Source organism: Agrobacterium sp. 16-172Ci (assembly GCF_053522725.1).
On the sequence record NZ_JBNWBW010000009.1, the window covers coordinates 1 to 114,828 of the forward strand.

At 60.1% G+C, this 114,828-nt stretch carries 100 protein-coding genes, 1 tRNA gene and 1 other RNA gene (1 of these 102 only partly in view); 65 read left to right on the forward strand and 37 right to left on the reverse strand.

What is annotated here, in order from left to right:
• The coding region (locus tag ACQZ40_RS10830) for a hypothetical protein (RefSeq protein ID WP_448747928.1) at window positions 1-192 on the reverse strand (192 nt) is incomplete at its 3' end.
• Entirely contained in the window at window positions 176-2,266 is a 2,091-nt protein-coding gene (mcpU, locus tag ACQZ40_RS10835) for a methyl-accepting chemotaxis protein McpU (protein WP_448747929.1), read from the reverse strand. The genes mcpU and ACQZ40_RS10830, both read right to left, overlap by 17 nt.
• 330 nt (window positions 2,267-2,596) lie before the next feature.
• Here mcpU and ACQZ40_RS10840 point away from each other — a divergent pair, with 330 nt between their 5' ends.
• On the forward strand, window positions 2,597-3,994 hold the full coding sequence (locus ACQZ40_RS10840) for an MATE family efflux transporter (protein WP_448747930.1): 1,398 nt from the start codon (window positions 2,597-2,599) through the stop codon (window positions 3,992-3,994).
• A gap of 37 nt (window positions 3,995-4,031) precedes the next feature.
• Here ACQZ40_RS10840 and carA read toward each other — a convergent pair whose 3' ends face one another.
• Entirely contained in the window at window positions 4,032-5,237 is a 1,206-nt protein-coding gene (gene carA, locus ACQZ40_RS10845) for a glutamine-hydrolyzing carbamoyl-phosphate synthase small subunit (RefSeq protein WP_080856598.1), read from the reverse strand.
• A 335-nt stretch (window positions 5,238-5,572) separates the two neighbouring features.
• Here carA and ACQZ40_RS10850 point away from each other — a divergent pair, with 335 nt between their 5' ends.
• The 4 genes from ACQZ40_RS10850 to ACQZ40_RS10865 all read left to right on the forward strand — a co-directional run bounded on the left by ACQZ40_RS10850 (window position 5,573) and on the right by ACQZ40_RS10865 (window position 11,955).
• Complete coding sequence (locus ACQZ40_RS10850) at window positions 5,573-6,025, forward strand: GatB/YqeY domain-containing protein (RefSeq protein WP_003522833.1); 453 nt, start codon at window positions 5,573-5,575, stop codon at window positions 6,023-6,025.
• Window positions 6,026-6,405: 380 nt separating this feature from the next.
• Window positions 6,406-8,391 carry a DNA primase gene (gene dnaG / locus ACQZ40_RS10855; protein ID WP_125145561.1) on the forward strand — a complete coding sequence of 662 codons (1,986 nt, stop codon included), beginning with the start codon at window positions 6,406-6,408 and terminating at the stop codon, window positions 8,389-8,391.
• A 392-nt stretch (window positions 8,392-8,783) separates the two neighbouring features.
• On the forward strand, window positions 8,784-10,838 hold the full coding sequence (rpoD, locus tag ACQZ40_RS10860) for an RNA polymerase sigma factor RpoD (RefSeq protein WP_065655752.1): 2,055 nt from the start codon (window positions 8,784-8,786) through the stop codon (window positions 10,836-10,838).
• A gap of 196 nt (window positions 10,839-11,034) precedes the next feature.
• Window positions 11,035-11,955, forward strand: a complete 921-nt coding sequence (locus ACQZ40_RS10865) for a DUF930 domain-containing protein (RefSeq protein WP_338810644.1) — start codon at window positions 11,035-11,037, stop codon at window positions 11,953-11,955.
• A gap of 27 nt (window positions 11,956-11,982) precedes the next feature.
• On the opposite strand, the gene ACQZ40_RS10870 is transcribed toward ACQZ40_RS10865, so the two are convergent.
• A complete protein-coding gene (locus ACQZ40_RS10870) occupies window positions 11,983-14,535 on the reverse strand; it encodes an HWE histidine kinase domain-containing protein (RefSeq protein ID WP_448747931.1) in 2,553 nt (850 codons plus the stop codon).
• A 253-nt stretch (window positions 14,536-14,788) separates the two neighbouring features.
• Here ACQZ40_RS10870 and ACQZ40_RS10875 point away from each other — a divergent pair, with 253 nt between their 5' ends.
• A complete protein-coding gene (locus ACQZ40_RS10875; RefSeq protein WP_448747932.1) occupies window positions 14,789-15,211 on the forward strand; it encodes a secondary thiamine-phosphate synthase enzyme YjbQ in 423 nt (140 codons plus the stop codon).
• Window positions 15,212-15,361: 150 nt separating this feature from the next.
• Window positions 15,362-15,697, forward strand: a complete 336-nt coding sequence (locus ACQZ40_RS10880; RefSeq protein ID WP_065655756.1) for a hypothetical protein — start codon at window positions 15,362-15,364, stop codon at window positions 15,695-15,697.
• A gap of 181 nt (window positions 15,698-15,878) precedes the next feature.
• Here ACQZ40_RS10880 and ACQZ40_RS10885 read toward each other — a convergent pair whose 3' ends face one another.
• Window positions 15,879-16,622, reverse strand: coding sequence for an SIMPL domain-containing protein (locus tag ACQZ40_RS10885; protein WP_448747933.1), 744 nt, complete (start codon window positions 16,620-16,622; stop codon window positions 15,879-15,881).
• Between the two features lie 180 nt (window positions 16,623-16,802).
• Here ACQZ40_RS10885 and ACQZ40_RS10890 point away from each other — a divergent pair.
• Window positions 16,803-16,878, forward strand: a tRNA-Ile gene (locus ACQZ40_RS10890).
• Between the two features lie 173 nt (window positions 16,879-17,051).
• Here ACQZ40_RS10890 and ACQZ40_RS10895 read toward each other — a convergent pair.
• Window positions 17,052-17,423 carry a hypothetical protein gene (locus tag ACQZ40_RS10895; protein ID WP_168208047.1) on the reverse strand — a complete coding sequence of 124 codons (372 nt, stop codon included), beginning with the start codon at window positions 17,421-17,423 and terminating at the stop codon, window positions 17,052-17,054.
• A 211-nt stretch (window positions 17,424-17,634) separates the two neighbouring features.
• Window positions 17,635-18,267, reverse strand: a complete 633-nt coding sequence (locus tag ACQZ40_RS10900; protein ID WP_065655776.1) for an outer membrane protein — start codon at window positions 18,265-18,267, stop codon at window positions 17,635-17,637.
• A gap of 444 nt (window positions 18,268-18,711) precedes the next feature.
• On the opposite strand from ACQZ40_RS10900, the gene ACQZ40_RS10905 reads away from it, so the two are divergent.
• Entirely contained in the window at window positions 18,712-19,164 is a 453-nt protein-coding gene (locus tag ACQZ40_RS10905) for a hypothetical protein (protein WP_149741028.1), read from the forward strand.
• 210 nt (window positions 19,165-19,374) lie between these two features.
• Window positions 19,375-19,935, forward strand: coding sequence for a dual specificity protein phosphatase family protein (locus ACQZ40_RS10910; protein ID WP_080857058.1), 561 nt, complete (start codon window positions 19,375-19,377; stop codon window positions 19,933-19,935).
• Window positions 19,936-20,079: 144 nt separating this feature from the next.
• Here ACQZ40_RS10910 and ACQZ40_RS10915 read toward each other — a convergent pair whose 3' ends face one another.
• Window positions 20,080-21,327 (reverse strand): AGE family epimerase/isomerase, encoded by a 1,248-nt coding sequence (locus ACQZ40_RS10915; RefSeq protein ID WP_375021808.1) that lies wholly within the window; start codon window positions 21,325-21,327, stop codon window positions 20,080-20,082.
• A 192-nt stretch (window positions 21,328-21,519) separates the two neighbouring features.
• Between ACQZ40_RS10915 and metH the strand changes: the two genes are divergently transcribed.
• Window positions 21,520-25,293, forward strand: a complete 3,774-nt coding sequence (gene metH, locus ACQZ40_RS10920) for a methionine synthase (protein WP_448747934.1) — start codon at window positions 21,520-21,522, stop codon at window positions 25,291-25,293.
• Between the two features lie 190 nt (window positions 25,294-25,483).
• Here the strand turns inward: metH and ACQZ40_RS10925 are convergent, their stop codons facing one another.
• Together ACQZ40_RS10925 and ACQZ40_RS10930 are read right to left on the reverse strand one after the other, a co-directional pair.
• Entirely contained in the window at window positions 25,484-26,815 is a 1,332-nt protein-coding gene (locus ACQZ40_RS10925; RefSeq protein WP_448747935.1) for an MFS transporter, read from the reverse strand.
• Between the two features lie 78 nt (window positions 26,816-26,893).
• Window positions 26,894-27,670 carry an AAA family ATPase gene (locus ACQZ40_RS10930; RefSeq protein WP_443407838.1) on the reverse strand — a complete coding sequence of 259 codons (777 nt, stop codon included), beginning with the start codon at window positions 27,668-27,670 and terminating at the stop codon, window positions 26,894-26,896.
• A gap of 331 nt (window positions 27,671-28,001) precedes the next feature.
• On the opposite strand from ACQZ40_RS10930, the gene ACQZ40_RS10935 reads away from it, so the two are divergent.
• Window positions 28,002-28,646 carry a hypothetical protein gene (locus tag ACQZ40_RS10935; RefSeq protein WP_448747936.1) on the forward strand — a complete coding sequence of 215 codons (645 nt, stop codon included), beginning with the start codon at window positions 28,002-28,004 and terminating at the stop codon, window positions 28,644-28,646.
• 44 nt (window positions 28,647-28,690) lie between these two features.
• Here ACQZ40_RS10935 and ACQZ40_RS10940 read toward each other — a convergent pair whose 3' ends face one another.
• From ACQZ40_RS10940 to ACQZ40_RS10965, 6 genes are all read right to left on the reverse strand, one after another.
• The gene (locus tag ACQZ40_RS10940) at window positions 28,691-29,734 is read right to left on the reverse strand and encodes a zinc-dependent alcohol dehydrogenase family protein (RefSeq protein ID WP_433822748.1); all 1,044 of its coding nucleotides are present in this window, start codon (window positions 29,732-29,734) and stop codon (window positions 28,691-28,693) included.
• Window positions 29,735-29,829: 95 nt separating this feature from the next.
• Entirely contained in the window at window positions 29,830-30,888 is a 1,059-nt protein-coding gene (locus ACQZ40_RS10945; RefSeq protein ID WP_078051827.1) for an ABC transporter ATP-binding protein, read from the reverse strand.
• A 12-nt stretch (window positions 30,889-30,900) separates the two neighbouring features.
• Window positions 30,901-31,683, reverse strand: coding sequence for an ABC transporter permease (locus tag ACQZ40_RS10950; RefSeq protein ID WP_078051828.1), 783 nt, complete (start codon window positions 31,681-31,683; stop codon window positions 30,901-30,903).
• Window positions 31,680-32,564 carry an ABC transporter permease gene (locus tag ACQZ40_RS10955; protein ID WP_065655785.1) on the reverse strand — a complete coding sequence of 295 codons (885 nt, stop codon included), beginning with the start codon at window positions 32,562-32,564 and terminating at the stop codon, window positions 31,680-31,682. The genes ACQZ40_RS10950 and ACQZ40_RS10955 overlap by 4 nt, the downstream gene beginning before the upstream one ends.
• Window positions 32,565-32,663: 99 nt before the next feature.
• The gene (locus tag ACQZ40_RS10960; RefSeq protein WP_065655786.1) at window positions 32,664-33,770 is read right to left on the reverse strand and encodes an ABC transporter substrate-binding protein; all 1,107 of its coding nucleotides are present in this window, start codon (window positions 33,768-33,770) and stop codon (window positions 32,664-32,666) included.
• Window positions 33,771-34,061: 291 nt separating this feature from the next.
• Window positions 34,062-34,940, reverse strand: a complete 879-nt coding sequence (locus ACQZ40_RS10965; protein WP_003522811.1) for a MurR/RpiR family transcriptional regulator — start codon at window positions 34,938-34,940, stop codon at window positions 34,062-34,064.
• Window positions 34,941-35,114: 174 nt separating this feature from the next.
• Here ACQZ40_RS10965 and ACQZ40_RS10970 point away from each other — a divergent pair, with 174 nt between their 5' ends.
• The 8 genes from ACQZ40_RS10970 to ACQZ40_RS11005 all read left to right on the forward strand — a co-directional run bounded on the left by ACQZ40_RS10970 (window position 35,115) and on the right by ACQZ40_RS11005 (window position 44,758).
• The gene (locus ACQZ40_RS10970) at window positions 35,115-35,888 is read left to right on the forward strand and encodes an N-formylglutamate amidohydrolase (protein ID WP_142846467.1); all 774 of its coding nucleotides are present in this window, start codon (window positions 35,115-35,117) and stop codon (window positions 35,886-35,888) included.
• Window positions 35,889-36,114: 226 nt separating this feature from the next.
• A complete protein-coding gene (locus ACQZ40_RS10975; RefSeq protein WP_065655788.1) occupies window positions 36,115-37,629 on the forward strand; it encodes an amino acid permease in 1,515 nt (504 codons plus the stop codon).
• 65 nt (window positions 37,630-37,694) lie between these two features.
• Entirely contained in the window at window positions 37,695-39,062 is a 1,368-nt protein-coding gene (locus tag ACQZ40_RS10980; protein ID WP_448747937.1) for a glutamine synthetase family protein, read from the forward strand.
• Between the two features lie 18 nt (window positions 39,063-39,080).
• Entirely contained in the window at window positions 39,081-40,469 is a 1,389-nt protein-coding gene (locus tag ACQZ40_RS10985) for an aldehyde dehydrogenase family protein (protein WP_448747938.1), read from the forward strand.
• Complete coding sequence (locus ACQZ40_RS10990; RefSeq protein ID WP_078051835.1) at window positions 40,466-41,611, forward strand: iron-containing alcohol dehydrogenase; 1,146 nt, start codon at window positions 40,466-40,468, stop codon at window positions 41,609-41,611. The genes ACQZ40_RS10985 and ACQZ40_RS10990 overlap by 4 nt, the downstream gene beginning before the upstream one ends.
• Before the next feature lie 385 nt (window positions 41,612-41,996).
• On the forward strand, window positions 41,997-42,713 hold the full coding sequence (locus tag ACQZ40_RS10995) for a ParA family protein (RefSeq protein ID WP_065655791.1): 717 nt from the start codon (window positions 41,997-41,999) through the stop codon (window positions 42,711-42,713).
• A 145-nt stretch (window positions 42,714-42,858) separates the two neighbouring features.
• Entirely contained in the window at window positions 42,859-43,506 is a 648-nt protein-coding gene (locus ACQZ40_RS11000; protein WP_080857055.1) for a TetR/AcrR family transcriptional regulator, read from the forward strand.
• A gap of 46 nt (window positions 43,507-43,552) precedes the next feature.
• Window positions 43,553-44,758, forward strand: a complete 1,206-nt coding sequence (locus ACQZ40_RS11005; RefSeq protein ID WP_448747939.1) for an MFS transporter — start codon at window positions 43,553-43,555, stop codon at window positions 44,756-44,758.
• A gap of 69 nt (window positions 44,759-44,827) precedes the next feature.
• Here ACQZ40_RS11005 and ACQZ40_RS11010 read toward each other — a convergent pair whose 3' ends face one another.
• A complete protein-coding gene (locus ACQZ40_RS11010; protein ID WP_220317221.1) occupies window positions 44,828-46,216 on the reverse strand; it encodes a L,D-transpeptidase family protein in 1,389 nt (462 codons plus the stop codon).
• A gap of 156 nt (window positions 46,217-46,372) precedes the next feature.
• Here ACQZ40_RS11010 and ACQZ40_RS11015 point away from each other — a divergent pair, with 156 nt between their 5' ends.
• The 3 genes from ACQZ40_RS11015 (at window position 46,373) to ACQZ40_RS11025 (ending at window position 48,052) form a co-directional block, all read left to right on the forward strand.
• Window positions 46,373-47,206 carry an aldose 1-epimerase family protein gene (locus ACQZ40_RS11015; RefSeq protein WP_174039499.1) on the forward strand — a complete coding sequence of 278 codons (834 nt, stop codon included), beginning with the start codon at window positions 46,373-46,375 and terminating at the stop codon, window positions 47,204-47,206.
• Between the two features lie 117 nt (window positions 47,207-47,323).
• Window positions 47,324-47,662: a protein tyrosine phosphatase family protein gene (locus tag ACQZ40_RS11020; RefSeq protein WP_003522797.1), complete on the forward strand. Its 339-nt coding sequence runs from the start codon at window positions 47,324-47,326 to the stop codon at window positions 47,660-47,662.
• A 48-nt stretch (window positions 47,663-47,710) separates the two neighbouring features.
• Window positions 47,711-48,052 (forward strand): RidA family protein, encoded by a 342-nt coding sequence (locus ACQZ40_RS11025; RefSeq protein ID WP_003494829.1) that lies wholly within the window; start codon window positions 47,711-47,713, stop codon window positions 48,050-48,052.
• Between the two features lie 270 nt (window positions 48,053-48,322).
• Here ACQZ40_RS11025 and ACQZ40_RS11030 read toward each other — a convergent pair whose 3' ends face one another.
• The 4 genes from ACQZ40_RS11030 to ACQZ40_RS11045 all read right to left on the reverse strand — a co-directional run bounded on the left by ACQZ40_RS11030 (window position 48,323) and on the right by ACQZ40_RS11045 (window position 53,253).
• On the reverse strand, window positions 48,323-49,087 hold the full coding sequence (locus ACQZ40_RS11030; protein WP_065655795.1) for a HugZ family pyridoxamine 5'-phosphate oxidase: 765 nt from the start codon (window positions 49,085-49,087) through the stop codon (window positions 48,323-48,325).
• A gap of 67 nt (window positions 49,088-49,154) precedes the next feature.
• Complete coding sequence (locus tag ACQZ40_RS11035; RefSeq protein WP_448747940.1) at window positions 49,155-50,822, reverse strand: thiamine pyrophosphate-binding protein; 1,668 nt, start codon at window positions 50,820-50,822, stop codon at window positions 49,155-49,157.
• A complete protein-coding gene (gene caiB, locus ACQZ40_RS11040) occupies window positions 50,819-52,021 on the reverse strand; it encodes a succinate--glutarate CoA-transferase (protein ID WP_142845263.1) in 1,203 nt (400 codons plus the stop codon). The genes ACQZ40_RS11035 and caiB overlap by 4 nt, the downstream gene beginning before the upstream one ends.
• Before the next feature lie 251 nt (window positions 52,022-52,272).
• Entirely contained in the window at window positions 52,273-53,253 is a 981-nt protein-coding gene (locus ACQZ40_RS11045; protein WP_161987901.1) for an alpha/beta fold hydrolase, read from the reverse strand.
• Between the two features lie 147 nt (window positions 53,254-53,400).
• Here ACQZ40_RS11045 and ettA point away from each other — a divergent pair, with 147 nt between their 5' ends.
• The 3 genes from ettA (at window position 53,401) to metF (ending at window position 57,119) form a co-directional block, all read left to right on the forward strand.
• Window positions 53,401-55,050, forward strand: coding sequence for an energy-dependent translational throttle protein EttA (gene ettA / locus ACQZ40_RS11050; RefSeq protein WP_078051840.1), 1,650 nt, complete (start codon window positions 53,401-53,403; stop codon window positions 55,048-55,050).
• A gap of 160 nt (window positions 55,051-55,210) precedes the next feature.
• The gene (locus ACQZ40_RS11055; protein ID WP_059756617.1) at window positions 55,211-56,224 is read left to right on the forward strand and encodes an ArsR/SmtB family transcription factor; all 1,014 of its coding nucleotides are present in this window, start codon (window positions 55,211-55,213) and stop codon (window positions 56,222-56,224) included.
• 1 nt (window position 56,225) lies between these two features.
• Window positions 56,226-57,119 carry a methylenetetrahydrofolate reductase [NAD(P)H] gene (gene metF / locus ACQZ40_RS11060; protein ID WP_003522177.1) on the forward strand — a complete coding sequence of 298 codons (894 nt, stop codon included), beginning with the start codon at window positions 56,226-56,228 and terminating at the stop codon, window positions 57,117-57,119.
• Window positions 57,120-57,585: 466 nt separating this feature from the next.
• On the opposite strand, the gene ACQZ40_RS11065 is transcribed toward metF, so the two are convergent.
• The 7 genes from ACQZ40_RS11065 to ACQZ40_RS11095 all read right to left on the reverse strand — a co-directional run bounded on the left by ACQZ40_RS11065 (window position 57,586) and on the right by ACQZ40_RS11095 (window position 65,237).
• On the reverse strand, window positions 57,586-58,812 hold the full coding sequence (locus ACQZ40_RS11065) for a lytic murein transglycosylase (RefSeq protein ID WP_448747941.1): 1,227 nt from the start codon (window positions 58,810-58,812) through the stop codon (window positions 57,586-57,588).
• Between the two features lie 122 nt (window positions 58,813-58,934).
• Entirely contained in the window at window positions 58,935-59,714 is a 780-nt protein-coding gene (locus ACQZ40_RS11070; protein ID WP_080853124.1) for a glycoside hydrolase family 25 protein, read from the reverse strand.
• 235 nt (window positions 59,715-59,949) lie between these two features.
• Window positions 59,950-60,669: a class I SAM-dependent methyltransferase gene (locus tag ACQZ40_RS11075; RefSeq protein WP_448747942.1), complete on the reverse strand. Its 720-nt coding sequence runs from the start codon at window positions 60,667-60,669 to the stop codon at window positions 59,950-59,952.
• Window positions 60,666-61,916: a DUF3419 family protein gene (locus ACQZ40_RS11080; RefSeq protein WP_448747943.1), complete on the reverse strand. Its 1,251-nt coding sequence runs from the start codon at window positions 61,914-61,916 to the stop codon at window positions 60,666-60,668. Before ACQZ40_RS11080 ends, ACQZ40_RS11075 begins: the two co-directional genes overlap by 4 nt.
• 199 nt (window positions 61,917-62,115) lie before the next feature.
• Window positions 62,116-63,201 carry a lytic transglycosylase domain-containing protein gene (locus ACQZ40_RS11085; protein ID WP_173999981.1) on the reverse strand — a complete coding sequence of 362 codons (1,086 nt, stop codon included), beginning with the start codon at window positions 63,199-63,201 and terminating at the stop codon, window positions 62,116-62,118.
• 136 nt (window positions 63,202-63,337) lie between these two features.
• A complete protein-coding gene (locus ACQZ40_RS11090; RefSeq protein WP_448747944.1) occupies window positions 63,338-63,973 on the reverse strand; it encodes a LysE family translocator in 636 nt (211 codons plus the stop codon).
• 52 nt (window positions 63,974-64,025) lie between these two features.
• Entirely contained in the window at window positions 64,026-65,237 is a 1,212-nt protein-coding gene (locus ACQZ40_RS11095; RefSeq protein ID WP_448747945.1) for a pyrophosphate--fructose-6-phosphate 1-phosphotransferase, read from the reverse strand.
• Between the two features lie 319 nt (window positions 65,238-65,556).
• On the opposite strand from ACQZ40_RS11095, the gene ACQZ40_RS11100 reads away from it, so the two are divergent.
• The 21 genes from ACQZ40_RS11100 to ACQZ40_RS11200 all read left to right on the forward strand — a co-directional run bounded on the left by ACQZ40_RS11100 (window position 65,557) and on the right by ACQZ40_RS11200 (window position 87,049).
• Window positions 65,557-66,297: a J domain-containing protein gene (locus tag ACQZ40_RS11100; RefSeq protein WP_003522185.1), complete on the forward strand. Its 741-nt coding sequence runs from the start codon at window positions 65,557-65,559 to the stop codon at window positions 66,295-66,297.
• Window positions 66,294-67,073: an N-acetylmuramoyl-L-alanine amidase gene (locus ACQZ40_RS11105; protein ID WP_173999977.1), complete on the forward strand. Its 780-nt coding sequence runs from the start codon at window positions 66,294-66,296 to the stop codon at window positions 67,071-67,073. The genes ACQZ40_RS11100 and ACQZ40_RS11105 overlap by 4 nt, the downstream gene beginning before the upstream one ends.
• A gap of 247 nt (window positions 67,074-67,320) precedes the next feature.
• Entirely contained in the window at window positions 67,321-67,860 is a 540-nt protein-coding gene (locus ACQZ40_RS11110) for a lytic transglycosylase domain-containing protein (protein ID WP_003522187.1), read from the forward strand.
• A gap of 92 nt (window positions 67,861-67,952) precedes the next feature.
• On the forward strand, window positions 67,953-69,140 hold the full coding sequence (locus ACQZ40_RS11115) for an FAD-dependent oxidoreductase (RefSeq protein ID WP_448747946.1): 1,188 nt from the start codon (window positions 67,953-67,955) through the stop codon (window positions 69,138-69,140).
• A gap of 59 nt (window positions 69,141-69,199) precedes the next feature.
• Window positions 69,200-70,390 (forward strand): NAD(P)/FAD-dependent oxidoreductase, encoded by a 1,191-nt coding sequence (locus tag ACQZ40_RS11120; protein ID WP_448747947.1) that lies wholly within the window; start codon window positions 69,200-69,202, stop codon window positions 70,388-70,390.
• Between the two features lie 56 nt (window positions 70,391-70,446).
• An RNA gene (gene rnpB, locus ACQZ40_RS11125) (RNase P RNA component class A) lies at window positions 70,447-70,848 on the forward strand.
• A 110-nt stretch (window positions 70,849-70,958) separates the two neighbouring features.
• Window positions 70,959-71,237: a ribbon-helix-helix domain-containing protein gene (locus ACQZ40_RS11130; protein WP_059756642.1), complete on the forward strand. Its 279-nt coding sequence runs from the start codon at window positions 70,959-70,961 to the stop codon at window positions 71,235-71,237.
• Between the two features lie 89 nt (window positions 71,238-71,326).
• On the forward strand, window positions 71,327-71,677 hold the full coding sequence (locus ACQZ40_RS11135; RefSeq protein ID WP_448747948.1) for a type II toxin-antitoxin system RelE/ParE family toxin: 351 nt from the start codon (window positions 71,327-71,329) through the stop codon (window positions 71,675-71,677).
• Between the two features lie 430 nt (window positions 71,678-72,107).
• Entirely contained in the window at window positions 72,108-72,548 is a 441-nt protein-coding gene (gene mraZ / locus ACQZ40_RS11140) for a division/cell wall cluster transcriptional repressor MraZ (RefSeq protein WP_003522190.1), read from the forward strand.
• Window positions 72,549-72,562: 14 nt separating this feature from the next.
• Window positions 72,563-73,588 (forward strand): 16S rRNA (cytosine(1402)-N(4))-methyltransferase RsmH, encoded by a 1,026-nt coding sequence (rsmH, locus tag ACQZ40_RS11145; RefSeq protein ID WP_448747949.1) that lies wholly within the window; start codon window positions 72,563-72,565, stop codon window positions 73,586-73,588.
• 1 nt (window position 73,589) lies between these two features.
• Complete coding sequence (ftsL, locus tag ACQZ40_RS11150) at window positions 73,590-74,144, forward strand: cell division protein FtsL (protein ID WP_020811527.1); 555 nt, start codon at window positions 73,590-73,592, stop codon at window positions 74,142-74,144.
• Entirely contained in the window at window positions 74,144-75,886 is a 1,743-nt protein-coding gene (locus ACQZ40_RS11155) for a peptidoglycan D,D-transpeptidase FtsI family protein (protein WP_003522193.1), read from the forward strand. The genes ftsL and ACQZ40_RS11155 overlap by 1 nt, the downstream gene beginning before the upstream one ends.
• A 57-nt stretch (window positions 75,887-75,943) precedes the next feature.
• Window positions 75,944-77,413 (forward strand): UDP-N-acetylmuramoyl-L-alanyl-D-glutamate--2,6-diaminopimelate ligase, encoded by a 1,470-nt coding sequence (locus ACQZ40_RS11160; protein ID WP_448747950.1) that lies wholly within the window; start codon window positions 75,944-75,946, stop codon window positions 77,411-77,413.
• Window positions 77,410-78,843 (forward strand): UDP-N-acetylmuramoylalanyl-D-glutamyl-2,6-diaminopimelate--D-alanyl-D-alanine ligase, encoded by a 1,434-nt coding sequence (locus ACQZ40_RS11165; protein WP_065655810.1) that lies wholly within the window; start codon window positions 77,410-77,412, stop codon window positions 78,841-78,843. The genes ACQZ40_RS11160 and ACQZ40_RS11165 overlap by 4 nt, the downstream gene beginning before the upstream one ends.
• 23 nt (window positions 78,844-78,866) lie before the next feature.
• Window positions 78,867-79,967, forward strand: coding sequence for a phospho-N-acetylmuramoyl-pentapeptide-transferase (gene mraY, locus ACQZ40_RS11170; protein ID WP_003522196.1), 1,101 nt, complete (start codon window positions 78,867-78,869; stop codon window positions 79,965-79,967).
• Window positions 79,968-79,970: 3 nt separating this feature from the next.
• Entirely contained in the window at window positions 79,971-81,380 is a 1,410-nt protein-coding gene (gene murD / locus ACQZ40_RS11175) for a UDP-N-acetylmuramoyl-L-alanine--D-glutamate ligase (protein WP_448747951.1), read from the forward strand.
• A gap of 5 nt (window positions 81,381-81,385) precedes the next feature.
• Window positions 81,386-82,540: a putative lipid II flippase FtsW gene (ftsW, locus tag ACQZ40_RS11180; RefSeq protein WP_065655812.1), complete on the forward strand. Its 1,155-nt coding sequence runs from the start codon at window positions 81,386-81,388 to the stop codon at window positions 82,538-82,540.
• A 6-nt stretch (window positions 82,541-82,546) separates the two neighbouring features.
• Entirely contained in the window at window positions 82,547-83,683 is a 1,137-nt protein-coding gene (gene murG / locus ACQZ40_RS11185; RefSeq protein ID WP_448747952.1) for an undecaprenyldiphospho-muramoylpentapeptide beta-N-acetylglucosaminyltransferase, read from the forward strand.
• A complete protein-coding gene (murC, locus tag ACQZ40_RS11190) occupies window positions 83,680-85,095 on the forward strand; it encodes a UDP-N-acetylmuramate--L-alanine ligase (protein WP_065655814.1) in 1,416 nt (471 codons plus the stop codon). Before murG ends, murC begins: the two co-directional genes overlap by 4 nt.
• A complete protein-coding gene (gene murB, locus ACQZ40_RS11195) occupies window positions 85,092-86,057 on the forward strand; it encodes a UDP-N-acetylmuramate dehydrogenase (RefSeq protein WP_448747953.1) in 966 nt (321 codons plus the stop codon). The genes murC and murB overlap by 4 nt, the downstream gene beginning before the upstream one ends.
• Window positions 86,058-86,239: 182 nt before the next feature.
• Window positions 86,240-87,049: a GGDEF domain-containing protein gene (locus tag ACQZ40_RS11200; protein ID WP_065655956.1), complete on the forward strand. Its 810-nt coding sequence runs from the start codon at window positions 86,240-86,242 to the stop codon at window positions 87,047-87,049.
• A 75-nt stretch (window positions 87,050-87,124) separates the two neighbouring features.
• Here ACQZ40_RS11200 and ACQZ40_RS11205 read toward each other — a convergent pair whose 3' ends face one another.
• Window positions 87,125-88,429: an MFS transporter gene (locus ACQZ40_RS11205; RefSeq protein ID WP_078051851.1), complete on the reverse strand. Its 1,305-nt coding sequence runs from the start codon at window positions 88,427-88,429 to the stop codon at window positions 87,125-87,127.
• Between the two features lie 543 nt (window positions 88,430-88,972).
• On the opposite strand from ACQZ40_RS11205, the gene ACQZ40_RS11210 reads away from it, so the two are divergent.
• The 9 genes from ACQZ40_RS11210 (at window position 88,973) to ACQZ40_RS11250 (ending at window position 101,267) form a co-directional block, all read left to right on the forward strand.
• Window positions 88,973-89,899 (forward strand): D-alanine--D-alanine ligase, encoded by a 927-nt coding sequence (locus ACQZ40_RS11210; RefSeq protein WP_125145597.1) that lies wholly within the window; start codon window positions 88,973-88,975, stop codon window positions 89,897-89,899.
• Complete coding sequence (locus tag ACQZ40_RS11215) at window positions 89,887-90,819, forward strand: cell division protein FtsQ/DivIB (RefSeq protein ID WP_448747954.1); 933 nt, start codon at window positions 89,887-89,889, stop codon at window positions 90,817-90,819. Before ACQZ40_RS11210 ends, ACQZ40_RS11215 begins: the two co-directional genes overlap by 13 nt.
• Window positions 90,816-92,147, forward strand: a complete 1,332-nt coding sequence (gene ftsA, locus ACQZ40_RS11220) for a cell division protein FtsA (protein ID WP_003513208.1) — start codon at window positions 90,816-90,818, stop codon at window positions 92,145-92,147. Before ACQZ40_RS11215 ends, ftsA begins: the two co-directional genes overlap by 4 nt.
• Before the next feature lie 92 nt (window positions 92,148-92,239).
• A complete protein-coding gene (gene ftsZ, locus ACQZ40_RS11225; protein WP_448747955.1) occupies window positions 92,240-94,000 on the forward strand; it encodes a cell division protein FtsZ in 1,761 nt (586 codons plus the stop codon).
• Between the two features lie 265 nt (window positions 94,001-94,265).
• Window positions 94,266-95,225 carry a UDP-3-O-acyl-N-acetylglucosamine deacetylase gene (gene lpxC, locus ACQZ40_RS11230; protein WP_003522208.1) on the forward strand — a complete coding sequence of 320 codons (960 nt, stop codon included), beginning with the start codon at window positions 94,266-94,268 and terminating at the stop codon, window positions 95,223-95,225.
• Window positions 95,226-95,458: 233 nt separating this feature from the next.
• Complete coding sequence (locus tag ACQZ40_RS11235; RefSeq protein ID WP_003522209.1) at window positions 95,459-96,325, forward strand: outer membrane protein assembly factor BamD; 867 nt, start codon at window positions 95,459-95,461, stop codon at window positions 96,323-96,325.
• A gap of 15 nt (window positions 96,326-96,340) precedes the next feature.
• Window positions 96,341-98,014 carry a DNA repair protein RecN gene (gene recN, locus ACQZ40_RS11240; protein ID WP_125145598.1) on the forward strand — a complete coding sequence of 558 codons (1,674 nt, stop codon included), beginning with the start codon at window positions 96,341-96,343 and terminating at the stop codon, window positions 98,012-98,014.
• A 114-nt stretch (window positions 98,015-98,128) separates the two neighbouring features.
• Complete coding sequence (gene ligA, locus ACQZ40_RS11245) at window positions 98,129-100,303, forward strand: NAD-dependent DNA ligase LigA (protein WP_448747956.1); 2,175 nt, start codon at window positions 98,129-98,131, stop codon at window positions 100,301-100,303.
• Window positions 100,304-100,370: 67 nt separating this feature from the next.
• Window positions 100,371-101,267, forward strand: a complete 897-nt coding sequence (locus tag ACQZ40_RS11250) for an aminoglycoside phosphotransferase family protein (protein WP_448747957.1) — start codon at window positions 100,371-100,373, stop codon at window positions 101,265-101,267.
• 4 nt (window positions 101,268-101,271) lie between these two features.
• Here the strand turns inward: ACQZ40_RS11250 and ACQZ40_RS11255 are convergent, their stop codons facing one another.
• Entirely contained in the window at window positions 101,272-101,808 is a 537-nt protein-coding gene (locus tag ACQZ40_RS11255) for a GNAT family N-acetyltransferase (RefSeq protein ID WP_448747958.1), read from the reverse strand.
• Between the two features lie 292 nt (window positions 101,809-102,100).
• On the reverse strand, window positions 102,101-103,027 hold the full coding sequence (locus tag ACQZ40_RS11260) for a DMT family transporter (protein WP_198939092.1): 927 nt from the start codon (window positions 103,025-103,027) through the stop codon (window positions 102,101-102,103).
• Between the two features lie 197 nt (window positions 103,028-103,224).
• On the opposite strand from ACQZ40_RS11260, the gene gcvA reads away from it, so the two are divergent.
• The 3 genes from gcvA to ACQZ40_RS11275 are packed head-to-tail and all read left to right on the forward strand — an operon-like array spanning window position 103,225 to window position 105,317.
• Window positions 103,225-104,127 carry a transcriptional regulator GcvA gene (gcvA, locus tag ACQZ40_RS11265; protein WP_448747959.1) on the forward strand — a complete coding sequence of 301 codons (903 nt, stop codon included), beginning with the start codon at window positions 103,225-103,227 and terminating at the stop codon, window positions 104,125-104,127.
• Window positions 104,128-104,170: 43 nt separating this feature from the next.
• Entirely contained in the window at window positions 104,171-104,779 is a 609-nt protein-coding gene (locus ACQZ40_RS11270; protein ID WP_003522337.1) for a 3'-5' exonuclease, read from the forward strand.
• A 46-nt stretch (window positions 104,780-104,825) separates the two neighbouring features.
• Window positions 104,826-105,317: a CreA family protein gene (locus ACQZ40_RS11275; protein WP_174039484.1), complete on the forward strand. Its 492-nt coding sequence runs from the start codon at window positions 104,826-104,828 to the stop codon at window positions 105,315-105,317.
• A gap of 234 nt (window positions 105,318-105,551) precedes the next feature.
• On the opposite strand, the gene ACQZ40_RS11280 is transcribed toward ACQZ40_RS11275, so the two are convergent.
• The gene (locus ACQZ40_RS11280) at window positions 105,552-106,019 is read right to left on the reverse strand and encodes a chemotaxis protein CheW (protein ID WP_003522339.1); all 468 of its coding nucleotides are present in this window, start codon (window positions 106,017-106,019) and stop codon (window positions 105,552-105,554) included.
• A gap of 87 nt (window positions 106,020-106,106) precedes the next feature.
• On the opposite strand from ACQZ40_RS11280, the gene ACQZ40_RS11285 reads away from it, so the two are divergent.
• The 3 genes from ACQZ40_RS11285 (at window position 106,107) to ACQZ40_RS11295 (ending at window position 108,117) form a co-directional block, all read left to right on the forward strand.
• Entirely contained in the window at window positions 106,107-106,403 is a 297-nt protein-coding gene (locus ACQZ40_RS11285; protein WP_236780873.1) for a hypothetical protein, read from the forward strand.
• A 141-nt stretch (window positions 106,404-106,544) separates the two neighbouring features.
• Entirely contained in the window at window positions 106,545-107,144 is a 600-nt protein-coding gene (sco, locus tag ACQZ40_RS11290) for a cytochrome oxidase assembly protein Sco (protein ID WP_003522341.1), read from the forward strand.
• 94 nt (window positions 107,145-107,238) lie between these two features.
• Window positions 107,239-108,117: a 50S ribosomal protein L11 methyltransferase gene (locus tag ACQZ40_RS11295; protein WP_065655958.1), complete on the forward strand. Its 879-nt coding sequence runs from the start codon at window positions 107,239-107,241 to the stop codon at window positions 108,115-108,117.
• A 146-nt stretch (window positions 108,118-108,263) separates the two neighbouring features.
• Here ACQZ40_RS11295 and ACQZ40_RS11300 read toward each other — a convergent pair whose 3' ends face one another.
• Window positions 108,264-108,437: a hypothetical protein gene (locus tag ACQZ40_RS11300; protein ID WP_020009313.1), complete on the reverse strand. Its 174-nt coding sequence runs from the start codon at window positions 108,435-108,437 to the stop codon at window positions 108,264-108,266.
• A gap of 293 nt (window positions 108,438-108,730) precedes the next feature.
• Between ACQZ40_RS11300 and ACQZ40_RS11305 the strand changes: the two genes are divergently transcribed.
• Window positions 108,731-110,572 (forward strand): aminopeptidase P family protein, encoded by a 1,842-nt coding sequence (locus ACQZ40_RS11305; RefSeq protein ID WP_448747960.1) that lies wholly within the window; start codon window positions 108,731-108,733, stop codon window positions 110,570-110,572.
• Here the strand turns inward: ACQZ40_RS11305 and ACQZ40_RS11310 are convergent.
• A complete protein-coding gene (locus ACQZ40_RS11310; protein WP_065655824.1) occupies window positions 110,569-110,883 on the reverse strand; it encodes an AzlD family protein in 315 nt (104 codons plus the stop codon). The genes ACQZ40_RS11305 and ACQZ40_RS11310 overlap by 4 nt on opposite strands.
• Entirely contained in the window at window positions 110,880-111,587 is a 708-nt protein-coding gene (locus ACQZ40_RS11315) for an AzlC family ABC transporter permease (protein WP_080856558.1), read from the reverse strand. Before ACQZ40_RS11315 ends, ACQZ40_RS11310 begins: the two co-directional genes overlap by 4 nt.
• Window positions 111,588-111,770: 183 nt before the next feature.
• On the opposite strand from ACQZ40_RS11315, the gene ACQZ40_RS11320 reads away from it, so the two are divergent.
• Window positions 111,771-112,007, forward strand: coding sequence for a DUF2164 domain-containing protein (locus ACQZ40_RS11320; RefSeq protein ID WP_448747961.1), 237 nt, complete (start codon window positions 111,771-111,773; stop codon window positions 112,005-112,007).
• 1 nt (window position 112,008) lies between these two features.
• Here the strand turns inward: ACQZ40_RS11320 and pncA are convergent, their stop codons facing one another.
• The gene (gene pncA / locus ACQZ40_RS11325) at window positions 112,009-112,635 is read right to left on the reverse strand and encodes a bifunctional nicotinamidase/pyrazinamidase (protein ID WP_174039481.1); all 627 of its coding nucleotides are present in this window, start codon (window positions 112,633-112,635) and stop codon (window positions 112,009-112,011) included.
• A gap of 458 nt (window positions 112,636-113,093) precedes the next feature.
• Between pncA and ACQZ40_RS11330 the strand changes: the two genes are divergently transcribed.
• Window positions 113,094-114,380, forward strand: coding sequence for a tlde1 domain-containing protein (locus ACQZ40_RS11330; RefSeq protein ID WP_448747962.1), 1,287 nt, complete (start codon window positions 113,094-113,096; stop codon window positions 114,378-114,380).
• Window positions 114,381-114,433: 53 nt separating this feature from the next.
• Here the strand turns inward: ACQZ40_RS11330 and ACQZ40_RS11335 are convergent, their stop codons facing one another.
• On the reverse strand, window positions 114,434-114,828 hold the 3' portion of the coding sequence (locus tag ACQZ40_RS11335) for a DMT family transporter (RefSeq protein ID WP_078051864.1). Its footprint extends 31 nt past the window's final position; the window shows 395 of its 426 coding nt (coding positions 32-426); the start codon falls outside the window, past its right edge; the stop codon is at window positions 114,434-114,436.

The window sequence follows — 114,828 nt, forward strand, 5'->3', positions numbered from 1 at the left end:
GATCGGCTTCTCGACCCGCCACCGGACAAACCCAGAAACCAAAACCAGATGGCCTTCCAATGGCCGCAAATTTAAACCGGACAGTAGTGGGACAAGCCCGAGGATGACGTCGAGAGTAGGTAGCGCCTGGCAGCGATCTGGTGACGATAGCGCTCCGGCCACGGTCTTTTCCCCCTCAAGCAGCCCGCCCATATTCCGCCTGCCGCCGGCTGGCCGTGGCGAGCTGGAACTGCGCGAGCAGCTCGTTGAGCGCCGCCGCTTCCGAGGCGAGGCCATGACTTGCTGCCGTCTGTTCCTCGACCATGGCGGCATTCTGCTGCGTGCCCTGATCGATGGTGTTGATGGCGGTGTTGATTTCCTGAAGGCCGGTGGACTGTTCGCGCGACGACGTCACGATCGCGTCGATATGGCGGTTGATCTCCTGCACTTCGCGGACGATGGTTTCCAGCGCCTTGCCGGCATTGCCGACAAGTTCAACGCCGGACTGCACCTGCGATGTCGAGGCGTTGATCAGCGTCTTGATCTCCTTTGCCGCATTGGCTGAGCGCTGGGCAAGCTCGCGCACTTCCTGGGCGACGACGGCAAAACCCTTGCCGGCCTCACCGGCGCGGGCAGCTTCAACACCGGCATTCAGAGCGAGCAGGTTGGTCTGGAAGGCGATTTCGTCGATCACGCCGATGATGTTGCTGATCTCGGACGATGATTTTTCGATACCTTCCATGGCGCGCACGGCATCTTCCACAATGACGCCGGACTGTTCGGCATTGCCGCGGGCGCGGTCGACCAGACGGCCGACTTCTTCCGCACGGCGCGCGGAATCCTTGACCGTCGTGGTGATTTCCTCAAGAGCGGCCGCTGTTTCCTCGACGGAAGCCGCCTGCTGTTCGGTGCGTCGCGCCAGATCATCGGCCGACTGGCGGATTTCACCGGCACCCGCATCGATTGCGAGGGCGTTCTGGCCGACGGTGCTGAGGGCTGCGTTCAGCTTGGCGACGGAATTGTTGAAATCATCGCGCAGACGGTCGATGCGGGTCACGAAGGGCGTGTCGATGCGGTAATTGAGGTCGCCATCGGAAAGATGCGCCAGTCCCCGGGCAAGCGAATCGACCGCGAACTGGATGTCGGCGGCGTCCTTTGCCGCCAGTCTTTCACGCTCGTTGCGCTCCCGTTCGGAGAGCGTACGGTTCTGTTCGGCGTCGCCTTCAAGGCGCAGTCGTTCCATGGCGTTCGAACGGAACACGGCAACGGCTGCGGCCATGGAGCCGATCTGGTCGGTGCGCTCCTGACCGGGAATGGCGACATCGAGGTTGCCGGCGGCAAGGCCTTCCATGGCGGACGTCATCTGCGTGACGGGGCGGACGATGAAGCGGGAAAGGACGGTTGCGAGAAGTCCGATCATGATCGTCGCTGCGAGGATCGTGGCGATGGTTGCCGCGAGCCGGAACTGGCCGATTGCGCTGTAGGCAACATCGGAATCGACGACAAAGCCGAGATACCAGTCGACCGAGGGCAGGCCGGCGACCGGAATGAAGCTGGTGATCTTGCCCTTGCCGTCGATCTCGGTCTGGGAGATCGCGGAGGAAATCGCTGGCGTATTGACCTTGAAGAGATCGGCCATCGGCTTGTCGACGAATTTTGGGTCGGGATGGATGAGTATCTTGCCATCCTTGCTGACGAGGAATGCATATCCATCCGCGCCGGCATCCACCGACTTGATCATCTTCACCAGCGAGTCCAGCGAGAAGTCACTGCCTGTCACGCCAGCAAGCTTGCCATCGATGGAAACGGGAATGGCGGCGGTGATGATGAGGCCGCCGGTCGATGCATCATTGTAAGGTTCGGTCAGAACCGTCTTGCCGGCTTTCACCGCATCCAGATACCATGGGCGCTTGCGCGGATCATAACCCTCAGGCAGCGGCGTTTTCGGGAAGGTGGTGAAGCTGCCGGTGTCGGCATTGCCGAAATAGGTCGACATGAATTGTGCCGTCAGCACGTCGTTTTCCAGAAAATGCAGCTTTGCTTCGTTATCCGGAAGCTTGGCCAGCGTCTTTGCCACCGTTTCGGTCAGCATGATGCGGCCATTCAGCCAGTTGGCGATGCTTTGCGCCGCCTGTTTGCCGGATGAATCGATGTTTTCCGCCACCGCTTCCGTCGTGACGCGATGCTGAAGGCTGTCGATGTAAAAAGAGAAGCCGGCAAAGGCGGCGACGACAAGTGATGACGCAGCAACGAGAATGCGCGTCATGAGATTGGTTTTTTTAGGCAAGCTACACGTCCTTGAAACCGGGTGAATCCGTTCGGCTCATCTAGGGGAATGGTGGGGAGAGACATGCCTTAAAGGCGGGAATATTCTGCGTCATGCAGCTTTTGGTTTAGAAGAACTACGCAATATTCTAATAAGTAAATTGAAATGGTAAAATTCGGCTAAATTTGTCTTTTGTTATCAAGGTTCGCCGATGGGGGGCCCAGATTGCCGTTTTGCGTAAATTTTGATCATCGATCCGCAAAGGTTGCGTGCAGGAAGGGAATATTTTATTCATCACCGTGCTGCCGTTGCGCAATTCGCGGGCAATGGCCAAAGTTCAGGTGAATTACAATGTCTTCGTCGGTTGTTGCAGGAACCGTTCCGTCCGGATCGGGGTCGTGGTTTTCGCATTTCAAGGCTACGCTTGTGCTGGGAATTCCGCTTATCGGTGCACAGCTCGCGCAGCTTGGCATCCATACCACTGATATGGTCATCGTCGGCCAGCTTGGCGCCGAAAAGCTGGCGGCCATGGTGCTGGCCGGACAGTTCTTTTTCGTCGTCTTCATTTTCGGCTCCGGCTTTTCCGTCGCTGTTGTACCAATGGTAGCGCAGGCTTACGGGCAGGGTGATGCGACATCCGCGCGCCGCTCGCTGCGCATGGGCATGTGGGTGGCAATCGCCTATTGGCTGCTTGCATTGCCGATTTTCTTCAATGCCGAGCGCATTCTCATTTCTCTTGGGCAGAACCCCAATGTGGCGGCGCTGACCGGCCATTATCTCGCCATCGCGAAATTCGGCCTTTTGCCGGCGCTGCTATTTTACGTGCTGCGCGGGCTTGTCAGCGCCATCGGGCGCGCCGGCATCATTCTTTATGTCACCATCATCATGCTGGTGATGAATGGTGTGCTGGCCTATGCATTGGTGTTCGGCCATTTCGGATTGCCCGCCATGGGCATGAATGGTGCGGCCGTCGTTGCCGTCATCGTCAACGCCTTCAGCTTCATTTTCATTGTCGCCTATGTGCAGACGCGTGAGGAAACGAAGAGATACGAGCTGTTCGTGCGCTTCTGGCGGCCTGATTGGCACGCGCTTTTCGAAGTGCTGCGTCTTGGTCTGCCGATTAGCATCACCATTCTTGCCGAAGTGACGCTGTTCGCCGCCGCTTCGATCCTGATGGGGCAGATCGGCACCGTCCAGCTTGCGGCGCACGGCATTGCCCTGCAGCTCGCCTCCATCGCCTTCATGATTCCGCTTGGTCTTTCCCAGGCGGCGACGGTTCGTGTGGGCGTGGCGCGGGGGCAGGGGGATTTCAAGAACCTCATCCGCGCTTCGATCATGATTTACGCCATCGCCTGCGGCATCGCGATTTGCGGCGGCATCCTGTTTGCGGCGGTGCCGGAATTTCTGGCGAAGTGGTTCCTCGATCCCAAACTACCGGAAGCTGCGGAAGTGCTCGCTTATGCCAGCAGCCTCGTGGTGATTGCCGGCATCTTCCAGCTTGTCGATGGCATTCAGGCGGTCACGGCAGGCCTGCTGCGCGGGTTGAAGGATGCGCGCATTCCGGCGATGCTGGCGCTGATTTCCTATTGGCCAATCGGCCTGGCGCTTGCCTGGACCATGGCCTTTCCGCTCGGTTTCGGCGGGCGCGGTGTCTGGTTCGGCTTTGTGATCGGTCTTTCGACAGCCGCCGTTCTTCTCACCATCCGCTTCGTGCTGCTTGTGAAGCGTGAAATGAAAGCGGCCCGCTGAGAAGCGGGCCGCATGTAACGTCCGGATTGGAAAAGTATCAGCGCTCGGCGAGCGCTGCCTCGCCCTTCTTTTCACGCAGCAGGTTGACGAAGCGGCGGAAGAGATAGTGGCTGTCCTGCGGGCCGGGCGATGCTTCCGGATGGTGCTGGACAGAGAAGACCGGCTTGCCGGTGATGCGCAGGCCGCAATTGGTGCCATCGAACAGCGAGATATGGGTCTCTTCCACGCCCTCGGGCAGCGACTTGGTATCCACCGCAAAGCCGTGGTTCATCGAGACGATTTCCACCTTGCCGGTCGTGAAGTCCTTGACCGGATGGTTCGCGCCATGATGACCCTGATGCATCTTCTCCGTCTTTGCGCCAACGGCAAGGCCGAGCATCTGGTGACCGAGGCAGATGCCGAAGATCGGCAGCTCGCTCTTGATGAGGTTCTGGATAACCGGCACGGCATATTCGCCCGTCGCGGCCGGGTCTCCCGGGCCGTTGGACAGGAACACGCCATCCGGCTTCAGCGCCAGAATGTCTTCGGCCGACGTTTGGGCCGGAACGACCGTGACCTTGCAATCCAGACCGGCAAAGAGGCGCAGGATGTTGCGCTTCACACCGAAATCCACGCAGACGACGTGATATTTCGCATCGGCTTCACCGAGCGTGCCATAACCCTTGTTCCAGACCCACGGCGTTTCCGTCCAGGTGGAGGACTGGCCGGAGGTGGCTTCGATGGCAAGGTCGAGGCCGACGAGGCCGCTCCATGCCTTGGCTTCCGCCTTCAGCGCTTCGATGTCGAAGACGCCGTTCGGATCGTGGGCGATCACCGCGTTCGGCGCGCCGTTTTCGCGGATCCATGCGGTGAGCGCGCGGGTGTCGATGCCGCAGAGGCCGATGACGCCGCGGGCCTTCAGCCAGGCATCAAGGTGCTTGACGGCGCGAAAGTTCGAGGGATCGGTGATATCGGCCTTGAAGATGACGCCGACAGCGCCGCGACGGGCGGCGGGCGTCAGGTCTTCAATGTCTTCCTCATTGGTGCCGACATTGCCGATATGCGGGAAGGTGAAGGTGACGATCTGGCCGAGATAGGAAGGATCGGTCAGGATTTCCTCGTAACCCGTCAGCGCCGTGTTGAAGCAGACTTCGGCCTGAACCTTGCCGGTTGCGCCGATGCCCGTTCCTTCAATCACCGTGCCATCGGCAAGAACAAGCATTGCGGTCGGTTTGCGGGTAGTCCAGGGCGCTGTCTCGGTCATCTCGTTCCGTTTCTGCCGCTTCGCACCCCGCCTCTTGAAAGGCAGGGGGTAAGGGGCCATTTTTGTCGCAGGCTTCGTGACATAAAGGGGCGCGCGATAAAGCTCGCGTTCCGACCCTTCGTTAAAATCTCGTGCAGGTGCCGGAAAATAACGAAAGCAGCCCAAGCGGTCAACCGCAGGGCCAAGATTTACGTGGAATTAAACCACCGTATTTTCAAGGTCTTATGCATTTGATTTGCTTGAGCGTGTCTGCTCGTTTATGTCGTTTCGCAAAATGAGGTGGAAAGTTTCCGTATCGAGAAGCTGCGGAAAGCGCTTTCCCAAGGAGAAGAAAAATGATGCGCGACACGTTCGCAAACGCTTTGAAGGACGCATTGAAGGCTCGTGATGCACGCCGCACCTCGACCGTGCGCCTCATCCAGACCGCCATCAAGGATCGCGATATCGCCAATCGCGGCGTGGGCAAGGACCCCGTCAGCGATGAGGACATCATGCAGATTCTGACCAAGATGGTGAAGCAGCGGGAAGAATCCGCCAATATCTATGAAGGCGCCGGCCGCCCCGAGCTTGCGGCTCAGGAGCGCGAGGAAATCGTCATCATCAAGGAATTCATGCCGGAAGAAATCCCGGCCGAGAAGGTGCGCGAACTCTGCCAGGCCGTCATCACTGAGACCGGCGCGTCCGGCCTGCGCGACATGGGCAAGTGCATGAATGCGCTGAAGGAGCGTTATCCCGGCCAGATCGACTTCGCCAAGGCTTCCGGCGTCGTCAAGGATTTGCTGAAGTAAGTTCGGGCATCCTTAAAAAGTAAAGGCAGGGCAGATGTGGGCTGCCCTGCCTTTTTTCTGTCGACGAAAACGCATTCCGGCGGATCAAAATGCGGTCCTTCACAGGCTTTTTTCGGGGGACGTGCCTGCGGGCGTCGGCAGATTATACGGAGGTCAATTGCTGCCTTCGCTGATGTTTTTACATCGCCGCCGCGGCCGGCTCAAATTACAAAAACATAATTTTTGGTGATGCTGCGGTGCCATAAATTTGCCCGAAGCGGGCGCAATGGCGATGTGATTTCGCCGTCGTGGCCTGTGAATATCGGGTATTCCTGTTCTTTAAGTTTTGTGCTGGCCTCTTTCCGCGCATATATGAAAGACTGGCCTCGAATAGGTAACCCATGCGCTTTTCCAACTCTTTCCTTGATGAGATACGCGACCGCGTGCACATTTCCGATGTGATCGGCCGACGTGTGTCCTGGGACAAGAAAAAGACCAATACGTCGCGCGGAGATTATTGGGCCTGCTGCCCGTTCCATGGTGAGAAAAGCCCGAGCTTCCACTGCGAGGACCGCAAGGGGCGGTATCATTGCTTCGGTTGCGGCGTTTCCGGCGATCACTTCCGCTTTCTGACTGAGCTTGAGGGCCTGAGTTTTCCGGAGGCCGTGCAGCAGATTGCCGATATGGCCGGCATTTCCATGCCGCAGCCCGATCCGCAGGCGGAAAAGCGCGAGCGCGAGCGTACCTCGCTTCAGGACGTCATGGAAATGGCGACGCTGTTCTTTCAGGACCAGTTGCAGACGGCACTCGGTGCGCGGGCGCGGGCTTACCTGCGCGATCGCGGGTTGACCGGGCGCACCATCGAGACTTTCCGGCTGGGTTATGCGCCCGATAGCCGCAATGCGCTGAAAGAGCATCTGGCGAGCAAGGGCGTGACGAAGGAACAGATGGAGGCCTGCGGGCTGGTGGTGCATGAGAATGTGCCGGTCTCCTACGACCGCTTCCGCGACCGCATCATGTTCCCGATCCTGTCTTCGCGGGAAAAGGTGATCGCTTTCGGCGGCCGCGCCATGGCCGCGGATGCGGTGGCGAAATATCTGAACTCCAACGAAACAGAGCTCTTTCACAAGGGCAATGTTCTCTACAATTTCGCCCGCGCCCGGCGCGCCTCGCAGGCGGCCGGCGGTTCGGTCATCGCCGTCGAAGGTTATATGGATGTTATCGCGCTCTATCAGGCGGGTGTGGAAAATGCCGTCGCGCCGCTCGGCACGGCGCTGACCGAAAGCCAGCTCGATCTCCTCTGGAAAATGTCGCCGCAGCCGATCCTCTGCTTCGATGGCGATGGCGCCGGCATTCGCGCCGCCAACCGTGCGGCCGACCTTGCCCTGCCGCATATCAAGCCGGATCGTTCCGTCAGCTTCGCGCTTCTGCCCGATGGCAAGGATCCGGACGATCTCGTGCGGCTTGAGGGGCGTGCGCCTTTCGACCGGGTGCTGTCTGAAGCCAAGCCGCTGGCCGCGATGATCTGGAGCCGCGAAACCTCCGGCGTCACTTTCGATACGCCGGAAAAACGCGCGCAGCTTGAAAGCCGGTTGCGGCAGATCGTGGCCGTTATCGGCGACGAGACAGTGCGCCGTTTTTACCAGCAGGATATGCGCGACAGGCTGAACGGCTTTTTCCAGCCGCGTTTTCAGCAGGGTGGGGCTCAGAACGGCAATTTTCGCCGCAACGGCGCCCAGCCGGCGGGACGCGGCTTCCAGCGCAATGCGCCGGGGCGGGGAGGGGCGATGGCCGCGCCGGCCAGCAGCATTTCCGACCGGTTGGCGCAATCCGGTCTCGTCAGGGGCTATCAGACCAAGCCTTCGCTCCGGGAAAGCGTTCTTGCCATCACCATCGTCAACCATCCCGAATTGCTGCTCGAGGAATATGACGAGATCGCCGCCATCGACTACGAGAACCGCGATTTGCAGCGCCTGTGGTCGACGGTGCTGACCTATGCGGCGGAAAGTGCGGCGGATATTTCGCGGGCGGGGCTGATCGAGCGCCTGTCACAGCAGGGTTTCGAGGTGCTTTTGAAGGCCATGGACCAGCAGGTGCGCAATGCCCGCCTGTGGACGGCGACGGAGCAGGCGGCGATGGAGGATGCGCGCGAGGGTTATGTGCAGGCGCTTTCCCTGCATAAGAGGACGAAATCCCTGCTCTGGCAGAAAAAGGAACTGGAGCGGGAAATCGCCGAGGCGACGGATGACGAACGCGGTACATTGCTGGTGCGGGCGCTGGCCGAAGTGCAGCTGGAAATCGGCCGTATGGAAAATCAGGAGGCGATCATCGATGGTTTCGGGGTCATGTCCGGCCGGGTGAAGGGGCCGGCCGTCGGCCATGGCTGAGGGCGGGCGACAGAATTGAAAGGTGTTTGGGGTTGCCTTTTGCGGCAGGCGTCCTAAATAGGGGATAGTCTGGTGATAATCCGCAAAATGCGGCTCTTTTTAAGAATTTCCTTGGCTGTCTCGCCCTCAAAGGCTTGACGGGGCGGGAAATAGCGGGAATCACCATTTCAGGAAAAGTAAGGTGGAATGAGCCTTGGCGGATAGAAATTGCATGAGCAAGCATTTCCGGGTGCACTGTCTTTGCATTCTGCCTGAGGCTGCCGTGGTTAATCGGCAATTAAAGATCACTCCGTTAGGTGTCTGACAGTGATTCGCGGCATGCGCCGGATGCTCAAGGGGCGGACGGCGATGCTGCGGAACAGGTGTTAGCGTCAGGGAAAGCGACGAGATAGATGGCAACCAAAGTCAAAGAAAACGAAGAAGCAGAAAACGAACGCGACGGTGCGACGGACGGCCCGCTTCTCGACCTTTCGGATGACGCGGTCAAGAAAATGATCAAGGCCGCCAAGAAGCGCGGCTATGTGACGATGGACGAGCTGAATTCCGTCCTGCCGTCTGAAGAGGTGACCTCCGAGCAGATCGAGGACACGATGGCGATGCTGTCCGATATGGGCATCAACGTGATCGAGGACGAGGACGCCGAGGAAGCCGCTAGCAGCGACGACGACAGCGATTCCGATAGCGACGATTCCGAGGGCGGGGAACTTGCCCCTTCCGGCGGCACCGCGCTTGCGACCGCCAAGAAGAAAGAACCGACCGACCGTACCGACGACCCGGTGCGCATGTATCTGCGCGAAATGGGTTCCGTGGAGCTTCTGTCGCGCGAAGGCGAAATCGCCATCGCCAAGCGTATCGAGGCCGGCCGCGAAACGATGATTTCGGGCCTGTGCGAAAGCCCGCTGACGTTCCAGGCGCTGATCATCTGGCGCGACGAACTCAACGAAGGCACGACGCTGCTGCGTGAGATCATCGATCTCGAAACCACCTATTCCGGTCCGGAAGCCAAGGCGGCTCCCCAGTTCCAGAGCCCGGAGAAGATCGAGGCGGACCGCAAGGCCGCTGAAGAGAAGGAAAAGACCCGCAAGCTGCGTGCGCCGACCGGCGACGAGGATGTGACGGATGTGGGCGGCGATGGCCTGCCGCCGGAAGAGGAAGAGGAGGACGACGACGAGTCCAATCTTTCGCTTGCTGCGATGGAAGCCGAACTGCGCCCGCAGGTCATGGAAACGCTCGACACCATCGCTGATACCTACAAGAAGCTGCGCAAGCTTCAGGATCAGCAGGTTGAGGCGCGTCTGGCCTGCACCGGTACGCTCTCTTCCGGCCAGGAGCGCCGTTACAAGGAACTGAAGGATCAGCTGATCACGGCCGTCAAGTCGCTGTCGCTGAACCAGAACCGTATCGACAGCCTGGTCGAGCAGCTCTACGACATTTCCAAGCGCCTGATGCAGAATGAAGGCCGCCTGCTGCGCCTTGCCGAATCCTATGGCGTCAAGCGTGACAGCTTCCTCGAGCAATATCACGGTGCGGAACTCGATCCGAACTGGATGAAGTCGATTGCCAATCTGGCCGCGCGCGGCTGGAAGGAATTCGCCCGCGAGGAAAGCAACACGATCCGGGAAATCCGTCAGGAAATCCAGAACCTCTCCACGGAAACCGGCATTTCCATCGCCGAATTCCGCCGCATCGTTTCGATGGTGCAGAAGGGTGAGCGCGAAGCGCGCATCGCCAAGAAGGAGATGGTCGAGGCCAACCTGCGTCTGGTGATCTCGATTGCGAAGAAATACACCAACCGTGGTCTGCAGTTCCTCGATCTCATTCAGGAAGGCAATATCGGCCTGATGAAGGCGGTCGACAAGTTCGAGTACCGTCGCGGTTACAAGTTCTCGACCTATGCGACCTGGTGGATCAGGCAGGCGATCACACGTTCGATTGCCGACCAGGCCCGCACGATCCGTATTCCGGTGCATATGATCGAAACGATCAACAAGATCGTTCGCACCTCGCGCCAGATGCTGCACGAGATCGGGCGCGAGCCGACCCCGGAAGAGCTGGCCGAAAAGCTGGCCATGCCGCTGGAAAAGGTGCGCAAGGTTCTGAAGATCGCCAAGGAGCCGATTTCGCTCGAAACCCCCGTGGGCGACGAAGAGGATTCGCATCTCGGTGACTTCATCGAGGACAAGAACGCGTTGCTGCCTATTGACGCCGCCATTCAGGCGAACCTGCGCGAGACGACCACCCGCGTATTGGCCTCGCTGACGCCGCGTGAAGAACGCGTTCTGCGCATGCGCTTCGGCATCGGCATGAACACGGACCATACGCTGGAAGAAGTCGGCCAGCAGTTCTCGGTCACGCGCGAACGTATCCGCCAGATCGAGGCGAAGGCGCTGCGCAAGCTGAAGCATCCGAGCCGCTCCAGAAAGCTGCGCAGCTTCCTCGACAGCTAAGCGTTCCGCTTCCTTTAAAATTGAACCCGGTCAGTCAGCGCTGGCCGGGTTTTTTGTTTCCCGCACTGGCGAACTCTGCGACAAGCCTTATGTGTGAAAACAGGCATTCCGCTTTTGCTGGATAAGCCCGGGTTCGATTTGGTTCGATGAGATGCAACAGATTTCGGCAGGCAAATGGCGGAGGGGAGGATGGGCTGTGCCCGTCTCCGTGCTGCTGCATCTTGCCGTCGTCGCGCTTTTCTTTTTCGAGCTGCCGGAGCGAATAGCCGAGCCGCAGGAGCCGGAAAGCATCAGCGTCGATCTGGTGCCGCCGCCTGAGGAGAAAAAGGCGGAAGAGGCCCCGCCGCCGGGTGAAGAGAAGGCGAAGGAGGAAAAGCCGCAACCCCCACCGCCGCCGCCCGCTCCTCCAGCGGAAGAGGCGAAACCTTTGCCGCCGCCGCAGGCGACGTTGCCGGCCATCGCCATGAGGCCCGAGGAAACGCAGGCGGACCCCGAGGACAAGCCGGGCAAGACGGAGGAAGCGGAAAAGACCGAGCCTTCCGCGGAGCCTGCAAGCCAGCCTGAAAAAACGGCTGAGGAAAAGCCCGCAGCTCCTGCCGCCAACAGCGATCTTCAGGCTTCCGCCGCACAGGGGGAGATCGCGGTTTCACCCGTGAAGGAAGAAGCGCAGCCCGATCAGCCGCCGGTGCCGCAGGCCAAGCCGGCTGAGGAAAAGCCGGCGGAAGTGACGGAAAAGAAACCCGCGAAACTTCCGGCGGCCAAAAACCTCCTGTCTTCGTCGATGCTGTCACCGGCCCAGAGACGCCAGATGTTTGGCGATCTGCCACCGCGTCGCCGTGTCGTTCAGCTTTGCAGCACCGAAGCCCTGGCCCAGATTCAGGGCGCGGGATTTGCCGCCAGGGGCATGATCCCCTATTCGGACACGGGCGGCAGGATTTCCGGTAATTCGATCGATGCTTCCGGCGGCGCGTTCAACACGGGCAGTGGCTGGCATGACGTCTCGTTCCAGTGCGAAGTCGATCTGGAAAATTACACGGTGACGGAGTTCCGGTTTAAAATCGGAAATGAGGTCAGCCCGGAAGACGCGAAAAAGCGGGGCTTTACGAGATTTCAGTGAGGGCGGGTTTTCCCAATCATTAGTCTCCTAAACCCGCTCCGCATCCCCAACCAGCAGCCCAATGCCCGCCATCAGCGCATCCTCATCATAGGGCTTCCTGATCACCGGCACGGTGCCGAATTCATCCGGCACCATGCTGCCATCCGCATAACCGGTGGCGAAGAGGAAGGGGATGCCGCGGCGGTGGAGTTCCCGGGCGACGGGGATCGATGTATCGGAGCCGAGATTGATGTCGAGAATGGCGACATCCGGCACATAGGTCTTCAATTTTTCAATGGCCATTGCCGACGAGGTTGCCGTTTCGATTGCCTTGATGCCGTTGTCTTCCAGCATGTTCTCGACGTCCATGGCGATCAGCATCTGGTCTTCGACGAGTAATACTTTCAACGGCTCCTCCCGGTTATAGCGCCTGGGCTGTGGCGCGGTTTCATCTTCGGTTTGCGTGTCGGCGACTGCCATGGCCGAAGAAACGTGACGGGAGGGCAGGAGAATTTCCGCCTCCAGCCCATCGGGCAAATAGCGTATCGTGCTGCGCCCGCCGAGATCGTATGGGATGCTGCGGCTGATGAGTGCGGTGCCGAAGCCCGCGCGTGATGGCGGGGGCAGTTTGGTGGGCAGGATTTCGCGCCACTCAATCTCGCAATCGCGGTTCTCGTCGATGGTCCAGCGCACATGTAATTGCCCGCCATTTTGCGAAAGCGCACCGTATTTGGCGGCGTTCGTGGCCAGCTCATGCAGAACAAGAGCCATGACGGAGAAAGCGCGCGAATCGAGTGTGACTTGCGGGCCGGTCAATTTCACAACGGTTTCCGGTGAGCGATGCGGCGACAGCTCGGCATCCAGAAGATCGCGAAGCGCGCCGCCGCCTTCACCGCGAATGATCTGGTCATGGGCAAAGGACAATGCCTGAATGCGGCCCTTCAGGGCGGTCACATATTCCTGCAGGGTCTTGCCCTCCTGCGAGGGATTGCCGACCAGCGATTTGATGATGGCCAGAACATTCTTGACGCGGTGATTAAGCTCCTCGTTCAGCATGCGCTGGCGCACTTCCGCGCGCTCTCTTTCGCCCGCCATCAGCTCGCTGTGATGGAATGCCACTTCGACCAGCGCAATCCTCGCCGCTTCGGCGATTTCCCGGTCGTCTTCCGACCAGGGCTGAGCCTGCCAGCGCACCGTCTCTTTCCAGATTGCAAAGCTTTTGCGCGGCGTGAGACGATCCCCCATCGGACCGGTTTCATAGGATTTTTCCGGATTGCCCGCCCAGTTCAGGTTCTGCACGATCTCCTTGCGGAAAAACAGAAGATAGTCGTTCTTTACCTGCGAGAGTGGAATGGCGAGCATTCCGGCTGCGGTGACGGCATAGATTTCCGCCTCCGGTATGGCCTGCGACAGCGCATGGGTCGCCCAGACCCTGCCTTCTGAAGCCGAGGCAACAAAGCGCGCCAGCCTTGGAATGGCGTCATGCGGCGGCGTTGCACCCTGGCCGTGCCAGTTGTTTCCCACCCACAGGCCGACGCCATCGCAGGGCATCAGATCGGCAAAATCCTGAAAGCTGTCGATCAGCAGTTCTTCAATGTTGGCGTGATGGGCGGCAAGCCGAAGGAAGCGGTCAAGCGCGGCATGGGCGTGGTTTACGGTATCGAGCCTGCGCTTCTGCTTTAGGACCTGCAAATGCATGGAGAAAAATTCTCCGAACATTTCAGCGGCGATCCGGACCGGCATGGTCAGCACGCGCGGGGAATAATGATGACAGGCGATCAGGCCCCAGAGCGCACCGTCGACAATCACCGAAATCGACATGGAAGCCGCAACACCCATGTTGCGAAGATATTCGCAATGGATGGGCGAGACGCTGCGCAGATGGGCAAAGGACATATCGAGAGGTTCGCCCGATGCGTCGAGCGCCGGAAGGACGGAGACCCGGGCGCCGCTGGCATCGGAGATGATGCGTAGTGTGTTCTTGAGATAGAGCGCGCGGGCCTGCTGGGGTATGTCGCTGGCGGGGAAATATTGACCGAGAAAGCTTTCCAGCTCCGGCTGCTTCGCTTCCGACACGACCTTGCCGGCGCCGTCTTCCTCGAAACGATAGATCATCACCCGGTCGTAACCGAGCGTCGCCTTTATCAGCCGTGTCGTTCTGGAGATCAGGCTGTCGATGCTGTCCGCCTCGCGGATGCGGTCCACCATCTTGCGGGCGGTCCCCAGCGGCTGCGTTTCGCTGCGCGAGGGCTCGAATTCGATGATCGTGGTGGATTTGTAGCGATGCAGGGCAATATCGAAGCTGCGGCCGTCGCTCATTTCCATGGCGGGCAGCATGGCGGGACGCGTGGTTCTGCCGGTGACGGTGAGCGCATTGCGAAGATCGTGGACGAGTTTTTTGCCGAGTACCTCCTCGGCCGTCCTGCCATTGATATCGCCTTCGACGCCCAGCAGTTCGCGGCAGTTTTCAGAATGCCGCAGCACCATGCGCATGGCGTTGTCGCAGGCGATGAGACAGCCATGCGGTTGAATATAGCCTGGGATGTGGATGGGTTCGCGGTCGCAATTGGTCAGGTCGACATGATAGTCACTGGGGGCCATGAATAAGTCTTTCGCACCCTGTGCCTGTCTTGTACGGGGAATATTGTGTTCGTCGAGGAACGGGTAAGCTTGAATAATTCATTCTGATAGTGCCAACCCTTCCCCGTTTTTTGCAACTGTGACGCCGGTTTTCCGTTCTGCTTTTATAGGCCGTCGTCACGCTATTGTCGTATCCATTACGTCATTGGATACAATTTGACATGCTGAAACGTTGGCAGCGCCGATTTTGTTCCACCACGTTTAAGGAAAAAATGTGCCGCAGAGAAAAATCATAGTCGCCACCCGGGGGCAGGGTCTTTATGAATTCACATCCGACGCCAAGGCATTCGTCAGCCAAGCCGGCTTGGAAGAAGGCCTGCTGACGATCTTCGTCCGGCACACATCCTGCTCGCTGCTTATCCAGGAAAATGCCGATCCCGATGTGCGGCGCGATCTCACGATGTTTTTCTCCCGTCTCGTGCCGCCTTCGGACGATCCTTCCATGCGCTGGATCATCCACACGCTCGAAGGCCCCGACGATATGCCCGCTCATATCAAATCGGCGCTCACCACGGTTTCCATCGGCGTGCCGATCAGCGATGGCAGGCTCGTGCTCGGCACCTGGCAGGGCCTTTATCTTTTCGAACACCGCGATGCGCCGCATCGACGCGAAATCGTGCTGCATATCTCGCCGTGATATCCGGATCCGGAACGAGGCGTTCCGCGTTAACCTCCCTGAACGCCTGCTGAACATTCGGTTCTGCTGATATTCAGGCGGGCGAGTCTAGGGTCTCGTCAATCGCCGGGGGATGTTCCCCTGTCGGCAAAGAAACAACGGAGTGAGTTCATGTTCAGCACCTTCGCAAAAGCCGGCCTGGCTGCCCTCATCGCCCTCGGTGGAATTTCCTTCACTGCGCCGGCGGCTTCCGCGGGCTCGGATGTTCAGTTCAGAGTTCAGGTTCAGGATGGCTATGGCCATCGTCCCGGCTGGGGTCGCCCGGATCGCCCGCGCCGTGGCTGCTCGCCCTGGCTGGCGGAAGAAAAAGCGAGCCGCATGGGCCTTCGCCGCGCCCGCGTGGTTGACGTATCGCCGCGCCGTGTCGTTGTGGCAGGCTTCAACCGTTACGGCCGCGACCGCGTCGTCTTCGCCAATGAGCGCGGCTGCCCCGTCATCCGCCGCTAATATGTAATACGCCGCTAACAGCGGCGACCTTATCGATCTGCCGATATCCCCGTATGGTAGATGGATCAAAAATGCCCCTCGCTTGTGCGGAAAGGCAGGCGAGGGGCATATTTCGGGTTATGTGAATGGCTGAACGCAAGATGGGGCAGGAGCGGCGCCGAGGCGCCGCCCGCCGTCGATCTTATTGCTCGAGAGCGAAGGTGACGTTGACCACCACGCTGTAGTTGTTCTCGCCCGAAGCGATCGGAACGCTGTCGGCTTCCTTCATCATCGAAGCGCGCATCGCGCCCGCCGGTACCGGCATCGGGCGCTGCGAGTTTTCGCTGATCTGAATGACCCGGCCGAGCTTCACGCCTGCAGCTTCCGTCAGCGTCTTCGCCTTGGCCAGCGCATCGGCAACGGCCAGCTTGCGGGCCTCGGTCACCGTCGCTTCGGGCTTGTCATTGGTGAAGGTGATGTCGCCGCCCTGGTTGATGCCGAGCTTGACGGAGGTATCGAGGATCGCGCCGAGCTTCTTCAGGTCGCGCACCCGCACAGTCAGGCCGTTGGACACCTGATAACCGGTGATCTCGGGCGCGACATAGACACCATCCTTGGGTTCATAGTGTTTGTAGAGCGGCTGCACCGAGAAATTGCTGGTCTGCAGGTCGCGCTCCTCGATGGCGGCTTCTTTCAGCGCCTTCAGAACATCGGCAAGCGCCTTGGAGTTTTCGGTCAGCGCCGCAGCTGCGGTCTCCGCCTGCTTGACGACGCTAAAGGACAGGATCGCCATGTCGGGGGCAATGGCCGACTGGCCCTCACCGGAAACACTAATGGTGGCTTCGCGAGGAGTAGCCTCCTGCGCAGACACCTGGGCGGCAAGCGGCATCACGGCTGCTGCGGTCATTGCGGTGAGTGCGAAAAGGCGGGCCGTTTTTGTCTTCATGGTGTTTCCTCGTTGATTGAGTCCCTTTGAAGGGTATTGCCTTAGATTGTGTAGCTAATACGGCGGCACTGCTTTGCGAAAGCATCATTGGCTTGTCGGGCTCAAAAAATTACGTTAGAGCGTGACCCACCGGATTCGAGCCATTGCGAAACCGGTGTTTCGGACTGGTTTTTCCGAAAAGGGCCTGTAGCTCAATGGTTAGAGCCGGCGGCTCATAACCGCTTGGTTGGGGGTTCGAGTCCCTCCGGGCCCACCATTTTCTTTCAAGATCAATTGCTTGGGATGTTTTGCGGCTCTTCGCGAGCGCGCGTCTGTCACGTCTGACGCGTGATCTCTGCTATGCCGATGGCACAGCCCGGCTGGGGAATGAATGCGTCGGAGCCGATCCGGCGTGCCGATGGGGCAAGCCGGATCGAGAAAGCTTTAATATCAGTTGCAGACCCGCATACTTTCCGTATGCCAGCCGCCGTCATAGGAATTGGGAACGCGGCGGTCTTCGAACCAGCAGCGCGGGCGGGGCGGCGGTGGCGGCTCGTAGTAGCGCGGGCCGTTATTGCTATTGGCGATGGCGCCGCCGATCAGGCCGCCGATCACGCCTGCGGCGAGGCCGCCGGCAATCGCTGCGCCGTCATTGTGGCGGCGGTGTTCGCGGTAGGGCGGCGGGGGTGGGCCGCCGCGGTCGTAGCCACGGTCATAGCGCGGGCGATAGGGATAGTCCTGTGCGGCAGCGCTGCCATAGGATGCAAAAATGCTGCCGGTGGCGACTAGCGCGGCAATAGTGGAAAGAATTATCTTTTTCATCGGGGCTACTCCATAAGCCTGCTTCGGGAGATAGAGGCTCATTATGCCCGGATCATGGCACGGGACGGGTGAACGGCCTGTGAATATTCCATTTCTGCACAGTTCATATTTTTCCGATTTCAGAATGTAAGAATTCAAGCCGGTTCAGGCTTTCAGTCACGAAAAAGCCCGGCGGATCGCCGGGCTTTTTGTCGAAGTCGATTGGTCGCGATCAGAACTTCACGCCGAGACCGACCTTTACAGTGTGCTGGTCGACATCGGTGTTGATGCCGAAGATGTCCTTGTCGCTATAGTCGTTGTAGCGGTATTCCAGCCTGCCGAACACATTGTCGGTGAAGGCATAGTCCAGACCCGCGCCAACGGTATAGCCGTTGAAGGTGGTGCTGTCCTTGCCAGCGCCGGGCGTTTCGATGAAGCCGCGTGTCGCGGTCCAGCCGGCGGTGGCATAGAGCAGGGCATGGTCGAAGGCATAACCGACGCGGCCACGGACGGAGCCCTGCCAGTCGGTGCCGATCTGCACACCGGCATAGTCATTGTCGTTCCAGTTATAATCGACGTCACCTTCGATGCCGACGACGAAGTTATTGTCGAACTGGTAATTGTAACCGGCAAAGGCACCCAGAATGCCGCCATTGAAATTATCCGAAGCGACTGGGCCGCCCGCCGAAAAATCGCCATTCGCCCAGCCAGCGCCGCCTTGGATACCAAGATAGGGGCCAGACCAGGTGAAGACCGGCAGGGTTTCCTGCGCGACCGGAGGTGCCGGCGTTTCGTAGACGGCATCCGCGGCCATTGCGGTGCTGGCGGAAAGAGCCAGAAGTGACGTTACGATCAGCGTTTTCATCGTTTTTCTCCCTGAGCTGACTGACATCCATAGCATAGATTAGCTGCTTTTAATACGGGGCGGGGTTCGGCGGTTCCAAGAGGCGCTCGTATCCTCCCGGCGTTGCTGTCCGTCTTGCCCCGGATCGCGGCTTTTTATCGCCCCGCCATGCTGTTCTGATGCGGCGAACGTCTTCGGCCGTGTTTGGTTCCCTTCGCCGTTTCGTCAAAAGTCCGGCAGGGTGGCCGGCCGGCGTCACGCTTGGTTGTCTTGACAGCGCAGGGCGCGACCATAGAGTTGTGGTAGACTATGGCGGTGCCGATGTTTTTCGCCGCATCGCCAGCGGCATAAGCTGCGGTTGAGACTACACCGTTGCGACTTCCCGGTGAGGGGGATCGTTGCGGGCGGAAAGGGCATGGGAGGATGAGATCGCATGAGGCTTTATTTTAGCGGAGGAGGGGCGACGTGATTGTCGGAGCCGTTCTCAGCGCCATTCTTCTTCTCGCCCTCATTGCATTTCCACGGCATCTCAAATCCGTTGTCATTTGCCTGTTGCTGATCTGGACGGCCACCGCCGCCTTTGTGATTTATGACTGGTGGCGCGGCAACCAGCGGCTCGACCATATCGTCGCCAGCGCCGGATTCGATGCGGCCTGCCCGGATGCGGCACTGCCGATCCGCGTCAGCTTCCGCAACGACAATAATGTCGCCGTAGAGCGGCTTACCTATACGCTCGAAGGGTTCGAACCGGCCTTCCGCGCCTCCGTTTCCTTCGATCCCTATCAGGTGAGCGAAAGACGGATCGAAGCTGGGGAGACTTTCTCGGCCTGCCGGGCGTTCCGTATGCGCAACAATGAAAGGGTGGAGCCGCAACGGCTGGAATGGCGTGTCACCGTCATTTCCGCGGAATTCGACTGAGCGGTTCGTGTGGCTGCCCGTTATCACGGCATTTTGAAAATTTTCGCGCCGGTGAGCGGCGGCCGGAAAATCCCTGCATCACAGCGGTTTCGGGCGGATGGGTAAATTCCCATCGTCCGCAACGGAACCGGCTGGGGCAGTCGCTGACTTGTTTTCGTCCATTTGCGATGCCATCTCCCCTCCATTCGATGAATGTCGCGGGTTGATGTTTTGCGTAGTGTTCTGAAGTTTCTGAAAATAACCGCCATCGGCCTTGTCGCCCTGCCGGTTCTGGCGGGTGCGCATATGGGCATCGGTCAACTGACCGGAAATTTTCATGAAGTCATTCCCGGAGAGCTTTATCGTTCGGCCCAGCCGAGCGGCAAGGACATCGCCGCCTATGCCAAGGCTTATGGCATCAAGACGATCATCAACCTGCGCGATGAAAAGCGTGAAGGCTGGTATGATGCCGAAAGCCTTGCGGCCAGGAACAACGGCATCCGGCTTGTCGATTATCCGCTGAGTTCAAGCGAAAAGGTCTCGGTGGACGATTCGGAAACGCTGGCGGCCGTGCTGCGCAATGCGGAAAAACCTGTTCTCATCCATTGCGAACATGGCGCGAACCGCACCGGGCTTGCCTCCGCCATCTATGTGGCTGCCGTGGCCGGCAAGAGCGAGGCGGCCGCAGAATTTCAGCTTTCCCCCTATTACGGGCATGTGCCGATCCCCGGTATCGGGCGTTATGAAATGTACCAGTCCTGGGACGATTTCGAAGAAACCATCGGGTTTTGACGCCGCCATACATCGTCACCCCGGACTTGATCCGGGGTCCAGTGCGATCAAGTCATTGATCGCAAAAGACTCTTTTAGGGCGCAGACGCGCCGTGGCTGGATGCCGGCTCAAGGCCGGCATGACGGACGGTTGCGCAGCGCGCCTCAATAATCCCCGCCACTTTCCCTGATCACCTTCGTCAGGCTTCCCGTCGCCGGGAAAAGCGGGATGAGGCACGCCTGAAGCGCGTGATAGATATCGCCCTTGCCGGGGAACAGCGTGTGTGCGGGAACCAAATCTTCCGTCAGCTCCTCATGCCAGCCGCCATTCTCATGGTCGATGAAATTGTTGGCGATGGTGCTCCAGATGCGGCGATAGCTGTCTTCATAGAAGTTGTCCGCCGGCAGGTTCTCGTTGAGGAAGTGGGCAGCGCCCGCCGCCTCGGACATGGGCCACCAGAGCTTCGCCCGCTTGTCGGGATCGTCGTTCCAGTCGAGCGTATAAAAGAAGCCGCCCTTTTCCCGGTCCCAGCCGAGCGCCATGGATTGCACGAACAGCGATTTCGCAGCCACCGGCATCCAGTCATGGCGGCGCTCGCCCAGCACCCATAATTGCAGGATGAGGCGCGCCCATTCCAGCCAGTGGCCGGGGGTGGAGCCGGAGGGGCGGAACATTTCGTTGCCGCGATACTCCTTGTCGAGCGTCCAGTTCTCATCGAAATGCTCCGGTACACGGAAGTCCAGCTCGCCGGCGCGACGGCGGATGACGAGATCGGCGATGCGCTCCGCCTTGCTGAGGTAGCTATTGTCGCCGGTAACCTCATAGGCCGCCATCAGCGCTTCGGTCAGGTGCATGTTGGAGTTCTGGCCGCGATAATTCTCGATGGGGGACCAGTCCCGATGGAATTCCTCGGCGATGGCGCCGTGTTTTTCTTCCCAGAAGCGGGTTTCCAGAACCTCGGTAATATCGGCCAGCATCTTGTCGGCCAGTGGGTGGCCGACGGTCTTGGCGGAAGAGGCGGCCAGAAGCACGAAGGCATGGCCATAACCCTGCTTGGTGGCGTCCACTGGGCCGGCATCGTTCACCTGCCAGAAATAACCGCCATGCTCGCCATCGCGGTGCCTGTTCCAGAGGTAGGTCATGCCGTGATCGACCATATCGCCGCAGCCCGGACGGCCAAGCAAGTGGCCGATGGAGAAGCAATGCACCATGCGGGCCGAAGCATGGATGCCGCGCACGGGGTCGTTTGGCTGCAACGGCGCGCCTTTGGCATCGAGATCGAAGAAGCCGCCGGCAGGGTTGAGGGCACGATACTGGAAGAAATCGAAAAGTCCCTCGGCCTGTTTTACCAGCCATTGGCGATGCCAGGGCAGGGTGTTCCAGTTGCGGCTGTTGTGATCGTCCTCGGGCATTCTCGTCCTCCATGCGGTTTGCTGCTTCGGCTTATATCCTTGCTGTATAAACCTGTCATCTGTCAGCGATATTTCGTAACGTGCTGCAACTGCGCAAAGCCATGCCTGTCTCTTGAAGATATATTGACATAAACATATCTTTATGTGACTTGACGGCTTGCGATCTTGCAAATCGAAATGAGGAGTGTGCCCGTGTTTGACGATCTGTTCGGCCCTGAAGGGGCAAAGCGTGACGGCGCGGAAATTTTCAAGGCGTTGCGCGATGCCGCCAGCGAACGCATCCTCATTCTCGATGGCGCCATGGGCACGCAGATCCAGGGGCTGGGTTTTGACGAAGACCATTTTCGCGGCGATCGTTTTATTGGCTGCGCCTGTCACCAGAAGGGCAATAACGACCTTCTGATCCTGACCCAGCCGGATGCCATTGAAGACATCCATTACCGCTACGCCATGGCGGGTGCGGATATTCTCGAAACCAATACTTTTTCGTCGACGCGTATCGCGCAGGCCGATTACGAGATGGAAAATGCCGTCTACGACCTCAACCGCGAGGGTGCCGCGATTGTCCGCCGTGCCGCCCAGCGCGCCGAGCGGGAAGATGGCCGCCGCCGTTTCGTGGCGGGCGCCATCGGCCCGACGAACCGCACGGCGTCCATTTCGCCTGACGTCAACAATCCCGGTTACCGCGCCGTCAGTTTCGACGACCTGCGTATTGCTTACGGCGAGCAGATCGATGGCCTGATCGATGGCGGCGCCGACATCATCCTCATCGAGACGATTTTCGATACGCTGAACGCCAAGGCGGCGATTTTCGCCTGCGAGGAGCGTTTCGAGGAGAAGGGCATCCGCCTGCCGGTGATGATCTCCGGCACGATTACCGATCTTTCCGGCCGCACACTTTCCGGCCAGACGCCTTCGGCCTTCTGGAACTCGGTGCGCCATGCCAATCCCTTCACCATCGGCCTGAACTGCGCGCTGGGTGCCGACGCCATGCGTCCGCATCTGCAGGAACTGTCTGACGTGGCCGATACATTCGTCTGCGCCTATCCGAATGCCGGCCTGCCGAATGAATTCGGTCAGTACGACGAAACACCTGAGATGATGGCGCGTCAGGTCGAGGGCTTTGTCCGCGACGGTCTCGTCAACATCGTCGGCGGCTGCTGCGGTTCGACGCCGGAGCATATCCGGGCGATTGCGGAGGCTGTCAAAGGTTACAAGCCGCGCGAAATTCCCGAGCATAAGCCCTTCATGTCGCTTTCGGGCCTCGAGCCTTTCGTGCTGACCAAGGACATTCCCTTCGTCAATGTCGGCGAGCGCACCAACGTCACCGGCTCGGCCCGCTTCCGCAAGCTCATCACCGCCGGCGATTACACGGCGGCGCTGGCGGTTGCCCGCGACCAGGTGGAAAACGGTGCGCAGATCATCGACATCAACATGGATGAGGGTCTGATCGATTCCGAAAAGGCGATGGTGGAGTTCCTGAACCTCATCGCCGCCGAGCCGGATATCGCCCGTGTGCCTGTGATGATCGACTCATCCAAGTTCGAGATCATCGAGGCCGGCCTGAAATGCGTTCAGGGCAAGTCGATCGTCAATTCGATTTCGCTGAAGGAAGGCGAGGAGAAGTTTCTCCAGCAGGCGCGGCTCGTCCATAATTACGGTGCGGCGGTCGTGGTCATGGCCTTCGATGAGGTCGGGCAGGCCGATACTTACGAGCGCAAGGTCGAGATCTGCTCGCGCGCCTACAAGCTCCTGACCGAGAAGGCGGGCCTGTCGCCGGAAGACATCATTTTCGATCCCAACGTCTTTGCCGTTGCGACGGGTATCGAGGAACACAATAATTACGGCGTGGATTTCATTCAGGCCACCAAGACCATCCGCGAAACCATGCCGCTGACGCATATTTCCGGCGGTGTTTCCAACCTGTCCTTCTCCTTCCGCGGCAATGAGCCGGTGCGTGAGGCGATGCATGCCGTGTTCCTTTACCACGCCATTCAGGTCGGCATGGATATGGGCATCGTCAATGCCGGGCAGCTTGCGGTTTACGACAATATCGACCCTGAACTGCGTGAGGCCTGCGAGGACGTGGTGCTGAACCGCCGCGACGACGCGACGGAACGGTTGCTGGAGGTCGCGGAGCGTTTCCGTGGTACGGGCGCCAAGGATACCAAGGTTCAGGACCTTTCCTGGCGCGAGCTGCCCGTTGAAAAGCGGCTGGAACATGCGCTGGTCAACGGCATCACCGAATATATCGAGGCCGATACGGAAGAGGCGCGCCAGAAGGCGGAGCGTCCATTGCACGTCATCGAAGGGCCGCTGATGGCCGGCATGAATGTGGTCGGCGATCTGTTCGGTTCCGGCAAGATGTTCCTGCCGCAGGTGGTGAAATCCGCCCGCGTGATGAAGCAGGCGGTTGCCGTGCTGCTTCCTTACATGGAAGAGGAAAAGCGCCAGAACGGCGGTGCGGAACGCAGCGCCGCCGGCAAGGTGCTGATGGCGACCGTCAAGGGCGACGTGCACGATATCGGCAAGAACATTGTCGGCGTCGTTCTCGCCTGCAACAATTACGAGATCATCGATCTCGGCGTGATGGTGCCGACGACGAAAATCCTCGAAACGGCGATTGCCGAAAAGGTGGATGTGATCGGCCTTTCCGGCCTCATCACCCCGTCGCTGGACGAGATGGTGCATGTGGCGGCCGAGATGGAGCGGCAGGGTTTCGATATTCCGCTGCTGATCGGCGGCGCGACGACGAGCCGTGTGCATACGGCGGTGAAAATCCATCCGCGTTACGAGGCGGGGCAGGCAATCTATGTCACCGACGCCTCGCGTGCGGTGGGCGTCGTGTCGGCGCTTCTCTCTGCCGAGCAGAAGCCCGCTTACATCGACGGTATTCGCAGCGAATATGCCAAGGTGGCGGAGGCGCACGCCCGCAATGAGCGGGAAAAGCAGCGCCTGCCGCTTTCCCGCGCCCGCGAGAATGCGCACAAGATCGACTGGTCGGCCTATAGCGCCGTCAAGCCGCAATTCTTCGGCACCAGGGTGTTCGAAACTTATGATCTGGAAGAGCTTTCCCGTTACATCGACTGGACGCCCTTCTTCCAGACCTGGGAATTGAAGGGCCGCTTCCCGGCCATTCTCGATGACGAAAAGCAGGGCGAGGCGGCGCGGCAGCTTTACAGCGATGCGCAGGCGATGCTGAAGAAGATCATCGAGGAAAACTGGTTCCGGCCGCGCGCGGTGATCGGCTTCTGGCCGGCCAACGCCGTGGGTGACGATATCCGGCTGTTCACGGATGAAGACCGCAGGCAAGAGCTGGCGACCTTCTTCACGCTGCGCCAGCAGCTTTCCAAGCGCGACGGTCGCCCCAATGTGGCGCTGTCCGATTTCGTCGCGCCTGTCGATAGCGGTGTTGCCGATTATGTCGGTGGCTTCGTGGTGACGGCGGGCATCGAGGAAGTGGCGATTGCCGAACGTTTCGAGCGGGCCAATGACGATTATTCGTCCATTCTCGTCAAGGCGCTGGCCGACCGTTTTGCGGAAGCCTTCGCCGAGCGCATGCATGAGCGGGTGCGCAAGGAATTCTGGGGTTATGCGCCGCAGGAAAACTTCAACGGCGATGAGTTGATTGGCGAAGCCTATGCCGGCATTCGCCCGGCGCCTGGTTATCCGGCCCAGCCCGACCATACCGAAAAGAAGACTCTGTTTGCCTTGCTGGATGCCACCAATGCGGCAGGTGTGGAGCTGACGGAAAGTTATGCCATGTGGCCTGGCTCTTCCGTGTCGGGCATCTATATCGGCCATCCCGAAAGCTATTATTTCGGTGTCGCCAAGGTGGAGCGCGATCAGGTTCTCGATTATGCGCGCCGCAAGGATATGCCGGTGGAAGAGGTGGAGCGCTGGCTTGGGCCGGTACTGAACTACGTACCGACGAATGCTGCCGAGGAAATTGATAGCGCGGCGTGAGGTTTTGGGCAAAGGTGGTCAAATAGCTTTCAGGGACTAAGCCCTGAAACCTCTCTTCCGTAATGCTCGGGCTTGTCCCGAGCATCTGCAACGTTTCGATTTTATCGACTGTGATTAGATCCTTGGGACAAGCCCAAGGATGACGTCGAGCGACGCGGGCATGCCCCGCGCTTTTCGTTGACGTCGTCTTTTACGACTTTAACGCGGCCAGTTCCTCGATCCCGACATGGCTCTCCACCTCGCTGCCGCGCAGATAGAGGTAAAGGCCAATGCAGAAGGCGAGGACGGCGATGAAGACTAGATACCACGCGTGGGCCATGGGGTTGATCGCAAGCGCCGTGGTCACGCCAATCGGCGTCAGCCCGCCGAAGACGGCATAAGAGACGTTATAGGCAAAGGAGAGGCCGGAGAAGCGCACCGAGGCCGGGAAGGCGCGGACCATGACGTATGGCACCGCGCCGGCCATGCCGACCGACAGGCCCATGATGCCGTAAAGCACGAACATGGTTTGAAGCGATGTGCCGGCATAGCTGTAGAAGGTGAAGGTGGCGATGCCGAAGAAGATGCTGGCGCCCATGAAGAAGATGCCGGAGCCGACACGGTCGATCAGCGCGCCGGCGATGATGACGCCGAAGATCAGGAACAACGTGCCGAAGCTGGTGCCGGCGAGTGCCTGCGTCGGAGTATAACCGTAAAGCTTCTGCAGGAAGGTGGCCGTCATCAGCGTGGTGACGACGATGGCGGCCGAGAGAACCCAGGTCAGCAGGGCGGAAATGACCACGCCGCGCATATGGTGCTTCAGCACCAGCCCGAGCGGCAGCTTGTCCGTCAGCGATTTCGACTTTTTCATTTCCATGAAGATCGGCGTTTCTTCCAGCCAGCGACGCAGATAGACGGCGATGAGGCCGAAAATACCGCCGAGCAGGAAGGGAATGCGCCAGGCGTAACCGGCCACGTCTTCCGGTGTGAAGAGCGAGTTGATGGCGAAGGCGATCAGCGAACCCAGCATGATGCCGAAGGAAAGGCCCGATGTGAGGAAGCCGCAGGCGAGGCCGACGCGGCGGAAGGGCACATGTTCGGCAACAAAGGTCCATGCGCCCGGCACTTCACCGCCAATGGCCGCGCCCTGCAGCATGCGCAGGATGATGAGCAGGATGGGGGCGGCCACGCCGATGGTGGCATAGGTCGGCATCAGCGCCATACCCAGCGTGGAGAGTGCCATCAGCAGGATGGAGAAAGCGAAGACGCGCTTGCGGCCATAACGGTCGCCATAATGCGCCAGCACGATGCCGCCGAGCGGCCGCACCAGATAACCGGCGGCGAAGATGCCGAAAGTCTGGATCATCACCAGCCAGTCGGGCATTTCTGGCGGGAAGAACAGATGGCCGATGACGGTGGCGAAAAATACGAAGATGATGAAATCGTAAAATTCGAGCGCGCCGCCCAGGGCCGAAAGGCCAAGAGTTTTGTAATCCTGACCGTTAAGAGGCCGGGCTGCCGCCGGTGTGGTGGTGGGAGACATGAGGCTGCTTCTTTTCTAAATTACGTAGTACTTTTGGGCATGCGGCAAGAGCGGCGGGATTTCAAGCCTTATCGACGCTCAATCGCTCAGGTATTTCGAGGGACGATCGAGAAAGCGCCGCAGAAAGCTGATGTTTTCCAGTTCGTCATAGAGGCGCTCGGTGATGCCATCCTCATCGAAGTAATAAATCGTGGCCTCGGGAATCGCCAAAAGCACCGGCGAATGCGTAGCGATAATCAATTGTCCGCCGCTATCGGCGGCGTCGCGGATAAGGGCTGCCAGTTCGAGCTGCTTTTGCGGCGAAAGCGGGCTTTCCGGTTCGTCGAGAAAATAGAGGCCGGCGCCATGCAGGCGCCGATGCATGATATCGAGGAAGCCTTCGCCATGCGATCGCCGGTCGAGGCTGTTGTTCCTGACAATCCCGCGAAATGTCTCCGGCGTTTCCTCCGGAAAATACTCGCCGTTTTTTAAAGCCTTTTCCCGCTCCCAGCGAAAATCGTCCAGTGCTTCCTCGTTCTGTCGACGGATATAGCCAAGCACGTCTTCCGCGCGCAGAAACATGCGGATCTTCGGATATTTTTTGCGGGCAAAATAGAAGGCCTTCGCCACGGTTTCGGCATGCTGGAGATAGAGATCACCCTTGACCTGGCCATGATTGCCGATGGCATAGGCCGTCATTCCCGCCGCCAGACCCTCCAGCAGTGTCGATTTTCCCGAGCCGTTATTACCGGCGAAAAAGGTGATCGGCGTCTTGAATTCGAGGCGTTCCAGGTGGCGTAGCGCCGGAACGGAGAAGGGATAGTCGTCTCTTCCGTCCGGGGTCTCTTTCATGGTTACGCTATCGAGAAACAGCATGTCGCGTTCCTTATCTAATCCGTCATGTTCGCCGACGTTGCGCTCTGTCGCATCATCGCGGCGCTATGCTCAAAGCAATTGCGTGTGATTGCGGCTTAACGTGGGGCGCTGTTCGCACCAATGGTTTGGCACTTTGGCGGAGATACGTCATGCCGAATCGTTCGAAGTTCATTTTATTATAAATTAGTACAGTACATTTCTGGTAATAAATCGATCAATATTAGATATATGCAATACTTATCTTAAACTTAGGATATTATCGTAAGTATAAACTTCAAATTAATTCAGCAATGCCAGTTGTTGTCATTCTCGTTGTTGTTGGAGAGAGTGAATGAAGCATATTGCGCTTTTTTCGGTCGCGTTTCTATTTTCCGCGATATTCGTGAGCGAAGCTGAGGCGCGGAAGTCCCGCTTTTTTGCCATCCCCGGATTCGGCGGCGGCGAGACGATCGATCTCGTTTACGATCTGCCGGATAACGAGCCTTTTCTTCGCGACGGGGAAGCATTCGACATTGGTTATCTCAACAGCGGGGATAGGAGCGGTTATGTGCTGTATCGCGGCGAGCGTTACAGCAGACTCAGCGATGCTGACATCGCCAGGCTGAATGCGACGCTTGGTTTTGATCCGACGACAAAAGACCGCATGGAGCGGGCGGCGAGGGCCAGCGACGCGCCCTGGAACCTCGTGATTATCATAGCGGTCGCAATTGCTGGTATCTTTGTGCTTGTGCACAAGGGCATGCAGCTAGTGCGGTGGATTTCGCGTTTGGCGACGATCTCCGCAATTGCGGGAAATAAGCGGCAGGAGGAGGAGGACACCCCCGACCCGCTGGAGGTCCGCAAGAAACAGCTGGTAACCCGTCAATGGAGCGATAGCCAGACGGATCACGCGGCGCGTGTCCCGGCAGCATCGCCGGCCCATGCGTCTGCGCGAGGAACCACTGCGGTCCGGACATTCGGACGCAGGAGCGCCTGAGCGGTGCAAAATCCCTAAACCTCAGGCGCTCTCAGGAGCCTGCACTATTCGAACCGGTCGATGATGCTGATGCCGCTTTCCTTAAAGCTGTCCATGGCGGGCAGGGCGGTTGCGGCCTCGGAAAGCGTGATGTGGCGGCCGATCAGCTTTTCCGGCGCGAGCCTGCCGCTTTCGATCATCGCCAGCATGTCCTCATAACGCCATGCCTGCATGCCGTGGCTGCCATAGATCTCCAGCTCATGCGCGATCACCCGGGCCATGGGGATGGCGGGCATGGCGTGATCGGCCAGCATGAGGCCCACCTGCACATGGCGGCCGCGCCGACGCAGGTTGCTGATGGAGTTGCAGCAGGTCTGCGGGTGGCCAAGCGCATCGACAGAGACATGCGCGCCGCCGCCCGTCACCTCGCGAACCGCCTCGGCAACATCGGCAACCGCGCGGCTGTTGATGGTGGCGGTTGCTCCAAGCTGCCGCGCAAGGTCGAGCTTGTCTTCGGCTATATCGATAGCGACGACCTGCGCGCCGAGGCCAGCGCCGATCATGATGGCGGAGAGGCCAACGCCGCCGCAGCCATGGACCGCCAGCCATTCGCCGCCCTTCAGGCGTCCCTGATCAGTCACGGCCCGGAAGGAGGTGGCGAAACGGCAGCCGAGGCCGGCGGCGGTCGCATAAGTCATCGATTCCGGCAGGTGCACCAGATTCTGATCGGCATAATCGATGGCGACATATTCGGCGAAGGAGCCCCAATGGGTGAAGCCGGGCTGGAACTGCGCCTCGCAGACCTGCTGGTTGCCGGAGCGGCATTCATGGCAATGACCGCAGCCGGAGACGAAGGGCACGGTGACGCGGTCGCCGGTCTTGAAGCGGGTGACGTTTTTGCCGACGGCGGCGACCACGCCTGCGAATTCGTGGCCGGGAACATGCGGCAGGCGGATATCCGGGTCATGACCCATCCATCCGTGCCAGTCGCTGCGGCAGAGGCCGGTCGCCTTTACCTCGATGACCACGCCGCCATCGGTCGGTTCCGGATCGGGCAGCGACGCAACAACCGGGGTTTCGCCGAACAGTTCGTAAAAAAGCGCGCGCATTATGGCCTCACATGTTTGGTATGCAGGTTCGAAGTCATACCTGCTCTACCATGTCCCGCAAATGGGCGAAGCGGTTTCACGTCTGGAAAAGCGCTTTAGTCCTTGATGACCATCAGGTCGCCGGCTGCGAATTTCAGCGTCACCTGCTCGCCGACCGCGGGCGGTGCTGTGCCGGGATCGTTGAACATGTCGAAAGACAGGGTCGAGCCGCCGAGATCGAGGCGGGTGCGGATCACGGAGCCGAGGAACTGGCTGGAGGTGACGAGGCCGGAAATGGCGACATCGCCTTTCGCATCGCTGCCCAGGGAGCCTGCCTCCGGGCGAAGCGCCAGCGTGATTTTTTCGCCGGTGGCTGCATCGACCGGCTTCGGCAGGGTGATCTGCTGCTCTCCGACACGGATGGTGTTGGATGAGGAATCGACCACAGTGGCGTCGATGAGGTTCAGCGTGCCGACGAAAGAGGCGACGAAGCGGGTCGCGGGCTTGTTGTAGATATCGAACGGGGAGCCGATCTGGTCGGCGCGACCGCCATTCATGACGACGATGCGGTCAGAAATCGACAGGGCCTCTTCCTGATCGTGGGTCACGAAAATGGTGGTGATGCCGAGTTTCTGCTGAATCTGGCGGATTTCTTCGCGTAGCGACACGCGAATCTTCGCATCAAGCGCGGAGAGCGGTTCGTCCAGCAAAAGTACTTCCGGCTTCGGCGCGAGCGCGCGGGCAAGCGCCACGCGCTGCTGCTGGCCGCCGGACATCTGGTAGGGGTAACGGTCCGCCAGATGCTCCAGATGGATAAGCTGGAGCATTTCCTTCACGCGGGCGTCGATCTCGGCTTTCGGCTTGCCGGCGACTTTGAGCCCGAAGGCGACGTTTTCATAGACATTCATGTTGGGGAACAGCGCATAGGCCTGAAACACCATGCCGATATTGCGCTGGTTCGGTCTGAGCGCCGTCTGGTCCTTGCCGTTGATGACGATCGATCCGCCACTCGGGGTTTCGAAGCCGGCGATCATGCGCAGCACGGTGGTCTTGCCGCAGCCCGATGGCCCGAGGAAGGAGACGAATTCGCCCTTTTCGATGGCCATGTTGAAATCATGGACGACCTGCACGGAGCCGAAGGATTTCTTGATGTTGCTAAGTGTCAAAAAGCTCATGAAATATTGTCCTCAGGCCTTGGGAGGCGCGCCCTTCTGGTAGCGTGAAACGAGTTGGATCAGACCCAGGCAACCCCAGGTGATGCCGAAGGAAATCACGGCAAGTGCGGCCGGTTCATAGGCGCGGTTGGCGCCGAGCAGCTGCATGTAGGGGCCGAAGGCCGGGCGGTTCAAAAGGGCCGCCATGGTGAATTCACCGATGACGATGGCGAAGGTCAAAAACGCACCGGACAACACCGCGACCAGAACGTTGGGAAGGATGATGCGCGACAGGATGGTCGTCCAGCCCGCCCCGAGACTTTGGGCTGCTTCCGTCAGCGTCGCCACGTCGATGGTTCTGAGACCGGTATCGACGGCGCGGTACATATAGGGCAAGGCCAGCGTGGCATAACCGAACATCAAAAGCAGGTTGGTGCCGAAGCTCGTGCCGGTCAGTGGCAGCCAGCTCGAGGTGTTGTAAAGCCGGATATAACCGAAGACGATGACGATGGCCGGGATGACCAGCGGCAAGAGCGTGACGAATTCGATATAGGGCCGCAGACCCGGCAGTTTCAGGCGCACCCAATAGGCGGTGGGCACCACCAGCAGAACGCCGAAAACGATGGTAAACAGCGCCATCACCACAGAATAGCTGAAGGTCTCCTGAAAACGCGGATCGGTCAGCACCTTGCCATAGGCGTCGAATGAGTATTCGCCGCGCCGCATTTTCAGCGAGAAGTTGGTCATGCCGATCAGCGGCAGGGCGAAATAGAGCAGGCCGAAAATCAGCGCGCCCCAGGCGAAGAAACGCTTCATTTCAGCCACCTTTCGCTGCGGGCGCGCAGCCAGATATAAAGTGTGTTGGCGACACCGGTAACGACGATCATACCGAAGGCAAGCGCGTAACCGAGATGGGGATCGCCGAGCACGTCGCCGCGTATCTGGGCAAAAAGCAGAATGGGCGCAATATTAAGCGAAGAGCCGGTCAGCGCTATTGCTGTTGCAACAGCACCGAAAGCATTGGCGAACAGGAGCGCGAATGTGCCAAGCAGTGACGGCAGCAGGATGGGAAATGCGATAAATCGCCAATATTGCGTTCCCGTCGCGCCAAGAACTTCCGCCGCCTCCCGCCATTCGCGCTTCAACCCATCCAGGGCAGGAGCGATGATCAGTATCATGAGCGGAATTTGGAAGAAGAGATAGGTGATTGTCAGCCCCCAGAAGGAGATGAGGTTGAAGCCCATCAATCTGAGGTCTATCCCCAGCTGGGATTTCAGGAACACCGTCAATATGCCGACCGGGCCGAGGGTGGCGAGAAATGCGAAGGCCAGCGGAACGCCGGCAAATTGCGACGCAACCCCGGAAAAGGTCATCAGCGGCCCGCGCAACACATTGGGAAGGCCGCCAAGTATGACGGCGGCTGCAACGGAAAAACCGATCAAACACCCCAGCAATGACGACGCGAGGCTGATTTTTATCGATATCGTAAAAGCGCCCATGATCGCCGGCGTGAAAAGCCCAGCAATATTGGCGAGCGTGAAACTGCCGCTCGGATCCTGAAATGCACCGATGACGATCTTCATCGTCGGCATGATCAGAAACATCGCAACAAATACGACAAATGGCAGCACACCTATCCAGTGAAGCGGCAGCTTTCTGCCCGCGTCGGATGGTCCGCCGGTGTTGGTTGATGGCATGCCTTGTCCCCACACGCCGTTTTAAAACGGTCTATATATTGCGGTTATCACGAAAGAAACACCCCGGCCTTTCTTCAGCCGGGGTGCGTTTTCAACAACTTACTTGACGTTCGCGCCGACTGTCTTGTCCCAGCCACCGGTAACGGCAGCCTTGTTGGCGTCAACTTCCTCGAGCGTCGGGAAGATAGCCTTTTCGTAGGCCGCTGCCGGCGGCAGGCTGTCGATCAGTTCCTGCGGAACCTTGCCGGCCTTGACCATTGCGTTGAAGCGGATCGGGTGGCAATAGCCCTTCAGCCAGCCGAGCTGACCGTCGTCGGAATAGAGATGCTCCATCCAGAGCTTCGCTGCGTTCGGATGCGGTGCATAGGCAGAAATGCCCTGCACGTAAACGCCGGCCAGAACGCCCTTTTCAGGCACGACGACTTCTGTCGGCGGGTTGTCGTTCAGCGTCTTTTTCCAGGACAGCGCGTTGTAGTCCCAGGCGATGATGATTGGTGTCGAACCCTGTGCGAGCGTACCGGCCTTGCCGACGGTCGGAACGAAGTTGCCTGCCTTGTTGAGGTCGGCGAAATACTTCAGACCTGCTTCACCGGCTTCCTTGCCGGACTTCGCGCCCTGGCCAAGACCGGCGGCGAGAACGCCGAGAATTGCCTGGTTAGATGTCAGCGGGGGACCGGCAAGTGCGACCTGACCGGAATATTCCGGCTTCAGCAGGTCGGCCCAGTCCTTCGGCGTGTTCTTCACGAGGTCCTTGTTCACAAAGAACGACATGACGCCGTAATAGTCGCCGTACCAGTAACCTTCCGGATCCTTGACGTTGTCAGGAATTTCGTCCCAGGTCGAGACCTTGTAAGGCTGCAGGAGGCCTTCGGCCTTCATCTGCGGGCCGAAAGCGAGACCGACGTCAACGACGTCAGGAGCCTGCGGGCCCTTGTTGTCCTTGTTCGCCTTGATGGCTTCGACTTCATCGGCGGAGCCGGCGTCGGGGTTCAGTTCGTTGACGGTGATTTCCGGATATTTAGCCTTGAAGGCGGCAATCACGTCGCCGTAACCGCACCAGTCGTGCGGCAGGGCGACGGTGGTCAGCATGCCTTCCTTCTTGGCGGCCGCGATCAGCTCGGCGCTCGGTTCAGCGGCGGCAATTGCGGTGGAGGCGATGACCAGTGCAGTGGTCGTAGCAAGCAGTCGGCGGCAGTGAGAGATCACTTTTTTCTCCTCTTCGTGTTCTCATATTGCGGACGCTGATACGGATTCTCGATGAAGCTAATGTGACGGCTGGATTGCAATTTATTTATCCGGATTCCGTCACTTTACGCCCGTTTTCCGCCATCGCCCGGCTTTTTTGCCTGCAATTGCGGGAGATTCCCTCATGATCCGTGGTGGCCAGATATGTTCCCCAGCTTGGTTTCTTATCCTGCTTTATCGTGCTGGTAGCGATGACAGGTATCCAATCAGCGTGCGGCATCCGCGTCAAGCAAGTTGCCCGGCTATGTAGTTTCATGTTCTGTCCGGTCTGCGGAACAGCCGCGTCTGTTCGAACAGGCCTTCAAGCGCATTCATGCGTTCCCTGGTTTCATCCCAGGTGCCGTTCTGCACCGCTTCGATCAGCGCTTCGACCACGAACAGCGTAACGACCGAGGAATCCCATGCCGAGGGCGCTTCGATCCTGACACGGAAAGTGTGCAGCGCATGGCGCGCCACCGGCGATGTCCATTGATCGGTGAAGAGAATGATCTGCACGCCGTTTGCCTTGGCCACTTCAGCCAGCGTCGTCATGTCGTGCTCGTAGCGGCGGATGTCGAAGATAACCAGTATGTCGCCGGCGCTCATGTTCAGCATATATTGCGGCCAGGCGCTGGAATTCGACGACATCAGCGTCGTCTTCGGCCGGATCACCTGCATGTGGGTGAAGAAGTATTCGGCAATCGCGCCGGTGATGCGCCCGCCGACGAAATAGATGCTGCGCTTGCGGTCGGAAAGCAGCGCCGCGGCATTGTCGAAGACGGCGGTGTCTAGATCGCTCAGCGTATCGCGCAGATTGCCGGTGATGGCGTCGGCGAAGCGGTTGAGAATGTGCAGGCCGGGCGCATTGGTTGCCCAGCGGTCATGTTTGGCGATGGGGCCGGAAATCGTCGCTTCCAGTTCCTGGTGCAGATGCGCCTGAAATTCCGGATAGCCCTTGTAGCCGAGCTTCTGCACCATACGGGCTACGGTCGGCGTCGAAACGCCGGCATTTTCCGCAATGGTGGTGATGCTGCCGAGGCCGGAGACGGGGTAGTTGCCGAGCAGGCTCTCCGCCAGCCGTTTTTCCGAACGGGTCAGTGCGTCGTAATGGGCATGAATGACATCCGACACGGTCGCCGTCGTGCTGCGCAAATTTTTCCCCTTCCGGTCTTCTGCCGGTGCATGGCTAAAATAAACATCTGTGCCAGCTATCGAGTCAATGGGAAAATGAAGAGAAAATTTCAAAATTCCATTTGACACTCGCAATAATGTGAAGAATTCTTTTCGGCGTTGACGGAACGCGGGGGTTCCGGGTGGGGTTCGTGCATGACGCTGCGGTCACGGTTTTTCACAGAAGCAGAAGGGCAGGCCGTCGGTATCGAGAATGCGGCGGCGAAGGGCGACGTCCTTCTCGTCTGCGAACATGCCTCTGCCACCATTCCGCAGAAATTCGGCACATTGGGTCTTTTGCCGGAGGTGCTTTCGAGCCATGCAGCCTGGGATCCGGGCGCTCTGGCCGTTGCCCGGCTGCTTTCGGAAAAACTTGACGCCACGCTCGTCTATCAGCGGTTTTCGCGTCTCGTCTATGATTGCAACCGGCCGCCCGAATCGCCTTCCGCCATGCCGGTGAAAAGCGAGATTTACGATATTCCCGGCAATTTCGATCTCAGCGAAGCGGAGCGGTTCGCCCGCACCTCCGCACTTTATGTGCCGTTTCATGACCGGGTGAGCGAGATCATCGCCGCGCGGCAGGCGGACGGCCGCAACGTGGTGGTGGTGACCATCCACAGTTTCACACCGGTTTATCACGGCCGGTTCCGAAAGGTTGAGATCGGCATCCTGCACGATACCGACAGCCGCCTCGCGGATGCGATGCTGGCGGGTGCCGACGGGTCCTCGCTCACGGTCAATCGCAACGATCCTTACGGCCCGGAAGATGGCGTGACGCATACGCTGCGGCTGCATGCGCTGCCGGATGGGCTTTTGAACGTCATGATCGAGATCCGCAACGATCTCATCACCAATGAAGGAGAGCAGGCGGCAATCGCCGGTTTTCTCCACGAGCTTATGGGGAAGGCGCTCTCATCGATCGATGAGTGAGGGAGCTATGGCCGGCCGACGGTGAAAACACCGAGGCCGGCTGCCAGATGAGACTGCCGCCATTTTATAAAAACCGGCCATGCAGCCGGAAAAACACGAAGCGGCAAGGGAACAGCAAGTGCGTGCGGCCAATCGCGGGAGACTCCCGGGTGAAGCCGGAAACTGGGGCACAATCGGCCAATAACGGCTGACTGGCTTGTTTTTTTCTTATTCAGGAGAGAAGGGCATGGACAGTTCATCGTCAGGCGTCAGCTACAAGAAGGCTGATGCATCCTATTTCGAAAAACGCGGACTATCCCGTTATGCGGGCGTGTGGTCGCTCTGGTCGCTCGGCGTCGGTGCGGTCATTTCCGGGCATTTTTCCGGATGGAATTTCGGCTTTTCCACCGGCGGCTGGGGCGGCATGCTGGTGGCGGGCATCATCATCGCCATCATGTATCTCGGGCTGACATTTTCGATTGCGGAAATGAGCCCGGCCTTGCCACATACGGGTGCGGCCTATTCCTTCGCCCGCACGGCCATGGGCCCATGGGGCGGCTTCATCACCGGGCTTTGCGAGAATGTCGAATATGTGCTGACGCCGGCGGTCGTCGTCACCTTCATCACGGCCTATGTGAACTCCATTCTCGGTCTCGATCCCGCCTATTCACCTTTCGTGTGGATAGCGTTTTACGCGATATTCCTTGCGCTCAATGTCTTCGGGCTTGAGCTTTCCTTCAAGGTGACGCTCGTCATCACGCTGATTTCGCTTGCCGTTCTGGTGTTCTTCTGGATCAGCGCCATTCCAAACATCGATTTTTCGCGTTTTGCGCTCAACATCGGTGTCGGACCTGACGGCAAGGCGGTGGAGTTGCCGGAAGGCGGCGGCTCCTTCTTCCCCTTCGGGTTCTCGGGCGTTCTCGCCACGCTGCCTTTCGCGGTCTGGCTGTTCCTCGCCATCGAGCAACTGCCGCTGGCGGCGGAAGAATCGGTCGATCCCAAGCGCGACATGCCGAAGGGCATCATCCTCGGCATGGTCACGCTGATGGTTTCGGCCTTCATGATCGTGCTGCTCAACCCGTCCCTGCCGGGCGTCGGCGCCTTCCATCTCAGCTCCTCGCTTGAGCCGCTGCTCGATGGTTTCAAGGCGATCTATGGCGATGGCGGCGTGGTGGTGCTGGGTCTCGTTGCCTTGACCGGCCTGATCGCCAGCTTCCATACGATCCTCTACGCGCAGGGCCGGCAGATCTATTCGCTGTCGCGTGCGGGTTACTTCCCGACCGTGCTGTCGATCACCCATTCCAAGTATCGCACGCCATACGTTGCCAACATCACCGGCGCGATTGTCGGCTTGGCGGTCATGCTCGTCATCTGGTTCGCGCTGGGTGCGGAACAGGGTGGCAGCATCATCGGCAGCGTGCTTTTGAACATGGCCGTCTTCGGTGCGATGTTCTCCTACATCATGCAGGCGATTTCCTTCATTCTGCTCAGGAAGAACCTGCCGCATATCGAGCGGCCGTTCCGCTCGCCTTTCGGCATTCCGGGCGCGGTGCTGACGGTGATTATCGCCATCGTCACGCTGCTTTACCAGATCCAGGATCCGAACTTCACCAAGGGCGTGCTCTGGGTGGCGGTCTGGTTCGCCGTGGCAATCGCCTACTTTGCCTTCATCGGCCGCCACCGCCTCATCCTGTCGCCGGAAGAGGAGTTCGCGCTGGAGCACAAGCAGGCTGCGGTTGCCGCAGCGGCTGCAAAGGCCTGATGCTCAAACGAAACGGGCGGCCGCATCCCGGCCGCCCGGCCACGACAATAAAGGGAACGGACAAAATGACGAGCTACACATTCGACGCGCTTAAGATGGATGTCGCCGAGGGGCGCATCGACACGGTTCTGGCCTGCCTTGTCGACATGCAGGGGCGTCTGATGGGCAAACGGTTTCAGGCGGAGTTCTTCGTTGAAAGCGCCTTCGAGGAAACCCATAGCTGCAATTACGTGCTTGCCACCGACATGGAGATGGAAACCGTTCCCGGTTACAAATCCTCCAGCTGGGAAAAGGGTTATGGCGACTATGTGCTGAAACCCGATCTTTCGACGCTGCGGCGGGTGCCGTGGCTGGAAGGCACGGCGCTGGTGCTGTGCGATGTGCTCGATCATCACACCCATGAAGAAGTGCCGCATTCACCGCGCGCGCTCCTGAAAAAGCAGGTGGCGCGACTGGAGGCCATGGGGCTGAAGGCCTATATGGCGACCGAGCTGGAATTTTTCCTGTTCGACCAGACTTTCGATGCGGCGCGCGCCAGCGGCTACAGGGGGCTGAACCTCGCCAGCGGTTACAACGAGGATTACCATATCTTCCAGACGACCAAGGAAGAGGACGTCATGCGGGCGCTGCGCAAGGGCCTGCAGGGCGCCGGTATTCCGGTTGAAAACTCCAAGGGTGAGGCGTCTCCCGGTCAGGCGGAAATCAATGTGCGTTATGCCGAGGCGCTGACCATGGCCGACCGGCACGCCATCATCAAGAACGCCACCAAGGAAATCGCCTGGTCCAAGGGCAAGGCCGTGACGTTCCTCGCCAAGTGGAACTACAATGCCGCCGGCAGTTCTTCACACATCCACCAGTCGCTATGGAGCCTCGACGGCAAGACCCCGGCGTTTCTGGACAAGGACGCCGAGCATGGCATGTCGCAGCTGATGCGGCATTATGTTGCCGGGCTTCTGGCCCATGCGAGCGAGATCACCTATTTTCTGGCACCCTACATCAATTCCTACAAGCGGTTCATGGCCGGCACTTTTGCGCCCACCAAGGCGATCTGGAGCCTTGACAACCGCACGGCCGGATATCGTCTCTGCGGCGAAGGCACCAAGGGCATCCGCATCGAATGCCGTGTCGGTGGCTCCGATCTCAATCCCTATCTCGCCATGGCTGCCCTGCTTGCGGCAGGCATTGACGGCATCGAAAATAAACTCGAACTTGAGCCCGCTTTTGTCGGCGATGCCTATGGCGGCAAGGACGTGCGCGAGATACCCAAGACCCTGCGTGACGCCACTGCCTTTCTGGACGGATCGAAAATGCTGCGCAACGCCTTTGGCGACGATGTGATCGATCATTACGTGCATGCCGGACGATGGGAGCAGGAAGAATACGACCGCCGTGTGACCGACTGGGAAGTGGCGCGCGGTTTCGAACGAGCCTAATCATTACGGGAAAACATCATGACCATGATCCAGAATATCTCGCCCATCGACGGCTCGGTTTATGCCGAGCGGGAGGCGATGTCGCTGGAGGCGGCGCGGGCCGCCGTTTCGAAGGCGCGCAAGGCGCAGAAGGACTGGGCGCGGCGTCCGCTTGAGGACCGCGTTCAGCTGGTTCTGAAGGGTGTCGCCCGCCTCAATGAAATGGTGGATGAGGTCGTGCCGGAACTTGCCCATATGATGGGTCGTCCGGTGCGCTATGGTGGCGAATTCAAGGGCTTTAACGAGCGCTCCAACTATGTCGCCTCCATCGCCGCCGATGCGCTGGCACCCCTCGTCATCGAGGAAAGCGGCAATTTCGAACGCCGCATCGAGCGCGAAGCACATGGCGTGGTCTTCGTCATCGCGCCGTGGAATTATCCTTACATGACGGCGATCAACACCGTCGCGCCCGCCTTGATGGCCGGCAATACGGTCGTCATCAAACATGCGGCGCAGACGCTACTGGTGGGCGAGCGCATGGTGCGGGCCTTCGTAGAGGCCGGCGTGCCTGAAGACGTTTTCATCAATGTCTTCCTCGACCATGGCACGACCTCGGCGCTCATTTCCGAGGGCCTGTTCAACTTCGTCAATTTCACCGGTTCGGTGGAAGGCGGCCGTGCCATCGAACGCGCCGCTGCCGGCACCTTCACCGGTCTCGGGCTTGAACTCGGCGGCAAGGACCCCGGTTATGTGATGGAGGATGCCGATCTCGACGCCGCCGTCGATACGCTGATGGATGGCGCGACCTATAATTCCGGGCAATGCTGCTGCGGCATCGAGCGCATCTACGTCAATGAAAACCTCTATGACGCATTCGTCGAGAAGTCCGTGGCGTGGGTTTCGAACTACAAGCTCGGCAATCCGCTGGAGCAGGAAACGACGCTCGGGCCGATGGCCAACAAGCGTTTCGCCGAGGTGGTGCGTGCGCAGATCGCGGACGCCGTCGCCAAGGGCGCCAAAGCGCTTGTCGATTCGAAGCTTTTCCCCGCCGATGATGGCGAAAGCGCTTATGTCGCGCCGCAAGTGCTCGTCAATGTCGATCATTCGATGGAGTTCATGACCGAAGAAACCTTCGGCCCGGCGGTCGGGATCATGAAGGTCAAGAACGACGACGAAGCCATCGCGCTGATGAATGACAGCAAATACGGGCTGACCGCCTCGCTCTGGACGCAGGATGCCGCCCGGGCCGGGCGTATCGGCCGCGAAATCGAAACCGGCACCGTGTTCATGAACCGTGCGGACTATCTCGACCCGGCGCTTTGCTGGACCGGTGTGAAGGAAACGGGCCGTGGCGGTTCGCTCTCCGTCCTCGGCTTCCAGAACCTGACCCGTCCGAAATCCTACCATCTGAAGAAAGTCACGAAATGAATATCGTCGCCAACTGGAGCTACCCCACCGCCGTCAAGCTTGGCCGTGGCCGGATCAAGGAACTGGCGGAAGCCTGCAAGACGCTCGGCATCAAAAAGCCGCTGCTCGTGACGGATCGCGGCCTTGCCAATATGGCGATCACCGCGCATGCGCTCGACGTGCTGGAAGAGGCGGGTCTCGGCCGGGCGATCTTTGCTGAGGTCGATCCGAATCCCAACGAGATCAACATGGAAGCCGGCGTGAAGGCCTATCGCGATGGCGGCCATGACGGCGTCGTCGCCTTCGGCGGCGGTTCGGGCCTCGATCTCGGCAAGACGATCGCCTTCATGGCCGGGCAGACACGCCCGGTCTGGGATTTCGAGGATATCGGCGACTGGTGGACCCGAGCGGACGCTTCAAAGATCGCGCCCATCGTCGCCGTGCCGACGACGGCGGGCACCGGTTCGGAAGTCGGCCGCGCCAGCGTCATCACCAATTCGCAGACCCATGTGAAGAAGATCATCTTCCATCCGAAGCTTCTGCCCGGCGTCGTCATCTGCGATCCGGAACTGACGGTCGGCATGCCGAAGGTCATCACGGCGGGCACGGGCATGGACGCCTTTGCCCATTGCCTCGAGGCCTATTCCTCGCCCTTCTATCATCCTATGAGCGCCGGTGTGGCGCTGGAGGGGCTGCGGCTCGTCAAGGAATTCCTTCCGCGCGCCTATAAGGACGGCACGGATATCGAAGCGCGCACCAACATGATGGCGGCGGCGGCGATGGGGGCGGTTGCCTTCCAGAAGGGTCTCGGCGCCATTCATTCGCTCTCGCATCCGATCGGCGCGGTCTACAACACCCATCACGGCATGACCAATGCCGTCGTCATGCCGGCGGTGCTGCGCTTCAACCGTCCAGCCATCGAGGACAAGATTGCCCGCGCGGCCGCCTATCTCGGTATCTCCGGCGGTTTCGACGGCTTCTATGACTATGTGCTGGAGCTTCGCAGGGAACTCGGCGTGCCGGAGAATCTCACCGCCATGGGCATCAAGCCGGATCGTATCGACGAACTGGCGGCGGAAGCGATCAAGGATCCGAGCTGCGGCGGTAATCCGGTGCCGATGACGCTGGAGAATACGAAGAAGTTGTTCGAGGACTGCTTTTGATGAGCGACCTTTATTCGTCAGGTTTGTGAGAGGTTGAGAGGGTGCCGCTTGTTTCTTCTCCCCGCCGGGGAGAAGGTCGCGGCAGCGGGATGAGGGGGCAAGCTCTCGGTCTCTCGCTGACGTTGCCCCCTCATCCGACCCTTCGGGCCACCTTCTCCCCGGTGGGAAGAAGAAACGAGTGGCAACGTCGTGCCCTGCACGGGGAGCGAGCCACGTACGATCTCTAATTCATGAAGCCCGCGACGAACCGGTCGCGGGCTTTTCGTTGCGCGGCATAACGGTTCTTAGCCTTTTCTTAACCAAGTTCGTTAAGGTTATGGAAAGCACCATGAATTGCTTCGGTGCGTGAATGAGCATGAAACGGCTCTGACCAACAGGGGGTGTCATGTCAGTCATCACTTTCGCCAATACCAAGGGCGGTGCCGGAAAAACGACAGCAGTGCTGCTTCTGGCAACCGAACTGGCCCGCAGCGGTCACCGCGTGACGGTTCTGGACGCCGATCCGCAATTGTGGATTTCCCGCTGGCACGACTTGTCCGGCGAGATCGAAAATCTCTCGGTGATTTCGCATGTGACGATGGCTTCGCTTGAAGGCCATATTCGCGAGAATAAAACCAATACCGACTGTTTCATCATCGACCTGCCGGGCGCGAAAAGCCCGCTGTTGACCATGGCGCTCGGTATTTCCGATCATGTGCTGATCCCGGTTCAAGGTTCAGCCATGGATGCGCGCGGCGCTGCCGAAGTTCTGGATCACATCGAATTCCTGAACCGCAAGATGGGCAAGGCTATCGCCCATTCAATCGTACTGACGCGGGTGAATGCCATGGTGGCGACGCGTTCGCTGCTGCTCGTCAAAATGCTGCTGGCGGAAAAGAACGTCTCGGTTCTCAATACGCCGATTGTCGAGAGAGCGGCCTATCGCGATATTTTCGATTATGGTGGTACGCTCCTCTGTCTCGATAAGGACAAGGTCAGCAATATCGACAAGGCGGTGGAGAACGCGAAAGCCTTCGCCACCGAAGTTGTCGGCCTGCTGCCGAAACGTCTTTTGCGGCTCGGCACGCAACCGGCTCGCCTTTTCACCCGCAAGGCCGCCTGAAACATTGATTTCGGCCTTCTATCCTTCTGCGGTCTTCATCACCGCAGACGGATGATGATGACTTGGACCATTGGCGGCCGTTGAGCTTGTTCGGGCATCGGTCGACGTTTTTCCGCGCCGGTTTCATTATTCGCTTGATTTGGAAATGATCGTTTCCTATATTCCGGCCATGAGCAATATCAACCACACCAATTCACCGGAACAGCGCCATCGCGGCAGGCCGCGCGAGTTTGACGTCGACCGCGCGCTCGATGGGGCGATTCGGGTTTTTTCGCGACGCGGTTATCATGCCACTTCCGTCGGTGACCTTACCGATGCGATGGAACTGGCACAGGGTAGTCTTTACAAGGCTTTCAAGGACAAGAAAGCCATCTTCATCGCCACGATGGAACGCTACAGGATCGTGCAGACCGAGCGTTTCGAGGCTGCGGTGGCTGGTTTCGATACCGGTTATGAGCGCGTTAGGGCAGGCCTGATGTTCTATGCGGAACGGTCGCATGGCGGTGTCGGCTCTGACGGATGTCTGGTGGTTGGTGCTGCTGCCGATCTGGCGGCTCTGGATGACGATATTGCAATCGTGGTCGAGCGGGCGGTGAAGGCGAGGGAGCGAATTGTCGCCCGCGTCGTTGCTGAAGGGCAGAAAGATGGTTCCGTGCGTTCGAAGGCCGATCCCGATGATCTCGCCCGGGCGATGCTGTGCATGATGTACGGCATGCGCGTGGTGGGAAAGACGGGGCGCAGCCTCAAAGACATGGTGGCCGTGGTGGATATTGCCATGAAGCTTGCCGAGTGATTTTGTGACTATTTAGGAAACAATTGTTTCCATATTGGAGAAAATGATGACGACGCGTGTAATTGAAGGGGATGATGTCGAGGCAACATCCATTTCCCCGGCCTTGACGTTCCTCTTGGCGACAGCCTGCGGACTGATTGCCGCCAATCTTTATTATGGCCAGCCGCTGGCCGGTATCATCGGGGCGGAACTTGGTCTTTCTGCGGGTGCGACGGGGCTGATCGTGACCCTGACCCAGATCGGTTACGGTATCGGTCTACTGTTTGTCGTGCCGCTCGGCGATCTCGTTGAAAACCGCAAGCTCGTGGTCAGCGCCGTTGCGATGGCGGTGCTTTCCCTTGTGGCGGCAGCATTTGCGCCGCATGCGGCCCCGTTTCTGATTGCGGCCTTTCTGGTCGGCGTCAGTTCCGTGGCGGTGCAGGTCATCGTTCCCTATGCCGCCCACATGGCGCCGCATGCCATTCGCGGCCGGGTGGTCGGCAATGTCATGAGCGGGCTGATGGCCGGCATCATGCTGGCGCGGCCGGTTTCCAGCCTGCTGTCGGAAGTGGTCTCCTGGCGCGGTGTGTTTCTGACCTCGGCGGCCGTCATGGCGCTTCTTGCCGTGGTGCTTTTCCGGCTTCTGCCCGCCCGTATGCCCGATGCCCGGCTGAGCTACGGCGCATTGATGGCTTCGATGGGCCGGCTGGCGCTGCACACGCCGATCCTGCGGCGACGGGCGATCTATCACGCCTTCCTGTTTGCGGCCTTCAGTCTGTTCTGGACCACGACGCCGCTTTATCTGAGCGGGCCGCATTTCAATCTGAGCCAGGGTGAAATCGCGCTTTTCGCACTGGCCGGTGCGGCCGGCACCGTGGCCGCGCCGATTGCCGGGCGGATGGCGGACCGTGGCTGGACGCGTGCGGCCACCTTCTTTGCCCTGGTGGCTGTGGCGTTCTCCTTCGCCGTCACACATCTTGCACCAGAAGGCTCGCATCTGGCGCTCGCCATTCTGGTGGTCGCCGCCATCGTTCTGGATTTCGGCGTCACCACCAATCTGGTGCTTGGCCAGCGTGCCATCTTCACGCTCGGAGCAGAATTCCGCAGCCGTTTGAACGGCATCTATATGGCGACGTTCTTCATGGGCGGCGCAATCGGTTCCGCCGTTGGCGGCTGGGCCTATGCCGTCGGCGAATGGCAAGCCGCCTCTTGGATCGGCTTCGCCTTGCCGGTGGCAGCCCTGCTTTATTTCCTCACGGAAAAACGTGACTGAAACGCCACCAAATGAAAAAAGCCCGGCGGACCAAACCGCCGGGCTTTTTCTTTTTTCTTTCGGTCGATCCTATTCCGCGAATTCGACCACCACGCCGGGGCGGACCATTTTCGCCAGTTCGGTCGCATCCCAGTTGGTCAGGCGGATACAGCCGTGGCTGTTGGTCTTGCCGATCTTCGAGGGTTCCGGCGTGCCGTGAATGCCATAGGTCGGCTTCGACAGCGCAATCCAGACCGTGCCGACCGGGCCGTTCGGACCCGGCGGGATTTGCAGGATCTTGTCGTTCTGGCCCTGCTTGAAGTTGATCTTCGGATTATAGGTGTAGCCGGGATTGAGCGCGATGCGCTCCACCGTGTGCGTGCCGCTTGGCGAGGGCGTGTCCGTGGAACCGATGGTGGCCGGATAGGCGGCAATCAGATTGCCGTCCTGACCATAGGCGAAGACCTGCTTGATGCCCTTATGCGCGACGATGCGGGCAACCTGTCCCTTTTTCGTCTCGCCCGGATTGACGACCTTGATGATGGTGCCGGGCACGGAAAAATCGATGCCGGGGTTCAGTTCCTTCAGATAGTTCTCATCCATGTGGAAACGTTCGGCGAGCGCTTCCGACGTTGAGGTGAAGGAGAGGGCAGGCAGCTGCGACTTCTCGGCATAGTCGTCCGGGATGGAGGCGACGTAGGGGCCGGCGGCGTCGGCGGCGGTAATGGTGTAATCGACGATCGGCATGCCGCCGGATGCGCGCAGACGCTCCAGAATGTCATCGGAATTGTTGGGGTCGAGCTTCTCGCCGGTCATGTCCTGCCAGGCGGCAATCGCCTTGTTGACGTTGTCGCCCATCTTGCCGTCGATAACGCCGGGCGAGATGCCTTCACGGTCGAGGAATGTCTGGAGCGCGACGATTTCCTGGCGCGAGCGATTGACGGGCGTTGTTACCGGCGTATGGCGCTCGATCAGGTGGTCCGGCTGCGGAACGGCGGCGGTGGTGCTTTCGCCCGGCATCGGCTGGCCGAGCGGACCGCTTTCCACCGCACCGGGTGCGGGAACGGAGCCGGTGTAGAAATTCTCGTCGGAACCATCGCCGCGATATTCGCGGTAATCGCGCACGCTGCCATTCTCCTGATAGCCGTAGTCGCGCTGCGGCTCACGATACTGGCCGCCGGGGGCGGGCGGATAATAGGTGGTGTCGCGCTGGCGCGCCTGCTGCCGCTGCTGGTAGCCCGAGGGCATTTCGGTGGCGAGGAGATTGCCGTACTGGTCGTAAAACACCGTGCGTCCCATGGAATCGCGGCTGATGACGATATCGCCGCGCTCCGGCATGAAGTCGAGCACACGACCATCAGGGGTCACCAGCATCGTCTGCTGATCGCCATAACGCTGCTGCGCGCCAGCCTGTAGCGGGGCGATAGCTGCCGCCAGCGCGACTGTCAGACCCAGAGCTGCGTTAAGAAACTGTTTCACGATTCTGCTATCCCTTACTTGTTCACCGATAAACACACCGCAATCTTGACCCTATTGTGAAAAAGGTGAATTCGCGGTTAATGCAATCTTAATTTCCGTCACGGTTAGTAGCGTTTCCGTGAAGCATGCGTTTTCAAGGTCACAGGGAGGTTTATCTTGCGTTCGTTTCAGGCTGGCAGATCGCCACGCATTTTCCTCGATGAAACCTCCGTTTTCGATATCGGCTCCTGCGTCGTCGATGGCATCGACATCGCGCCCGGCCGCGCCATTCCCGACGATGGCGATGCGCGCATCGACCACTCTCTGGAAGGCTTTCTGTTCACCTGCGGCCCCGACCATATCCGCCATCCCGAGCCGATCGATGGCGACGGTGAGGGACGTCGATATCCGCTGCATGGGTCCTTTTCCTCGCATCCCGCGACGGTCATTGCGTTCGATGTTCAAGAGTCCAATGCATTGGCGCGCGTCGAGGTTCCCGTGAAGCTTGCCGATGGCGGCACGGCCCTTCTGGAACGGACATGGCGTATCGACGGGGAGAGCGGCGAGGTCAGCCTCGATGACCGGATCGTCAACACGTCCGAGCGGCCCATCCCGGTGTTCCTGATGTATCATATGAATGTCGGCGCGCGCCTCTTCGACGATGCCGTGCGGCTTGAGGGCGCGATGCTGGATGGTGGCGGCCACGGCTGGCGTTTCGGCGAGGAGCCGGGCAATGTTTTCTGCGTTGCCGCCGGTGATGACGAGTGGGCGTCGCTTTCGCTCGGACCGATTGCGGCCATTGGCGGGAAGACGCTGACGGTGCGTTTTCGCACGGAAACGCTGCCCTATCTGCAGATGTGGCGCAACCAGCAGGCGCCGGCCAATGTGCTCGGCATCGAGCCGGTATCGCATCGCTGGGTGGGGCGGAGCGAGCTTGAGGCGGCCGGCGAGTTCAATATTCTCCAGCCTGGCGAAAGCCGTTCCTTCGGCCTGCGCTTTTCCATCCTCTGAGCCGTACCGAATGAAGATGCCCCGTCATTGACGCAGGGGTTTTGACCGCTTACATCGGATGCGGATTTCAAGGGTGACAGCCAGCGGCGCGGACGCCGGTTTCAGCGGAGGCATGACATGGATATCAGGCGCATAGACGACGAATATTCGGTAACGGGACAGATCAGCGTTGCCGATCTCGACGAGATCAAGGCGCTCGGCTTCAAGTCGATCGTCTGCCACCGTCCTGACGGCGAAGAAGACGGCCAGCCGCTTTTCGCCGATATTGCCGAGCGTGCAGAACAGCTTGGCCTCACCATCATGCATGTGCCGGTTGGCCGTTACGGCGTCGATGCCGATGCCGTTGCCGGCATGGTGGATGCGCTGGACGAATTGCAGCGCCCGATGCTCGGCTATTGCCGTTCCGGCGCGCGCTCGACGGCGATTTACGAAAAGACCCATCACCTGCGCGGCTGATTTTCCGCGCATCATTCGATTTTAAATGCCAATCAACAGGAGTTTTCCATGACCATCAAGCGTATCGAGCCGGGCAAGCGCATGAGCGGCGCCGTCGTTCACGGCAACACCGTTTATCTGGCCGGCCAGGTTGGCGAAGGCACGAGCGTTACGGAACAGAGCAAGTCTGCTCTCGCTGAAGTCGACCGCCTGCTGGCCGCTGCCGGTTCGGACAAGTCGAAGATCCTGCAGACCATCATCTATCTCTCCGACATGTCCACCTTCGGCGAAATGAACGCCGTCTGGGAAGGCTGGATCGACCCGGCAAACCCGCCGGCCCGCGCCACCAGCGGCGCACCATTGGCGACGCCGGACTACAAGGTTGAGTTCATCGTGACCGCTGCTCTCTGAGCATCCGTCTGAGTTTTTAAGAAAAGGCCGGGTCGCGGAAAGCGGCCCGGCCTTTTTTGATGGGATGGGGTCAAAAACTCTCCCCGTCATGCCGGGCTTGACCCGGCATCCAGCCACGGCGTGTCTGCGCCGTGAAGAGAGTCTTTCGCGATCAAGGACTTGATCGCGCTGGACCCCGGATCTAATCCGGGGTGACGGCGCGGCGTGGCGACATGGCCACAAAATCCCAAGTAGAAGTAATTTTCATGTTTTTTGAATCGCTTGCGTCCGTCACCTCACCGGCGAAGCAAGCGCCTTCTCAAACTGCTTCAACGTCGTCACCCGCTCCGCAAACCACAGCCTGGCCAGATCGCTCGCCGAGGCGAGATCGATGCCATCCGGGTCGATGGAGGTGATCGTCCAGCGGCCAGTTTTTGCGCCGGCCAGAACGGCGAGCCGGGACGCTTCGCCCTTGATGGCGTTGAGGCGGGTCGCTTCGCTTTCCGCCGCCGCCATCAGTTCGTCTGCGCCTGAGAGATTGGTGCGCAGATCGGCCGGGGTGATGTTGCTGGCATTGCGGGCCGGGCCGCCATTGATCTGCACACCTTCCGTCCGCAACCGGTAAAGCCGCGTGTCGGGAAGGGAGAGATAAAGTTTCGCTTTGGGGTAGCGGGCAATGTAGCGCGCGATGGCGAGCGGCGCTTCATCCGGGCCGATTTGTTCCGCCTTGCCCACCATTGTCAGCCGCGGCAGCGTCAGCGCATCTCCCTTGCCGAAGGGGGCGAGCGTCAGCGAGATGCGCGCGTCCGCCTCCATGTTGCGGGCGTGCAGCGTCAGCCCCGCCGCGAAGAAAAACGGCGTGCCGTCCGGCTCGATGCCGATATTGGTGGCGGTCGTATAGGGATAACCGCTGACCGGATCGAGGGTCGCAAGCGCTGCCGCGCGGGAAGTGTGCAAGACGTCCCGGGCCACGCGCACGGCCTCGAAAGGCGCACCGGCCGAGGACTCGATCTTTGCGCCGCGCGGGGTGATGACGGGAGAGGCTGCATCCGGCATGTCGTTTCCTAAGCTGTGAGTTTCAGTCAGGATTTACACCATGCCGGAGCCGTGTCCATGCGTCATATCAGCTTCCGGTCCTGATCTGCGTCAGGGTACGCGTCGGCGTGATCGCTTCGGCATCCAGCTTTACCTCGATAATGGCCGGCTTGCCGCTTGCCCGCGCCCGTTCGAAAGCGGCGGCGAAGTCTTGCGTTCTTTCCACCGTTTCGCCGTGGCCGCCATAGGCTTTGGCAAAGGCGTTGAAATCCGGATTGACAAGATCGGTGCCGCTAACGCGGCCGGGATATTCCCGCTCCTGATGCATGCGGATCGTGCCATAGGTGCCGTTATTGACCAGTACGGTGATGATCGGCAGACCATAACGCACAGCGGTGATGAATTCCTGCCCATGCATCATGAAACAGCCGTCGCCGGCAAAGCAGATCACCTCACGCTCGGGGAACAGATGCTTGGCCGCGACCGCCGCCGGCAGGCCGTAACCCATCGAACCTGATGTCGGGGCCGATTGCGTATTGTAGCGACGGAAACGGTGGAAGCGATGGACCCAGGTGGCATAGTTGCCGGCGCCATTGGTGAAGATCGCATCCTGGGGCACATTGGCCTCGATCCAGTCCATGATCGGACCCATCTGCACCGCGCCGGGGCCGGTCTGAGGCGGGGTGGACCAGCTGCGATAGGCCGCATGCATGGCGGCGGTGCGATCCGCCCATGCCGCACTGCCGGAAACTGTGATGGAGGAGAGGGCGGCGATAAAATCGTCCGGTGCGGCGCAGATTGCCAGATCGGGACGGTAAACGCGGCCAAGCTCTTCGGCTTCCGGATAAATATGGACGAGTTTCTGCGACGGGTAGGGGATGTCGAGCAGCGTATAGCCGGAAGACGGCATTTCGGAGAGGCGGCCGCCGAGCAGCACCACGAGATCGGCCTCCTTGATCTCCTTGGCCAGCGCCGGGTTGATGCCGATGCCGACATCGCCCGCATAGGAGGGGCTCAGATGATCGAACAGCATCTGGCGGCGGAAGGAACAGCCGACAGGCAGCTTGTTGTTTTCCGCAAATGCCTTGAAGCCTGCGACGCTTTCCTCGGACCAGCGGGTGCCGCCGATGATGAAGACCGGGCGCTTCGCCTCGCCAAGCATTTTTGCGAAGGCGGCCATCTGTGACGGGCCGGGGTGCGCTTCGACTGGAGTATAGGGCTTTGCTTCGGGCGCTTCGACCTCTTCCACCAGCATGTCTTCCGGCAGCGTCAGCACCACCGGGCCGGGGCGGCCGGAGGTGGCGACGGCGAAGGCGCGGGTGACGAATTCGGGGATGCGGCGCGCATCGTCAATCTCACCCACCCATTTGGCGAATTCGGTGAAGGCGCGGCGATATTCCACTTCCTGAAAGGCCTCGCGCTCGCGGGCGTCGCGCTGCACCTGGCCGATGAAGAGGATCATTGGAATGGAATCCTGCCTTGCGATGTGCAGGCCCGCCGAGGCGTTGGTGGCGCCCGGTCCGCGGGTCACCATGCAGATGCCGGGTTCACCCGTCAGCCGGCCCCAGGTGTCGGCCATCATGGCGGCGCCGCCTTCCTGGCGGCAGACCACGGTTTCGATGCCGCTTTCATAAAGCGCATCCAGCACGGCGAGATAGCTTTCGCCCGGAACGCAGGAAACGCGGGAGACGCCATTGGCCTTCAGCGCTTCGACGATCAATTGCCCGCCTGTTCTTTTCATTCCGGCTGCAGTCATGGCGTCGTGGTCCTTTCGATGTTTTCCAGTTCGGCCAGCACCTGCGCCTGATGTTCGCCGAGCTTGGGGCTCGGGCGTTCATAGCGCAGCGGCGTTTGCGACATGATAATGGGTGTGCGGACCCCGGGGATGACAGTGCCGTCTTCCGCCTCCAGATCGACGCGAAGGCCGCGCGCCTTCACCTGCGGATCGGCAAACATTTCCTCGATGGAATTGATCGGTCCGGCGGGGACGGCGTTCTTTTCGCAGGCGGTCAGAAGATCGCGCTTCTGCCATTTCAGCGTTTCGGTGGAAACGATCTGCCGGACTTCCGCTTTATGGGCCACGCGGGCCTTGTTCGTCGCGTAACGTTCGTCATCGGCAATCGCACCGATGCCGAGAATGGTGCAGAGGCGGCGGAACTGGCCGTCATTGCCGACCGCCAGGATCAGGAAACCGTCAGCCGTCGGCACCACCTCATAGGGGGAAATATTCGGATGGGCGTTGCCGAGCCGGACGGGCGGCTTGCCGGAAATCAGGTAATTCATGTTCTGGTTGGCGAGCACGGCCGATTGCACATCGAGAAGCGCCATGTCGATATGCTGGCCTTCGCCGGTGCGGATGGCGTGGATCAGCGCCGCCTGAATGGCTGACACGGAATAGATGCCGGTGAAGATATCGGCAACCGCCACGCCCGCCTTCATCGGCTGGCCGTCGGCTTCGCCGGTAATCGACATGAAGCCGGACATGCCCTGCACGATATAGTCGTATCCGGCGAGATCGGCATAAGGCCCGGTCTGGCCGAAGCCAGTGATGGAGCAATAGATCAGCTTCGGATTGAGCGCCTTCAGGCTCTCGTAGTCGAGGCCATATTTGGCAAGCCCGCCGCGCTTGAAATTCTCGATGACGACATCGGCGGTGCGCACCAGCCGGCGCACCAGCTCGCAGCCCTCGGGCGTTTTCAGATCGGCGACGATGGAGCGTTTGCCGCGATTGGTGGCGTGGTAATAGGCGGCGGAGAGGTTTTCTCCATCGTCGCTTTCGACGAAAGGCGGTCCCCATGCGCGGGTATCGTCGCCGCCCTCGGGGTTTTCCACCTTGATGACATCGGCGCCCATATCGGCCAGTATCTGCCCTGCCCAGGGACCGGCCAGAACACGCGCCAGTTCGATGACGCGGATGCCCGATAGCGGCGGTTTCCTGTTTGGCATGTCGGTCATCGGTCCCCCGGTATTTTGTGTCTGCCGGTTTATAGACCGCTGCTTGCCTCGTCGCATGTGATTTTATCTCATGGACTTATTCCGTTTTGGAACGGCACTAAACTGGGGCTGACACGGCAGCTTCGACATTCGGTGTTTTGAGAGTCTCCTAATTCCGTCATTCCGGCCTTGAGCCGGAATCCAGCCAGCCCAAGTCATTGGGCTGAAAAGACTCTTCTCGCCGCGCAGACGCGCGTCGGCTGGATTCCGGCTCAAGGCCGGAATGACGGGGAGGGCGTTTTACTGTCATCCACGACGCGGCCGCACCAGGCGGCAAAATCCGCCGCGACGGGCTGCCAGCCGATTTCGTTCAAAGTCTCGTGCCGCATGCCCTTGTAGATCGTGTGCTCAACATGGCTGAAACCTGCCTCGCGGAAACGCTCCGCCAGCCAGACGATCTCCTTGCCGTCATTGGTGGCTTTGTCCTGATCGCCGCTAACAAGCAGAAGCGGTAAGGTTTTTGGCAGGCGCTCGATGAGTTTCGGTGCGCGATAGGAGAGTTCGAAGACATCCTGCCACAGGGAAACGCTCGCCTCGAACTGGCAGAGCGGGTCCTCCACATACGCGTCCACAGCCGCCCTGTCGTGGCTCAGCCAGTCGGCATGGGTGCGCCTTTCCGGCATTTTCGCATTCCACACGCGGAAGGTCGCCTTCGGCAGAATGGCGCTCGGCACATCCGAGCCCTTCAGCATCTTTTCGAGCCGCAACACGAGCTGCGCGAGACGGCCCATGAGGCCGGGATTGAGATTGGAATTCCAGATCGAGAGGCCATCGAAGGCATCCGGATGGCTGACGGCGGTGTTCAGCGCCACGAGGCCGCCCATGGAATTGCCGAACAGGATTACCGGCAGGCCGGGATGTCTTTCGCCGGCCATCCGGCGCATCGCCATGACATCGGCAACGACCTTTTTCGCGCCGTCCTTCCAGCCAAAACGGCCGAGAGGCGCGTCCGCCGCTCTCGTGCGGCCATGGCCGCGATGGTCGTGGGCGTAGACTTCGAAACCCTGCTTCGACATCACATCCGCGAGCCGGCGATAACGGCCCGCGTGGTCAACCAGCCCGTGGCAGATCATCAGCACGCCGCGCACAGTGGCAAGAGCGGAGGGCTGGTGGCGAAAGGCAATGGATGCGCCGGAGGGGGCTTCCAGCCTCTGAATACGGCTGAAGGCCAAGTCGTCGGTCGTTTCATTCATGATCGCGCCTGTCCTGCCATAACATCCCTTGTCATAATCATGGGGTCATAATCGTGCCAGAGGTTGCCCCAAGGTCCTATTTACCCTACATAGCGGCAAATTTCCCGATACGTACTCTTAAAAATCCGATGTGGAGCATTCGCTACAATGGCACGTCAATTCATCTATCACATGGCCGGGCTGAACAAGGCCTACGGTGCGAAGAAGGTTCTGGAGAACGTTCATCTCTCCTTCTACCCCGACGCCAAGATCGGTATCCTCGGCCCGAACGGCGCCGGTAAGTCGACTGTTCTGAAAATCATGGCCGGCCTCGACAAGGAATATACCGGTGAGGCGTGGCTCGCCGAAGGTGCTACGCTCGGTTACCTCGAGCAGGAGCCGAAGCTCGACGAAAACAAGACCGTCATGGAAAACGTCATGGAAGGCGTGGCGAGCAAGACGGCGATCGTCGACCGCTACAACGAATTGATGATGAACTATTCCGACGAAACGGCGGATGAGGGCGCAAAGCTTCAGGACATCATCGACAGCCAGAATCTCTGGGACCTGGAAAACCAGGTCGAGATGGCCATGGACGCGCTGCGTTGCCCGCCCGGCGACTCGGCTGTAACCGGTCTTTCCGGTGGTGAACGCCGTCGTGTGGCGCTCTGCCGTCTGCTGCTGTCGCAGCCGGATCTGCTGCTGCTCGACGAACCGACCAACCACCTCGATGCGGAAACCATTGCGTGGCTTGAAAAGCACCTGCGCGATTATCCCGGCGCCGTGATGATGATCACCCACGACCGCTACTTCCTCGACAACGTCACGGGCTGGATTCTCGAGCTCGACCGGGGTCGCGGCATTCCTTACGAAGGCAACTACTCCGCTTACCTGCAGGCGAAAGCCAAGCGCATGCAGCAGGAAGCCCGCGAAGACGCCTCGCGCCAGAAGGCAATCAGCCGCGAACAGGAATGGATCGCCTCCAGCCCCAAGGCCCGCCAGACGAAGTCCAAGGCACGTATCAAGGCCTATGACGAGCTGGTGGAAGCAGCGGAAAACCGTCGTCCCGGCGATGCGCAGATCGTTATCCCGGTTGCCGAGCGTCTCGGTCGCGTCGTCATCGAAGCCGACAACCTGACGAAGTCCTATGGCGACCGCGTGCTGATCGAAAACCTGTCCTTCAAGCTGCCCCCCGGCGGTATTGTAGGCGTCATCGGCCCGAACGGCGCCGGTAAGACGACGCTGTTCAAGATGATTACCGGCCAGGAAAAGCCTGATAGTGGCTCCGTGACCGTTGGTGATACCGTTCAGCTCGGTTACGTCGACCAGAGCCGTGACGCGCTGGCGGGTGACAAGACCGTGTGGGAAGAAATCTCCGGCGGCAACGACATCATCAAGCTCGGCAAGTTCGAAGTGAACTCGCGCGCCTATTGCGGCGCCTTCAACTTCAAGGGCGGCGACCAGCAGCAGAAGGTCGGCAATCTCTCGGGCGGTCAGCGTAACCGCGTGCACCTCGCCAAGATGCTGAAGGCCGGCGGCAACGTTCTGCTGCTCGACGAACCGACCAACGACCTTGATACGGAAACGCTGGCAGCACTTGAAGAAGCGCTGGAAGCCTTTGCCGGTTGCGCCGTTATCATCAGCCACGACCGCATGTTCCTCGACCGTCTGGCCACGCACATCCTCGCTTTCGAGGGTGACAGCCATGTGGAATGGTTCGAAGGCAACTTCGAAGACTACGAAAAGGACAAGGTCCGCCGCCTCGGCCCGGAAAGCATCAAGCCCGGCCGCGTGAGCTACAAGCGCCTGACGCGCTGATCCTTTTCCGGATCCTTTCAGAAAGGCCCGCCGCAAAGCGGGCCTTTTTCCGTGTAATAAGTGGACACGATCGCCTCACCGAACACTTTGCGCTTGCATCGGATGCCGCATCGACATAAAGATATCTTTATATCTTGATTAGCTTGCGAGGCGCGGCAGAGTGGCGTTCGGTCTGGACAAATTGGTGGATCTTCTGAAGGCGGCGGGTGAGCCCACGCGCTTTCGCTTGCTGGCGCTTCTTTCGGCCGGCGATCTGACTGTCACCGATCTTACCGAAATTCTCGGCCAGTCGCAGCCGCGCATCTCCCGTCACCTCAAGCTTTTGACCGAAGAGGGACTGATCGAGCGTTATCAGGAAGGCGCCTGGGCCTATTTCCGCCTGCGGCAAGATGGTGAGCCCGCCATTGTCGTCCGGCAGCTGCTTGGCGCCGCGTCGCCGTCTGATGCGGTTCTCCAGCGTGACAGCGAACGGCTTGCCACCGTCAAGCGGGTGCGGGCGGAGCGGGCGCAGGATTATTTCAGCCGCAACGCCTCCGCCTGGGACGAACTGCGCCGCCTGCATGTCAGCGACGAGGCCGTGGAAGGCGCGCTCCTGAAGCTGGTGGGCACCACGCCGGTCGATTCGCTGCTCGACCTCGGCACGGGCACCGGTCGCATTCTGCAGCTGCTGAGCGGTATCTATCGCCGCGCGATCGGTGTGGATGCCAGCCGTGACATGCTCTCGGTGGCGCGTGCCAATCTCGACAAGGCGGGCGTGGTCAATGCATCCGTGCGCCATGGCGATATTCTCAACCTGCCGCTGGAAGGCCAGGATTTCGATCTGATCGTCATCCATCAGGTCCTGCATTTTCTCGACCAGCCGGAGATTGCGCTTTCCGAGGCCGCGCGCATGCTGCGCCCCGGCGGGCGGCTGATCGTTATCGATCTTGCACCGCATTCCTTCGAATATCTGCGCGACGAGCATGCGCATGTGCGGCTCGGTTTCTCGCATCCGCTGATGGAAGAGTGGCTGAAGAAGGCCGGACTTTCTCTGGAGCGCGCTGTCGATCTTCATTCTGAAAAAGCGTCCGACGAAGCTCTGGATGTTACGATTTGGGTTGCCCGTGACCAGCGGCTGCTGATGGCAGACGATGTGGTGCAAGAGGCCGTTTTACTTGCTGCCGGGAGGGCATGATATGTTGAGGTCGGAAACCGCGCGCCGTGATGGCGATATCCGGTTGTCTTTCGAGTTTTTCCCGCCCAAGAATCCCGAGATGGAAACCCAGCTCTGGGAAACAGTTGCCGAGCTGAAGAAATGGAACCCGGATTTCGTGTCCGTCACCTATGGCGCCGGCGGTTCCACCAAGGCACCGACGCTGGATGCGGTGCGCCGGATGATCGGCGACAGCCATCTGGCGACCGCCGCGCATCTGACCTGCGTGGATGCCAGCCGTGAGGACGTGCATCAGGTCATTGAAGAATTTCGCAACGCCGGCGTTCGTCATTTCGTGGCGCTGCGCGGCGATCCCTCCACTGGCATCGGCACGGCGTATAAGCCACATCCGGAAGGGTATGAGAACGCCGCCGCTCTGGTGAAGGGGCTGCGTGAAATTGCCGATTTCGAGATTTCCGTGTCGGCCTATCCGGAAAAACACCCGGAAAGCGCAAGCGAAGCGGTCGATATCGATATGCTGAAGCGCAAGGCGGATAATGGCGCGACGCGGGCGCTGACGCAGTTCTTCTTCGATAATGACGTGTTCGAACGCTATATGGAGCGGGTGACGGCTGCGGGCATCACCATTCCGGTGGTTCCGGGCATCATGCCGATCCAGAACCTCACCCAGCTCAAGCGTTTCGCCGGCCGCTGCGGCACCAGCATTCCCGGTTTCCTGGATGAGCGTTTTGAAGGTTATGACGACGATCTGGAAGGTCGTGCCCGCGTGGCCGCGGAGGTTGCCGCCGAGCAGATCGCCGATCTTCAGCGGCGTGGCGTCAATGAATTCCATCTCTACACCATGAACCGCGCGCCGCTGGTTGATGCGGTACTTGAAAATCTCGGGCTGGAGCGTCTGCGCCGCAGCGCCGCCTGATTTTACCAGAGCGGATTACCGACATGAAAAAAGCGCAGGTCCCTCAGGGCCTGCGCTTTTTAAACTCGTGTCATCTACGGTTCTTATCTGCGTTTGGTCTTCACGTCTCGTCAGATGAAAAGCATCATCGCTACGAACAAAAACGCCAAACCGACTGCCAAGGCATTGAGAGATTTTGTAAGTCCCATGGGTGCCTCCTCTTGTTGACAGGTTCGATAATATGACCGTTTTGTGGCAGTTGAAAAGCGGTTTTTGTGATGCAGTGCAGCACGTCTCCGAACGACATAAAAAAGAAATTTCTGTAATTATTTGAAAATAAAAGATTATTTTCTTATCACGCAGTGCTTCATATGTTTAAAAAAAGTAAATGACCGGGGTGTTATCCCCAGTCATCAGGTCGAGATTAACGCTTTATGCCTTGATTCCGTCCGACAGATTAAGGGCCGGAAGGCGCCGTTAAGATTGCTTAAAGCGCCTGCAGAAGTGCGGTCGAAGGCCAGCCATCGGCGGGCATTCCGAGACGCTGCTGCTCCTTCTGGATGGCGACGCGGGTGCCGGAACCGAGAATGCCATCCACCTTGCCGACATTGTGTCCGCGCGCTTCGAGCTTGGTCTGAAGCTCCTTCATGGTCGCATCATCGAAACCGGGCTCCGGGTTGCCCTTGTTGTAGACGGGAGAGCCCATGAGGCGGGTGGCAAAATAGGCGGCCGAGGTCGTGTAGATGAACGACTGGTTCCATTCCAGATAGATGTTGAAGTTCGGATAGGTGATGAAGGTCGGTCCCTTGCGTCCCTGCGGCATGATGAGGGCAGCGGGCAGGGTGGCGAAGTTTCTGTTACCGTCGCGCGGGGTCACGCCCAGTGCGAACCAGTCACCGGCGGTCAACGGGCCGCCGAGGCCGGATTTTTCCCAGGGCAGGTTTTCCGGCAGCGAGACTTCCTGAATCCAGGGTTCGCCCTTCTTGAAACCGAGATGCTGGATGAACTTCGCAGCCGTCAGGATCGCATCCGGGGCGCTGCTCTTGACGTTGATATGGCCGTCGCCATCGCCGTCGACGCCGAAGGCGATGATGTCCTTGGGCAGCATCTGCACCTGACCGATTTCACCGGCCCATGCGCCGGTATTGGTGGCGGGATCGAGATCGCCGTGCTGGACCATTTCGATCAGCGCCAGCAGCTGCGGGCGGAAGAGTTCCGGGCGGCGGCAATCATGCGAGAGGGTCACCAGCGCGTTGCGGGTGTTGAAATCGCCCTGAACGGCGCCAAAATCCGTCTCCATGGCCCAGAAGGCGGCGATGACGCCGGCCGGAACACCGAATTCGTTTTCGGCGCGGGCGAAGGTGGAGGAGAGTTCCTGAAGTTTCTTGCGGCCGATATCCAGACGGGCCTGGCTGACGGTGCGCTGGGAGAATTCCAGGAAGGTCTGGCGGAAGACGCCCTGTGCACGGTCACGCGAGAGCACCTTCGGGTCGATCTGCGCGCCGGCAAGCGCCTTCTGGATCGCATCGGCCGGAATGCCCTTGGCAAGTGCGTCGGCTTTCACGCCTTCGACAAATGCACCGAGGTCGCCGCCGCAGGCAACCTGCTTGGGATCGTCAGGCGCGGCCACTGGCGGTGTGGCGAGGGCGGAGCCGGTGGAAAGAAGCGACAAAGCGGCGGCAAAAACGATGCTGCGCGACCGGAACGTGGGCATGGGAATTTCCTCGATAGGTTGTTAGCCCGCTTTACCCATATGTTTGCGACAAAAAAACGGACCGAATGATCTGACGTTGCAGAACAACGCCGATTTTTCAAAAGTGTTGCTTCTTGGCCGTGTTATTTGGCGGAAGCAATCCATTTCCGCCAGTTTTTCTCCGTTCCGGCAAAGACATTGATGTCGGTCGGACCCTTCACGCCGGGCACGACGCCGGTTGCAGTATATTGCCAGAAGGCCCATTTGCGGTCTTCGTAAATCTTGGCCGGATGGGCGGCGACGGAGCGGACCCAGAAGTGGTAATCCTTGAACTGGCCGACGAGATTGTCGCGGTGAAAGTCGACCGAGGTATAGATGATCGGACGCTTGCCATAGTGGGCTTCGATGCGGTCGAGGAAACGCTGCATCTCGGCGCGAACGATGCCGGGCGCCGGGCGTGTCTTGCAGGTGGGCGAGGCCGGGTTCCATTCCACGTCGAGAACCGGGGGAAGGGTGACGGCCTCTTTCGGCACGTTGCGAATGAACCAGTCGGCCTGGGCGTCTGCTGTCGAACAGAAATAATAGAAGTGGTAGGGCGCGTGCAGAACATCTGCCGCCGCCGCGCTGCGCCAATGGTCGCCGAATTTCGGATCGATGCGGTCCGACCCTTCCGTCGCCTTGATGAAGACGAAGGAGACACCGGATTTGCGCACGGTTTGCCAGTCGACATCGCCATTCCATTTGGACACGTCGATGCCGTGTACCTCATGGCGGTGCGGGTTGTTCGCGCCGAAATCCTGCGGATCGGTATCGGAAAATTTCGGCCTGGAAACGGATGCAGTTTCCAGCAGGTCATAGCTGGTGGAGGTGCAGCCGCCGATCAACAGCAAAGCCGACAATAGTGCCGATAAACGCAGCCGCATTGAAACCCTGATGAAAGTGTTGCCCATCCCGCGGCCGCAAAACGGCGCGCCGTATCTCCCGATTTACGCATAACATGGTAAACAAGCGGTTATGGCAAGGGGCAAGGTGCTTTTTTGCATCTCGCAAGCCGCTGGATTTGAAGCGATTTGCAATTTTTACTGCTGAAACCTCGCCGGGCGGAGCCGTGAAGACTACGCTACAGACGCGCAGGCGGGTTTCGCAATCCCCCGGGAATCAGGCGTCGGCCAATATGCGGTGGATTTTCGGCTGCTGCGCTTCGGCAACCGGAAGCGTGATGACAGCCCGCCAGGCATAACCCCGGGCGATTTCCTCGAATTCGAGATTACCGTCGAAACGGCCGGCCATATTGGCCAGAACATAGCGGAGATTGGCGCGGGGCGTGACGTGGAAACGGGTGAGCCAGGCTTGCAGAAGGGTGCGGAACCACTTCGGCAATTGTTCCTGCTGGCCGAAATCGACGATATGCAGCGAGCCGCCGGGTTTCAGCGCCGTGAGCGCCTGTTCGATCGCCTTTTCCCAGTCCGGTATCATCGACAGGGCATAGGGGATCATGACGCGGTCGAAGCCGTCGGGCAGGCCGAATTCGGAGGCGCGAAAAGCGGTGGCATCGGCCACGCGCAGAATGGGGCGTTCCGCCTTGCCGGCGAAATTTTCGGCTGCGGTCAGCAGCATTTCGGCGGAAATGTCGAGGCCGAACAGTCTTGCCTGCGGAAATTTGCGGCTGGCCAGCAGCAGGTTGCGGCCGGTGCCGCAGCCGACTTCCAACAGCGTGCCGCCCTTCGGCACGTCGAGGCCGGAAATGGTCCGGTCACGGCCGAGAAGGTAATATTTGCGGGTGATATCGTAGATATGCCGCTGGTGGCGATACATGCGGTCCATCAGGCTCGCATGCGCGCTATCTGCAAGGCCCACATTCTCGCCGATGGTTTTCATGCCATAGCCCTCTGATAGATATGGAAGCCGCCGTAGATGGCCGAACGGTCCATGGCGTTGAGCTCGTTGGAGCGCTCTTCGAGATAGACCCACTGGTTGCGGATATCGGGCGAAAGCCGGCCTTCGATGACGCTCTTTTCGGCCGCGGTGCGGAAAATGACGCGCGCACCGGGCGCGGCGGTGCGGCTGATCTGCGACCACAATTCGTTGAGCTGCGTGTCGGTCATCCAGTCCTGCGCATCGAGGAGGATATAACGGTCGACGGCGCTTGCCGGCTTTCTGGAGAGAAGCTCGGTATAGGTGGCGTGGTGCACGGCAACGCGGGCCGTGTTGTTGCGGATCGTCTCGTAATATTCCGGTTTGAGATAGGCGGGCAGCGCGCCCTCATGCGGTTCGGGATAACGGCGCACAAAGGCCTGCCAGGCGAAATAATTGTCGCTGAGCGGGAAGTTGCAGGCGAGCTTTTCCAGCCGCGCCTTCAGCACGGATGCGACCGTGCCATTGGCGGAGAGGCTGGCCAGCTCGTCATATTGGCGAGGCGGAATGCCGAGGCCGAAGAGTGAGCTTTTGCGCTTCGTCAGCCAGCGCACGACCGGCTTGTCGAACAACGGCGCCACCTTGCTGTCGAAAAACTGGCGCTGTTCGTCCAGCGTGCGGGTCTTGGCCATTTCGGTGAGCTTTACGCCGTGCAGCCGAGCCATGAGATGGCCGGCGCCGATGAAGCGGCCGAGCAGGCCGGTGCGATAGATGTTCCTGTCGAAGACAGAGATGCGGCGGCGGCCGGAAAGGGTGCGCTTGGACCAGTAAGCCTTGGTCGTGGCGTCGAGATGCTCGGCGATGAAGCGGTCGTAACCGTGGCTGTTGCTGCGCGTATTGGCGCGGCCGAAGTGGCGCACCACGTCCTGATGGGCGGGCAGATGGCGGAAGGCGGCGAGCTTCAGCTTGTTCAGCGCGATGTGGTGCGGGTTGAGGTCCACGACGTCGATGCTGGCCGGATTGCGGGAGAGATAGGCCAGCATGTTGCAGCCGCCCGAGCCGATGGTGACGATGCGGTGACCTTCGCCAAGCTCCATCGCTTTCATGTCGATTTCCGGGTCTTCCCATATCTGCGGATAGACGAGGCCGGAAAAGAGGACGCCGAAGAAGCGCTCGGACAGACCGCTTTTGGAGAGTGCCTTGTGCTGGAGCAATGCGGACTTCAGTTTCGTGTTCTTGCTGAAGCCGGTCTTGGGTGCCGCACTCGTCATATGTTCACCTCTCAGTCGATTGAGAGGCGTCTACAGCTGTGACACTACAATTTGATGACAGGGGCTGTGGGCAAAGGCGGGGAATAGGGGTGTCGGTGGAAAACCAGCCCGCGCCGCCCAATCAGGATGACGAAATGGAAAGACCCGGCGGCTTAAGAAAAGCCGCGCGGTTGCATTCGCATAACAGAGCCTGAGGCCATCACTTGCGCAAAACGTGCAGCATGCCCTTGCGCTTGGCGTCGTAATAATAACCGCGCGCATAAAGCCGGACCGCGTTGTCGCGGTCGTTGCCGGCCACAACCCATGCGCCGCGCAGATATTTGACGGCGTATTTGAGGTTGGTTTCGGCATCGAAAAGGCCGGAGGCGGGGCCATCGAAGCCCATGGAGCGTGCCGTGGCGTGCCGGATCTGCATCAGGCCGAAATTGCCGCTGCTATAGGCGCCGGGATTATATCGGCTCTCGCGCTGCACGACGCGGTGAACCAGATCTTCCGGCACATCATACATGGTGGCGTATTTGGTAATAAGGCCGCTCAGCTTTTCGCGTCCGGCCGGCGCGGAATTGAGCGGCGCCGTCATCGATTCGTTCTGGCGGATGGCAGCCAGCGCGGCGTTGGTGGGGCCGGCGGCATAGGCCAGAACCGTGCTGTCCGGCTTCGGCAGCGGAATGACTTTGCGTTCCGCCGTCAGTTCGGTGCCGATGGAGGGCGAGCCGGGCGGCGGCGGTGCGGGCGGGAAGCTGCCCTTGACGGCAACCACCTGCGGCAGATCGGCGGCGGCATTATGGGCAGCCGGCTTGGCCGCCACGTCAGCCGTTTCGATGGCTGCGGCCGCCGGAGTGGCGCTTGTCGGTGCGAGCGCCGTGGCCGTGGTCGGCGCAGATGTCGTCACACCAGCTTGGGCGACCTCGTTCTGCTGCGGCTGCATCTGGGCGGCGATGGCTGCGGCTGCAGCAATTTCGGAAGCCGGCGGCAGCGCCACGCGTCCGCCCTTGACGGCGACTGCGGTGGGAAGTGCTGCAGGCTGGGAAGGGGTTGCGGTTTCGGCGGTCTGCACCGTTGCTGCTGCTGCCAGGTTCGCGCCCGCTGCTGCTTCGGCCGTTGCCGGCTGCGCCGATGTCTGCGCAGGAGTGGTCGCGGGATTGACTGTTGCGATCTTCGGGCCGTTCGGCCCTTCCTTGGCGGTATATTCGACGCTGGTGCATGCGCTCAATGCCAGTGCCAGACCCACGGTGGAAGACAGAAGAAGTGCACTTCTTCCGCGGAATTTTCCCGAATTTCGCATGTTGCCGCCTTCGTTATGCCTGTCTGTCGATACTCCCGCGTCGAGCGAAGCAGGCAGTGTCCCGTCGCGCCTTCATTAACCTATTGTAAGGATAGCGGCAAGCCGGGACGTTTCTCGCCGGCTTTCGGGCGGTTTTTCAGGCCGCGATGCGCCTGTATCCGGCGCTGACGGCGCGGCCGGAAATGAAGTGGGTGCGGTATTTCGGCCGGATTTTTTTATCGCCCGACATGCGGCGCACCATCGCCAGAGTAGGCCCGGCAAACAGCGCCTGCGCGGTCAGAATCACCAGCGCCAGAAGCAGGATGGCGGCCTGCGCCATGGCAAGCGTTTCAATTGCTTTGCCGGAGGTGGACACGAATTGCGGCAACAACGCCAGAAAGAAAGCGAAGTAGCGCGGGCGCAGGGCGGCAATGGCGTAACAATCGCGGAAAATACCGCTCCAGGATTTGCCCGGCAGATTGTCATTATCGGCATTGGCGGCCTGGGCGGCCGGCGTGGCGAAGGTCCACAGGAGGAACAGCATCAGCCAGCCGATGCCGGCCCATTGCACGATTTCCACGAAGGATTGCGGCAGCCAGGCGAGACCGGCCACCGGAATGGCGGAAATCGTCATGGCCGTGACAATGCCGAGCGCAGCGCCGATGACGGAGGCGAAGATCGTCTTTTTGCCGCGAATGGCGGCATAAGAGGCGACAGAGAATACAAGGGGAGAGGGGAGTGCGAACACAACGGCACATGCTGCACAAAAAATCAGCCAGGCCTGTCCAGACATTCTCTTCCTCCTTGCCCTCCCTGTCGCCGTATTATTTTAGCCTATCGTAAAATCAGGCCGCTGTGAACGGCTGACCGACGTGTTCCATCACTTCGCTAAACCATTTTGCAGAGAGGTCGAAATGCTTTCCGCCCTTGATACGCGGAAACTCGATGGTCCGCAATTTGCCATTCTGGTCTTCGTCATGGCCGGTGACGCCGGAGACCTTGTTGAGCGCGCTTTCGACGGCGAGATCGACCATGCCCTGAATTAGGCGCAGGTCGTCGCCATTGGCGGCGGCGGAGCGGGCGAAATAGCCTGATTTCTGCACCATGGAGCGTTCCGCACCGATGAGGCTGGCAAACTGCTTCTGGAACCAGCCACCGACATTGATGGTGTCGATCTTCACATGGCCGAAAGCGTCGCGCTTGACGGCCTCGCCGGAGGCTTCGCGTTCGGCGACGATGGAATCGAGGCCCGCACCTTCGGAAACGAACAGCGTGACATAGCCGTTCCTGTCCATGATTTCCTTCAGGCGCTCGGCTTCCGCCTCGATGTCGAAGGCCATTTCCGGCAGGTAGATGCCGTCGATGTTCTTCATCTGCGTGTTCATCATCAGGCCTTCGACATATTCATTGCCGCTGGTCTTCTGGATATAGGCACGGGCGGTGGCGGCCGTCAGCCAGCCGCAATGGCGGCCCATGACTTCGTGGATAACGAAAGTTTTCGGCGCCGCGCTCTGTTCGTTGCTGACATTGTCGAAGAATGAGGCGCCGACTTCGGCGGCCGTCCAGGCGCCGAGCGACTGCTTGATCGGCACAACGTCGTTATCCACCGTCTTCGGCAGGCCGACAACGGTGAGATTGTAGCCGTTGGCGCCGAGATAGGCGGCAAGGTCCGCAGCCGTCGTGTTGGTGTCGTCACCGCCGATGGTGTGGAGAATGGTGATGCCGTCGGCCGCCAGCCGGTCAGCCGCGACGCGAAGCGGATTGTCGCCTTCCTTGACCAAGCCGCGCTTGGCGCAATCGGCTGCGTTGGTGAGCTTGACGCGGCTGTTGCCGATCGGCGAGCCGCCGTATCGGTGCAGCAGATGCGCCTTTTCCCGCATATCCCTGGTGATCTCGATACGGTCACCCAGAAGCACGCCCTGATAACCCGAGCGGTAAGCGATGATGTCGATCTCGGGCGCGATGTCGCTGTAACGCTCGATCAGGCCGCCCACGGCCGAAGAGAGACAGGGCGCAAGGCCACCCGCGGTCAGCATTGCGACTTTCTGTTTGGCCATCATGGCTCTCCTTTTCACATATACCCAAAGACATGTCTGGCAAATGGATGCGACAGCCGCGTGTAGGTGTAAAGTGAATTTATGAAGAAAAACGCCGATTTCTCGCGGTTTTTCAGCGGCTTGAGCAAAGTAGCGGAATATAATCGTTTCAATCGGCATAGCCGGTGGTCGGCTTCCCGCCATCTGTGGAAAACTGTGGCGTCATAGTCTGGCGCGCTCTTGTTCCTGAAGCAAAACTGTCGCAAAGATGAATAAAAGTTAATGCCGCCGGCCCGCTGGACATATTGCATTCGCGGCAATATCCCGTCATGCTTGTCGCATGATGTTCGATTTCGCCTGTCTGCAAATTTCATCCCTGTGGGAACGGCTGCTCGGCGCAATCGGCGACGCGGCAGGCGGTGCGCTCGGGCGCGTGGTGGAAGCCATCCGCACCCTTTTCGAGGGTGATCCGGAGACGCGCCGCAAGGTTTCCTTTTCCGTGGCCATCATCGCGCTTTCCGCCAAGATGGCGAAGGCCGACGGTGTCGTCAACGATGCCGAGGTGCGCGCCTTCCGGCAAATCTTCGATTTTCCGGAAGAAGAAGCCAAGAACGTTGCCCGTCTTTATAATCTCGCCCGTCAGGACGTTGCCGGTTACGAGGCCTATGCGGAGCGGCTCGCCGGTCTGTGCGGTTCCGGACACGCCAATTGCGAGATGCTGGAAAGCGTCATCGACGGCCTGTTCCACATCGCCAAGGCCGATGGGCTGATCCATGAGCGGGAACTGGCCTTCCTCGGCCGGATCGCGGAAATCTTCCGTATCACCGAAGATCACTTCGAAACGATCATGGCGCGGCATGTCCATATGGACGGGCGCGACCCCTATCGCGTGCTCGGCGTTTCGCCCTCCGACGATTTTTCCGATATTCGCCGGCGTTATCGTTCGCTGGTTGCCGAACACCATCCTGACAAGCTCATTGCACGCGGCGTTCCCATGGAATTGCATGCGGCTGCGAATGAGCGTATGGCGGCTCTCAACGCCGCCTATGCGGCCATCGAGAAAGAACGCCGCGTCGCATGAGTGAATGTCTGCCGGATTTTACCCCGGATTTCGGGGGCGCAGCCGTTGCGCCTTCGCCTAACCATGGCGAAAGGCTGGGTGTGGCCGGCCCCGATATTATCCTGCTGCATTATACCGGCATGACGACGGCCGACGGCGCGCTGTCGTGGCTCTGCAATCCGGAAAGTCAGGTTTCCAGCCATTATTTCGTGTTCGAAGACGGGCGCGTCATCCAGCTCGTGCCGGAAGCCCGCCGTGCCTGGCACGCGGGCAAAAGCATCTGGGCGGGGGATCAAGACATCAATTCCCGCTCCATCGGCATCGAGATCGCCAATCAGGGCCATCCCGGCGGCCTGCCGGAATTTCCGAAGAAACAGGTGGAAGCCGTCATCGAATTGTGTCGCGATTGCGGCCAGCGCTGGTCTATCGCCCCTGAAAGGGTGCTGGCGCACTCGGATGTCGCGCCAATCCGCAAGGTCGATCCGGGTGAAAAATTCCCGTGGGACATCCTGTCGCAGCACGGTGTCGGCCATTGGGTGGAGCCTGCGCCGATCCGTGGCGGACGTTTTTTCCAGCGCGGCGATCATGGCCAACCGGTCGAAGCGCTGCAGTCGATGCTGTCCATCTATGGTTATGGCGTTGAAATTACAGGCGCTTATTGCGAGAAAACCGAAGGCGCCGTGGCTGCCTTCCAGCGGCATTTCCGTCCCGCTCTGGTGGATGGCATCGCGGATTTCTCCACCATCGACACGTTGCATCGGCTGATCGCCAGCCTGCCGAGATTTTCGGCCGCCTGAACGCGAATCCTGGAAAATCGTTCCCGGTTTTCTTGCTGTTCAAGTCGCTTTTTTTACCGTGCCACAGTTAATCCGCATTGAGGAAGTTTAAGAACGTCACTGCATGCGGTGTCGTTCTTCAGGGGAACCTGCCGTCAATATCAATCAAGGAGACCGGACAACGGAAGGTCGTGATCGACTTTCCGAGCGCAGATTATTTGTGTCGCTTCATTGTTTCTGTCATCCGATCTGGAGACTTTTTCTACATATGAACAGGGTTGTTGTTGCTGTCGTGGCGGGCGTTGTTATGCTCGCTTCGCAGGCGGGGATTGCTTTTGCCAAAGACGAGGACGTCAAGACCAAAACCGTGACGCTGGAGACCTTCTTCCGCAAGCCCGGTTATCCCATTCCCGAAAAGAGCCTGCCTTCCTCGCTCAGGAACGACTATTCCGATCTGATCGTCAAATATGCCAAGCGTTACGGCGTTCCCACCAATCTGGCGCATGCCGTGGTTTCGGTGGAAAGCAAGTTCAATCCGAAAGCCCGCGGCAGCGCAGGCGAGGTCGGGCTGATGCAGATCAAGCCGGCGACGGCGCGGATGATGGGCTATCGCGGTACGACCAAGGCGCTCTACGATCCCGAGACCAATATTCGCTGGGGCATGCAATATCTGGCGACGGCGCATCAGCTTGGCGGCGGCCAGGTGTGCAGCACGATCCTGCGTTACAATGCAGGCCATGGCGCCACCCGGATGAACCCGGTCTCCAAGCGTTATTGCGGCAAGGTGCAGGCGCTGCTGGCCGGCTGAGGCCGCCATCGTTCGTCTGCGAAATTGCGAAAAGCGATTCCGGTTCGGTCCGGCATGCTGTAGTCAGAAGCAAATCTGATACGGAGCATGACATGCCGGATTTCAAATATATCGTCGTCGGGGCCGGGATGATGGGAGCGGCTGCGGCGCGGCATCTCTCAGTGCAAACGGATGGCGTGGCGCTGATCGGCCCGGACGAGCCCACCGATCGCAAGACCCATCAGGGTGTGTTTTCGAGCCATTACGACGAAGCGCGCATTACCCGCGGTTTTGATGGCGATCCGGTCTGGGCGGAACTCGCGCAGCGCTCCATCCGCCGTTATGCGGAGATCGAGGCCAAAAGCGGCATCCGCTTTTTCACGGAAGCGGGCTGCCTGTTTACCGGAAACGGCAGGGGGCTTGCGGGGGACTATGTCTCGCGCGCGCTTGCATCGGCCGACCGTCTCGGCCTCGGTGTGGAGACACTCGGCGCTGATGCGCTGGCTGGCCGGTTTCCGATGTTCTCCCTGCCGGCCGACCATAGCGGTTATTTCGAGGCGCAATATGCCGGCCACGTCAATCCGCGCGCCCTGGTGAAGGCGCAATGCACGATTGCCATCGCGCAGGGCGCGCGGCTTGTGCGCCAGACGGCGGCGTATATTCGCGATACTTCCCATGGCGTCGAGGTTTCGACTCGGGAAGGGGCGGTTCATACGGCTGAAAAGGTCATCGTAGCGGCCGGCGGTTTCACCAACATGGCCGAGCTTCTGCCTTCTCCGGTCGATATGGCGGCCACGGGCCGCACCATCGTCTTTTTTGAGCTGGATGAGGCGCGGCAGGCGCTGTTCGGTGCGATGCCCTCCACCATCGTGCTGGCGGAGACCGAGGACGACATCGTCTATATCCTGCCGCCGGTGCGTTATCCCGATGGCAAGGTCTATCTGAAGATCGGCGGCGAGAGCGAAAAGGGCAGGCTTGAAACGCTCACCGACGCAGTGGACTGGTTTCATTCGGACGGCACGCCGGGTGAGGTTGAGTTTCTGAAAAAGCGGGCGCTCTCCTTGATGCCGGAGCTTGCCGGCTGCCCGGTCACCTCAGGCTCCTGTGTCGCCTCCATTACCCGCAGCGGCTATCCCTATATTGGCTATACGCAATCCTCCAATATCGCGGTTCTGACCGGCGGCAATTTCGTCTCCGCCAAGTCTTCGGACGAAATCGGCCGGCTGGGCGCCATGCTGCTTTTGAACGGTCAGTTGACCGAGGATGAATTCGCCGCCGAAATGTCGCCGGTTTTCGTCTGACATTCAGGGGCGAAGCAGCTAAAAGGTTGCGATGGAAGTGAGCGGGTGAAGAGGGCGGCATGTCGGGACATTTCAGATACATCGTCGTGGGTCGCGGCATGATGGGGGCCGCTGCCGCCCGCCACCTGGCCGAAACGGTCGATGGCGTCGCGCTGATCGGCCCCGGCGAACCTGCCGACATCAAATCGCATCTGGGCGTCTTCGCCAGCCACTATGACGAGGCGCGGATTACCCGCACCATTGACAGCGATGCCGACTGGGCGCTGCTCGCCAACCGCTCGATAGCGCGTTACGCCGACATTGCCGCACGAAGCGGCGTTGAATTTTATGCACCCGTCGGCTGCCTGATGGTGGGGCCTGAACGGGGCGGCGATAATCCTTTTGTCGACGATGTCCGCAAGGCGGCGGCTCGGCTCGGGGTTTCGACGGAACTGCTTGACGGGGAAGGCCTCGAAAGCCGCTTTCCCTATTTCTCCTTCGAGCCGGGTTGCGAGGGCGTGTTCGAAAGGGACAATGCCGGATACGTCAATCCACGTGGGCTGGTGAAGGCGCAGGCCATTTTGGCGGAAATGGCGGGCGTTACGCTTGTCGACGATATCGTCGTCTCGACGCGCGAAGAGGATGGTCGCGTGCGGGTGGAGACGGCCTCTGGCGCGGTTTATACCGCAGACCGGGTGCTGGTGGCGGCCGGCGGCTTCTCGATCACGAAAGATCTGCTGCCGCAGCCGGTGGCGCTCGATGTCTATGCACGCACCGTCGCTTTCTTCGAGGTAGATGAGGGCGATCTGGATCAATATGCGGAGATGCCGTCGCTGATCTATGAGCCGCGCGACACGACGAAACATATCTATCTTCTGCCGCCGGTGCGTTATCCCGATGGCAAATTCTATCTGAAGATCGGCGGCGATCCCGACGACAAGAGGCTCGGCAGCGACCCGGAAATCCGGGAATGGTTCCGCTCCGGCGGACGCGAAAGCGTGCGTGATCATCTCTCTGAGATCGTCGGATCGCTGGTGCCTTCCATCGATCTCTTGCGTGTCTCGATGGCCGCCTGCGTCGTCTCCAAAACGCAAAGCGGTTATCCGGCCATCGGCTTCACCGCCTCGCCGAAGATTGCGGTTCTGACCGGCGGCAACGGTACGGCGGCCAAGAGTTCCGATGAGATCGGACGGCTCGGTGCTGTGCTGCTGCGGGACGGAGAAATCGCCGACGGCGCCTTTTCGACGGATTTCAAGCCGGCATTTCTTTGATCCTTGCCTGCGCTTTTCGGTGGCTTTCGCCTCGGAACATGGTTATGCAGCCCATGCCAGTTGGCCGGGCAGCCGCGCTTTACCAATGTCGAAAGACGGTAAGGTGAGGAAAGTCCGGGCTCCACGGAAATACGGTGCCGGATAACGTCCGGCGGGGGCGACCCCAGGGAAAGTGCCACAGAGAGCAAACCGCCATGCATCGCATGGTAAGGGTGAAAGGGTGGGGTAAGAGCCCACCGCGCTTCTGGTAACAGCGGCGGCAAGGTAAACCCCACCGGGAGCAAGACCGAATAGGGATGACACGGGGCGGGCGAAAGCCCGTTCACAGCCGGTTTCCGGGCCCGTCATCCGGGTGGGTTGCGCGAGGCGGCATGCAAATGCCGTCCCAGATGAATGGCTGCCACGTTCCGGGTCAAACCGGGGCCATACAGAACCCGGCTTACAGGCCAACTGGCAAATTTTCCTCAATCTTGCGGCGGCTCGTGTATGCCGCTTCCCTCATGAATAATCAGGAATGTGTATGATTAAATCATACCGTGTGATACAAGGGGAATGAAAGGCGAAAACCATGCGCACCACCCAAGCTTTCAGCATCACACTCCCCCTGGAAATGGCGGAAATGGTCAAGGCAAAGGTCGCTTCCGGCGAATATGCGACGGAGAGCGAGGTTATCCGTGATGGCCTTCGCACCCTGGCAGCCCGCGATGCGGCCGTGGAGCGGTGGTTGCAGGAAGAAGTGACATCCGCATACGATGCTCACAAAGCAGACCCGGGCAGGGCCAAGCCTCTCAGTGAAGGTTTGGCTGAGGTCAGGGCGCGTATTGCTAAGGGTGAGGGGCGCACATAGCTCCCACCTCTCCGAAACCCTTTATCTATTTATATTTATGCAATTCGTAATGCCAAGTTGCCGCATGTTTTTGCTGGAAACGCTTTTAAATGAAGTATTACGTTGTGCGCCTGTCACCCGAAGCGCAGGCTGATCTGGTGCATATCCATCAAAATATTGCCAGTAAATCAGGGTCGTCCGCTGTCGCAGATCGGTACATTGATCGCATCGGCATATTTCTTTCAACTTTGAATGTCTTTCCCGAACGTGGCACCGTGCGTAACGAACTGCGTGTGGGACTCCGCATAATCGGTTTTGAACGCAGCGTCAGTGTCGCTTTTGTGGTGGAGCAGGATGTGGTTGTTCTGCGTCTTCTGGCTAAAGGCCAGGAGTTTGATGAGGAAGCACTGCGCCCTGAGAATGCGGATATAGAGCGCAGCGAAGGAAGCCATCGTGACTGAGCTTCTCGTCGATTCCATTATTTTCTGACGTTGACGGCCTGACCCATCTGCCCGTGAAGCCGGATAATGCGGCCATTTCCTTGTTTTAACACAGAAAAACAGCGGCTTCACCGCATCTTCCCGTGCCGTGAGAGCGCATCGTCGCGTGGCTCGGTAAACCATTCGTTAAACTTAACGGCTTATGAATTTCCGATGCGAAGTCGGTATCGTGCCGGCTTCTCCCATTGACGCCCATAGTGTCCCATGATATCCCAAATGCACACCACATTGGGTCGTGTTTTTGACCCGCAATCGCTGAAACGAGTGAGGAGCCTACGAGGGGCTGCTGCAGGGCACGTCGCCCTGGCGCTTGGCGATGTGTCGTGCGTACCGGTGTCGGCTGCGGAGCGGATGAATCGCTTTGCGGCATGCGGTTTTGGCGAGTTGAGTAATGGACCGCTTTTTATCGAACGTGACGAACAGGATCGACGCCAAGGGGCGCGTTTCGGTTCCGTCTCCGTTTCGTTCGGTGCTGGTCAGGCGCGGCATTCAGGAGCTTTATTGTCTTCAGGATTTCGCCTTTCCGGCAATCAGTGTCGGCGGTCCGGATTTGCTGGAGCGCTACGAGCGGCAGATTGCGTCGATGGATGCCTTCTCGCCCGAGGCGAACGCGATGTCGCTGCTGGTTCACGGCGGCGGCGTTTTCATGAAGCTCGACCAGGAAGGTCGATTGATGGTGACGGATTTCGTGCGGGAATTCACCGGCATATCCACCGAAGTCACCTTCGTCGGACGGGCGGATCATTTTCAGCTTTGGCAACCGAATGCGTTTTTGGCGGCGCAGGCGGAAGCAAGAGCGGGGCGCGGTTTTTCGGCTGCTCGCCCCGCCTAGGACGGGGACACGGAATGGCGGCGAATTCTGGCGGACGATCTTTTGATGCCGATGGCGGACCTCAGCGTCACATCCCGGTCCTGCTTCGCGAAGTCATTGCCGCGCTGGAGCCATCATCCGGCAAGATAATTCTCGACGGCACGTTTGGCGCCGGCGGCTACACCCAGGCCATTCTCGATCAGGGCGCCGACGTCATCGCGCTCGACCGCGATCCGACCGCTATCGCCGGCGGTCAGGCGATGGTTGCCGCCAATGGCGGCCGGTTGAGCCTCATCCAATCGCAATTCTCCGATCTCGCGAAACATGCCCCGCAAGGCGGGCTCGATGGCGTCGTGCTGGATATCGGCGTTTCCTCCATGCAGATCGACGAGGCCGAGCGCGGTTTTTCCTTCCAGAAAAATGGCCCTCTCGACATGCGCATGTCGGGTTCCGGCGTTTCGGCGGCCGACGTCGTCAATCGTGCGAAGGTCAGCGATCTGATCCGCATCTTCGGTTTTCTCGGTGAAGAAAAGCAGCCGGGCCGCATCGCCCGCGCCATAGAGAAGAAGAGGGCGGAAGAGCCGTTCCGCACCACCCGCGATCTGGCCGGCCTCATCGAAATCGTCACGCCGCGTAAGGCCAAAGACAAGATTCATCCCGCAACGCGGGTGTTTCAGGCGCTGCGCGTTTTCGTTAATGACGAGCTGGGCGAGCTGGCGCAGGCGCTTTTTGCCGCCGAGCAGGTTTTGAAACCCGGCGGCCGGCTGGTCGTCGTCACCTTCCATTCGCTGGAAGACCGTATCGTCAAGAAATTCTTCTCCGACCGTTCGGGCAAGGCCGCCGGTTCCCGGCATCTGCCGATGGTGGAGGACAAGCCCGCCATTTTCGATAATATCGGAAAGCCGATGATCGCCGCCAGCGATGAGGAGGCGGAGCTCAATCCCCGTGCCCGATCCGCCAAACTGCGGGCCGGTCTGCGCACGACCGCACCGGCGCGCGCGGCGGATTATTCGATCTTCGAGCTTCCCGATCTCGCCAGCCTTGAAAAGATGGGAGGCTGATATGCTGCGCACTTTCGATGTCATCTTGATGGGTGTGATGGTCGCCGCGGCCGTCGTGACCTATTCGATCAAGCACAAGGCCGATCTGAAGCTTGAGGAGGTCCGCAAGCTGGAGGCCGAGATCAAGCTTGAGAAGGATACGATCGATCTTTTGAGGGCCGACTGGGCGCTCCTGACGCAGCCGAACCGTCTGCACCGTCTCGTGAATGCCTATCAGGATGAGCTTGGCCTTTCGCCGACGCTGCCGACGCAGCTGGCGCAGCCGCGTGAGCTGCCCATGCTGCGCTCGCAACTGCCGCAACCGCCCGAGCCGGAAGGCATGAGCGTCGAGGATGTCATTGCCGCCGCCGTCAACGGTTCCAAGCCGGGTGCGACGCTTGGCGCGGCCACCAAAAAGAAATCACCGCCGGCGGGCCAGATTGCCGTCAACGGCACTCCGGTTCCGACACCCCGGGCGCGTGTTTCCCGTCCAACAGCGGCTCCGGCCGTCTCCGCCGTCGCGGGCGATGAAACCGACGACATGGATGACACGATAACAGGATCGGTGAACCGCTAATGTCTTTTCTCTCCCGCGTCATGGTTTTGAAGAGCAAGGCTCATTTTTCCGCCAGCACCACCGGTGTTTATACCGACCATGCGGCTTTTGAGGGCGCCCGCAAGAAGCGCGCCGCCCAGGCGAAAAGCCGTGTCGGCCTCATTATTTTCGGTTTTGTGGCCTTTTACGCCGTCGTTGGCGGGCGTCTTGTGCAATATGGCATGGCCGAGCAGGAAACGGTATCGAGCATCGCACCCGCCGACCGCTTGATGGCGTCGCGCCCCGATCTTCTCGACCGCAATGGCGAGGTTCTGGCCACCGATATTCGCACCGTCTCGCTTTTCGCCGAACCGCATCGCATCGTCGATATCGATGAGGCTATCGAGAAGCTGCGGACGGTTCTGCCGGATCTCGACCAGCGCAGCACCTATCAGAAGCTTTCCTCCAATTCGCGCTTCCAGTGGCTGCGCCGCCAGCTGACGCCGAAGCAGCAGAGCCAGATTCTGGCGCTCGGCATTCCAGGCGTCGGCTTCCGTCCGGAAAAGCGCCGCTTTTATCCCGGCGGGCCGACCGCTGCGCATGTCGTCGGTCACGTCAATATCGACAATCGCGGTGTTGCCGGCATGGAACGTTACGTCGACAGCCAGGGCCTTGCCGATCTGACCGCGCTTGGCATGACCAGCGACCAGCCGCTGGAGCCGGTGAAGCTTTCCATCGATCTGCGCGTACAGTCCATTGTCCGCGAAGTCGTGACCTCGGCCATCACCAAGTTCCAGGCAATCGGCGCCGGCGCGGTGGTTCTGGATGTGCATACCGGCGAAGTCCTCGCCATGGCCTCCGTGCCGGATTACGATCCTAACAATCCGGCCGAAGGCGCCAAGGAAGGCTGGCTCAACCGCATGTCGAACGGCACGTTCGAAATGGGGTCCACCTTCAAGTCCTTCACCATCGCCATGGGTCTCGATTCGGGCCGCGTCCGTCTCGGCGATACCTTCGATGCGCGTTATCCGATCCGCATCGGCGGTTTCACCATCAAGGACTTCCACGGCAAGGGCCGGATGCTTTCGGTGCCGGAAATCTTCCAGTATTCCTCCAATATCGGTACAGCCAAGATTGCCGACACGGTGGGAACGGAAGGCCACAAGGAATTCCTCACCCGGCTTGGCCTTTTGACCCGCATGCAGACCGAATTGCCGGAAGTGGCGCTGCCGTCGCAGCCGCGCGAATGGAAGAAGATCAACTCGATTACCATTTCCTTCGGCCACGGCGTTTCCACGACACCGTTGCAGACGGCGGTTGCCGGCGCTGCACTCGTCAATGGCGGCAAACTGATCGAACCGACTTTCCTGCCGCGCACGCGCGAACAGGCCGATCAGGTGGCCAAGCAGGTTCTGAAACCGGGCGCCAGCAAGGACATGCGTTTCCTGTTCGAGTGGAACGGTGTCAACGGTTCCGGCCGCAACGCGCGCGTCGATGGCTTCAACGTCGGCGGCAAGACCGGCACGGCCGACAAGGTCGTCAACGGACGTTATGTGCACGACAAGAACTTCAACGCCTTCCTCTCGGCCTTCCCAATGGACGATCCGCAATATGTCGTGCTGTCCTTCATCGACGAGCCGAAGACGGACAAGGGCAATGGCGCGGCACTCGCCGGCACATCCGCAGCGCCGATGGTGCGCGATATCATCACCCGCACGGCGGCGGTGCTGGGCGTGAAGCCGAAGTTCGGCAAGGATGGCTCGGCCTTGCTCGTGTCTTATTGATTGTTAGCTTATGATGTTCCGGCGATTCGCGCCGGGGGGACAAGACGGACACAGTCGATGAATTTGCGAGATATATCCGGAGATGCGTTTCCGGAATTGAAAGAATTGCTCCTGTCTGAGATCGGGGCGATCGAAATCGGGGGGATCACCGCAGACAGCCGCAAGGCTGCGCCGGGCAGCGTGTTCGTGGCGGTTGCGGGCACCAGGGCGGATGGCGCGGCCTATGTGAAGGACGCGGTTGCCAAGGGCGCGGTCGCCATCGTTTCCGGACACGCGCTGGATGCCGATGTGCCGGTGCTTTCGGTCACCGATCCACGCCTTTATCTCTCCCTTGCCGCTTCCCGTTTTTACGGAAAACAGCCGGAAACCATGGTCGCCGTCACCGGTACTGCGGGAAAGACGTCCGTTGCTTCCTTCGTGCGGCAAATCTGGGCTTTCGCCGGCCATGCCGCTGCACAGATCGGCACGACAGGTGTGATTGCACCCGGCCGCGAGGATTACGGCGCGCTCACCACGCCCGATCCGGTGACGCTGCATGCGCTTCTGGCCGAACTTGCGGCTGAAGGCGTGACGCATGCGGCGATGGAGGCGTCCAGCCACGGTCTTGACCAGCGCCGCCTCGATGGCGTCCACCTTTCTGCCGCCGGCTTCACCAATCTTGGCCGCGACCACATGGATTATCATCCGACCGTCGAGGACTATATGGCCGCGAAGATGCGGCTCTTCGATACGCTGATGGAAAAGGGCGCTCCCGCCGTGATCTTCGCCGACGACCCGTGGTCGGAAAAGGCGATCCGGGCGGCGCGCGAAGCCGGTCTCGATGTGCGCACGGTCGGTCGCAAAGGCGAATATCTGGCCCTGAAGCGTGTCGAGCACTTCCGTCACAAGCAGATGATCGAAGTGCATCATGGCGGCGAGATTTATGAAGTCGACATCCCCTTGGCGGGTGATTTTCAGGTTGCGAACGCTCTCGTCGCGGCCGGTCTTGCCATGTCCACCGGCGTTCCCGCAGCAACCGCGCTGAAGGCGCTCGAAAAGCTGATCGGCGCTACCGGCCGTCTGGAACTGGTAGGCCAGACGAAAAACGGCGCGCTTGCCTATGTGGATTATGCCCACAAGCCGGATGCGCTGGAAAATGTGCTCACCTCGGTCCGGCCCTTCACCTCAGGCCGCATCATCACCGTCTTCGGCTGCGGCGGCGACCGCGACAAGGGCAAGCGCCCGATCATGGGCGAGGTTGCGACGCGGCTTTCCGACATCGTTATCGTCACCGACGACAATCCGCGTTCGGAAGATGCTGCAACGATCCGTTCCGAAGTCATGGCGGCGGCACCCGGCGCATTGGAAATCGGCGACAGGGCGGACGCTATCCGCCATGCGGTGTCGCTGCTTTCGCATGGCGATACGCTGATCGTCGCAGGCAAGGGGCATGAAGAGGGGCAGATCGTCGGTTCGGTAACGCTGCCGTTTTCCGATCATGAACAGGTGCGCGCTGCACTGGCAGGGCTGGAAGGATCGAAGATTTGAGCTGGTTATGGACAGTCGCCGACATGATCGCCATCACGGCAGGACGCCCCGTGGGCAACCTGCCGACCGGAATCACCGGCATTTCCATCGACAGCCGGACGGTCAAGCCAGGCGAAGCGTTCTTCGCCATCAAGGGCGACCGGGTGGACGGTCATGATTACACCAGTTTCGCCGTTGCGAACGGGGCGGGACTTCTGGTCGTTGCCGAGGCCAAGCTGCCGGCGCTCGGCCGCCTGACCGTGCCGATGATCGTGGTGGAAGACGTGCTTGCCGCACTCGGCAAGCTCGCCATCGCGGCGCGTGAAAGAACGTCGGCGCGCATCATTGCGGTGACCGGTTCGGTCGGCAAGACCACGACCAAGGAAATGCTGCGGCAGGCGCTCGCCCCTTCAGGCCGGGTGCATGCGGCGGTGGCCTCCTTCAACAACCACTGGGGCGTGCCGCTGACGCTGGCGCGCATGCCTGCCGACACGGAATTCGGTGTTTTCGAAATCGGCATGAACCATTCAGGCGAAATCCGGCCGCTGGTGAAGCTGGTGCGCCCGCATGTGGCGATCATCACGACCATCGCGCCGGCCCATCTTGGCAATTTCAAGAACATCGAAGAGATCGCTAGCGCCAAGGCGGAGATTTTCGAGGGTCTGGAGGAGGGCGGTTCCGTCATCCTCAACCGCGATAACGCCCAATTCGAACAGCTTGAAGAAGCGGCCCAGGAACAGGGCATCGAACATATCCTCACCTTCGGGCAGCATGCCAAGGCGGATTTCCGCCTCGCGGATTTCGAGAGCACGACGACGGGCTCGACGATCTGGGCGATCCTGAACGGTGAAACCAGCGAGTTGCACATCAATATTCCCGGCCGGCACATTGCCGATAACGCCATGGCCGTGCTGGGCGCCGTTGCGGTCACCGGCGCCAATCTCGACCGTGCCTTCGAGGCGCTGGGAACGCTTGAGGCGGTAAAGGGGCGCGGCCAGCGCCATCAGCTGGCAATCAACGGCGGCACCTTCCTGCTGATCGATGAAAGCTACAATGCCAATCCGGCCTCCATGCGCGCGGCGATCGCCGTGCTGGCGGAAACGCCGACGCAGGGTCACGGAAGGCGCGTCGCAGTCCTCGGCGACATGCTGGAGATGGGCGAGTTTTCCGCGCAGTTGCATGAAGAATTGGCCGGCCCACTGCTTGCGGCCGGTATCGAACATGTCTGGCTGGCGGGTGAGGCGATGGCGGCGCTGCGTGATGCGTTGCCGGACAGCGTTACCGTCATCTGGTTCCCGACGACGGCGGAACTGACCGATTTCGCCCTGCAATGGGTGCAACCGGGAGACGCGCTGATGGTAAAATCGTCACTTGGGCTTGGTTTCGGCAAGATTGTCGCCGCCCTGCTTGACAAGTATCCGGCATTCCCCGAGACGGAACGCCAAGTCTGAAATAGCCTTTTGAAAGGGCAATTATGCTGATCTGGCTCGTCGAACTGTCGGATAAAATTCAAATCTTCAACCTGTTCCGGTACATCACCTTCCGGGCGGGTGCTGCGATGTTCACCTCTGCGTTGATCGTCTTCCTGTTCGGACCGGCGATCATCAATTCGCTGCGCGTGCGCCAGGGCAAGGGCCAGCCCATCCGCGCGGATGGTCCGCAGACGCATTTCAAGAAGGCCGGCACGCCGACCATGGGCGGCCTGATGATCCTTGCCGGCATTCTCGGCGGTTCGCTGCTCTGGGGCGATCTGTCGAACGTCTATGTCGTCGCCGTTTTGATGGTGACGCTCGGTTTCGGAGCCATCGGCTTCTACGACGATTATCTCAAGGTCACGAAACAGAGCGACAAGGGGTTTTCCGGCAAGGCCCGTCTCGGCATTGAATTCCTGATTGCGGCGATTGCCGTGTTCTTCATGATGAAGATGGCGCTCGCTTCCGCACCGCATGGCGGCACGCTCGGCAGCTCCATCGCCTTTCCCTTCTTCAAGGAATTCGTGATCAATCTCGGCTACTTCTTCGTGCTGTTCGGTGCTTTCGTCATCGTTGGCGCGGGCAATGCCGTGAACCTGACGGATGGTCTCGATGGTCTCGCCATCGTGCCTGTGATGATCGCCGCCGCCACCTTCGGCGTGATCGCCTATCTCGCCGGTAACGCGGTTTTCGCCAATTACCTGCAGATCAATTTCGTGCCCGGCACGGGCGAACTTGCCGTCATCGTCGGCGCGGTCATCGGCGCAGGCCTCGGCTTCCTGTGGTTCAACGCTCCGCCCGCCGCCATCTTCATGGGCGATACGGGTTCGCTGGCGCTCGGAGGCCTGATCGGCTCCATCGCTGTCGCGACCAAGCACGAGATCGTCATGGTCATCGTCGGCGGTCTGTTCGTCATGGAAACACTGTCTGTCATCATCCAGGTCTTCTGGTTCAAGCGCACCGGCAGGCGCGTCTTCCTGATGGCGCCGATCCATCACCATTTCGAGAAAAAGGGCTGGACGGAAAGCCAGGTGGTCATCCGTTTCTGGATCATCTCCGTTGGCCTCGCGCTGCTTGGCCTCGCCACCCTGAAGCTGAGGTGAGCGATGATCCCGGTCACGTCGTTCAAAGGTAAGAAGGTCGCGCTTTTCGGGCTTGGCGGTTCGGGTCTCGTGACGGCCCGGGCGCTGGTGGCCGGCGGGGCGGATGTCGTTGCTTTCGACGACAATCCCGACAGTGTCGCGAAGGCAGAGGCCGAAGGCATCAAGACGGCGGATCTTCGGACGATTGACTGGCCAAGCTTTTCTTCCTTTGTTCTGGCGCCCGGCGTGCCGCTGACGCATCCGAAACCGCATTGGTCGGTCGACCTTGCGAAAGCGGCGGGCGTCGAGATCATCGGCGATATCGAGCTTTTCATCCGCGAGCGCCGTGCGCATGCGCCGGATTGCCCTTTTATCGCGATTACCGGCACCAACGGCAAGTCGACAACGACGGCGCTGATCGCGCATATTCTCAACGTGTCCGGCCGCGATACGCAGCTTGGCGGCAATATCGGTACGGCGGTGCTGAGCCTCGATCCGCCGAAGGCGCAACGCTTCTATGTTGTCGAATGCTCGTCCTACCAGATCGATCTCGCACCGACGATCAATCCGACCGCTGGCATTCTTCTCAATCTGACGCCTGACCATCTCGACCGTCACGGCACGATGCAGCACTATGCCGACGTCAAGGAACGGCTGGTGGCGGGCAGTCAAACGGCCATCGTCGGTGTCGATGACAGCCATTCGACGCTGATCGCCGACCGTATCGAACGCGCCGGCGTGAAGGTGGAGCGCATTTCCAAGCGCAATGTCGTTTCCGAAGGTCTCTATGCCGAAGGCAGCCGTATTTTCCGTGCGCATGGCGGCACTTCTTCGCTGCTCACCGATCTCGACGGTATCCAGACCCTGCGCGGCAGCCACAATGCGCAGAATGCGGCGGCGGCAATCGCCGCCTGCCTTGCGGTCGGGGTTTCCGAAGAGGAAGTTCGCGCAGGCCTGAGGTCTTTTCCCGGCCTCAAGCATCGAATGCAGCCGGTCGGTCGACGTGGCAACGTCACCTTCGTCAATGACAGCAAGGCCACCAATGCCGATGCTGCGGCACCGGCGCTTTCAAGTTTCGACCGTATCTACTGGATCGCCGGCGGTCTGCCGAAAGCGGGCGGCATCACCAGCCTCTCGCCGCTTTTCCCGCGCATCGCCAAGGCCTATCTGATCGGCGAGGCGGCGGCGGAATTTGCCGCGACACTTGGTGAAGCCGTGCCTTATGAAATATCCGGCACGCTGGACAAGGCCGTGCAACATGCGGCGGCGGATGCGGAAAAAGATGCGACGGCCGGCAATATCGTGATGTTATCCCCGGCTTGCGCAAGCTTCGATCAATATAAGAATTTTGAGATCAGAGGTGATTCGTTCGTCGCGCAGGTCGCGGCGCTCGATGGCATGACGATGCTGGTTGACTCTGGAAAAGGGGGCTGAAGGCCATGGTAAGCCGAGTTGATCGCGGTCCGGTCGCGGAGTGGTTCTGGACCATCGACCGTTTCTTTCTGGCGGCGTTCATCGCGCTGATGGGCATCGGCCTGATGCTGTCCTTTGCGGCCTCGCCTGCGGTTGCCGAGCGTATCGGCCTCAACAGCTTCTTCTTCGTCGAGCGTCAGGCGATGTTCATGGTGCCGTCGCTCGCGATCATGGTCGGCCTGTCCTTCCTGTCGCCGCGTCAGGTGCGACGCGTCGCGGTCATCATGCTTATCGTTTCGCTGCTGATGATGATCTTCGCGTTGTTCTTCGGCATCGAGGTCAAGGGTGCGCGGCGCTGGATTTCCATCGGCACCTTCTCGATCCAGCCGTCGGAATTCATGAAGCCGGCCTTCGTCATCGTCTGCGCATGGCTGTTTGCCGAACGGGCACGCCATCCTGAAATTCCCGGCAATCTCTTCGCCATCATCACCTTCGGCATCGTGGCGGCGCTCCTGATCGCCCAGCCGGACTTCGGCCAGACGATCCTGACCTCCGTGGTCTGGGGCGGCATGTTCTTCATGGCCGGCGTGCCGTGGTTCTGGATCATCATGCTCGGCGGCGTCGGCGTCGGCGGCATCATCTCCGCCTATCTGATGCTGCCGCACGTGGCCGGTCGTATCGACCGTTTCTGGACCGGCGAAGGCGATACGTTCCAGGTGGATACGGCGCGTGAGGCTATCATTCGCGGCGACTGGTTCGGGCGCGGACCGGGCGAAGGCATCGTCAAGCGCATCATTCCCGACAGCCATACCGACTTCATCTTCTCGGTGGCGGCGGAAGAATTCGGCATCGTTTTCTGCATGTTCCTCGTCGCGATCTTCGCCTTCATCGTGCTGCGCGGCCTGTCGCACGCCTTCAAGGAAAAGGACGATTTCTGCCGCTTCGCCGTGGCCGGCCTCGTGCTGCAGATTGGCATGCAGTCTATGATCAATATCGGCGTCAATCTGGAACTGATGCCCGCCAAGGGCATGACGCTGCCGCTGATTTCCTATGGCGGTTCGTCGATGATGGCGATCTGCGTGACCGCCGGCTTCCTTCTGGCGCTGACACGCCACAGACCCGAAAAGCGGGCGCAGGAGCGGAGTTTCTTCCGCGTCGGTTCCGGCGTTCCCGCGGAGTAAACGATCATGAGCAAGGGTATTGTTCTTCTTGCCGCCGGGGGAACCGGCGGCCATGTCTTTCCAGCCGAGGCGCTCGCGCACACGCTGAAAGCGCGCGGTTATCAGGTGCACCTCGTTACCGACAGCCGCGCCGAGCGTTATGCCGGCAAGTTTCCGGCGGATGAAATCCATGTTGTGCCGTCCGCCACCATCGGCTCGAAAAACCCGATTTCCGTGGCGCGTTCGCTCTGGAAGCTTTGGGTCGGCCTGCGCGCCGCACGCCGGCTGGTGGCGAAACTGAAGCCGGTAGCAGTTGTCGGTTTCGGCGGTTATCCCACCGTGCCGCCGCTTCTGGCATCCACCGGGCTTGGCGTTCCGTCCATCATTCACGAGCAGAATGCCGTAATGGGCCGCGCCAACAAGGCGCTGGCAGGCCGGGTGAAAGCGATTGCCGGCGGTTTCCTGCCGCCCGCCAATGGCCAATATTCCGACAAGACGGTGGCGACCGGCAATCCCGTTCGCCCGGCGGTGCTGGCGGCGTCGGAGATACCCTATACGCCCTCGCAGACGGGTGAGACATTCCAGCTTGTCGTTTTCGGCGGCAGCCAGGGCGCGCAGTTCTTCTCGAGCGCGGTGCCTGCGGCGATCTGCCTGCTGAAGGATGAACAGCGCAAGCGCATCGTCGTCACCCAGCAGGCGCGGCCGGAAGACAAGGACAGCGTGGTCGCCTCCTATCAGAAGCTCGGCGTGAAGGCGGATGTTTCGCCCTTCTTCGGCGACATGGCGTCGCGCATCGGCGATGCCGATCTGGTCATCAGCCGCTCGGGCGCATCGACCGTATCGGAGCTTTCGGTGATCGGCCGCCCATCTATCCTCGTTCCGTATCCGCATGCGCTCGATCACGATCAGGCCGCCAATGCGGCAGCGCTTTCGGCGGCGGGCGGGGCAAGCGTCATCAAGCAGGCGGAACTGTCGCCGCAGAAGCTTTCCGGCCTGCTGTCCTCAGCGCTTTCGGAGCCGGATCGTCTTTCGGCAACGGCGGCGGCAGCAAAGGCGACGGGCAAACCGCATGCGGCGGATGTGCTGGCCGATCTGGTGGAGGCGATTGCCTCCGGCCGGTCCGTGCAGGAATTCAAGAAGAAGAATGAAGGAGTTGGGGCATGAAGATGCCGAAAGCCATAGGCCTTGTGCATTTCATCGGCATAGGCGGGATCGGCATGAGCGGCATTGCCGAAGTGCTTCACAATCTCGGCCACCGCGTTCAGGGGTCGGATCAGGCCGACAGCGCCAATGTGCAGCGGCTGCGCGACAAGGGCATCGAGGTTTTCGTCGGTCATACGGCGGATAATATCGGCGATGCCGAGGTCGTGGTCGTTTCCACCGCCATCAAGAAGAACAATCCCGAACTCATCGCGGCGCGTGAAAAGCACCTGCCGATCGTTCGCCGGGCCGAAATGCTGGCCGAACTGATGCGTTTCCGTAATGCCATCGCCATCGGCGGCACCCATGGCAAGACCACGACCACCTCCATGGTCGCAACCCTGCTGGAAGCCGGCAATCTCGACCCGACCGTCATCAATGGCGGCATCATCAATGCTTACGGCACCAATGCCCGCATGGGTGAGGGCGAGTGGATGGTGGTGGAGGCCGACGAGTCCGACGGCACCTTCCTGAAGCTGCCGGCCGATGTGGCTGTCATCACCAATATCGATCCGGAACATCTCGACCATTACGGCAATTTCGATGCCGTACGCGCCGCATTCCGTCAGTTCGTCGAGAACGTGCCTTTCTACGGTTTCGGCGTCATGTGCCTCGATCATCCGGAAGTGCAGGCACTGGTCGGCCGCATCGAGGACCGCAAGGTCATCACCTATGGCGAGAACCCGCAGGCCGATGTGCGCTTTTCGAATGTGCGCATCGACGGCACGCGCTCGGTGTTCGACGTGGAAATCCGCCGTCGCCGCACGGGCAAGATATTCTCCTTCAAGGACCTCGTCCTGCCGATGCCCGGCCGCCACAACGTCTCTAATGCGACGGCGGCGATTGCGGTTGCCAATCGTCTCGGCATTTCGGAAGCCGACATCAAGAAGGGCCTTGCCTCCTTCGGCGGCGTCAAGCGGCGTTTCACGCTGACGGGCGAAGCCAATGGGGTGCAGGTTTTCGATGACTACGGCCACCATCCGGTGGAGATCAAGGCCGTGCTGAAGGCGGCGCGGGAGGCCTGCAAGGGCCGCATCATCGCCGTGCACCAGCCGCACCGCTATAGCCGCCTTTCCAGCCTGTTCGACGATTTCGCGCATTGTTTTAACGATGCCGACACGATTATCCTTGCTCCGGTCTATGCCGCGGGCGAAGATCCGATCGAGGGCGCAAGCTCGGAAGCGCTGGTTTCGGCCATCAAGGCAGCCGGCCACCGGGACGCCCGTTTTCTCGAGAAACGGGAAGATCTCGCCTCAGTGGTTGCAGGCATTGCGAATCCGGGTGATTTCGTGGTTCTCTTGGGGGCTGGAAATATCACGCAATGGGCAGCGGCGCTGCCTTCGGAATTGAAGAGCATATCAGGAAAGTCTGAATGAGACAGGTCGATGGGGTTAAATTGCTGGGGAGGCTCGGCGACGGGGTAAATGAATTGCGGGGACGTCTGACACCGGATGCGCCCATGGACCGCGTGACGTGGTTCAGAGCCGGCGGTCTTGCGGAAGTCATGTTCCAGCCGCACGATACCGACGATCTGATTGCCTTCCTGAAAATTCTGCCGGAAGACGTGCCGTTGACCGTGGTTGGCGTCGGCTCGAACCTTCTGGTGCGCGATGGCGGCATTCCGGGCGTTGTCGTCCGTCTGTCCGCCAAGGGCTTTGGCCAGGTGGAGCTTGCCGGTGAAAACCGCATCAAGGCGGGCGCGATCTGCCCTGACAAGCATATTGCCGCTATGGCCATGGATAATGGCATTGGCGGGTTCCATTTCTATTACGGCATTCCCGGCTCCATCGGCGGTGCGCTGCGCATGAATGCGGGCGCCAATGGCGGCGAGACGCGCGAGCGTGTCGTGGAGGTCTATGCGGTCGACCGTCAGGGCAACCAGCATGTGCTTTCCAATGCCGATATGGGCTACAGATATCGCCATTCCGGCGCCGATGCAGGTCTGATCTTTACGGGCGCGCTGTTTGAGGGTTATCCCGAAGACAAGGCGAAAATCCGGGCCGATATGGACGCCGTGCGCCACCACCGCGAAACCGTGCAGCCAATCCGCGAGCAGACGGGCGGTTCCACCTTCAAGAATCCCGAAGGTCATTCCGCCTGGGAACTGATCGACGAGGCGGGCGGTCGCGGTCTGGTCATCGGCGGCGCGCAGATGTCGTCGCTGCATTGCAACTTCATGATCAATACCGGCCATGCCACCGGTTACGATCTGGAATATCTGGGTGAGACTATCCGCAAGCGGGTGTTCGAGAAGTCGGGCATCCGGCTGGAATGGGAAATCAAGCGCCTTGGCCTGTTCATGCCGGGCCGGGAAGTGGAGCCGTTCCTCGGGGCTTAAGCCTCGGCGAATGCTGCCAATTGCAAGAAAAACCTGCTGTTGATCTGGCCGTTTCATGTATCGTAACGGTCAATCAACAATTTTTGCCATATTATCGGGGCGAAGCGACGTCTCGTCCTTCTATTAAATTACTTTTTATCAGGAAATACCAACGGCATTACGTGATCTAGGCGCTTTTGAGCATGATGTTGGGTCTTTGGAAAAAACCGATCGAAATGATAAGTTTTTCGGTCGCCACGTCGGATGGCCGCAGGCGGCTCGAGCCGCTTGAATTCTCCATTCGTATCGCTTGTCTCGTGACGATCATTGTCATCCTGATGTGCATGGGCGGCCTGACCCTTCTCGCGCGGTTCGGGCTGGTAACCGATCTCTTCAACGGCATCATGTTGAGTGTGACGCTCGGCGGGACGGTGGCGTTTACGGTTACATTGCTGGTCTGTTGGCTGAATTCCAGGGAAGTGAAAATTCTCGTGCAATCCCACGAGCGCTTCCTGCATCTGAGCCATACGGACGCCCTGACCGGCCTTAGCAACCGGCTCGGCCTTTATGCTGCATGCGCTGAACTGGGCAGCGACTATTGCGTCGCCTTTCTTGATATCGATCATTTCAAGAAGGTGAATGACAGATACAGCCACCTTGCCGGTGATCTCGTCATCTCGAACGTCGCCCGCAGGATAAGGGAGCATTTCGATTCTTCTGCGCATGTCGCCCGCCTGGGTGGCGAGGAATTTGTCGTTGTGCAGGAAACCAGCCCGCTCGCCTTTCTGCAGATGTGCGAAAGGGTTCGCGCAGCCATCGAGACCACCCCGGTGGAGTATCAGGATTTGCGGATCACGGTGACGATTTCGATTGGCGTGGCGTTTCGCGGCGACGCCGACATTTTCGACAAGGTCATGCACAATGCCGATCTGGCGCTCTATCGGGCAAAGGAAGGAGGGCGCAATCGCGTCTGCATGACCGGTCATGTGGAGCGGCGCCAGGCCGTGGCGTAAGTGTTAAAACAGGCAAACAAAAGCCCGCGAAACGAAGGTTTCGCGGGCTTTTTAATGTCTGGCAATCCGTTCGGATCAGACTTCGTCCTTGCGGGACAGAAGAATGCAGGCGAGCGTGATGAGCGCCGATACGCAGAGATAATAGCCGACATACCCCATGCCGTAATTCACCTGCAGCCATGTGGCGATGTAGGGCGCCAGCGATGCGCCAAAGATGCCGGCCATGTTGAAGGTGATGGACGAGCCGGTGTAGCGCACGCGGGTCGGGAAGGGGGCGGCGAGCGCCGTTCCGATCAGGCCGTAGGTCATGCCCATCAGCATCATGGCAAGAGCCGCGAAGACGAAGATCGAGCCTTCGCCACCGGACATCAGGCTTGGCAGGAGGAACGAGAACAGGCCGATCAGCACCGTCGTCAGGATCAGGATTTCACGACGACCGAATTTTTCGGCGAGCTTGCCGGCGATCGGAATGAAGATGCCGAAAACGATGGAGCCGAGGATCTGCACTTCCAGCGCGTCGAGGAACGGGATTTTCAGGACCTTGACGTTGTAGGACAGAAGGTAGGCGGTGCCGATGTAGAAGAGCACGAAGGTGGCCAGCGCCACGAAGGTGCCGAGCACGAGGCTGCGCTTGTGGTTGCGGAACAGTTCCGCGACCGGTACGGCCACACGTTCTTCCTTTTCGATTGCCTTCTGGAAATCGGGCGTTTCGGTGATGGACAGGCGAACCCACATGCCGACCGCGATCAGGATGATCGAAGCGACGAAGGGAATGCGCCAGCCCCAGCTCAAAAGCGCTTCCTGAGACATGAAGTGCAGCAGGATCCAGAACACACCGGACGAAAGGAACAGGCCAACGGGGGCACCGAGCTGCGGGAACATGCCGTACCAGCTGCGCTTGCCCGGAGGGGCGTTTTCCGTGGCGAGCAGGACGGCGCCGCCCCATTCGCCACCAAGGCCGAAACCCTGGCCGAAGCGGCAAAGCGCGAGCAGCAGCGGCGCCAGAACGCCTGCCGTCTCATAGGATGGCAGCAGGCCGATCACGACAGTCGAGACGCCCATGGTCAGCAGCGCCGCGACAAGCGTGGTCTTGCGGCCGACGCGGTCGCCATAGTGGCCGAAGACCACAGCGCCCAGCGGGCGGGCGAAAAAGGCGATGGAGAAGGTGGCGAAGGACGCCAGAAGCGCCGTCATCGGGTCATTGTTCGGGAAGAACAAAGTGGGGAACACGAGCACTGCGGCCGTGGCGTAAACGTAGAAATCGAAAAACTCGATGGTCGTGCCGACCAGGCTGGCAGTGAGAACTCGTGCAGGCGAATTTGTCTTTACAACGTTCGAAGTGTCAGCGGTCGGCGATACCGGAGATATCGCGTCGGTCATGGTATTGGTTCCATTTTGGATGATTGCAATGTCATGCCTTGGGAGGCGACGACTGCGTTAACGCAATTTTTGTTCTTATGGAATGCTAAAAAAGAAATAATGCAGATAATGTGATCCATCAGTGCGACACGTGTGGTTATGCCTCTTGGAGATGCTTTGGCGATTGAGAGACTGATTCAGGCCGCGGTTTTAAAACGCTGAAACGCCAGATAATTTTCCCTGGGGAATAATCCCGTCTGTTAACGTTTCGGCCTTGCCTTTATCGCGGAGCGGCAGACGCACGAGCGCCGTTTTATTTCCGATCATTGAAAACCTGCATGTTGCAATCCATGCAACTCTCTGATTCCAAGGAGGGAATCCGGATCGGTGCTGATTCTTTAACGAAACTCGGCACGTTGGACGCGGCGGTTAACGAAAGTAAACGATTCATTAACCTTAATGGCGTTTAACTGATCTCAAGGGTCATGTGCCAGAATCACCGTTCGTCAAATTCGGTCGGTTCGGAGCGTGGTTCGTAACGGAGAGTTGGTGTCAGAGGTATCGATGAGCGGCAAGCACGTAGCTGTTCTTTTGGGTGGATTTTCGTCGGAGCGGCCGGTCAGCCTGTCGTCGGGCAACGCTTGCGCGCAGGCTCTGGAAGACGAGGGCTACAAGGTCACCCGGGTCGATGTGGGGCGCGATATCGCCGCTGTGCTTGCCGAGCTGCGCCCGGATGTCGCCTTCAACGCGCTGCACGGTCCCTTTGGCGAAGACGGCACCATTCAGGGCATTCTCGAATATCTCGCCATTCCCTATACCCATTCCGGCGTGCTCGCTTCCGCGCTCGCCATGGACAAGGCGCAGGCCAAGAAGGTTGTCGCTGCTGCCGGCATCCCGGTGGCTGCCGAGCGCGTCATGAACCGCTTCGATTTCACCAGCGAACATCCGCTTGCACCCCCTTATGTCGTGAAGCCGGTGCGTGAAGGTTCGAGCTTCGGCGTCGTGATCGTCAAGGAAGACCAGTCGCACCCGCCGCAGATTCTCACCTCTTCGGAATGGCGCTACGGCGATCAGGTCATGGTCGAGCGCTATATTCATGGCCGCGAACTGACCTGCGGTGTACTCGACGGCGAGGCGCTGGGCGTCACCGAAGTGGTGCCGCTCGGTCACAATTTCTATGATTATGATGCGAAATATGCGGCTGGTGGCTCGAAACATGTCATTCCCGCAGAAATTTCACCGAAAATTTACCAAAAAATTCAAACACTGGCGGTTATGGCGCATCGGGCGATCGGATGCCGTGGCGTAAGCCGTTCAGACTTTCGTTACGACGACCGTTTCTCAGAAGATGGCGAAGTTATCTGGCTTGAAGTGAATACGCAGCCGGGCATGACGCCGACCTCCCTGGTGCCGGAAATGGCGGCTCATGCTGGCCGCTCCTTTGGTAACCTTGTCAGCTGGATGGTGGAGGACGCTTCGTGTTTGCGGTGATCGGCAAAAAGTCGACGGCAAAAAAGCGCGAACAATTCGCGGCGGCGGCCAGCGCCGACGACCGCATGGTATTGCCGCGTCCCCTGCGTCGCTTCGTGCGTTTCGGTGTCAGCCTTGCGACCGGACGCATTCACATTCCCGCCCATACCGGTACGATTTCGGCCGTCGCCTTTTACGCGGTGACCGGGCTTTACGGCATGTCGCTCGGCGGGCACACCAATATCGTTACCCAGACCACGACATCGGCCGCAGGTTTTGCGGTCGAGGACGTGAAGGTTTCCGGCAATCTGCAGACCTCCGAAATCGAAGTGTTTCAGCTTCTCGGCCTCGATGGAAGCACCTCGCTGATCGCGCTCGATATCGATGCGGCGCGCCGCAAGCTGGTGCAGCTTCCCTGGGTGGAAGATGTCGATATCCGCAAGGTGTACCCCAAGACTGTGGAAGTCCGGCTGAAGGAGCGTCAGGCCTTCGGCATCTGGCAGCATGGAACGGAACTGTCGCTGATCGAAAAAAGCGGCAGCGTGATTGCGCCGCTGCGGGACAATAAGTTCGCCGCCCTGCCGCTCTTCGTCGGCCGTGACGCGGAAACGGGTGCTGCCGGTTTCGTCGAGCAGCTGGCCGACTGGCCGGAAATCCGCAACCGTGTCCGCGCCTATGTCCGCATTGCCGGCCGCCGCTGGGATCTGCATCTCGATAACGGCATCGTCGTCAAGCTGCCGGAAGAAAACCTGCCGCAGGCGCTGCAATTGCTGGCGCGGCTCGATCTCGAGGAAAAGGTGCTGTCGCGCGATGTCGCCGCCGTCGATCTCCGGCTCGCGGACCGCACCACGATCCAGTTGACCGAGGGCGCCACGGAACGCCGTCAGGCCGCTGTCGACGCGCGCACCAAGGCTCTCAAGAAGGTGGAGAAGAACACATGAGCTTTTTCGGTTCTTCCCATTTCGGCCTGCCTCGCCTGAAGCCGCTTTCTTCCAAGCGCAGCCACATCGTTTCGGTGCTCGACATCGGCTCGACCAAGGTCGTGTGCATGATCGGCCGGCTGACGCCGCGCCAGGAAAGCGAAATCCTGCCGGGCCGCACCCACAAGGTCGAAATCATCGGCATCGGCCACCAGCGTTCGCGTGGCGTGAAGTCAGGCGTGATTGCCGACCTCGATGCGCTGGAAGGCGTTATCCGTCTTTCGGTCGATGCGGCCGAGCGCATGGCGGGGCTTACCGTCGACAGCCTGATCGTCAATGTTTCGGCCGGCAGGCTGGCAAGCGATATCTATACCGCGAGCATCGATCTCGGCGGGCAGGAAGTGGAAGCAAGCGATCTGCGCAAGGTTCTGGTGGCGGCAAGCCAGCAATCCATGCGTCAGGACCGGGCCATCCTGCATTCGCTGCCAACAGGTTACTCGCTGGATGGCGAGCGCGGCATTCGCGATCCGCTCTCCATGTATGGCGATCTTCTCGGCGTCGACATGCATGTCGTCACGGTCGAACGCACCGCGCTGAAGAACCTCGAGCTTTGTGTGAACCGTGCGCATCTGTCCGTCGAAGGCATGGTGGCGACGCCTTACGCCAGCGGTCTTGCAGCGCTGGTAGACGATGAAGTTGAACTCGGCTGTGCCGCCATCGACATGGGCGGCGGCACCACGACGATCTCGGTTTTCGCCGAAGGCCGTCTCATTCACACCGACGCGATCGGCCTTGGCGGCCATCACGTTACGACAGATCTTGCACGAGGCCTCTCGACACGAATCGAAGATGCAGAGAGACTGAAGGTGGTGCATGGTTCGGCTTTGCTGAATGGCGCGGATGAGCGCGACATGATTTCGATCCCGCCGATTGGCGAAGACGATCGCGATCAACCATCGCAAGTTTCAAGAGCATTGGTCACCCGTATCGTACGGGCGCGTATCGAAGAGACGCTGGAATTGATCCGTGATCGCATCCAGAAGTCCGGCTTCAGCCCCATCGTCGGCAAGCGCGTTGTCCTGACCGGCGGCGCAAGCCAGCTGACGGGGCTGCCGGAAACGGCACGGCGCATTCTTGCCCGCAACGTTCGTATCGGCCGCCCCATGGGGGTCGCCGGTCTTCCGGTGGCGGCGAAGGGACCGGCATTTTCAACCGCCTGCGGACTGATGATCTATCCGCAGGTGGCGGACATCGAAATTCATGCGGCGCAAGGCGGAATGTTCTCGCCGTTTGGTACGGGTAGCGGCCGGATAGCCCGGGTGGGGCAATGGCTGAAAGAGAGTTTTTGAGTGGCCTCGTGGCGTAAGCCGGAGGTTTCAGAGTTGAGTTTTCAAGAATCGGCCAGCGGGGCGATGCGGCCAGAGAAAGAAGGAATGTTAAAATGACGATACAGCTGCAGAAGCCTGATATCACAGAGCTGAAGCCACGCATCACCGTCTTCGGTGTTGGCGGTGGTGGTGGTAACGCTGTCAACAACATGATCACGGCCGGCCTTCAGGGCGTCGACTTCGTCGTCGCCAACACGGATGCCCAGGCGCTGACCATGACGAAGGCAGATCGGGTCATTCAGCTCGGCGTCAACGTCACCGAAGGCCTCGGCGCCGGTTCGCAGCCGGAAGTCGGCCGCGCTGCCGCTGAAGAATGCATCGACGAGATCATCGACCACCTGAACGGCACCCACATGTGCTTCGTCACCGCCGGCATGGGCGGCGGCACCGGCACCGGCGCTGCTCCCGTCGTCGCACAGGCTGCCCGTAACAAGGGCATCCTGACGGTCGGCGTCGTCACCAAGCCTTTCCACTTCGAAGGCGGCCGCCGTATGCGTCTTGCCGAACAGGGCATCGAGGAACTGCAGAAGTCCGTCGATACGCTGATCGTAATTCCGAACCAGAACCTCTTCCGTATTGCCAACGACAAGACGACCTTCGCCGACGCCTTCGCCATGGCCGACCAGGTTCTCTACTCCGGCGTTGCCTGCATCACCGACCTGATGGTGAAGGAAGGTCTCATCAACCTCGACTTCGCCGACGTTCGCTCGGTCATGCGTGAAATGGGCCGCGCGATGATGGGCACCGGCGAGGCTTCCGGTCCGGGCCGTGCGATGCAGGCTGCGGAAGCGGCAATCGCCAACCCGCTGCTCGACGAAACCTCGATGAAGGGTGCACAGGGCCTGCTGATCTCCATCACCGGCGGTCGCGACCTTACCCTGTTCGAAGTCGACGAAGCTGCGACCCGTATCCGCGAAGAAGTCGATCCGGATGCGAACATCATCCTCGGCGCAACCTTCGACGAAGCTCTGGAAGGTCTCATCCGCGTCTCCGTCGTTGCGACCGGCATCGACCGCGTTGCAGGCGTCGGCGAACAGAACGTTGCCGATATGCGTGCCGCAGCAGCCGTTGCCAAGCCGCTTATCCGTCCTTCCGCGGCCGTTGCTTCCGCTCCGGCCGCAGTTCAGCCTGCTCCAGCAGTATCGCAGGCACAGAAGGCCGTAGACCCGATCGCCCAGACCATCCGTTCGGCAGAAGCCGAAATGGAACGCGAACTCGGTTTCGCCGCACACCAGCAGCCCGCTCAGGATTTCCGTCCGCAGAGCAAGCTGTTCGCATCTTCTCCGGCTGAAGCGCCGGCGGCTCTCCGTCCGGCCCAGCCGGTTCAGCAGGCCGCTCCGGCACCGGTCGCTCCGGCGCCCGTCTATCATGCTCCGGAACAGGTTGCCGTTCCGGCGCCGCGCATGCAGCAGCCACAGGCTCCTGTCTATCAGGAACCCGCACCGGTTGCCCGCCAGCCCGAGCCGGTTCGCATGCCGAAGGTCGAAGACTTCCCGCCGGTCGTCAAGGCCGAGATGGAACATCGCACCCATGCCGCTCCTGCCGCCCAGGAAGAGCGTGGCCCGATGGGTCTTCTGAAGCGCATTACCAACTCGCTTGGCCGCCGCGAAGAAGAAGAAGTTCCGTCCGACATGATGGATGCGCCGAGCATGGCGCCGCAGCAGCGCCGCGCGCCGCTTTCGCCGGAAGCCAGCCTCTACGCACCGCGTCGTGGGCAGCTTGACGACCACGGCCGCGCAACGCCTTCTTCGGCCAGCCACCACGACGACGACCAGCTGGAAATCCCGGCCTTCCTGCGCCGCCAGTCCAACTAAGGGCGATTCCATCTGCCTCTTCGAACGCCCGGGTTTCACGATCCGGGCGTTTTGTTTATTTTACGTTATTAACACTAAATTAATTCATGTTTTCAAAGGTTTACGCGTGTAACAATCCGAAACGAACAGTGATTTGTCGTGGCACCTACATGTGCGTATGTATGAGGCTGGGTAAAGGAAAACACGGACTTGGCCGGTTGCCAAACCGGCTCGAAAACTTGAACGGCGCTCAAGCGGCGCGGTTTGCAAAACAAGGCATATTCGCATGACTATCGGACTGCTCGGATTTCAGACAACTATCGCAAATGCTGTTCAGCTCAAAGGCATTGGCGTGCATTCCGGCAATCCGGTTTCGATGACCTTCCAGCCCGCAGAAGCCGGAACGGGCATCGTCTTCCATCGCCTTCATGACAATGGCAGCGTTACCGAGTTGAAGGCGGTTTCGGCCAATGTCGGCAATACCGACCTGTGCACCGTGCTCGGCCGTTCGCTTTCCCAGTCGGTGGCGACGATCGAGCACGTCATGGCCGCCATCTACGCCATGGGCCTCGATAACCTCATCGTTGAAGTCGACGGTCCGGAAGCGCCGATCATGGACGGCAGCTCCGCACCTTTCATCGAAGCGATCGAATCGGTCGGCATCAAGAGCCTCGGCGTGAAGCGTCGTTATATTCGCGTCACCAAGCCGGTGCGCATCGATTCGGGCGCCTCCTGGGCGGAGTTCCGTCCCTATGACGGCACGCGCTTCGAGGTCGACATCGATTTCGACACGCCGCTGATCGGCAAGCAGTCCTGGAAGGGCGACCTGACGGCGGAGAGCTTCAAGAACGAACTGTCGCGCGCCCGCACCTTCGGCTTCATGCGTGATGTGGAGCGCCTGTGGGCCGCCGGTTATGCGCTTGGCTCCTCGCTTGAGAACTCGGTCGTCATCTCCGACGACAACAGCGTCATCAACATGGAAGGCCTGCGTTACGCCAAGGACGAATTCGTCCGTCACAAGACGCTGGACGCCGTGGGCGACCTGGCGCTCGCCGGCGCACAGTTCATCGGCTGCTACCGCTCTTATCGCGGCGGCCACAAGGTCAATGCGAATGCGCTGAAGGCGCTTTTGAGCGACCGCACTGCCTACGAGATCGTCGAAGCGCCGGCCGCCCGCAACCAGATGGTGCGCGCCCGCGAATTCGTTGCGGTCAACATGCCGGAATTCGCACCCTGGTCTGCGTGAATTCCTTCGCAGGCTATCAATTGACAGAAAAAGCCGCTCCCTTTGGGGCGGCTTTTTCGTGATGCGAACAAGAAGTTGCGTAATATCGCCTGATATTCATGCGATTGCACGGGTCGATGCCATAAAAATGCGTTAATGCGTCATCATTGCGTTGCCCTGCGGATGCTTTTATGGCTAGAACGCCAGTGCAAAGCCGATGCTTATGTATTTGCGCGGGAAGTGGGAACTGTCGAATGAAGCATGTAGGGTCTGGTGCAATGAAGGGTACGATGCGGGGGATCGCCGTCTCGTTGATGTTGGTCGGCGCGAGTGTCGCCGTCACGGCCTGCCAGTCCGATCCGGATATCGACATCACCAAGCTCGGCGTCGAGACCGATCCGCCGGATGTTCTGTACAAGCAGGGGCTTGCCAACATGAACGCCGGTAACATGACGGAAGCCTCACGCAAGTTCGAGGCGATCGACAAGCAGTACCCCTTCACCGAATGGGGCCAGAAGGCGCTGGTGATGCAGACCTTCATTGCCACGCGCACCAACAAGAACGATGTGGCCATTACCAATGGCAGCCGGTTCCTGCGCCAATATCCGCGCTCCAAGGATGCCGCTTACGTTCAGTACATGATCGGTCTTGCCTATTCGAAGCAGATTTCCGACGTCACGCAGGACCAGCGCGCCGCACAGCGCACCGTCGAGGCGATGAACAAGGTCGTCAACGACTATCCCGATTCGGAATATGTCGCCGACGCTCAGGCCAAGATCCGTTTCGCCCGCGACCAGCTCGCCGGCCGCGAAATGCAGGTCGGCCGTTATTATCTTGAGCGCAAGGAATACCTCGCCGCCGTTTCGCGTTTCCGCATCGTCGTCGAGCAGTATCAGAACACCAACCAGATCGAGGAAGCGCTGGCGCGTCTGACGGAAGCCTATTATGCGATGGGCCTGGTGGACGAAGCGCAGACCGCGGCCGCCGTTCTCGGCAACAACTATCCTGACAGCCAATGGTATTCGGATTCCTACAAGCTGCTGAAGGGCAGCGGGCTGGAGCCGCGGGAAAACAAGGGGTCCTGGATTTCGCGCGCCGGCAAGAAGCTCATCGGCGCCTGAGACGGGGCATAGGCCATGCTGGTCCAGCTCTCGATTCGCGATATCGTTCTCATCGAAAGGCTCGACCTCGGTTTCGAGGCGGGCCTTTCCGTGTTGACGGGCGAAACGGGTGCGGGCAAATCCATTCTTCTCGATAGTCTCTCGCTGGCGCTTGGCGGGCGTGGCGATGGCGGCCTTGTGCGGCACGGGGAAGAGAAGGGGCAGGTGACCGCCACTTTCGAAGTCCCGAACAATCACCCGACACGGCTTCTCCTGCGTGAAAACGGTCTCGACGACGATGGCGACCTGATTTTCCGCCGGGTGCAATCCTCTGACGGTCGCACCAAGGCCTATATCAACGATCAGGCCATCAGCGTGCAAATGATGCGCCAACTCGGGCAATTGCTGGTCGAAATCCATGGTCAGCATGATGATCGCGCGCTTGTCGATACCGATGCACACCGCACGCTGCTGGATGCTTTTGCCGGGCTGAGCGATGAGGCTCGCGCCGTTCAGGGCCTCTACCGCACCTGGAAGGATGCCGAGCGTGTGCTGAAGACGCACCGCGCCAAGGTGGAGGCGGCAGCGCGCGAGGCGGATTACCTTCGCTCTTCCGTCGAGGAACTGGAAACGCTCTCGCCGCGCGACGGTGAAGAGGATGAGCTGGCCGAACGCCGGGCGGTGATGCAGAAGTCCGAACGCATTGCCGGAGATATCGCCGAGGCCAGCGAGTTTCTGAACGGCAATGCCTCGCCCGTGCCTGTCATTGCTTCAATGATGCGGCGTCTGGAGCGCAAGAGCCACGAAGCACCGGGATTGCTGGAAGATACGGTGCAATTGCTGGACGCCGCGCTCGACAGCCTTTCCAATGCGCAGATGGAAGTGGAGGCGGCGCTGCGCCGCACCGAATTCGATCCGCGTGAGCTGGAGCGGGTGGAGGAGCGGCTGTTCGCGCTGCGCGCTGCCGGGCGTAAATATAACGTTGCCGTGCCAGATTTGCCGGCTCTCGCCGAAAAAATGGTGGCCGATCTCGCCGATCTCGATGCCGGCGAAGAAAAGCTTGGCAAGCTCGAGGCCAATCTCGGCGTGGTGAAGGCTGATTTCGACCGTGCCGCGCAATCCCTTTCCGAAAAACGCCGCCATGCGGCGGATGCGCTTTCCAATGCGGTGATGGCAGAGCTGCCGGCGCTGAAGCTGGAGCGGGCGCGGTTTACCGTCGAGGTGACCTCCGATGCCGAACAGGCGACGGCCGACGGTATCGACACGGTGGAATTCCACGTCCAGACCAATCCTGGCACCCGGCCCGGCCCGATCATGAAGGTGGCCTCGGGTGGCGAATTGTCCCGCTTTCTGCTGGCGTTGAAAGTGGCGCTGGCAGATCGCGGTTCGGCACCGACGCTGGTGTTCGATGAAATCGATACGGGTGTCGGCGGCGCGGTGGCGGATGCCATCGGCCAGCGGCTGCGCCGCCTGTCGAAAACCGTGCAGGTTCTGTCCGTTACCCATGCGCCGCAGGTGGCGGCACGGGCGGCGACCCATCTTCTCATTTCCAAGGGCCCATCCGGCGACGGCAGCGAGCGTATCGCCACGCGCGTAGCCACCATGGAGCCGAAACACCGCACCGAAGAGATTGCCCGCATGCTCGCCGGCGCGTCGGTGACGGACGAGGCGAGGGCTGCGGCGGCTCGCCTGCTGGCGGCCAAGGACTGACCGCTGCCCGCTGCGTTGTGCGAGCGGATCCGGCTTGTGAGTCCAGCGGCAAAACTGTTTTTAATGTTTGTTATTTCGGCTAAAAGCGTTCGGTAATTCGCAAAAGAGGCCGTCATGTCGAAAGACCAGAAATCCGTCGAAAACCTCACCGAGCTTGAAGCCTCTTCCGAGCTTGCGTTTCTGGCGGCCGAGCTTGCCCGCCACGATGCGCTCTACCACGGCAAGGATGCGCCGGAGATTACGGACGCCGAATATGATGCGCTGAAGCGGCGCAACGATGCCATCGAAGCGGCTTTCCCGGCGCTGGTGCGGGCCGACAGCCCGTCGAAAAAAGTCGGCTTCGCGCCGCTTCCGACCTTTGCGCCCATCGTGCATGCACGGCCGATGCTGTCGCTCGACAACACGTTTTCGGAAGAGGATTTGCGGGATTTCGTCAGTTCCGTCTATCGCTTCCTCGGGCATCTGCCGGACGATTCCATCGCCTTCACTGCCGAGCCGAAGATCGACGGGCTTTCCATGTCGATCCGCTATGAGAACCGCAGGCTGAAGACGGCGGCGACGCGCGGAGACGGCACGACGGGCGAGAATGTCACCGCCAATATCAGGACCATCAAGGAAATTCCGAACGAGCTGCCCGCCGATGCGCCCGATGTGGTGGAAGTACGCGGTGAGGTCTATATGGCCAAGAGCGACTTTCTGGCGCTTAATGCCCAGATGGAGGCCGAAGGCAAGCAGACCTATGTGAACCCGCGCAACACGGCATCCGGTTCCCTGCGCCAGCTCGACGCCAATGTGACGGCGAAACGCAAGCTGCGGTTCTTCGCCTATGCGCTGGGCGAGGTTTCGAATGGCGGCCAGCCGGCGCGGATCGCCGATACGCAATATGGCATCGTGGAGAAATTCCGGGACTGGGGATTTCCGGTCAATCCGCTGATGAAGCGATTCACCTCTGCCGCGCAATTGCTTGAGCATTATAATGAAATAGGCGTCGCACGGCCCGATCTCGATTATGATATCGATGGCGTGGTCTATAAGGTCGACCGGCTCGATCTGCAGGAACGGCTGGGCTTCCGCTCGCGCAGCCCGCGCTGGGCCACCGCCCATAAATTTCCGGCCGAGCAGGCCTTTACCACGGTTGAGAATATCGAAATTCAGGTGGGGCGCACCGGTGCCTTGACGCCGGTGGCGCGTCTCACCCCGATCACCGTCGGCGGTGTCGTCGTCACCAATGCGACGCTGCATAATGCCGATTATATCGAAGGCATCGGCAATAGCGGCGAGCGCATACGCCCGGAGGACCACGATATCCGTATCGGCGACACGGTGATCGTGCAGCGCGCCGGTGACGTCATTCCGCAGGTGCTGGATGTGCTTCTGGAAAAGCGCCCGACTGATGCGGTGAAATATGCGTTCCCGGAAAAATGTCCTGTCTGCGGCAGCCATGCGGTGCGGGAGCGCAATGAGAAAACCGGTAAACTCGATTCGGTCACGCGCTGCACGGGTGGTTTCGTCTGCCGCGCGCAGGCGGTGGAGCATCTCAAACATTTCGTCTCGCGCAATGCTTTCGACATCGAAGGGCTTGGTACCAAGCAGATAGATTTCTTCTTCGAAAGTGACGACCCGGCGCTTTCGATCAAGACCGCTCCTGAGATTTTCACCCTGAAGGCGCGGCAGGAAGCCTCGCAACTGACCAAGCTCGAGAATATCGACGGCTTCGGCAAGGTCAGCGTCAGAAAGCTGTTCGACGCCATCGATGCCCGCCGCGAGATTGATCTGCACCGGCTGATCTTCGCGCTCGGCATCCGCCATGTGGGTGAGACCACGGCGAAGCTTCTGGCGCGCTCCTATGGGACTTACGAGCATTTCGAAGAGAGCATGAAGGCGGCAGCCGACCCGGCGAGCGATGCCTGGGCCGAACTCAACAGCATCGACGGCATCGGCGAGGTGGTGGCCCGCGCCATCGTCGAATTCTACAAGGAGCCGCGCAATCTCGATGTCATCGACCGGCTGATACGGGAGCTTCGCCCGAAGGAAGCCGAAAAGCCTTCCACCGACGGCAGCCCGGTGGCGGGCAAGACGGTGGTGTTTACCGGCTCACTGGAAAAATTCACGCGAGACGAGGCGAAGGCGCGCGCCGAAAGCCTCGGCGCGAAAGTGGCCGGCTCGGTTTCCAAAAAGACCGATATTCTGGTGGCAGGGCCGGGAGCCGGCTCCAAGCTTGCCAAGGCGACGGAACTGGGCGTGCAGACCATGGATGAGGACGAGTGGCTGGCCTTGATCGGCGGCTGATACATACACCGTCATGGCATGTTGATCTCTGCCGCTAGAGCTTTGCGACTGACACGGAGAGCACAGCATGGATGACCGCATTGTCGTCAGCACAGAGCAGGTCCGGGCGCTGGTAGGCAGCCAGTTTCCGCAATGGGCGGGGTTAAATATCCGGCCGGTTGAACTGAGCGGCTGGGACAATCGCAGCTTCCGTCTTGGCGACGACATGCTGATCCGCATGCCAAGCGCTTCGCGTTATGTGGCGCAGGTCGAGAAGGAGCATCGGTGGCTGCCGGTGCTTGCGCTGCTGCTGCCTTTTCCGATCCCTGCGCCATTGGCGCTCGGGCAGCCGGGAGAGGACTATCCGTTCCGCTGGTCCGTCTATCGCTGGCTTGAGGGCGAACCGCTCGCTCGGGATATGGATCGCGTTGATCTTTCAACCATCGCCATCGATGTTGCCGCGTTCTTAAGGGCATTGCACGGGGTGGATGCTTCGGATGGCCCACCCGCAGGCGCGCATAATTTCCATCGTGGCGGCTCGCTTTCGGTCTATGACGGGGAGGCGAAGGCTTCGGCGGTGCGGCTTGCCGATGAGGTGGATCAGGCGCTGGCCATGGAGATATGGCAGCTTGCGCTTTCGAGCTACTGGCGGAAGCAGGGGGTGTGGGTGCATGGCGACATTGCCGAGGGCAATCTGCTGGTGAAGGACGGCCGGCTTTCAGCCGTCATCGATTTCGGCAGTTCCGGCGTCGGCGATCCGTCTTCCGATCTCATCCTCGCGTGGAATGTGCTCGATGCGGAAAGCCGCGCCGTTTTTCGTCGGGCGCTGGAGCTGGATGAGGCGACATGGCAGCGCGGGCGTGGCTGGGCGCTGTGGAAGGCTTTGATCGTGCTGGATGCGGAGCGCGGGCGTAACGACAAAATGGCCGAATGGTCCCGGCGGACCATTCGGGAAGTGTTTGCGGATCACTCCGCAGCCGTCTGAACCGCTATCGCAGACGCGCCATGCAATAGGCATCGATATACTCGCCGTCGCGGAAGGCGAAGGATTTGAGGTGTCCCTCGACCTCGAAGCCGAATTTGCGATAAAGCGCCAGCGCCGGTTCATTGTCCGTGAAAACGGTCAGTTCGATCCGTTTCAGGTCCAGCCAGCGATCGGCTATGGCGAGGATTTCGCCGATCATGGCGCTGCCGATACCGCGTCCCTTATAGGCGTCATGGACGCCCATGCCGATGCTGCCCGCATGCGCCCGGCGGTTGCTGTGGCGCGTCAGGCCGATATCGCCGACGATCTTGCCGTCGAGGATGGCGATCAGCGCAAAGCTGTTGGCCGGCTGGGTTTCGATCCCCTTGCGAATATCTTCCGGAGTGTGATGCGGCCAGCGCAGCGTCCCGTAGCGATATCCAGCCATATTGTGCAGTGCTGTTATCCCCGGCGTATCTGCCGGCGTGCGTGCGCGAATGCACAGGCCTTCGGGCCAGCGCGCGTCGGGGTCGAGTGGCGGGGAAATATCGAAATCCGGCATGTCTGCTCTCCTTCGTTTTTCAGCCGAGGCAGAGCGGAAGCACCGCACCCTGCCAATATGCGGCAGGGTGGTGGACGGGATGACCGACTGACTAACGCGCCGACACCGCCACACGCCCTGCGGGGCGAATGGTTGCGGTGAGGTGCATATGGATAGCAAAACCGATCATGGCGGGCATAAGGCCAGAGGCGTCGCTCAGCGTCAAGACGGCAAGGCTACGTTCAGTCCCGGAAATTTCAGGACGAGGAACGTGAGGTCACCTTTTGTCGGAGCGGCCTCAGCTCTCCTGCCGTCACTGCGGCCTCGCGCGGGGCTGACGCCATCTGGAAAGCAGCCTGCCGTCGATCGCGGCAAGACCGGCGGCGATCATCGCCATGCCGGCGAAGTGTTTCATCTCCAGCTGCTCGCCGAGAAGCAGCGAACCGAGCAGGATGGCGCTGACGGGAATGAGGAACGTGACGAGGGCAAGGTTGGTGGCGCCGGCGCTGGCGAGGATGCGGAAGAAGATGAGATAGGCGAGCGCCGTCGACAAGAGGGCGATGCCGACAAGTGCGCCCCAGGTGCCGAGGCCCGGCATGGCGAGCGTCCATGGCTTATCGATAAGAAGGGCGGCCGGGATGAGCATCAATGTCGAAGAGGAGATCTGGCCGGTGGCGGTCATCAGCGGCGGCACGCCCATGGCCTTGAAACGGCGGCCGAATATGCCCGCGAAGGAATAGGAGATGGCCGCGCCGAGAATGGCGATCTGGCCCCAGAGGCCGGATGAGCCGGTGAATGCGGCCGGGCCGATCATGGTCGCCACGCCGGCAAAGCCGATCAGCACGCCGGTGAGCTTGTTGCCGGTCATCTTCTCGTCGGCGGTGAGAAAATGGGCGACGATGACGGTGAAGAGGGGCGTGGTGGCATTGAGGATTGAGGCTAGTCCGCTGGCAATATGGGTCTGGCCCCAGACGATCAGGCAGAAGGGGATGATGTTGTTGAGCAGGCCCATGCCGAAAAAGGCGCGCCACACCGCCCATTCACGCGGCAGGCGAAGGCCCATGATGCGGCAGACGATGAGAAGCGCGATTGCCGCCAGGCTGACGCGCAGCGTGACGATGGTGACGGGGGGAAGTTCCTTGACGGCGACGCCGATGAAAAAGAACGATCCGCCCCAGAGAAGCGAAAGCGCGACAAGCATCGCCCATTCACCGGCATCCATTTGTTTCTGTATCGCCATCGTCATCTCCCAAAGCATGAGTATCGACATGATCGCAGGCGGGCTCGTCGCCATCCACCCGATATCGGTTGAGTTTGGCTCAATCTGGAGATGGGTGGTTCTCACTGCGTTTCAGGTCTTGTTGCGTCTATTTACTCCCTGTTTTATGGTGTTTTCAAACGATTGTTTCTCGTTCGATAATTGAGATGAGCTAAACCATGGCAGCCGAACTTCCGTCTCTGAAAGGGCTGCAGGCCTTCGAGGCCGCAGCGCGGTATCGCAGTGTCACGCTTGCTTCCAATGAGTTGAATGTCACGCCCGGTGCCGTCAGCCTGCAAATCCGGGAGCTGGAGGCGCGGCTTGGCGTGCAGTTGTTTTTCCGCAAGCCGCGCAGCATCCAGCTGACGCGTGAGGGGGAGCGTTATTACGGCGCGCTTCGCACCGCCTTCCGGATGATGCGCGAGGCGACGGCGGAACTGACGGCGCGCTCCGAGATCACGGTTCTGACGCTGAGCTGCACGCCCACTTTCGCCGTTCAATGGCTGATGCCGCGATTGCCTGCCTTCCAGCAGCAACACCCGCAGGTGGATGTCCGCATCAGCGTGACGAACCGGCTGGTGGATTTTTCAAGGGACGATGTCGATCTGGCGGTACGACACGGTTTCGGTCGCTATGAGGGTCTGGAGAGTATCCGCTTCATCGATGACAGCACCCTACCGGTCTGTTCACCGCAGCTTCTGGAGAAATATGGGCCGCTTCAGGAGGCGGGGGATCTCAAATCCATTCCGCTTCTGCACGATGAAAACCGCAATGAATGGCGGCGTTGGCTGGAGGCGGCGGGGGCATCGGACGTGGATGCCTCCGGCGGCACCGTCTTCATCGACAGCAACGGCGCGCTGGATGCGGCCAAGGCGGGGCACGGCATTGCGCTGACACGGCGTTCGCTGGTTTCCCGCGAGCTTGCGGAAGGCGCATTGATTGCGCCCTTCGACAAGGACATGGCCAGCACGCTTGCCTATTTCCTCGTCTATCCGCGGCGCATGCTGGATAATCCCGATCTGGTGACGCTCATCGACTGGATGCTTTCGGAAGCGGGTTCTGCCGAGGCCGGTTCTCTTTGATGTCAATCCGGTCTATGCCGGAATGAAACAACGGGAATCACTCTTGAAAACCATCGCCATCGATTTCGAGACCGCCAATGAGGAACGGGGCAGTGCCTGCTCCGTCGGGCTTGCATGGATAGAGGGCGGCGAGATCGTTCGCGTCGAGGAACGGTTGATCCGGCCGAAGGACATGCGGTTTTCGCCCTTCAACATCGCCGTGCATGGCATCCGCCCGGCCGATGTCGAAGATGCGCCGGAATTTCCCGAGGTGATGGAGGAGTTCATCGACGACTTCCACGGCGCCACCATGATCGCCCATAATGCCGCCTTCGATTTCAGCGTCATGCGCGCGTCCTTCGATAAATATCGGCAGTCCTATCCCGATCTTTCCTATCTGTGCAGCGTCAAGATCGCCCGGCATGTCTGGCCCAATCTGGCGTCGCACAAGCTGAATGTCATCGCCCATCACCTCCAGCTGCGTTTCGTGCACCACAATGCAGCGGAAGATGCTGTCGTCTGCGCGGCCGCGTCGATTGCAGCGGCCAAGGCGTTGCGCGTTGCCCATATCCGCGATCTGCCGGAAAAGATCGGCATGGTCGCGGGGCGTCTCACCTCCACCGGTTACCAGCCCTGCAGCATGAAAAAACGCGCCGTCTCCCGGGTTGCGTAACCGTTCCTCGCACTTATGTTTGAAGCAGCGTAACGGAGAAGATGCGATGACGATGAAAACTCTGTCGGGTTTGTTTGCGGGCTTTCTGGCATTGCTTCCGGTGACAGCGGCGCATTCGCAGGTCGTGGGTGAAGTCGGGGTCGACTGGATCGGCAATGATATCGTTATCGAGGCGATCGCCGATCCGAAGATCAAGGGTGTCACCTGCCACGTTACCTATTTCGAGCGCGGCGTCATCGACCGGCTGAAGAACGGCAACTGGTTTGAAGACCCTTCCAACAATGCCATTTCCTGCAGCCAGACGGGGCCGGTGGAGATCGGCGATATCGATCTCTCAAAGGGCGGGGAAGAGGTGTTCCGGCAGGGCATGTCGCTGGTCTGGAAGAAGCTCGTCGTCAGCCGCGTTTATGACAAGGCCAATGACACGCTGATCTATCTGGTGCATGCGCGGGAACTGACCGACGGCTCGGCAAAGATGGCGATTTCCACGGTGCCACTTTATAATCAGCAGGTCACATGGCAACAGGGCAAGCCGTAAGATTTTGTCCGACCCTGTCCGTCATGCCGGACTTGATCCGGCATCCAGCCACGGCGCGTCTGCGCCATGAAAGAGTCTTTCGCGATCAAGGACTTGATCGCGCTGGACCCCGGATCAGGTCCGGGGTGACGGAGTACTTCTGAAACGGGACTGCCGGACTATGCAACCCGCGCCGCTTCGACGGCGCTGGCGCTAGGCGCTACAAATCCTATCAAGAGGCAAGAGCCGGCTTAATCAAGCTGCTTCGCGTGCCAGCTCGTCCGCAATGACGGTGTCGAGGTTGAGGAAGCAGACCATGCTCTTTTCCAGCGCCACGATGCCGCGGCAGAAGCTGCGCTGCTCTTCCGGAATGATATCGGGCGCGGGCTGCAGGTCTTCGGAGCGGATGGTCATCATGTCGGAGACCTGTTCCACCAGGAGGCCGACCAGCTTGCCGCCGATATCGGTGACGATGATGGCGGAGCGTTCGGACGGTTCGGTCATCTTCATGCCGAGGCGGCCGGCCATGTCGATGACGGGAATGACGGCGCCGCGCAGGTTGATGAGGCCGAGAACATAAGGCGGGGTGTGCGGCATCGGGGTAACCGGCGCCCAGCCGCGGATTTCGCGGATCGCCATGATGTCGATGCAGAATTCCTGATCGCCCAGATGGAAGGAAACGATTTCGAGATATGCGCCGGATTGCTTGATGGCGTTGGACATGACGGCAGGTTTCCTCTGATGGCTCTCTAACAGGCCCGCGCAGGATTGAGCTTTATGCGGTGGCCGGAGAATGGACCGGGAGACATCATGTCGAGGCTTAAAAACCGCTATGGTCATAATGCACAGCAAGATTTTAAACTTTCCCTAACAATTGCTGCTGCCCCGCCGGCAAAACCCAGTATTTTGGCGGTTTTCGCGCTCACACAAACAGGTTATGATGGGCGTATGAACGCACTCGTTTCCCATCCGCTGAAGTTTATTCTGGCTAGTCTTGCCGCTGTGGCCTCGCTTGCCATCGTGCTTCTTGCCTTTGACGGCTGGGTGCGGCACGGCACGGATATTTTCCTGTCCACGGTGCAGAGCGGCATCGCCTGGTGCCTGTGACGGGTTTTCCGGCTGCGGATTTGTGACAAATCAGCGCGGTTCCCGCAAATACGCCCAGTTGATTTGCCGTCCCCGTCGCCTTTCGTTATCTGTCTGCCAAAGCCTGCGATATGCCGCCGGCTTTCGGGGTAGGATTGGACAATGAGAAATATTCGCATCGTATTGTGGGCCGTCGTGCTCGTTCTCGCCGGTGTCGTCAGCTGGTTGACGATCGAAATGACGAAGACGCGTAATGAAATGGTGGAGACGGCCTATGGCGTGCCCTTCCAACTCACGGCGCAAAACGGCCAGCCGATCACCGAAAAGGCCTTTCAGGGCAAGCCGACAGCGCTGTTCTTCGGTTTCACCCATTGCCCGGAAGTCTGCCCGACAACCCTTTTCGAGCTGAACGGCTGGATGGAGAAGGTGGACCCGGCCGGCGACAAGCTGCAGGCCTATTTCGTCTCCGTCGATCCCGAGCGCGATACGCCTGAGATCATGCAGCAATATGTCTCGAACGTCTCGAAGCGCATCACCGGCATCACCGGCCCGGCGGACAAGATTGCCGAAACGCTGAAGGGCTACCGCATCTATGCCAAGAAGGTGCCGGTGGACGAGAAGGATCCGAATGGCGATTACACCATGGATCACACGGCGTCCGTCATCCTGCTCGATGCCAATGGCCGTTTTTCCGGCACCATTGCTTATGGCGAAAACCCGGAAGTTGCCGAGCAGAAGCTTCAGAATCTTCTGAAGGGCTGATAGAGGCGGCATAATTGCGCGGGGCTTATTGGACTGGCCGAGGTTTTGTGGCAAAGGCAAGAACAATAACCTCATCCAGAGAAAGCAGCCCGCCGTGAGCGAAATCCGACTTTACGTCACCACGACCGAAATTCAGGCGGGTGAAATCCTCGATCTCATGTCGGACTATTTCGGCGAGGAGGATGTCGCGATTGCCACGACCGAGGTGGATGAGAAGCGCGATATCTGGGAAGCCTCGGTCTATCTGATGGCCGAGCAGGAGGAAGAGTTCCGCGAGCGTGTCAGCGCCCTGCTTGCTCCGGCCTTTCCCGATCTCGTCATCGAGAAGGAGACCGTTCCGGATGTCGACTGGATCGCAAAGTCGCTCGAGGGGCTGAAACCGGTCAGGGCAGGGCGTTTCATCGTTCATGGGGCGCATGATCGCGACAAGGTGCGGGCGAACGATCTGGCAATCGAAATCGAGGCCGGACAGGCTTTCGGCACCGGCCATCACGGCACGACGGCCGGCTGCCTTGAGATGATTGAGGAGGTTCTGCGGGCGCGCACCGTGCGCAACGCACTCGATCTTGGCACCGGCAGCGGCGTTCTGGCAATTGCGGTGCGCAAGATGCGCCCCATTCCCGTGCTGGCGACAGATATCGACCCCATCGCCGTCAAGGTGGCGAAGGAGAATGTGCGGCTGAACGGCATCGTCTCCGGGATGGCGCTGGAGACCGCGCCGGGCTTCCACTCGGACGCCTTCCGCAAGCATGGTCCGTTCGATCTCATCATCGCCAATATTCTGGCCCGGCCGCTCATCAAGATGGCGCCGCAGCTCGTCACGCATCTGGCGCCCGGCGGCACCGTCATCCTGTCCGGCATTTTGGCGTCACAGCGCTGGAAGGTGCTTTCCGCCTATAATGGCGCCCGGCTTTCCCATGTCCGCACCATCTGGCGCAACGGCTGGGTCACGCTGCATCTGCGTAAAGACTGAACCAGCGGCAACATCCCTTTCGGGCAAAAGAAAAGGCGGCGCTTTCGCGCCGCCTGGAAACCCGCGAGCATGGGAGGAGCTTGCTCAAGCGGGTCGACGTATTCCTGTTCGGCGCGGTGGAGGGAGGATCGCCGCGCCGGACGTCATCAGAATACGTAGCTGGAGTTTGCCTTGCGACGCAGATCGGCGCGGTTCATGCCGAGCGCTTCCAGCGACTTGTCGTCGAGGTTCAGAAGGGCTGCGTTGACATGGCGGCTGACCTGACGCTCGCGTGCTTCAACGACGCGATCGAAGGCGGTGCGGAGGAAAGATTTTGCCATTGCTTCAAATCCTTGTTTGCCAGGAGAGTGTCTCTCTCGCTGTGTTGATCTGAAGATAAGCGATGTGTTTTTGTTTAGTTAGAGGGGATATCTCAGGGTAGATATGCGTTTATCACATGTCACTTTGCCTTGAGTATTACTTATTTCACAAAATGTGCACAATTTATCGCCGCAATCCGGTCTGTCATATATGGCTTGAAACCGGCTTTGTCCGCGTGGCATTGTCGTTACGCGCCAATGATTTGACGGCGCACCTTGCAGCTTTTCTCCATGACAGTTCCCGAAAGACGCCCATGTTCCAGACCTTCGAAAACAAATCTGCGCCGCAATTTGGCAAGGCCCGCGTCGAGGCGCTGCGCGCCGGTTTCGATGCCATTGGTATCGACGGTTTTCTGGTGCCGCGCGCCGATGAATATCAGGGGGAATATGTGCCGGAGTGCGCCGAGCGCCTGTCCTGGCTGACGGGGTTTACCGGTTCCGCCGGCATTGCGCTGGTGACGCGCACGGAGGCGGTGGTTTTCGTCGATGGCCGTTATACGACGCAGCTCAAGTCGCAGGTCGATCAATCGGTCTTCAGCGGCGGCGATCTGGTTGGCGCGCCGCCCTCCGTCTGGCTGGCCGAACATGCTCCACAGGGTTTCCGGCTCGGCATCGATCCATGGCTGCACACCGGCGCGGAGTTGAAGCGGCTGGAAAAGGTGCTTGCCGGAAAGGGCGGTTCGGTCGTCCTCCTGGAAAAGAATCCGCTCGATGCCCTGTGGCAGGACCGTCCCTCTGAGCCGCTGGAGCCTGTCGTTATCCAGCCAGAGGCCTTTACTGGCAGGCTGGCGAAGGAAAAGATCGCCTCGCTGGCGGAGACGGTCTCGGTAAAAGGCGCGGATGCCCTGCTGGTTACCGATCCATCCTCCATCGCCTGGATTTTCAATGTTCGCGGCAATGACGTGCCGCATACGCCGCATCCGCTCGCCCGCGCCATCATCTACGCCGATGGCAGGGCGGATATTTTTCTCGACAAGCGTAAGACCGGCATCGAGACCGAGGCCTATCTGGCGCAGCTTGCGACACAATTGCCGCCGTCGAAGATCGCTGACCGTCTGCATGCCATTGCCAGCGCCAAGGGCCGCGTCATGGTGGATGCGGATCTGACTCCGGTGGCGCTGACCGGCGCAATCACGGCGGCGGGCGGCTCGCTGATAGAGGAGGCCGATCCCGTTCGCCTGCCGCGCGCGCGCAAGAACAAGGCGGAGCTTGCCGGCTCGGCAGCCGCTCATGTGCAGGACGGCGCGGCCATGGTCGAATATCTCTGCTGGCTGGACCGCCAGCAACCGGGCAGCGTCACCGAAATCGCCGCCGTCAAGGCGCTGGAGGCCGCTCGGGTCAAGGTGGGGCAGGGGCTGCAAAACCCGCTCAAGGACGTGTCATTCGATACGATTTCAGGTGCCGGTGAACATGCCGCCATCATCCATTATCGCGTCACCACCGATACCGACCGCACACTTGCGGACGGCGAGATGTTCCTCGTCGATTCCGGCGCGCAATATGTCAATGGCACCACGGATATCACCCGTACCGTTGCAATCGGCACGGTGCCGGAAGAGCAGAAGCGTTTCTTTACACTGGTGCTGAAGGGCATGATCGGCATCAGCACCGCACGGTTTCCGAAGGGAACGCGCGGTTGCGATCTCGATCCGCTGGCGCGCATTGCGCTCTGGAAAGCGGGAGCGGATTACGCCCATGGCACCGGCCACGGCGTCGGGTCGTATCTTTCGGTGCATGAGGGGCCGCAGCGCATTTCGCGGCTTTCGACACAGGAGCTTCTGCCCGGCATGATCCTGTCAAACGAGCCGGGTTATTACCGGCCCGGCGCTTTCGGTATCCGCATCGAGAACCTCATCTATGTACGCGAGGCGGAAGAGGTGGCCGGCGGCGACCAGCCGATGTTCTCCTTCGAAACGCTGACCTGGTGCCCCATCGACCGCAGGCTGGTTGTCGCCGCTCTCCTGACCGATGAAGAACTGGACTGGCTGAACGCCTATCACGCCGGGGTTCTGGAGAAGCTTTCTCCCTTGATCACCGACGAGGAGGTTAAGGCGTGGCTCGTTGCCGCCACGAAGCCATTGGAGCGGGTCGCTTAAAGCAGCCCGAAATGCCTGATGGCGATGACGATGGCCCAGCCGACGGCGAGCATCGTCAGGCCGGGAAAGCGCAGGCAGACCAGAAGCGCTGCAACCATGCCGATCTTCACCTCGTATCCGCCTTCGAAAAAGGCGGGTGCGACGAGCGTGGTCAAAACCGCCACGGGAACGGCGTTCAGTCCCGCCTCCATGCGTGGCGGGATGGATTTCATCCGCGTCATCAGCACATAACCGCCGATGCGGGTCAGATAGGTGGCGATGGCGGCGAGCGCGATCAGGATCAGCGTATCGGTGTGCAGCATGTCGCTCATGGCGTTTCCACCCCGCTTTCAGAATTCGGCTTCGGCGGATAGAGGACCGCGACGAGAATTCCGGCGACGGCGCCGAGGCTGACATGCCACGGCGAACCGACGATGTGATAGGCGACCGTTGCGCCAACCGCGCTTGCCAGCATGACAGGGTAGAAATTCTCCCGCTGGCGGAAGCTCAAGACCATGCCCATGAAATAGATCGGCAGCAGTACATCGAGACCGATGGCTTTTGGATCGCCGACCATATTGCCGAGCGATGCGCCGAGAATGGTCATGGCCAGCCACAGCACGTAGACCGGCGCTGCAAAGCCCATGTACCAGGAAAAGCCGACCGTGCCGGTATTTTCGTATTTCCTGACCGATTCGGCGAATTGCGGATCGACCAGCACGAAGAAGCCCGCGGCTTTTTGCAGGAAAGACCAGTTCGAGATCATCCGGGCAATGGCGGCCGAATAGAGGATATGGCGGAAATTGACGGCGAAGACGGAAAGAACGATCAGCCAGGGGGCAACCTTCTGGCCGAACAATTCGATACCCACGAGCTGGCTCGCGCCCGCATAGACGGTGCCGCTCATGATCGTGGCTTCGGTGACGCTGAGCCCATTATCGACTGCGACCGCGCCGAACAGCGCACCGAAGGGGGCGGCGGAGAGGGCGATCGGGAAACCGCTCTTCAATCCCTCGCGAAAATCTGCATTGAACATTTCTGGAAACTCCTTGCCCGCCGCTCTATCGCCGTCCCGCCCGGCTGGCAAACGAATTGCATGAATGGATCGATTGATTCCCTTGAAGCTTCCGTTACGGTAACGCCCCATATGGCCGGTGCCGGACGGATGGTTTCACCGCCTTCCTCCCGGACCCCTCAACAGTCAGACGATGGAAGATCGATGCTGGAAAAGCAGGAAAAGGCCGCCCTGGCCGCACGCATCCGGGACTATCTTGCCCGGGAGACCGAAGCCGAGATCGGCCATCTGCAGGCGGAAATCTTCGTGGATTTTCTGGTCGAGGAGCTGGGGCATGTTTTTTACAATGAGGGGCTCAGGGATGCGCATGCCGCGATCCTGAGACGCCTTGAGGATGCAGCAGGCGATATCGACGTGCTGGAGAAGCCGAAGCCGCGCTAAACTAGTCCCGCAAAATGTCGCGGCTTTTGAGAATGGCCGCGCCTTTTTCCCGCATCGTCGCAATCGCGGCCTTGATGCCCTGCGGATCGATGCCACGGCTGGCATCTTCGATGAAACGGACATTCACACCGGGCAGCATGTCGAGGGCATCGAGCACCGAGAAACTGACGCAATAATCGGTGGCAAGGCCGCAGACGTCGAGTTGCGTGACACCCTGACGGCTCAGATAGTCGGCCAGTCCCGTCGTCGCGCCCTGATCATTGTCGCGAAAGGCGGAATAGCTGTCGACGGCGGGGTTTTCGCCCTTCTGCTGAATATAATCGAAGGCGTCCGTCTTGAGGTCGGGATGAAATTCCGCATCCGGCGTGCCCTGCACGCAATGGTCCGGCCACATCATCTGCGGTTTGCCGGAGAGTTCGCCCATGTCGAAGGGTTTCTTGCCGGGATGCTGGGAGGCGAAGCTGCCGTGATTTTCCGGGTGCCAGTCCTGCGAGGCGACGATGAGATCGTAGCCGCCATTGTCGATCAGGGCATTGGCGATGGGCACGATCATGTCGCCATCGGCAACGGCCAGATTGCCGCCCGGGCAAAAACCGTTCTGGATATCGATGAGCAGCAGCGCCTTCATGATGTGCCTCCCTTTTCAGGGCAGGATGCCAAGCCGGCTTTAACGGATCAAGCCCCTTTCGACCTCTCCGGCAGGCACGGGTGTTTCGGGCAGGGGGCTTGCCCTGTCGCAGTCCTGCCGCATTTGCAGCAAATTTCCGGCCAAGTCGGAATTTACCTGACAATGCGGCGACGGAAATTTTTTAGGCCGATGACGACCCTTTGAGGGGCATTTCCCGGGAAGATGCGGTGCGGATGCACGCAGTCTCGGCGCAAGTCATTGTTTTGCCTTCGCCTTACAATGCGCAGACCTTAACGAATTATTTTTGCAGGGACTCGTAAACACTTTGGTTACCATAATTCGTCATGCTTCGAACCAGTCAGTTCCGAAACCGGCGTGGTGTTTGCCCGCCCTTCGGATGTCCCTAAATCCCTCCGGCGTCGGCCGGGTGTGCGTGAACGGTTCGAGTAACGAGTATCATGGCGTTTTCTGCTGCGGCCTATAATGGCGCCGGTCTTGCCGGTTCGTCTTCCGTCAAGAGAGGCAAATCCTTTGCGTTCGGCCGAATGTCCGCCCTTCTCGGCGGCGGCGCCTTTGCCGGCCTTTTCGCCTTCGCTGCCTTTGCCTCGCTGCACAGCATGGCCGCCGCTTCGCATGGTGTCGGGCAGTTTGAAAAGACGCTGGTGACGCGATTCGCTTCCACTGAGACGGCAATTGCCCACGCGGCCGCGCGGGATATTCACGTGCGCAAGTTCTCCCGCCTGAGCGACCACAGCCATGGCCAGCAGAAGGCGGTTCGCCTCGCCGGCATCATGCCCGAGATCGGCGCGAAGGAATTCAGTGAGCGCTTCGGCGCGGCTGCCAACGCAAAAGGGCAGGCGACCGTGAAGCAGCTTGCCGCGCTCAAGCCGTCGGCGATCGTCGATTCGGCGCTGGGTCGCACCTCCGAGGTTGCCTATCAGAGCGCCGTTCCGCAGCACCCGGCATTTGAAGTGGCGCTGGCGCGGCCGCAGATCGAGGAAGAGGCAAGCAGCCTGCTGCCCGATGATGTGCCGCTGCCGAGCTTCCGCCCCGAGGTCGCAACGGCTCAGACAGTCGAGCCGTCACCGCGTCCCGCGACACCGTCCAAGACCGAGGGCCATGTTCCGGACGTCGCTTCGGCACCGGCTTTCGATGCGCCGGTTCCCTTGAGGGCGCCTGCGCCGCCGAAGCAGAGCACCGGCGCCATGCTCGCTTTTGCAAAACCTGACAATCCGATGCGCGAGCCGAGCAAGATGGATGCGGTTCCGTGGCCGGATCGCGGCAACGGCACGGCGATCTACGATATTTCCTCGGGCGTGGTGCACATGCCGAATGGCGAGAAACTCGAAGCGCATTCCGGCATTGGCAAGATGCGCGACAACCCCGATTACGTGCATGTGAGAATGCGCGGTTCGACGCCGCCTTCCAGCTATCGTCTGACGATGCGCGAGGCGCGTTTCCATGGCGTCGAGGCCATTCGCCTGACGCCGGAAAACGGCGTCAACCCGCACGGCCGCGACGGTCTTCTGGCGCATACCTACATGCTGGCGAAACGCGGCGAATCGAATGGCTGCGTGGTGTTCCGGGATTACCCGCGCTTCCTTGCGGCCTTCAAGCGCGGCGAAGTCAAGCGCATGGTGGTGGTGCCGAAATTGAACGGCAACCGGCCGACACTTGCAAGCAGCGGCGGTAAAAGCGGTGGCAAAACCCTGCTCGGCATGTTTTCGCGCGGCAGCGATTCCTGAGCTTTCCGCATTTTCCTGATGTAAAACCGCTGCGCACTTTTGCGGGAAATGCTCTAGCGACCGCGCCGCTGTGTGAGCACCATGCCGGCGAGGATAAGCAGAATGCCGAGTGCGCTTGCCCAGAGTTTCGGCGGATGATCGCCGAAAAGATCGAGAACCACGCCTGAAACCATCTGGCCGCTGATGACCAGAAGGGCGGTATTGACCGCACCGATGCGCGGAATGAGCCAGCTTCCCGAAGCGATGAAGACGACGCCGATCGGCCCGCCGATAAAGGCAAGCCAGGGCGCATCGGCGGCGCCCGGCGGAATGAGGCCGCCGACGATGAGGCCAATGACCGTCAGTACGGCAAAACCGACAATGTGGTTCCAGAACGATGCGATGAGCGGCGAGTTGGACAGGCTGAGGCGGCCGTTGATCTGGCGGCTCAGCGCCACGAAGACGCCGC

What these genes read in the sequence shown, in the direction of transcription:
- ettA (WP_078051840.1), top strand. Translation starts at nt 53,401, where the DNA reads ATGGCACGTCAATTCATCTATCACATGGCCGGGCTGAACAAGGCCTAC.
- ACQZ40_RS11035 (WP_448747940.1), bottom strand. Translation starts at nt 50,822, where the DNA reads ATGACTGCAGCCGGAATGAAAAGAACAGGCGGGCAATTGATCGTCGAA.
- ACQZ40_RS10900 (WP_065655776.1), bottom strand. Translation starts at nt 18,267, where the DNA reads ATGAAAACGCTGATCGTAACGTCACTTCTGGCTCTTTCCGCCAGCACC.
- ACQZ40_RS11160 (WP_448747950.1), top strand. Translation starts at nt 75,944, where the DNA reads ATGAATTTGCGAGATATATCCGGAGATGCGTTTCCGGAATTGAAAGAA.
- murB (WP_448747953.1), top strand. Translation starts at nt 85,092, where the DNA reads ATGAGACAGGTCGATGGGGTTAAATTGCTGGGGAGGCTCGGCGACGGG.
- ACQZ40_RS11305 (WP_448747960.1), top strand. Translation starts at nt 108,731, where the DNA reads ATGTTCCAGACCTTCGAAAACAAATCTGCGCCGCAATTTGGCAAGGCC.
- ACQZ40_RS11155 (WP_003522193.1), top strand. Translation starts at nt 74,144, where the DNA reads ATGTCTTTTCTCTCCCGCGTCATGGTTTTGAAGAGCAAGGCTCATTTT.
- pncA (WP_174039481.1), bottom strand. Translation starts at nt 112,635, where the DNA reads ATGAAGGCGCTGCTGCTCATCGATATCCAGAACGGTTTTTGCCCGGGC.
- mraY (WP_003522196.1), top strand. Translation starts at nt 78,867, where the DNA reads ATGCTGATCTGGCTCGTCGAACTGTCGGATAAAATTCAAATCTTCAAC.
- ACQZ40_RS10945 (WP_078051827.1), bottom strand. Translation starts at nt 30,888, where the DNA reads ATGAGCTTTTTGACACTTAGCAACATCAAGAAATCCTTCGGCTCCGTG.
- ACQZ40_RS11200 (WP_065655956.1), top strand. Translation starts at nt 86,240, where the DNA reads ATGATGTTGGGTCTTTGGAAAAAACCGATCGAAATGATAAGTTTTTCG.
- ACQZ40_RS10995 (WP_065655791.1), top strand. Translation starts at nt 41,997, where the DNA reads ATGTCAGTCATCACTTTCGCCAATACCAAGGGCGGTGCCGGAAAAACG.
- ACQZ40_RS10925 (WP_448747935.1), bottom strand. Translation starts at nt 26,815, where the DNA reads ATGTCTCCCACCACCACACCGGCGGCAGCCCGGCCTCTTAACGGTCAG.
- ACQZ40_RS11320 (WP_448747961.1), top strand. Translation starts at nt 111,771, where the DNA reads ATGCTGGAAAAGCAGGAAAAGGCCGCCCTGGCCGCACGCATCCGGGAC.
- dnaG (WP_125145561.1), top strand. Translation starts at nt 6,406, where the DNA reads ATGCGCTTTTCCAACTCTTTCCTTGATGAGATACGCGACCGCGTGCAC.
- ACQZ40_RS11315 (WP_080856558.1), bottom strand. Translation starts at nt 111,587, where the DNA reads ATGTTCAATGCAGATTTTCGCGAGGGATTGAAGAGCGGTTTCCCGATC.
- ACQZ40_RS10885 (WP_448747933.1), bottom strand. Translation starts at nt 16,622, where the DNA reads ATGAAGACAAAAACGGCCCGCCTTTTCGCACTCACCGCAATGACCGCA.
- ACQZ40_RS11250 (WP_448747957.1), top strand. Translation starts at nt 100,371, where the DNA reads ATGGATGACCGCATTGTCGTCAGCACAGAGCAGGTCCGGGCGCTGGTA.
- ACQZ40_RS11260 (WP_198939092.1), bottom strand. Translation starts at nt 103,027, where the DNA reads ATGGCGATACAGAAACAAATGGATGCCGGTGAATGGGCGATGCTTGTC.
- ACQZ40_RS11130 (WP_059756642.1), top strand. Translation starts at nt 70,959, where the DNA reads ATGCGCACCACCCAAGCTTTCAGCATCACACTCCCCCTGGAAATGGCG.
- ACQZ40_RS10880 (WP_065655756.1), top strand. Translation starts at nt 15,362, where the DNA reads ATGTTCAGCACCTTCGCAAAAGCCGGCCTGGCTGCCCTCATCGCCCTC.
- ACQZ40_RS10915 (WP_375021808.1), bottom strand. Translation starts at nt 21,327, where the DNA reads ATGCCCGAGGACGATCACAACAGCCGCAACTGGAACACCCTGCCCTGG.
- gcvA (WP_448747959.1), top strand. Translation starts at nt 103,225, where the DNA reads ATGGCAGCCGAACTTCCGTCTCTGAAAGGGCTGCAGGCCTTCGAGGCC.
- ACQZ40_RS11080 (WP_448747943.1), bottom strand. Translation starts at nt 61,916, where the DNA reads ATGACGAGTGCGGCACCCAAGACCGGCTTCAGCAAGAACACGAAACTG.
- rpoD (WP_065655752.1), top strand. Translation starts at nt 8,784, where the DNA reads ATGGCAACCAAAGTCAAAGAAAACGAAGAAGCAGAAAACGAACGCGAC.
- caiB (WP_142845263.1), bottom strand. Translation starts at nt 52,021, where the DNA reads ATGACCGACATGCCAAACAGGAAACCGCCGCTATCGGGCATCCGCGTC.
- ACQZ40_RS11020 (WP_003522797.1), top strand. Translation starts at nt 47,324, where the DNA reads ATGGATATCAGGCGCATAGACGACGAATATTCGGTAACGGGACAGATC.
- ACQZ40_RS11070 (WP_080853124.1), bottom strand. Translation starts at nt 59,714, where the DNA reads ATGCGGCTGCGTTTATCGGCACTATTGTCGGCTTTGCTGTTGATCGGC.
- ACQZ40_RS11030 (WP_065655795.1), bottom strand. Translation starts at nt 49,087, where the DNA reads ATGCCGGATGCAGCCTCTCCCGTCATCACCCCGCGCGGCGCAAAGATC.
- ACQZ40_RS11005 (WP_448747939.1), top strand. Translation starts at nt 43,553, where the DNA reads ATGACGACGCGTGTAATTGAAGGGGATGATGTCGAGGCAACATCCATT.
- ACQZ40_RS11255 (WP_448747958.1), bottom strand. Translation starts at nt 101,808, where the DNA reads ATGCCGGATTTCGATATTTCCCCGCCACTCGACCCCGACGCGCGCTGG.
- mraZ (WP_003522190.1), top strand. Translation starts at nt 72,108, where the DNA reads ATGGACCGCTTTTTATCGAACGTGACGAACAGGATCGACGCCAAGGGG.
- ftsL (WP_020811527.1), top strand. Translation starts at nt 73,590, where the DNA reads ATGCTGCGCACTTTCGATGTCATCTTGATGGGTGTGATGGTCGCCGCG.
- ACQZ40_RS11105 (WP_173999977.1), top strand. Translation starts at nt 66,294, where the DNA reads ATGAGTGAATGTCTGCCGGATTTTACCCCGGATTTCGGGGGCGCAGCC.
- sco (WP_003522341.1), top strand. Translation starts at nt 106,545, where the DNA reads ATGAGAAATATTCGCATCGTATTGTGGGCCGTCGTGCTCGTTCTCGCC.
- ACQZ40_RS10970 (WP_142846467.1), top strand. Translation starts at nt 35,115, where the DNA reads ATGACGCTGCGGTCACGGTTTTTCACAGAAGCAGAAGGGCAGGCCGTC.
- ACQZ40_RS10950 (WP_078051828.1), bottom strand. Translation starts at nt 31,683, where the DNA reads ATGAAGCGTTTCTTCGCCTGGGGCGCGCTGATTTTCGGCCTGCTCTAT.
- ACQZ40_RS11330 (WP_448747962.1), top strand. Translation starts at nt 113,094, where the DNA reads ATGGCGTTTTCTGCTGCGGCCTATAATGGCGCCGGTCTTGCCGGTTCG.
- lpxC (WP_003522208.1), top strand. Translation starts at nt 94,266, where the DNA reads ATGACTATCGGACTGCTCGGATTTCAGACAACTATCGCAAATGCTGTT.
- ACQZ40_RS10930 (WP_443407838.1), bottom strand. Translation starts at nt 27,670, where the DNA reads ATGCTGTTTCTCGATAGCGTAACCATGAAAGAGACCCCGGACGGAAGA.
- ACQZ40_RS10940 (WP_433822748.1), bottom strand. Translation starts at nt 29,734, where the DNA reads ATGCGCGCGCTTTTTTACGAACTGTTCGGCGAAACCCCGGTTGTTGCG.
- carA (WP_080856598.1), bottom strand. Translation starts at nt 5,237, where the DNA reads ATGACCGAGACAGCGCCCTGGACTACCCGCAAACCGACCGCAATGCTT.
- murD (WP_448747951.1), top strand. Translation starts at nt 79,971, where the DNA reads ATGATCCCGGTCACGTCGTTCAAAGGTAAGAAGGTCGCGCTTTTCGGG.
- ACQZ40_RS11210 (WP_125145597.1), top strand. Translation starts at nt 88,973, where the DNA reads ATGAGCGGCAAGCACGTAGCTGTTCTTTTGGGTGGATTTTCGTCGGAG.
- ACQZ40_RS11275 (WP_174039484.1), top strand. Translation starts at nt 104,826, where the DNA reads ATGACGATGAAAACTCTGTCGGGTTTGTTTGCGGGCTTTCTGGCATTG.
- ACQZ40_RS11110 (WP_003522187.1), top strand. Translation starts at nt 67,321, where the DNA reads ATGAACAGGGTTGTTGTTGCTGTCGTGGCGGGCGTTGTTATGCTCGCT.
- ftsZ (WP_448747955.1), top strand. Translation starts at nt 92,240, where the DNA reads ATGACGATACAGCTGCAGAAGCCTGATATCACAGAGCTGAAGCCACGC.
- ACQZ40_RS11025 (WP_003494829.1), top strand. Translation starts at nt 47,711, where the DNA reads ATGACCATCAAGCGTATCGAGCCGGGCAAGCGCATGAGCGGCGCCGTC.
- ACQZ40_RS11205 (WP_078051851.1), bottom strand. Translation starts at nt 88,429, where the DNA reads ATGACCGACGCGATATCTCCGGTATCGCCGACCGCTGACACTTCGAAC.
- ACQZ40_RS10980 (WP_448747937.1), top strand. Translation starts at nt 37,695, where the DNA reads ATGACGAGCTACACATTCGACGCGCTTAAGATGGATGTCGCCGAGGGG.
- ACQZ40_RS10850 (WP_003522833.1), top strand. Translation starts at nt 5,573, where the DNA reads ATGATGCGCGACACGTTCGCAAACGCTTTGAAGGACGCATTGAAGGCT.
- ACQZ40_RS11100 (WP_003522185.1), top strand. Translation starts at nt 65,557, where the DNA reads ATGATGTTCGATTTCGCCTGTCTGCAAATTTCATCCCTGTGGGAACGG.
- ligA (WP_448747956.1), top strand. Translation starts at nt 98,129, where the DNA reads ATGTCGAAAGACCAGAAATCCGTCGAAAACCTCACCGAGCTTGAAGCC.
- murC (WP_065655814.1), top strand. Translation starts at nt 83,680, where the DNA reads ATGAAGATGCCGAAAGCCATAGGCCTTGTGCATTTCATCGGCATAGGC.
- ACQZ40_RS11075 (WP_448747942.1), bottom strand. Translation starts at nt 60,669, where the DNA reads ATGAAAACCATCGGCGAGAATGTGGGCCTTGCAGATAGCGCGCATGCG.
- ACQZ40_RS11135 (WP_448747948.1), top strand. Translation starts at nt 71,327, where the DNA reads ATGAAGTATTACGTTGTGCGCCTGTCACCCGAAGCGCAGGCTGATCTG.
- ACQZ40_RS11000 (WP_080857055.1), top strand. Translation starts at nt 42,859, where the DNA reads ATGATCGTTTCCTATATTCCGGCCATGAGCAATATCAACCACACCAAT.
- ACQZ40_RS10955 (WP_065655785.1), bottom strand. Translation starts at nt 32,564, where the DNA reads ATGCCATCAACCAACACCGGCGGACCATCCGACGCGGGCAGAAAGCTG.
- ACQZ40_RS10895 (WP_168208047.1), bottom strand. Translation starts at nt 17,423, where the DNA reads ATGAAAAAGATAATTCTTTCCACTATTGCCGCGCTAGTCGCCACCGGC.
- ACQZ40_RS10985 (WP_448747938.1), top strand. Translation starts at nt 39,081, where the DNA reads ATGACCATGATCCAGAATATCTCGCCCATCGACGGCTCGGTTTATGCC.
- ACQZ40_RS11310 (WP_065655824.1), bottom strand. Translation starts at nt 110,883, where the DNA reads ATGAGCGACATGCTGCACACCGATACGCTGATCCTGATCGCGCTCGCC.
- ftsW (WP_065655812.1), top strand. Translation starts at nt 81,386, where the DNA reads ATGGTAAGCCGAGTTGATCGCGGTCCGGTCGCGGAGTGGTTCTGGACC.
- ACQZ40_RS11300 (WP_020009313.1), bottom strand. Translation starts at nt 108,437, where the DNA reads ATGGCAAAATCTTTCCTCCGCACCGCCTTCGATCGCGTCGTTGAAGCA.
- ACQZ40_RS11285 (WP_236780873.1), top strand. Translation starts at nt 106,107, where the DNA reads ATGTCGAGGCTTAAAAACCGCTATGGTCATAATGCACAGCAAGATTTT.
- ACQZ40_RS10990 (WP_078051835.1), top strand. Translation starts at nt 40,466, where the DNA reads ATGAATATCGTCGCCAACTGGAGCTACCCCACCGCCGTCAAGCTTGGC.
- ACQZ40_RS10840 (WP_448747930.1), top strand. Translation starts at nt 2,597, where the DNA reads ATGTCTTCGTCGGTTGTTGCAGGAACCGTTCCGTCCGGATCGGGGTCG.
- recN (WP_125145598.1), top strand. Translation starts at nt 96,341, where the DNA reads ATGCTGGTCCAGCTCTCGATTCGCGATATCGTTCTCATCGAAAGGCTC.
- ftsA (WP_003513208.1), top strand. Translation starts at nt 90,816, where the DNA reads ATGAGCTTTTTCGGTTCTTCCCATTTCGGCCTGCCTCGCCTGAAGCCG.
- ACQZ40_RS11065 (WP_448747941.1), bottom strand. Translation starts at nt 58,812, where the DNA reads ATGCCCACGTTCCGGTCGCGCAGCATCGTTTTTGCCGCCGCTTTGTCG.
- ACQZ40_RS11085 (WP_173999981.1), bottom strand. Translation starts at nt 63,201, where the DNA reads ATGCGAAATTCGGGAAAATTCCGCGGAAGAAGTGCACTTCTTCTGTCT.
- ACQZ40_RS11120 (WP_448747947.1), top strand. Translation starts at nt 69,200, where the DNA reads ATGTCGGGACATTTCAGATACATCGTCGTGGGTCGCGGCATGATGGGG.
- murG (WP_448747952.1), top strand. Translation starts at nt 82,547, where the DNA reads ATGAGCAAGGGTATTGTTCTTCTTGCCGCCGGGGGAACCGGCGGCCAT.
- ACQZ40_RS11095 (WP_448747945.1), bottom strand. Translation starts at nt 65,237, where the DNA reads ATGGCCAAACAGAAAGTCGCAATGCTGACCGCGGGTGGCCTTGCGCCC.
- ACQZ40_RS11115 (WP_448747946.1), top strand. Translation starts at nt 67,953, where the DNA reads ATGCCGGATTTCAAATATATCGTCGTCGGGGCCGGGATGATGGGAGCG.
- ACQZ40_RS10870 (WP_448747931.1), bottom strand. Translation starts at nt 14,535, where the DNA reads ATGGCCCCCAGTGACTATCATGTCGACCTGACCAATTGCGACCGCGAA.
- ACQZ40_RS11280 (WP_003522339.1), bottom strand. Translation starts at nt 106,019, where the DNA reads ATGTCCAACGCCATCAAGCAATCCGGCGCATATCTCGAAATCGTTTCC.
- ACQZ40_RS11090 (WP_448747944.1), bottom strand. Translation starts at nt 63,973, where the DNA reads ATGTCTGGACAGGCCTGGCTGATTTTTTGTGCAGCATGTGCCGTTGTG.
- rsmH (WP_448747949.1), top strand. Translation starts at nt 72,563, where the DNA reads ATGGCGGCGAATTCTGGCGGACGATCTTTTGATGCCGATGGCGGACCT.
- ACQZ40_RS11045 (WP_161987901.1), bottom strand. Translation starts at nt 53,253, where the DNA reads ATGAATGAAACGACCGACGACTTGGCCTTCAGCCGTATTCAGAGGCTG.
- metF (WP_003522177.1), top strand. Translation starts at nt 56,226, where the DNA reads ATGTTGAGGTCGGAAACCGCGCGCCGTGATGGCGATATCCGGTTGTCT.
- ACQZ40_RS10975 (WP_065655788.1), top strand. Translation starts at nt 36,115, where the DNA reads ATGGACAGTTCATCGTCAGGCGTCAGCTACAAGAAGGCTGATGCATCC.
- ACQZ40_RS11235 (WP_003522209.1), top strand. Translation starts at nt 95,459, where the DNA reads ATGAAGCATGTAGGGTCTGGTGCAATGAAGGGTACGATGCGGGGGATC.
- ACQZ40_RS10935 (WP_448747936.1), top strand. Translation starts at nt 28,002, where the DNA reads ATGAAGCATATTGCGCTTTTTTCGGTCGCGTTTCTATTTTCCGCGATA.